The sequence below is a fragment of the Marichromatium bheemlicum genome, from assembly GCF_012276755.1.
Lineage (GTDB): Bacteria > Pseudomonadota > Gammaproteobacteria > Chromatiales > Chromatiaceae > Marichromatium > Marichromatium bheemlicum.
This window is the reverse complement of record NZ_JAAXKX010000007.1, coordinates 57546-145905: the sequence shown is the minus strand read 5'-3', so window position 1 is coordinate 145905 and position 88360 is coordinate 57546. Positions and strand designations below refer to the sequence as shown.

The following is an 88360-nucleotide window of genomic DNA, read 5'->3' as shown; positions in this document are numbered from 1 at the left end:
GCGACTTTGCAGTTCAACCTTCCGGTGGCTGACGGCTGACGGCCTGGATGTTCAACCGCAAGGCCGCAAAGTGCGCAAAGGCTCTTGAAAGCAGCCAGTCGTCAATGCTCCGTGGGCGGCGGGCGTACAAACGTCGGCAGATCAAACAGCGAGGGCAGCACAGTTTATCTTCGCGCCCTTTGCGACTTTGCGGTTCAACCTTTCTCACGCCAGCCCCAAACGAAAAAGGCCCCGCCGAAGCGGGGCCTTTTTTATGGTGCGACGAGCGCGCCGGGCTTACATCATGCCCATGCCGCCCATGCCGCCCATGCCGCCCATGTCAGGTGCGGCTGGAGCCTCTTCCTTCGGCTCCTCGGCGACCATCGCCTCGGTGGTGATCATCAGACCGGCCACGGACGCGGCGTTCTGCAGCGCCGAGCGGGTGACCTTGGTCGGGTCGAGGATACCCATCTCGACCATGTCACCGTACTCACCGTTGGCGGCGTTGTAGCCGAAGTTGCCCTCGCCCTCGGCGACCTTGTTGAGGATCACCGACGGCTCCTCACCGGCGTTGGCGACGATCTGGCGCAGCGGCTCCTCCATCGAACGACGGGCGATCTGGATGCCGACGTTGCGATCGTGGTTGTCGTCGGCGAGGTCCTTGATCGCGGTCAGGGCGCGCACCAGTGCGGTACCACCACCGGGGACGATACCCTCCTCGACGGCGGCGCGGGTGGCGTGCAGCGCGTCCTCGACGCGTGCCTTCTTCTCCTTCATCTCCATCTCGGTGGCAGCACCGACCTTGATCACGGCCACACCACCGGCGAGCTTCGCCAGACGCTCCTGGAGCTTCTCGCGGTCGTAGTCCGAGGAGGTCTCCTCGACCTGCGCGCGGATCTGCTCGCAACGGTTCTTGATGTCGATCTCGGCGCCGGCGCCGTCGATGATGGTGGTCTCGTCCTTGCCGACCTGGACCTTCTTGGCGGTGCCCAGCTCGTTGAGGGTGGCCTTCTCCAGCGACAGCCCGACCTCTTCGGAGATCACGGTGGCACCGGTGAGGATGGCGATGTCCTGCAGCATGGCCTTGCGACGATCACCGAAGCCCGGGGCCTTGACGGCGCAGACCTTGACGATGCCACGGATGGTGTTGACCACCAGGGTGGCCAGCGCCTCACCCTCGACGTCCTCGGCGATGATCAGCAGCGGCTTGCCGGCCTTGGCGACGGCCTCGAGCACGGGGAGCAGATCACGGATGTTCGAGATCTTCTTGTCGAAGAGCAGGATGTAGGGGTCGTCCAGCTCGGCGCTCTGGCTCTGCTGGTTGTTGATGAAGTAGGGCGAGAGGTAGCCGCGATCGAACTGCATGCCTTCGACGACGTCGAGCTCATTGCTCAGCGAGGTGCCGTCCTCGACGGTGATGACGCCTTCCTTACCGACCTTCTCCATCGCCTCGGCGATGATCTTACCGATCGACTCGTCGGAGTTGGCCGAGATGGTGCCGACCTGGGCGATCGACTTGTTCTCGGTGCAGGGCTTGGAGAGGTTGCGCAGCTCGGCGGTAGCGGCCTCGACGGCCTTGTCCATGCCGCGCTTGAGGTCCATCGGGTTCATGCCGGCGGCAACCGCCTTCAGACCCTCGCGGACCATCGCCTGGGCGAGCACGGTGGCGGTGGTGGTGCCGTCACCGGCGATGTCGGAGGTCTGCGAGGCAACCTCCTTGACCATCTGCGCGCCCATGTTCTGGAACTTGTCGGAGAGCTCGATCTCCTTGGCCACGGAGACGCCGTCCTTGGTGACGGTCGGCGCACCGAAGGACTTCTCCAGCACCACGTTGCGGCCCTTCGGACCCAGGGTGACCTTGACCGCGTTGGCGAGGGTGTTGACACCCTCCATCATACGGGCGCGGGCGTCACCACCGAACTTCACGTCTTTTGCACTCATTGTCTAGCTTCCTCGAATCTGGATTCTGGTCGTATCGGGATGGATGCGGGGCGCGCTCGGCTCAGCCCTCGATGACACCCATGATGTCGTCTTCGCGCATCACCAGGAACTCCTGGCCGTCGAGCTTGACCTCGGTGCCGGAGTACTTGCCGAACAGCACGCGATCACCGACCTTGACGTCGAGGCCACGGGCCTCACCGTTGTCGAGGATCTTGCCGTTGCCGACAGCGATCACCTCGCCCTGGATCGGCTTCTCGGTGGCCGAGTCCGGGATCACGATACCGGCGGCGGTGGTGCGCTCTTCCTCCATGCGACGGACGACGACGCGATCATGCAAGGGACGGATGTTCATTAAGGGCTCCTCGTACGGTTGAGAAGTGGGTCAGTCTGTATCTGAGCGCTACAGCGGTGGTCACCGAAGGCCTGTTAGCACTCACCTGAAACGAGTGCTAATAGTAGAGACAAAATCTATGGTGTCAAGGGTCCGATGACGGGGCGATCTCGACTGCGGAAGGCAAAGACCACAACGCCGGAACAAGGGCTGGGGGTGTCGGCGAAGAGGCGGGCGGCGGGCGGCGGGCGGCATCGTCACGACCGGGGCCGTGACGATGCGCGAGAGGGGCGCGGATCAGTCTTCGCGACGGTAGTCACCCTCAATGACGCGGGGTTCATCGGGCGAACGGAAGGGATCCTGTCCCTGCACCGTAGTCACCGAGATCCCGCGCACGTAGCGCAGCACCAGCACCCGGCGCAGCGGCGGCACCAGCAGCAGGAAGCCGACGGCGTCGGTGAGAAAGCCGGGCAATAACAGGAACAGGCCGGCGCCCAACAGCAGGGCGCCGTCCATCATCTCGAGCGCGGGCACCTCGCCGCGGTCGCTCAGCTCGCGGACCCGCAGCAGCACGCCGAAGCCCTGGTGACGGACCAGCCAGGTCCCGATCACTGCAGTCAGGATCGACAGCATGATGGTCGACAGGGCACCGATCTCGGAACCGACCTCGATCAATAGATAGATCTCGATCAGCGGCAGCCCGATGAAGAGCACAAGGAAAAGCAGCACGGCGGTAGTCTCTCGTCAAGGTGGAAGACCAGGATCCCGAGGATCGGGATCGGCGAGCGCCCGCGCCAACCGGACAGCGGACATATCGGCCCTCCCGCGATCGGATATCGAAGGGGGCGACTGGAGGAGGGACGGCGGCATAGCCATGCCCTGCAGCATAGTGCATGGCGCGCCCCGAATGGAACCGGCGACTAGCCGTCAGAAGATTGAACCGCCAAGACGCCAAGAGCGCGAAGATGAAGGAAGGCTTCCAGCTGCCAGCCTCCAGTGAGGGGCTGGGTTATCTCGTCGCGTCGCGGTCGACCGCACACCGACACTGGAGACTGTTTGCTGAAGGCTGCTCGGTTGGTCGGTTGGTCGGTTGGTCGGTTGGTCGGTTGGTCGCTTTCTTTGTGTCCTTGGCGTCTTCGCGGTTCAACCCGCTGGCGGCCGCCTGGTGGCGATGTTGGGTTGCCCGTCCTAGAGTCCCGAGGATTCGTCGATCGGTGGTGTATGGGCAACCCAACCTACGGGCTGGCGGCTGACCGCTGGGGGCACGTTTCTCCTTTGCGCCCTTCGTGTCTTCGCGGTTCAAACCAGCTTCCAGCCTCCAGTCGGGGAGGCTGGTGTTGCATGATCGTCGATTGACAGGCAAGACGGTATCTTAGCGGTTCAGTACCCTGACCGCTGGCGGCTAGCAGCTGGCGGCTGGCGGCCATTGACAGCACGCGCCGGCGCCGCTCAGGATGCCGCAACACCCCGGCTTGAACCATCGACGAGCGCATCGTACCAATAAGGATTAGGCCATACCCGCAAGGAGACCCAGAGCATGTCCCCTGACCCTCGACACCATCTGTTGCTGTGCACCTGCCCCGATGTCGCCCAGGCGACCCGGCTCGCCGAGCAGTTGGTCGAGGAGGAACTGGCCGCCTGCGTCAATCTGGTCCCCGGCCTGACCTCGATCTATCGCTGGGCGGGGGAGATCGCACGCGAGCACGAGGTGCTGCTGCTGATCAAGACCAGCACCACGCGCAGCCGCGCGCTTATCGAGCGACTCGCCGAACTCCACCCCTACGAGACCCCGGAGGCGATCGCCGTGCCCGTCACCGAGGGCCTCACCGACTATCTGAATTGGATCGACACCGCCACAGGAGCACACCCCTGATGTCTCGCCTCGGCCCCCTGTCACGCCTGTTGCCCCTGCTCCTGCTGCTCACCCTGCTGCTCCCCGGACTCACCCAGGCCAGCGACGACTTCCTGCTGCCCGATCAGGCCTTCCAGCCCAGCGCCGAGGCCATCGATGCCGACACCCTGCAGGTGCGCTGGCGCATCGCCGAGGGCTACTATCTCTACGCCGCTAAATTCGCCTTCACCACCGACACCGCCGGCGTCACCCTCGGCCAACCGGTGTTGCCCGAGCCCGAGATCAAGCAGGACGAGTTCTTCGGCGAGGTCGGCATCTATCGCGACACGGTCGAGATCACCCTGCCCGTGGCGCGCACCGCTGCGGCCCCCGAGGTGCTCACCCTGGAGACCACCTCACAGGGCTGCGCCGACGCCGGACTCTGCTACCCGCCACAGCGCCAGCGCGTCCAGGTACGCCTGCCCGCGCCGCCGGCCACCGCGGCGGCCCCGGCGATCCCGCTGCCCGGACTCGACGCCGGCGCGGACATCAGTCGCGCGCTCGGTCTCGATGACGACGAGGTCCTCGGTGTCGACCAGGCCTTCGACCTCCAGGTCGAGGTGCTCGGCCCCGACCGGGTGCGGCTGCACTGGGAGATCGCCCCCGGCACCTACCTCTATCGCGACCTGGTCGAGGTCGCGCTCGACGACGCCCGGCTCGCGCTCGATCCGCCGGTGCTGCCGCCGGGCGAGATCAAGCACGACTCGGTGCTGCCCGACGGCAGCATCGGCGACGTCGCCGTCTATCACGACCGTCTCACCCTCGAGCTGAGCCTGCGCCGCACTACCACCGAGGCGCTCGACACTACCCTGCGGGTCGGCTATCAGGGCTGCGCCGAGCGCGGCATCTGCTATCCGCCGCAGACCCGCGCGGTGGCGCTCACCCTCCCCGCCGGCGGCAGCGCCGCACCCCTCGCCGTCGCGCCGGCGCCGACCACGCCTGCGCCGAGCGCGGCGCCGGTCTCCGAGCAGGACCGCCTGGCCTCGACCCTGGCCAACGCCAGCCTGTGGACCAGCGTGGCGCTGTTCTTCGGGCTCGGTCTGCTGCTCGCCTTCACCCCCTGCGTGTTCCCGATGATCCCGATCCTCTCCGGGATCATCGCCGGCCAGGGTGCCGGCATCACCACCCGCCGCGCCTTCGTGCTGTCGCTGGTCTACGTGCTGGCGATGGCGCTGACCTACACCGTCGCCGGGGTGCTCGCCGGGCTGTTCGGCGCCAACCTCCAAGCCGCCTTCCAGGACCCCTGGATCCTCGGCGCCTTCGCCCTGGTGTTCGTCGCCCTGGCGCTGTCGATGTTCGGTTTCTACGACCTGCAGCTGCCGACCGGCCTGCAATCACGCCTGGCCGCGCTCAGCAACCGCCAGCAGGGCGGTACCCTCGCTGGGGTGGCAATCATGGGCCTGCTCTCGGCGCTGATCGTCGGCCCCTGCGTCGCCCCGCCGCTGTTCGGCGCGCTCATCTACATCAGCCAGACCGGCGATGCGCTGCTCGGCGGCGTGGCGCTGTTCGCGCTGAGCCTCGGCATGGGTGCACCGTTGATCGTCATCGGCACCTCGGCGGGCAAGCTGCTGCCCCGCGCCGGGGCCTGGATGGAGGCGGTCAAGGCGGTGTTCGGCGTCGCCCTGCTCGCCGTCGCCATCAGCCTGATCGAGCGGGTGATCCCCGCAGCGGTGGCGATGCTGCTGTGGGGCCTGCTGCTGATCTGTTCGGCGGTCTATCTCGGCGCGCTCAGCCCGCTCGGTCACGAGAGTGGCGGTTGGCGCAAGCTGTGGAAGGGCCTCGGGGTGGCGCTGCTGGTCTACGGCAGCCTGATGCTGATCGGCGCCGCCGCCGGCGGCAAGGACACCCTGCAACCGCTGCGCGGTCTCGGCATCGGCGGCGGCGAGGCGGCCCACGCCGAGTTCACCCGGATCAAGACGGTGGCCGATCTCGACCGCGAACTGGCCGCCGCCAGCGCCCAGGGCCGCCCGGTGATGCTCGACTTCTATGCCGACTGGTGCGTCGCCTGCAAGGAGATGGAGCGCTACACCTTCAGCGACCCCACGGTGATCGCCGAACTCGACCGCTTCGTGCTGCTGCAGGCCGACGTCACCGCCAACGACGACGCCGACCAGACACTGATGCAGGGACGCTTCGGCATCCCCGGACCGCCGGCGATGCTGTTCTTCGACGCCGCCGGCGAAGAGCGTCCCGGCCTCCGCCTGGTCGGCTTCACCCCCGCTGCGGCCTTCGCCGATCACCTGCGCCGGGCCACGCCGTGAACCCAGCCAAGGTGGCGCTGGTGACCGCGCTCGCGGGGGGGCTGAGCATCGGCGCAGCACTGCTCGGCGAGCGCTGGATCGATCCCGAGGGAGGCGGCATTCCCCTCGCGGGACTAGGTCAGGGCGAACCGGTACAATGGCCCGAGATCCGCCTCCCCGACCTTGCCGGGCACGAGCACAGCAGCGACACCTGGTCCGGGCATCCACTGATCCTCAATTTCTGGGCCGCTTGGTGCCCACCCTGTCTCGAGGAACTGCCGCGACTCGAGCGTTTTGCCCAGCGCCATGCCGACGCCGGCATACGGGTGGTGGCGATCGCCGTCGACCGCCCCGAGGCAACCCGCGCCTTCCTCGCCGCGCACCCAGTCGACCTCACCATCTTGCTCGCCGAGCTCGAGACCATCACCCTCACCCGCCGGCTCGGCAACCGTGTCGAGGGACTGCCCTTCACCGTCGCCTTCGACGCCCGCGGCAGACACGTCTTCAGCCATCTCGGCGCACTCGAGCAGGACCAGTTCGAACAGCTGGCCGCACGACTCGACGCCCCCTCGGCGACGCCCCGCTGACAGGCCCTGTCGCGACCGAATAGACTGGACAAAATACCGTAAAATACGGACAATTCGCGGCGATTCACCACTGTTCAAAGCCGAAACTGGTGGATCAAAAACCGTTGCAACCTTCGGCGAGGCAGCTGGCGACATGGCCGCGATCCTGGTCCTGAACGGACCCAATCTCAACCTCCTCGGAACCCGCGAGCCCGCGCACTACGGCAGCACCACGCTGGCCGACATCGAGCGCGAGCTCCAGCAGATGGCTGCACGGGCGGGGCACGATCTCGCCTTCCTGCAAAGCAACGCCGAGCACGTCCTGGTCGACGCAGTCCACCGCGCGGCACACGAGAACGTGCGCTTCATCATCATCAATCCGGCCGCCTTCACCCACACCAGCGTCGCCCTGCGCGATGCGCTGCTGGGGGTGGCGATCCCCTTCATCGAAGTGCACCTGTCAAACGTGCACGCCCGCGAGCCATTCCGCGCCCACTCCTATTTCTCCGACATCGCGGAGGGAGTGATCTGCGGGCTCGGGGCCGAGGGATACGCACTGGCGCTGCGCGCCGCGCTCACCCGCGTGGCGCAAGACCACACGAACGAGAACCCCTGACCATGGACATCCGCAAGGTTAAGAAGCTGATCGAGCTGTTGGAGCAATCCGACGTCGCCGAGATCGAGATCCACGAGGGCGAGGAATCCGTGCGCATCAGCCGCCACGGCAGCACCGCCATGCCGATCTACGCGCCCCAGGCGCCGGCCGCCGCCCCCGCCCCCGCCCCTGCCGCCGCCACCAGCGGTGATGACGAGGGTGACGACGAGGCCCCGCTCGAACTCCAGGGCGAGGTCGTGCGCTCGCCGATGGTCGGCACCTTCTACCGCGCCCCGGCACCGGGCGCCAAGGCCTTCATCGAGGAGGGCCAGACGGTCAAGGTCGGCGAGACGCTGTGCATCATCGAGGCGATGAAGATCCTCAACCAGATCGAGTGCGAGCAGGCGGGCACCGTCAAGCGCATCCTGGTGGAGAACGGTCAGCCGGTCGAATACAACCAGCCGCTGTTCGTGATCGAGTGATCGAGTGAGGGGACGCCCCCTCACGCGAGCGTCGACCCTGCGCCACCTCGGTGGCGCAGCCTGGCAACCGCTACAGAAGACACTGCAATCATGGCTGCAATGATCGAGAAGGTTCTGATCGCGAACCGCGGCGAGATCGCGCTCCGGGTGCTACGCGCCTGCCGCGAGCTCGGCATCAAGACCGTCGCGGTACACTCCGAGGCCGACCGCGACCTCAAACATGTGCTGCTGGCCGACGAGGCCGTGTGCATCGGCCCGGCCTCGTCCCAGCAGAGCTACCTCAACATCCCGGCGCTGATCAGCGCCGCCGAGGTCACCGACACCGTCGCCATCCACCCCGGCTACGGTTTCCTCTCGGAGAACGCCGACTTCGCCGAGCGCGTCGAGCACTCCGGGTTCATCTTCATCGGCCCGCGCCCCGAGACCATCCGCCTGATGGGCGACAAGGTCTCGGCGATCGAGGCGATGAAGGCCGCCGGCGTACCCTGCGTACCCGGCTCGGGCGGCCCGCTCGACGACAACAAGAAGCGCACCCTGGAGCTGGCGCGCGAGATCGGCTATCCGGTGATCATCAAGGCATCGGGCGGCGGCGGCGGACGCGGCATGCGCGTGGTGCACTCCGAGGCCACCCTGCTCAACGCCATCTCGCTGACCAAGGCCGAGGCCGCTGCGGCCTTCGGCAACGACATGGTCTACATGGAGAAGTACCTGGAGAACCCACGTCACATCGAGTTCCAGGTGCTCGCTGACCAGATGGGCAACGCCATCCATCTCGGTGAGCGCGACTGCTCGATGCAGCGCCGTCACCAGAAGGTCGTCGAAGAGGCCCCGGCCCCCGGCATCACCGAGGCGCAGCGCCGCGAGATCGGCGAGCGCTGCGCCGAGGCCTGCCGCACCATCGGCTACCGGGGTGCCGGCACCTTCGAGTTCCTCTACGAGAACGGGCAGTTCTACTTCATCGAGATGAACACCCGCGTCCAGGTCGAGCACCCGGTCACCGAGATGGTCACCGGCATCGACATCATCAAGGAACAGATCCTGATCGCCGCCGGCGAGCCGCTGCGCTACCGCCAGGAGGACATCGAGATCCGCGGGCACGCCATCGAGTGCCGGATCAATGCCGAGAACTCCGAGACCTTCATGCCCAGCCCCGGCAGGATCACCGAATTCCATGCCCCTGGCGGACCCGGCGTACGGCTCGAGACCCACATCTACTCCGGCTACACGGTGCCCTGTTACTACGACTCGATGATCGGCAAGCTGATCACCCACGGCGAAGACCGCGACGCCGCCGTCGCGCGCATGTGCAACGCACTGCGCGAGACCATCATCGACGGCATCGACACCAACATCAAACTCCAGCGCACCATCATGCGCGACGGCGCCTTCCTCGCCGGCGGCGCCAACATCCACTATCTCGAGAAGATGCTCGGACTCTGAGCATCCGGGGCGGGCCCTGCCCGCCCCGCCTTCCTATCGATGCGACGAGGCGTACTGACGCCGTCGCTCCAGACGACACACGAACGCCTCGATCAGCTGGCGATAGAGCGCATCACCCAGCACCGCGTCCTCGACGCCGGCGTCGATGCTGGGGTTGTCGTTGACCTCGATCACCACCGGACCGCGCGGCGTCTCCTTGATGTCCACACCATAGAGTCCGTCACCGATCGGCTCGGCCGCGCGCAGCGCCACCCGTAGCACCGCCGGGGGCACCGCCGCCAGCGCCAAGGTCTCGAAACCGCCCTCCTCGTGCTCGCCGTCGACCCCGTGCTTGACGATCTGCCAGTGATCCCGGCTCATGAAGTACTTGCAGGCATAGAGGGGCTCGCGCCCGAGCACACCGATGCGCCAGTCGAAGGGGGTGTAGAGATACTCCTGGGCGAGGATCAGGTCTGAGGCGCGCAACAGCCGCGCGCCGATGCGCCGCAGCGCGGCGCGGTCCTCGGCCTTGAACACCCCGCGCGAGAACGACCCCTCGGGGATCTTCAACACCACCGGATAGCCGATCTCGCGCTCGGCCTCGAGCAGCGTCTCGCGGCGCAGCACCAGGGTGCGCGGACGCGGGACGCGGTGCGCGGCGAGCAGCTCGGCGAGATAGACCTTGTTGGTGCAGCGCAGGATCGAGCGCGGGTCGTCGATCACCACCAGCCCCTCGCGCTCGGCCTTGTTGGCGAAGCGGAAGGTGTGATGGGCGATGCGGGTGGTCTCGCGGATGAACAGCGCGTCGTACTCGGCCAACCGGCTGTAGTCGCGCCGCCCGATCAGCTCGACGTTGACCCCCAGCGCCCGACCGGCGCGGACCAGCCGCGCCAGCGCGCCGGGGTCGGAGGGGGCGAGCGCCTCCTGCGGGTCGCGCAGCACCGCCAGGTCGTAGCGATAGGGGTGCGGGGCGCGCGGGCGACGCCAACGGCGCGACAGGTGCGCACCCAGCGCCGCGAGCAGTGCGGCACGGGCGGGCTCGTCGGCGAGCGACGAGGTCGGCAGGGCCTCGATCGCGCTGATCCGCCACTCGCCCTGACGGCGAAAGGTCACGCGCAGGATCGGACAGGGGAAGGTCTCGAAGATGCGCCGCCCCAGCGCGCGCAGCGCCTCGGCCTCGCAGTGGCCGAAGTAGAGCGTGAGCACATGGGTCTCGGCGCCGACCGGCGCCGCGCTGCGCCGGGCGCCGAGCAGACGCTGCACGCGGATGTCCAGCTCCTCGGTGGCCAGGGCATAGAGCGCCCGGCTGGAGAGCTCCTGGATGGTCGCCACGCTCGGCAAGACGCGATGGCCGCGCGCCTCGGCGAGCAGCGAGCAGTAATAGCCGAGCGAGCGATAGCGGTAGCTGTCGCAGAGATTGATCACTCGCAGCCCACGCCGCGCGGCCTGCTCGCCACCGGCGAGATAGTCGCGCACGTCGACCACGGCCACGCCCGGCACCCGCCCCGCCCAGGCCGCGGGGCGCTCCACCACCAACAGGTGCTCAGCCATGATGCGACTCCGCCACCAGCACCACCGCCTGCAGCCCGACCCGCCCGTAGCGGGCCATGCGGGTGAACTCGGCGCGCTGGATCGGCATGTCCATCGAGTCGAGCCGGGTCTCGCCGCGCGCGGCGTCGACATAGGGATCGTGGACATAGACGAAGCGCGCGTCGAACCCGGTGACCACTACCCAGTGGGGAAACCTCTCCTGGTAGATACGATAGGAACTGATCAGCACCAGCGGCACCGCGCCGCCTTCCCAGTGACGCTCGACCGCCTCCAGGGGCAGACGCTCGTAGCGCACCGCCAGCCCCACCCGCCCGGCCTCGGCGAGCATGTCCTCGTGCACCAGGCGCATCACCGCCTTCTTCTCGGGGCTGCGCACCGAGTCGATCAGCGGCACCCCGGGGTCGTTGACGTGGACGCTGGCGACGAAGCCGCGCCGATCGGCGGCCAGCGCCAGCCCCAGCGGGCCACAGCCGCCGTGTCCCGAGGTCATGAAGATGGTGGTCGACTCGCGCCACAGCCGCAGCTCCAGGGCGCGGTCGAGGACCAGCGCCGGGCGCAGCGCCCGCATCGCCATCATCAGCGAGGCCGGACCACAGGTGAAGTCGAGGGTCTGCTCGTAGAAGGGCACCCGGTCGAAGGCCGGCTTCAGCCCCGGGGCCAGCGGCTTCTCGTAGCGCAGCGCCGCCATGTGGTCTTCGTAGTAATCGGCGCGCGTCGCGAAGCGGCGATAGCCGGCGCCCTCGAACAGCGCCTGCGAGGCGCGGTTGTCACACCGGATCTCGAGGCGCAGATAGGCGCGATCCTGCGCCCAGGCAGCACGCTCGGCCGCCTCGACCAGCGTCCGGCCGACGCCCTCGCCACGCGCGGTGGGGTCGACGGCGATCGAGTAGAGCCGCGCCACCGAGGTGGCGCGGCTGAACAGCAGCAGCACATAGCCGACCACCCGGCCGACACGCACCACCACCAGGGTGCGCGCCCGGGCGCGAGTGAGCAGATAGCGCCACTGCCGGCGGCTGATGCGGTCACTGGTGAAACACTGGGTCTCGAGACCGAGCAGGTCGTCGAGATCGGCGAGCGCGGCGGCACGCACGCTGGCCTCGCCGGTGAGCACCGGCGGCGTGAGGGGGTGGGGTTCGGGATCGGGCACGAGTCGGGACACGCGCAAGGGAGGAAGTGCGCTGACTTTAGCGCGTGGCCGGGGAAAAGCAAGGGGCATGATGCCGCCACGACCTCGCCCGGCAACACCCCGCGCAGACCGGGGCAGTTGGTGTAGTCTGGGGGTTTCAATCCACCCGGGACCTCACCCCATGTCCGTGATCTGCGAGCTCACCGACCTGCAGCGCCTCTACCATCGTCGTGTCCCTCGGATGTTCCAGGGTTACTGCGAATCGGGTTCCTGGACCCAGCAGACGCTCGCGCTCAACCGCGCCGATTTCCAGCGCATCCTCTTTCGCCAGCGAGTGGCGCGCGATCTCGAACCGCGCACCCTGGCCACCACCCTGGTCGGCCAGCCAGTACGGATGCCCGTGGCCCTGGCCCCGGTGGGGCTGCTCGGCATGCAGCACCCCGACGGCGAGATCAAGGCCGCCCAGGCCGCCGAGGCGTTCGGCGTGCCCTTCACCCTCTCGACCATGAGCATCTGTTCGATCGAGACGGTCGCACGCCACACCACCAAGCCGTTCTGGTTCCAGCTCTACGTCCAGCGCGATCGCGACTTCACCCGCAAGCTGATCGAGCGCGCGCGCGCGGTCGGCTGCTCAGCGCTGGTGCTCACCCTCGACCTGCAGATGATCGGCAAACGCCACGCCGATCACCGCAACGGCATGACCGCGCCGCCGCGCCTGACCCTGCCCAACCTCATCGACATCGCCCGGCGCCCGCGCTGGGCGCTGGGCATGCTCGCCACCCGCAATCGTGGCTTCGGCAACATCCAGGGCTGCGCTACCGGGGTCGAGGACATGCATGACCTGATGCAATGGACCGCCGCCTCCTTCGATCCCAAGCTCGGCTGGGACGACGTCAAGCGCTATCGCGAGTGGTGGGACGGGCCACTGATCATCAAGGGGATCATGGAGGCCGAGGACGCGCGCGCCTGCGCCGCGCTCGGCGCCGACGCCGTCGTCGTCTCCAACCACGGCGGGCGCCAGCTCGACGGCGCGCGCTCCTCGATCAGCGTGCTGCCGGAGATCGTCGAGGCCGTCGGCGGGGACCTCGAGGTCTGGCTCGACAGCGGCGTGCGCACCGGCCAGGATGTCATCCGCGCCCGCGCACTCGGTGCGCGCGGGGTGATGGTCGGGCGACCACTGGTCTATGGACTCGGCGCCAATGGTCGTGCTGGGGTCACCCGCATGCTCGAGATCCTCCACGAGGAGACCGAGCTGACCATGGCCTTCATCGGCCATCGCGACATCGCCGAGATCGGCCCCGCCGACATCGTCATGCACGCCTGAACCGGGGCCGTCAACAGCGCCGACCATGTCGGTCGGCGCGGGGTCGCAAAACCCGGCGTCATCGGCTAGTTTCAACGACATCCTGTGCCGTGACACGGAGTCGCCATGACCGAGTCCGCCGCAACCGCGAGACCCCGCACCTCTTGGACACTGGCGATCATGGCGGCGGCGGCCTTCTCGTTCGGTACCTATTGGTACGCCCAGATCCAGTCCGGACGCACCTTCTTCACCGCCTTCGTCTCCCAACAGCAGGCCCAGCTCTCACTCAAGGCCACGGTCTTCGATCAGGAGATCGGTCACCTCAAGCGCATGACCGAGTTCCTCGCCTCGGTCCCGCCGGTATCGGGGATCGGGCGGGTGCTGCTCCACGGCGGGATCGACCCGGTCAACGGCGAAACCTTCGCGGTGTGGAAAAATCGGCTCGACCAGATCTATCTCGGTTTCCTCAGGGCCGAACCGCGGGTCTTCCAGGCACGCTTCATCGGCGTTGCTGACAACGGGCTCGAGCTGATCCGGGTCGAGCGCGATGCCGAAGGCGAACCACGAATTCCGCCCAGCAGCGCCTTCCAACGCAAGGGGGAACGCCCGTACTTCATCGAGGCACTCGCCGCCACGGCCGGCAGCCTGGTGGTCTCGGCGATCGAGCTCAACCGCGAACACGGCAAGATCGAGCGGCCCCACCGACCAACGGTCCGGGTCTCGACCCCGGTGGCCAATGCACGCGGTGAGACCTTCGCCGTCGTCGTGGTCAATTACGAGTTCGCCGCCCTGCTCGATGAACTCAGCCGCAGCGACAGCGCCACCGATTACTTCCTGACCGATGGTCAGGGACATTATTTACTCCATCCCTCCGCAGCGGCTTTCGAGCACGAATTTGCACAGTACGCGACCACCACATGGCAGGACGATTTCACCCGTCTGTCGCCGGCCAACCACCCCGCCGGGTTCGAGGGTGCCCGACTGGTACGCGAGCACGCCACCGGGGACACCTTCATCGTCGACTCGCGCCGGCTCTACAGCCTCGGTGACGGCAAACCGCTGACCCTGCACGCGACCTATCCGCTCGATCAAGCACTGGCAGAGGTTCAGGGTCGTGCCTGGGCCAATTTCCTGATGGTCAACGCCACCGCCTATCTGCTGATCGCGATCATCGCCTGGCTCTCGTCGCGGATGGCCGCGCTACAGCGCGAGACGCAGCTGCAGCGTGCGCTCAACGCGTCGATGGAGGAGGCGCGCGACGCGGCTGAACAGGCCAACGCCGCCAAGTCCCAGTTCCTTGCCAACATGAGTCATGAGATCCGCACCCCGCTGAATGCCGTACTCGGACTCGCTCACCTGCTCGGGCTCGGATCACTGGACACGGAGCAGCGCGACTGTGTCACCAAGATCCAAGCGGCCGGTAAGGCATTGCTCGGGATCGTCAACGACATCCTCGACCTGTCGAAGATCGAGGCCGGCGAACTGGTCCTCGAACAGATCCCGTTCAGCGTCGGCAACCTCTGCCGGGAGTCGCTGCGTATCGTCTCCGAGCAGGCCCGGGAGAAGGGGCTGGCAGTGGACCTGAACATTGCCACTGAGGTCCCGGACATCCTCGTCGGCGATGCCACCCGGCTGCGCCAGATCCTGCTCAACCTACTGACCAACGCGGTCAAGTTCACCAGCAGCGGCGGCATCACCCTGCGAGCGACGGCGACGGCCGTCGAGGACGACACTCGCACCCTGCTCCGCCTGGAGGTCGAGGACACCGGGGTCGGCATCCCGACAGCGACGCAGCAACGCCTGTTCGCCCCCTTCGTCCAGGCCGACGACTCCACCACCCGTCGCTTCGGCGGCACCGGGCTGGGCCTGGCCATCGTCCGCCAGATCATCGAACAGATGGGCGGCGAGGTCTCGGTCGAGAGCACCGAGGGCAGCGGCAGCATCTTCCGCATCGAGGTCGCGCTCGAACAGCCCGACGACCAGCAGCTCGGCGGTCTCGACCACGGCATGCCGCGGTTGGAGATCGTGATCGCCGAGGACGACGCCAAACAACGCGCGGCGCTGATCGCGATGGCACACTCGCTCGGCTGGCAGGCCGAGGGCGTGGCCGACGGCCGGGCGTTGATCGAACAGGTACTCGAGCGTAACCGCTCCTCGCGCCCGGTCGACTGCCTCATCGTCGACTGGCGCATGCCCGGCATCGATGGTCTGGCGGCGCTAGAGCAACTGCACGACCAGCTCGGCGCCGGACGGCTCCCGGCGACCATTCTGCTCACTGCCGAGGATATCGCCGCACTCGATACCACCGCCCTGGCCCACCGTCCCGACAGCATCCTGGTCAAACCGGTCGACAGCTCGACACTCTTCAACCAGGTCAACTCGGCAGTGGTCAAGCACACCGACCAGCATCAACGACTGCTGGAAGGTACCGAACTCGGTGCCCGCCACATCCAGTGGTTGCCCGACACCAAGCTGCTGCTGATCGACGACAGCGCGCTCAACCTCGACGTCGCCCGCCGGCTCCTCGAACGTCAGGGCGCGACGGTGGAGACCTGCGGCAACGGACAGGAGGCGCTCGCTCGACTCGGCCAGCCGGGGCGAGAATTCGATGCCGTACTACTCGATGTCCAGATGCCGCTCATGGACGGCATCGCCACGGTCCAGGCGATCCGTAGCGAGTTGGGCCTGGCGCAATTGCCGGTCATCGCCCTGACCGCCGGGGCGCTCTCCAGCGAGCGCCAGCGTGCGCTCGCTGCGGGGATGAACGACTACCTCACCAAGCCCTTCGAACCGGACCAGATGGTGCGTATCCTGCGCCGTCATATCGAGCGGGCGCGAGGGGCCGCGCTGCCCGTGGCCGAGACCCAAGACCAGCCCCCACCGCGTCCGCAGTGGCCGGCGATCCCAGGGCTGCAGATGCGCGACGCCGAGCGGCGACTCGATGGTGACTGGGCGCTGTTCCAGTCGAGTGGCCGCAACCTGCTCCAGGACTTCGCCGACCTCCAGGAGGCATCACCACCACCGCCTAACGCGCACGCCGCCCTCGCCGACCGACTCCACCGGCTTGCCGGCAGCGCCGGACTGATCGGCGCCGAGGCGATACGCCAGCAGGCCAAATCGATCGAGCACCAACTCCGGCAACCCGCCCCGCCCGATCTCACCGAGCAGCTGTCTCGACTTGCCCAGGCCCTTCGGAATCTGCAGACCGACCTCCATCCTCACCTGCGGAGCCCGTCGAGGCACACACCGCCGGATGCCGACGACGACCGACAACACCAGGCGCTCGATGCCGCGACACTGGAGCCTCTACGACAAGACCTCGTCGCCCACCGACTTACCGCGGTGACCACCTTCGAGGCACTCGCCCCACGACTCGAGACCGCCTTCGGCGCCACCGACCTCATCGCCCTGGACACCGCGATACGAGGGCTACGCTTCGACCAGGCGCTCGACATCATCACCGCATGGCGCACCTCCCTGGACGACTGAGCGCCCATACCGACGACCTGGCCGTCAGGGAGGGGCGACCTGGCCGGGCTGCGACCGACACGAGGGCTAGCGTGTGAAGACCATCCTGATCGTCGATGACGCACCGGATAACATCCTGGTACTCGGCAAACGGCTGATGCAGGGCTTCGAGGTCCTGGCGGCGACCTCCGGCGAGGAGGCGCTACGCCTCGCCCATGCCCGCCGGCCGGCGCTGATCCTGCTCGACGTGAAGATGCCGGGGATGGACGGCTACGAGGTCCTGGCGCGGCTCAAGCAGGACCCGGCCACCCACACCATCCCAGTGATCTTCGTCACCGCCGCCAACACCGCCGAGAGCGAGACCGACGCCCTGCGCAGCGGTGCGGCCGACTTCATCCACAAGCCCGTCAACCTCGACGTGCTCGAATCTCGTGTCTCGCTCCAGCTCGCGCTCAAGGAGCAGGAGCAGGCACTACTTGCGCTCAACGAATCGCTCGAACGCAAGGTCACCGAACGCACCCGCGAGCTGCAGCGGGCCAAGGAGGTGGCAGAGGCGGCCAACAGCGCCAAGACCAACTTCCTCCACAACATGTCACACGAGATGCGCACCCCGGTACATCAGATCATCGGCCTGCTGCAGCTCATCCAGGGTCAGCCCGATAGCCCCAAGCGCGACACCTGGATCGACCAGGTCGTCGACTCGGCACACCGCCTGACCGCAATGTTCGAGGCGGTGCTGCGGGTCAGCGACCTCGATGCCAAGATGCTCGCCAGCAACCCCGAGCCGATCGACCTCGCGACCTTGGTCGACGAGGTCGTCGCCCCCCTACGAGCGCGGGCGCACGCCAAGGGATTGGCGATCGGCACCCAGGTGGAGGCGCAGCCCGAGGCGCTGTACGGTGACGCCGACTGGATCCGCCACGCCCTGCACTGCTATCTCGACAATGCCATCAAGTTCACCGAACAGGGCCACATCGAGATCGCGGTGAACGTCGAGGAATGTACCGCCGAGACCGCTCGAATCGGCTTCACCGTCACCGACACCGGCATCGGTTTCGGCCCCGAGGTCCGGGCACGGCTGTTCAACCTGTTCGAACAGGCCGACAACTCGATCAGCCGGCGTCACGAGGGCTCGGGGCTCGGGTTGGTTACCGTGAAGAAGGTCGCCGAGCGCTTCGGTGGGACGGCCGGCTGCAGTAGCGAGCCGGGCTCGGGCAGCGTGTTCTGGTTCAGTGTCCAGTTGGGACGAGGGCGACCGGCACCACACCCCGCCGATCACGGACACCGGGACGCTTAGCGGGCGACGAAGGTGAAGATCCCCGCCTGCGCGCTCGGACGGACGCCGCGACGGTAATCGGCGGCGATCTCGATCTCCTCGAACCCGGCCTCACGCAACGCCAGCTCGAACTCCAGCACCCCCCAGAAGCGCAGCGCGAACAGGTCGATCTCGGTGGCGACGAGTGCGCCATCGCGCCACAACTCATAGCGGAGCTGGGAGCAGGTCGTCTGACACACGGGATCGGACTCGACCCGCTGCTCGGTCAGGGTGAGCAGGTCCGCGCCATCGTGCCAATGACGCGCCGCCCCGGGTGGCGCGCTCAGCGCCGAGAGCGGTTCGAGATCGAGGATCAGCCGCCCTCCCGGGCGCAACGCAGCACGGAAACGGCGCAACACCGCCCGCGCCCGCCCGGGATCGGTGATCAGCTGGAAGGAGCCGGCGGGGATGATGATGGCAGCGAACGCCAGGGCCTGGGAAAACGTCTCGAAGCCTTGCTGCTCGAGTGAGGCGGAGAGACCACGCCTCGCGCACGCCGCACGGCAGTAGGTCAGCATCTCCTCCGAGGCATCGAAACCCCGGACATCGAGCCCACGCTCCAGCAGTGGGATCAGCACCCGACCGTTGCCGACGGCGGGCTCGAGTACCGGCCCCGGACACTCGGCCAGACGCTCGGCATAGTATTCGATGTCACCGAAGGAACGCCCGATGGGCTTGTCGAGGTGATAGACCCGGGAGGCCAGGGGCCCGTAACGGTTGGTCTCGGACATGGGGTGAGGGTCGATCCTGCACACGGCGGCGGCACACCGGGCCGCCTGGGGATGATCAGTGAACGGACGACGCGACCCACGGCGTGGCGCCCCGTCGTCCGTCGCCGCGAGGCGGGCGGTCAGCCCTGACGCGCGGCGCTCGCGAACAGCCAGATCCCGGAGAGATAGCACAGCGCCACCAACGCCACACCAACCCCCTCCTGCAACCAGTGGCCGGGACCGAGCAACAGCACCAGGGTACCGCAGACGAGCACCGTGGCGCCGCCGATGGCGCGGATGGCGTTGCCACTGGTACGGGCCTGACGCGCGCGCTCGGCATTGATCACGTGGCTCGACTCGGCCAGACGCAAGCGGCGGTCGTAGCTGCTGAGGATGCGATAGGCCATCAGCGGCAACTCCGGGGTCTGGTCGGCGATCGAGAGCACGTTACGCTTGGTGCGCTCAGCCAGCCCGGCGACCCCGACACGCTCCTTCATCCAGCGCTCCATGTAGGGCTTGGCGGTGGTCCAGAGATCGAGTTCGGGATAGAGCTGGCGCCCCAGCCCCTCGATGTTGAGCAGGGTCTTCTCCAACAGCACCAGCTGCGGCTGGATCTCCATGTTGAAGCGCCGCGCGGTCTGGAACAAGCGCACCAGGAAGTGCCCGAAGGAGATCTCGGCCAGCGGCTTCTCGAAGATCGGCTCGCTGACGGTGCGGATCGCCGACTCGAACTCGTCGACCCGGGTCCCCGGCGGCACCCAACCCGACTCGACGTGCAGCTCGGCCACCCGCCGGTAGTCGCGCTCGAAGAAGGCGAGCAGATTCTCGGCGAGATAGCGCTGATCCTCGGTGGTGAGGGTGCCGACGATGCCGAAGTCGATGGAGATGTAGCGTCCCGAGGGCTCGACGAAGATGTTGCCCGGGTGCATATCGGCGTGGAAGAAGTTGTCGCGGAACACCTGGGTGAAGAAGATTTCCACCCCGCGCTCGCCGAGCTGCTTCATGCTCACGCCCTGGGCCTTGATCTCCTCGACGTTGCTCACCGGGATGCCGTAGACGCGCTCCATCACCATCACGTTGGAACGGGTCCAGTCCCAGAACACCTCGGGGATGTAGAGCATCTCGCTGCCCTGCCAGTGACGGCGCAGGTGCGAGGCGTTGGCCGCTTCACGCTGCAGATCGAGCTCGTCGTAGATGGTCTTCTCGTACTCACGAACCACCTCGATCGGGCGCAGCCGCCGGCCATCGGCCCAATAGCGCTCGGCGAGCTGGGCAATGGTGTACATCAGCCCGAGATCCTGGCGGATGGTGCGGTCGATCCCCGGGCGCAAGACCTTGACCACCACCTCGCGTCCATCCTTGAGGCGTGCGGTATGGACCTGGGCAATGGAGGCCGAGGCCAGCGGCTCAGGGTCGAACTGGTCAAGCACCTCCTCGATCGGGCGGCCCCAGGCGCGTTCGATCATCGCCCGCGCCTGATCGCCACCGAAGGGCGGCACTCGGTCCTGGAGCTTGGCCAGCTCCACGGCCAGATCGTCGGGCAGCAGATCGCGCCGAGTGGAGAGCAATTGGCCGAACTTGACGAAGATCGGTCCCAGGTCCTCGAGGGTCTGGCGCACCCGTGCCGGATAGGGCGGCAACTCGCCGCGCAGCCAGTACCAGGGGGTGAGATAGATCAACCAGCGCAGCGGGCGCAGCAGATGGGTGGCGAGGATGACCTCGTCGAGCCCATTGCGCAGCAGCACCCAGTTGATGCGAAAGAGGCGTAACGCCTGACGGGGTCCGATCATTGTTTGGTGCCGAGATCCGCTGCCTGGGTGGTGAGCCGCTCGAGACGGGCGGCGAGCCGCTCGACGTCGTCACGCAGGGTGTCGACCTGCGCGAGGAAGGCCTCGACCTCGTAGCGGGTCGGCAACAGCCGCCGCTCCTCCTGCAGGTACTCCTTGAGGTTGACGCTCATCGCCTCGGAGGTGCGCTCGCCCCAGTCGGCGGTGGCACGCGCACGCGCGCCGAGCTGGTGGGCGAAGGGATCGCCGAGGACGCGGGCGAGCTGCTCTTCCCAATCGACGTCGAGATGCGCCAGCGCCTGACTGAAGGACTGTGCCAAGGCGGTGTCACCCTCGATCTCGACCTCGCCGGAGACGAGCTGCGCGGCCTTGCGCTCGGCCATCCCCATCCGCGCCAACCCCAGCGGGGTGCCACGGATCAGGCAATCGGGCTCGGCGTCGTAGAGCCCGAACAACTGCAGCCCACGCAGCCCCGGCAGCACCGTCACCCGGGTGCCGAAGCCCTTGACCTCGATGGCGATGATCCGCCCCTCGAGCGCCGCGAACCCGGCCTGACCCTCGGGGTCGAGGGCGATGTAGCGGTTGAGCGCCTGCTCGAGCACGGCGAGCAGGGCGTCGGGAATCTGGATGCCTTCGCTCACAACTTGTATCCCCGGTGGATCGCGACGATGCCACCGCTGTGGTTGAAGTATTCGCAACGCTCGAACCCGGCCGTCTCCATCATCCCGCGCAGCGTCTCCTGATCCGGGTGCATGCGGATCGACTCGGCGAGATAGCGATAGCTACCCGGGTCGTTGGTCACCAGCTTGCCGAGGGTCGGCAGCACGGTGAAGGAGTAGAGATCGTAGGCACGACCCAGCGGCTTGGTCAGCGGGTGAGAGAACTCGAGCACCAGCGCTCGACCGCCCGGACGCAGCACCCGCTGCATCTCACCGAGCGCCTTCTGCTTGTCGGTGACGTTGCGCAGCCCGAAACCGATGGTGATGCAATCGAAGTAGTCATCAGGGAAGGGGATCTGCTCGGCGTTGATCAGCGAGTACTGGATGTTGCCAACACGCCCGCGATCGAGCATCCGCTTGCGCCCCTCACCGAGCATCGCGGCATTGATGTCGGACATCACCACCTGCCCCTCGGGGCCGACGATGGCGGCGAAGCGATCGGCCAGATCGCCGGTGCCCGAGGCGAGGTCGAGCACGCGTTGGCCGCGCCGCACGCCGGCCAGCTCGATGGTGTGGCGCTTCCACAGCCGATGGATGCCGAGCGACATCAGGTCGTTCATCAGGTCGTAGCGGGTGGCGACCGAGTCGAAGACCTCGCGCACGCGCGCGGCCTTCTCCTCGATCGGCACCTGCTGATAGCCGAAATGGGTGGTCTTCTGGTCGGACATAGTGTGTCCCTGCTGTCGAATCGGCGGCTAGTTTACACCAAAGGCCGGCGCCGATCGGGGCCCCCGGGCCGCTGCCGGAGGGCACTCCGGGCGGCCCGGGGACCGCCGGCGCGCGGCCGTCATATCAGTCAGTTCGAATGGTCCTGGTGGACATGTCCGGACTGGGCGAGTTCGTCGAGATAGGTCTGCCAGCGCTCGGTCTGCTCGGCGCCGAGCTGGTAGAGATAGTCCCAGGAGTAGATCCCGGTGTTGTGCTCGTCATCGAAGTGCAGACAGACGGCATAGTTACCGATCGGCTCGATATGGTCGATGCCGACGTCCTCCTTACCGACGACGAGGATACGCTCCTCGGGGCTGTGCCCCTGCACCTCGGCCGAGGGCGAGTAGACGCGCAGATACTCACACGGCAGCGCAAAGCGCGCGCCGTCGTCGAAGCTCACCTCGAGCACGCGCGACTGACGGTGGAGATTGAGTTCGGTGGGTACGGGCATGGCTGGGCCTCCAGGGCCGGGCGCCCGAGGCGCCCGGCACGATCGATCACAGGATATAGCGCGACAGGTCCTCGTCCTCGGCCAGCCCCGACAGGTTGCTGTCGACATAGGCGGCGGTGACCTCGACGGTGACACGGTCGAGTTCGGAGGCGTTGAAGGAGACATCCTCGAGTAGGCGTTCGAGTACCGTGTGCAAGCGGCGCGCGCCGATATTCTCGGTGCGCTCGTTGACCTGCCAGGCGATCTCGGCGATGCGCCGGATACCGTCCTCGGTGAACTCCAGGTTGACCCCCTCGGTGGCGAGCAGGGCGCGGTACTGGTCGGTGAGTGAGGCGTCGGGCTCGGTGAGGATGCGCACGAAGTCGTCGCTGTCGAGCGCGGTGAGTTCGACCCGGATCGGCAGCCGCCCCTGCAGCTCGGGGATCAGGTCCGAGGGCTTGGCGAGGTGGAAGGCCCCCGAGGCGATGAAGAGGATGTGGTCGGTGCGCACCGCGCCGTACTTGGTCGACACCGTACTGCCCTCGACCAGCGGCAGCAGATCGCGCTGCACGCCCTCGCGCGAGACATCGGCGCCGCTCGCGCCCTCTCCCCGGCGGGTGACCTTGTCGAGTTCGTCGATGAAGACGATGCCGTGCTGCTCGGCGTTGTCGATGGCGCGCAGCTTGAGGTCCTCGTCGTTGACCCGCTTGGCCGCCTCCTCCTCCTCGAGCAGCTTGCGCGCCTCACTGATACGCAGCTTGCGCCGCTTGAGGTGGCCTTGACCGAGGTTCTGGAACAGCCCCTGGAGCTGGTTGGTCATCTCCTCCATCCCTGGCGGGGCCATGATGTCGACCCCGGCCGGGGTGGCGGCGACCTGGATCTCGATCTCGCGCGCGTCGAGGTCGCCGGCCTGGAGCTTGGCGCGCAGCTTCTCGCGGGTGGCCGAGCTCGGCGCCGAGGCGCGACTGTCCTGCTCGAAGTCCGAGGGTGGCGGCAGCAACGCGTCGAGGATACGTTCCTCGGCGGCGACGGCGGCCTGGTCGGCGAGCTTGGCCATCTCCTGCTCACGCGCCATCTTCATGCTGATATCGACCAGATCGCGCACGATCGACTCGACATCACGCCCAACGTAACCAACCTCGGTGAACTTGGTGGCCTCCACCTTGAGGAAGGGGGCATTGGCCAGGCGCGCCAGCCGACGCGCGATCTCGGTCTTACCGACCCCGGTGGGGCCGATCATCAGGATGTTCTTGGGGGTGATCTCCGAGCGCAGCGGCTCCTCGATGCAGGAGCGACGCCAGCGATTGCGCAGCGCGATGGCCACGGCACGCTTGGCCTCGTGCTGACCGACGATGTGCTTGTCGAGCTCGGCGACGATGCGTTGTGGGGTGATTTCCGACATTGAGCCTGTCCATCGGTGGGCCGCCCCCGCGGAGGCGGCACGGAGGGTTGCGCGCAGGGACGGGAGCCGCGGAGACCTCCCGCACGCCCGGGAAAACGGCCATTCTCCGCTCCCCGAACGGGTTGCGCCAGGGCGCCTGGGCGCTCACACCTGGGTGTCGAGTTCCTCGAGCACCAGATTGTGATTGGTATAGATGCAAATATCGGCGGCGATCTGCAAGGCGCGCTCGACGATCTCACGGGCATCGAGGTCGGTGTTCTCGAGCAACGCGCGCGCCGCGGCCTGGGCGAAGGCCCCGCCCGAACCGATCGCCATCAGGTCGTGCTCCGGCTCCATCACGTCGCCGGTCCCGGTGAGCATCAGCGAGGTCTCGGCATCGGCGATGCAGAGCAACGCCTCGAGACGGCGCAGCATGCGATCGGTGCGCCAGTCCTTGGCCATCTCCACCGCGGCACGGGTGAGATGTCCCTGATGCTTCTCGAGCTTGGCCTCGAAGCGCTCGAACAGGGTGAAGGCATCGGCGGTGGCCCCGGCAAAGCCGGCCAGCACCTGGCCATGATAGAGCCGGCGCACCTTGCGCGCGTTGCCCTTCATCACCGTGTTGCCCAGGGAGACCTGTCCGTCACCACCGACCACGACCTTACCGCCGCGTCGGACCGAGAGGATCGTTGTTCCTCGAAAGCTCGTCATGGCCATCCTTCCGCTCGTTCAAAGCCCCCATTCTACGTCACCCGCAGGCCGCTGCCGATCGCCCCGTCCGGAACACACAGCGCTCATGAAATCGGCGCAAAGACCGCCCGTCGAGACTTGGCACGCCGGTTGCGCGTACACGCAACAGTCTGTTAGGGTTAGAAAATGTCTGTTGCCGGAGATCCCCGGCAAGCATCAACCATCGCTCTGACGCCCGCCGGATATCGGTGCCATCGGCACTCCGGTCGGTCAGGGCACGCGCGATCGATACAGCCGTCGCGACCATAAGCCGTGAGACGCCCTCGGGCGTCTCGCACATCACCTATCCTTCAAGGACCATCGGGGCCATGCCCGCAGAACAATCAGTCAAGATCGCCGTGCGCGGTCTCACCAAGATCTTCGGCGATGAGCCGGAGAAGGCCCTGGAGCTACTCGCCCAGGGTGCCGATAAAAAGACCATCCACGAACGGACGAGGCAGACCGTCGGTGTCGCCGATGTCAGTTTCGACGTCTACGAGGGCGAGATCCTGGTCATCATGGGGCTCTCGGGGAGCGGTAAATCGAGCCTGATCCGCTGCCTCAACCGCCTCAACGAACCGACCCGGGGCGAGATCCTGATCGACGGCGAGGACATCGTCGGACTCGACCACCACCAGCTGCTCGAGACCCGCCGACGCAAGTTCGGCATGGTCTTCCAGCACTTCGCCCTGTTCCCCCACCGCACCATCCGCGAGAACGTCGAATACGGCCTCGAGATCCAGGGCGTGGCGCCCGAGGTGCGCGCCGAGAAGGCGCTCACCGCACTGCGCCAGGTCGGTCTCGAAGGCTGGGAAGACTCCCACCCCGACCAGCTCTCCGGCGGAATGCAGCAGCGCGTCGGACTCGCCCGCGCGCTGGCCGTCGATCCCGACGTGCTGTTGATGGACGAGGCCTTCTCCGCACTCGATCCGCTGATCCGTCGCGACATGCAGCAAGAACTCGTCGAGCTGCAGAACCGGCTGAAAAAGACCATCGTCTTCATCACCCACGACCTCGACGAGGCGCTCTATCTCGGCAACCGCATCGTGCTGATGAAGGATGCGCGCATCGAGCAGGTCGGCAGCGGCGAGGAGATCCTCTCCGACCCGGCCACCGCCTACGTCGAACGCTTCGTCGCCGAGGTCGACAAGACCAAGGTGCTGACCGCCGGCGCGGTGATGCACCGACTGCGCTCGGTCGGCTATCTCAGCGACGGTCCGCGGACCGTGCTGCGCAAGATGGACGAACAAAATCTCAACGCCCTGTTCGTGGTCAGCGGCGACTTCAAGCTCCAGGGCATGGTGCGTGACGAGGCGGCGATCGCGGCGGTGCAGCGCGGCGAGCGCTCGATCGAGGCCATCCTCGAGCCGACCGTCGACCCGGTCTCGCCCGACACCCCGGTACGCGACCTGTTCGCGCCCCTGGCCGAGAGCCCGATGCCGACCCCGGTGGTCGACGACGAGGGCAAGCTCAAGGGGCAGGTGGTGCGCGCCTCGTTGCTCCAAGGCCTGGCCGAGAACACCAATAGCGACAGCGTCGAGGAGGCCGCATGATCGAGATCCCACGCCTACCCCTCTCGGACTGGATCGATGCCGGCCTCGACGCCCTCACCGACCAGTTCGCCACCGCCACCAAGGTCGTCTCCGACATCATGGAGACCGGCATCGAGGGCGCAGTCGACGGGCTGATGTGGCTGCCGCCCTGGCTCTCCATCCTGCTGTTCGCAGCGCTGAGCTGGCGCCTCGCCGGGGTCAAGACCGCCATCGGCACCCTGGTCGGCTTTCTGCTGCTGTGGAACCTGGGGCTGTGGGAGCCAACCCTGCAGACCCTGGTGTTGGTGATCATCGCCACCTTGATCGCGGTGCTGATCGGCGCCCCGCTCGGCATCCTCGCCGCGCTCTCGCAGACGGCCTACCGGATCATCTTCCCGGTCCTCGACTTCATGCAGACGATGCCTGCCTTCGTCTACCTGATCCCGGCCATCCCCTTCTTCGGCCTGGGGCCGGTGGCGGCGGTATTCTCCACCGTGATCTTCGCCATGCCACCGGCGATCCGTCTCACCACCCTCGGCATCCGTCAGGTGCCGACGGACCTGGTCGAGGCCGCCGATGCCTTCGGTTCGACACGCTGGCAGAAGCTGCGCAAGGTCCAGCTACCGCTGGCGATCCCGACCATCATGGCCGGCATCAACCAGACCATCATGCTCGCGCTCTCGATGGTGGTGATTGCCGCCATGATCGGCGCCCAGGGCCTCGGCGGCGAGGTCTGGCGCGCGATCCAGCGCAACGAGGCGGGCATGGGCTTTGAGGCCGGCATCGCGGTGGTAATCCTGGCGATGGTGCTCGACCGCCTTACCCAGGGCATCACCCGCGACGTCCGTCAGGCCTCGAGTTGACCTCGGCGCGCGGCACACCTCCACGCCGCGCCCGACCGGCATCCCAGGGACGGGATGTCTCGACACATCCACCGATGTGCCATCAACCCAACCAGAGGAGTCCCGCACCATGAACCGATTCACCCTGACCGCAGCCGCCACGGCGTTGAGCGCGATCGTCACCCCGGCACTGGCCGCCGACAAGGGCGAGGTCGAACTCGCCTATGTCGAGTGGTCGACCGAGATCGCCAGCACCAACGTCGTCAAGGTCGCGCTCGAGGACCTGGGCTATGAGGTCAAGATCACCCCGGTCTCGGCCGCAGCCATGTGGCAGGCAGTGGGAACCGGCGACGTCGACGGGCTGGTCGCCGCCTGGCTGCCCACCACCCACGCACACTATATCGAGAAGGTTGCCGACTCGATCGAGGACCTCGGTCCCAACCTCGAGGGCACCCGCATCGGCCTGGTGGTGCCGAGCTATGTCGAGATCGACTCGATCGCCGAACTCGACGATGCCGCCGCGCGCTTCGACAACGAGATCATCGGCATCGACCCCGGTGCCGGTATCATGAGCAAGACCGAGCTGGCGATCGAGACCTATGGGCTCGACGACATCGAGCTGGTCGAGGGGACTGGCCCGATCATGAGCGCCATGCTCGGCGACGCCATCGACAACGGCGACTGGATCGTTGTCACCGGCTGGACCCCGCACTGGCTCGAAGCCAAGTACGACCTGAAATACCTCGAGGATCCCGAGGGCATCTACGGTGGCGAGGAGAAGATCCACACCGTGGTGCGCAAGGGGCTCAAGGAAGAGATGCCCGAAGTCTATGCGCTTCTCGACAACTTCCACTGGACCCCGGAGCAGATGGCCGAGGTCATGGTGTGGAACCAGGAGAAACGCGCCGATCCCTATGAGAACGCCCGCCGTTGGGTCGAAGAGAACGCCGATATCGTTGAGAGCTGGAAACCGTGATCAAGCACACACATAACAACAACCTGGCCCAGTCGGGCACCCGTACCGCGTTCGCGCTGCTCGCCCTCGGCGGCGCGCTGAGCGCCATGCCGGCCACTGCCGCAACCACTGACGCTGCCGCCCTCGAAGGACGTATCGCCGAGCTGCAGCGCCAGCTCGACGCCGCCCAGCGCGAGCTGGCCGCGGCCCGCGCCGAGACCGCCGCCGCCGAACAGCAGGCCGTCGCGGCCGAGCAACGCCTCGCCACCGCCACGCCCGAGCCGGCCGACCGCAGCATCAAGCTCGGCCCGGTCACCGTCGGCGGCGCGCTGCGCGCCAACTATGTCATCGGCAGCTACGAGGGGCTCGATAACGGCCCCAACCGCGGTGGCAACAGCGGCAACGTCGAGTTCGATACCTTCCGCCTCGAACTCTCGCTCGACTACAACAACTTCATCGGTGAATTCCAGTACCGCTGGTACCCGGCCGGCACCCAGGAGAGCTACAGCTTCCTCCACACCGGCTGGCTCGGCTATCGCTTCGCCGACGACAGCGAGCTCAAGGTCGGTGTCAACCGGGTCCCCTTCGGTCCCGGTCCGGCTGGCGTCTCGCAGAGTTACTTCTACGACCAGCACTATTTCGTCGGTCTGTCCGACGACATGGACCTGGGCGTGAAGTACACCACCGACATCGACAACTGGACGCTCGACCTCGGTTACTACGCCGCCAGCGAGGGCAGTTATTTCGGACGTAGCCTCGACAGCACCCGCTTCAGTTACGATCCGGTGCGTTGGACCAGCACCATCGACGATCAGGGCAACGTCAACAGCAACGGTCCGCACAACGGCTACGAGGAGCGTCACCAGTTCAACCTGCGCGCCATCTACCACCTCACCGACGTCGCCGTCCCCACCGATCTGGGCATGTCGCTGCAGTACGGCCAGCTCAAGGGCCAGCGTGCCGACGACGGTAGCCATTGGGCGGCCTCGGCGCACATGGTCAACCACTACAAGAACTGGACCCTGGCCACCCAGCTGACCCGCTACGAGTACGACATCGATGCCGACAACCCCTGGGGGACCGATACCCTGATCCCGATGGGAGCCTTCGAGTTCGCCTGGCCGGTGGCGAGTAAGGCATGGGTCCCGGCAGTCTCGCTGAGCTACAAGCACGAGACCCCGAACCTGCCTTGGCTCGACTACGTGATCCCCTATGTCGAGTACAGCTCGATCGTCAAGGACGAGAGCGCGTTCAACAACAGCGACCTGCTCGTCGTCGGTGCCGCCTGGGCCAGCGGTGGCTGGTACATCTACAGCGACCTGGCCTACTCCAACGGCAACTACTATGTCGGCAACGATGCCGGTCACGGTCTCCAGGACGACTACAGCAACGTCAGCGGCGTCGGCGACTTCGGCGTCAATGGCAATGACGAGTGGAACTACAGGTTCACCCTGAACCTGGGCTACTACTTCTGATTCTGACCCCGCCCCGAACGGGCGCCGCCACGGCGGCGCTCGTCCCCCGCTCGATGGTCTCATCGACATCCCCGTCCCCCGACCAGCTGGCTCCCCGCGGGGTCTGGCCAGCGCCTGGTGTCGAGGTCTTGTTCAGCATGAAGGATTGACTCGAAACATGGACAAACTCCGTCTCTCTCTTTCCGCGTTCGCCCTGTTCGGGCTCTGCACCCTGTTCACGAGCGGTGTAGCCGCTGGCTCCAAGGGCAAGGTCGAGCTCGTATACGGTGAGTGGACCACGGAGATCGCCAGCACCAATGTCGTCAAGGTGGTGCTCGAGGATCTCGGCTATGACGTCACCATCACCTCGGTGGCCGTCGGCGCCATGTGGCAGGCCCTGGCCGAGGGCGATGTCGATGGCATGGTTGCCGCCTGGCTGCCGACCACCCAGCAGACCTATTTCGAGCGGGTACGCGACCAGGTCGTCGATCTCGGCCCCAACCTCGAGGGCACCCGCATCGGCCTGGTGGTGCCAAGTTATGTCGAGGTCGACACCATCGCCGATCTCCAGGCCCAGGCCGAGCGTTTCGACAACAAGATCGTCGGCATCGAGCCCGGCACCGGCACCATGCGCCGTACCGAGCAGGCGATGGCCGCCTACGGGCTCGACGACATGAAGCTGGTGGAGAGTTCCGGCCCAATCATGACCGCCGTGCTCGGCGACGCCATCAAGCACGGCGACTGGGTAGTGATCACCGGCTGGACCCCGCACTGGATGTTCAACACCTACGATCTGAAATATCTCGCCGACCCCGACAACATCTACGGCGGCAGCGAACGCATCCACTCCATCGCCCGCAAGGGCCTCGCCGAGGACCTGCCCGAGGTCTACGCCGTGCTCGACAACTTCCACTGGACCCCGGCCCAGATGGGCGAGCTGATGGCCTGGAACGAGGAGAAGCACGCCGACCCCTATGACAACGCCCGGCGCTGGGTCGAGACCCACCCCGAGGTCGTCGAACGCTGGCTGCCCTGAGGGCACCGCGACGAATCACACGCAATCCACGTCAAACCAAGAAGGACACCCCATGATCAAAGGCCTCAACCGCAGGATCGCCGGCGCAGCCTTGGCCGCCCTACTGACCACGCCGACCCTCGCCGCCGACAAGGGCGAGATCGAACTCGCCTACGGCGAGTGGGCGACCGAGATCGCGAGCGTCAACGTGGTGCGCGTAGTACTCGAGGACCTCGGCTATGACGTCAAGGCCTCGTCAGTCTCGGTCGCGGCGATGTGGCAGGCGCTCGCCTCGGGCGATGTCGACGCCATGGTCGCCGCCTGGCTACCGACCACCCACCAGGACTATCTCGACCAGGTCGCCGATGCCGTCGTCGACCTCGGTCCCAACCTCGAGGGCACCCGCATCGGCCTGGTGGTACCGAGCTATGTCGAGATCGACTCGATCGCCGAACTCAACGATGCAGCGGCGCGCTTCGACGGCGAGATCATCGGGATCGACCCCAGCGCCGGTCTGATGAAGAAGACCGAACTGGCGATGGAGGCCTACGACATCGACCAGCTCGAGCTAGTCGAGAGCACCGGCGCGATCATGACCGCCGTGCTCGGCGATGCCATTGAGGACGGCGAATGGGTCGTGGTCACCGGCTGGACCCCGCACTGGAAGTTCGCCCGCTACGACCTGAAGTACCTCGAGGACCCGCAGAACATCTTCGGCGGGGCCGAGCGCATCCATACCTTCACCCGGCTCGGGCTCGCCGAGGACATGCCCGAGGCAGTGGCGGTACTCGACAACTTCCACTGGACCCCGGAGCAGATGGCCGAGCTGATGGTCATGAACCAGGACAAACACGCCGACCCCTACGAGAACGCGCGCCGTTGGGTCGAGCAACACCCCGAGGTGGTGGCCGACTGGCTCCCTTGAATCGACCAGGCCACCGCCTCCTCAAACCACCCCAAATGGAGGAGAACGATCCATCATGAGAGGCTTCACCCTCACTGCAGCCGCGGCCATCCTGGCCTCGCTCACCACCCCGTCACTGGCCGCCGACAAGGGCGAGGTCGAACTCGCCTATGTCGAGTGGGCCACCGAGGTGGCCAGCACCAACGTCGTCAAGGTGGTGCTCGAAGACCTGGGCTATGAGGTCGACATCACCCCGGTCTCGGCAGCGGCGATGTGGGAGGCGGTCGCCACCGGCGACGTCGACGGCATCATCTCGGCCTGGCTACCGGTCACCCAGCACCACTACCAGGAGAAGGCCGGTGACGCTGTCATCGACCTCGGCCCCAACATCGAGGGCGCGCGTATCGGTCTGGTGGTGCCGAGCTATGTCGAGGTCGACTCGATCGCCGAGCTCAACAGCGTCGCCGACCGACTCGACAACGAGATCATCGGCATCGACCCCGGTGCCGGGGTGATGAGCAAGACCGAGCAGGCGATCGAGGACTACGCCCTGGACGACATTGAACTGGTCGAGGGCAGCGACCCGATCATGACCGCCGTGCTCGGCGATGCCGTCGAGGATGGCGAGTGGATCGCCGTGACCGGCTGGACGCCGCACTGGATGTTCGCCCGCTATGACCTCAAGTTCCTCGACGACCCCAAGGGCGTCTATGGTGGTGCTGAGGAGATCCGCACCGTGGTGCGCAAGGACCTCGAGGCCGACATGCCCGAGGTCTATACCGTGCTCGACAACTTCTACTGGACCCCGGAGCAGATGGCCGAGCTGATGGCCTGGAACCAGGAGAAGCGAGCCGACCCCTACAAGAACGCACGGCGTTGGGTCGAGCAGCACCCCGAGATCGTCGAGCGCTGGCTCCCCTAAGCCAGTGCTGACCCATCCGGGCCTGCCAACGGCTCGGGTATCATGACCGCCACCCGGGGCATCCGCCCCGGGTGGCGGACCGTTTCGCGCGAGCCGCCCGTCTCCATCCTCAGCCTAGGACTCGCGCTATGCCCCACCCCACGCCCGTGCTCGCGGTATTCGCCTCCTTCTCCGGGAGCGGCGGTGTCGAGCGCATGCTGGTCAACCTCATCCGTGGTCTCGTCGACCGTGGCCAGGCGGTCGAGCTGCTGCTGGTGCGCGCCGAGGGCCCGCACCTGGAGCGCCTCCCGCCCGAGGTCCGACAGATCCACCTCGGCGTCGACCACACCCAACTGGCCATCCCCGCGCTGGCGCGCTATCTGCGCCGCCGCCGCCCCGCGGCCCTGCTCGCGGCCAAGGACCGCGCCGGGCGCGCGGCGGTGATCGCCCGTGCCCTCGCCGGTACCGACACCCGACTGGTGCTGCGGCTCGGCACCCATCTCTCGACCGCCATGGCCGGACGCAGTTGGCTCGCACGCTGGCTACGCTATACCCCGATCCGCGCCCTTTATCCCCGCCTCGACGGCATCGTCGCCGTCTCCGAGGGGGTGGCGGCCGACACTGCACGGATCGCCCGACTCGACCCGACGCGCATCGAGGTGATCCGCAACCCGGTGATCACCCCGGAGCTGGCCGAGCAGGCCAGCGCGCCCTGTCCCCACCCCTGGCTCGACGATGACACCGCCCCGGTGATCCTCGGCGCCGGCCGGCTGCAGCGCCAGAAGGACTTCCCGACCCTGCTGCGGGCCTTCGCCCGAGTCCATGCCGAGCGACCCGAGTGCCGGCTGATGATCCTCGGCGAGGGCGGTGGCCGCGATCGGCTCGAGCGCCTCGCCCACGAGCTGGGGATCGGCGCGGCCGTCGCACTGCCTGGCTTCCAGCACAACCCCTACGCCTTCATCGCCCGCGCCCGGCTGTTCGTGCTCTCCTCGGCCTGGGAGGGCTCGCCCAACGTGCTCACCGAGGCGCTCGCACTCGGCGTGCCGGCGGTGGCCACCGATTGCCCGAGCGGTCCGCGCGAGCTGCTCGACGGTGGCCGCTACGGCCCGCTGGTCGCCGTCGGTGACGACCAGGCGCTGGCGCACGCCATGATCGCGACCCTGGACGCGCCACGGTCGTCGACGACCCTACGCCAGGCGGTCGCGGCCTATCATCAGCAACGCAGTGCCGCTCACTATCTCGAGGTGCTCGGGCTCACCGACTGAGCCACGTCCCCCCGAACCCGCGGAGGTCGCATCTATGCGCCTGCCCCTGATCGCTGCCATCGTCGGGATCTACGCGCTACTGTTCGGTCTCACCCTGCTCGGCCCGATCGCGGTGGGGCTGTGGTACGGCGAGCCACAGTGGCGTCACTTCCTCGCCCCGCTACTCGGCTCGATCGGGCTCGGCACCCTGCTCTGGCGCGGGGGCCGCCACCACGCCGCCGCCCTCGGCGTGGCCGACGGCTATCTGGTGGTGGCGCTGTTCTGGATCCTGCTCAGCCTGCTCGGTGCCTGGCCCCTGCACCAGGGCTTCGGTTTGACACCGATCGATGCCCTGTTCGAGTCCACCTCCGGGGTCACCACCACCGGCGCGACGGTGATCGACGGGCTCGACACCCTGCCCCGCGCGCTGCTGTTCTATCGTCAGCAGTTGCAGTGGTTCGGCGGCATGGGGCTGATCGTGCTCGGGCTGGCGGTGATGCCGCTGCTCGGCATCGGTGGCATGCAGCTCTATCGCGCCGAGGCCCCGGGACCGCTCAAGGAGGAGAAGCTCACCCCGCGCCTGACCCAGACCGCGCGCACCCTCTGGACGCTCTATCTCGGACTCACCCTGGCCTGCGCCCTGGCCTATTGGCTGGCCGGGATGACGCCCTTCGACGCCCTCTGCCACAGCCTCTCGACGCTCTCGACCGGCGGTTTCTCCACCCATGACGCCAGCATCGGCTACTTTGCCAGCCCGGCGGTGGAGGCGGTGGCGGTCTGCTTCATGCTGCTCGCGGCGATCAACTTCGCGGTGCACTACGCGGCCTGGAGCACGCGCGACCCGGGGCGCTATCTGCGCGACACCGAGACTCGCGCCTTCCTCGCCCTGGTGCTCGGCTGTGTGCTACTGATCGGCCTGGTACTGCGGCTCGAGGGCGGCTACGACGGGCTCGACGAGAGCCTGCGCGATGCGCTGTTCGAGGTCGTCTCGGTGGTCACCAGCACCGGCTTCGGCACTGTCGACTTCGCCCACTGGCCCGACTTCCTGCCGATCTTGCTGATCTATATCAGCTTCATCGGCGGCTGCGGTGGCTCCACCGCCGGCGGCATCAAGGTGCTACGCGTGCTGCTGATGATCAAGCAGGGCTGGCAGGAGATCCGCCAGCGGATCCACCCCCACGCGCTGCTGCCGCTGCGTCTCGGCGGGCGCAGCGTCGATTCGCGCCTAGCACGATCCGTGTGGGGCTTCTTCGCCCTCTATCTCTCCACCTTCGCCCTACTCACCCTGTTGATGGTCCATGCCGGACTCGCCCCGCTCGATGCCTTCAGCGCGGTGGCCACCAGTATCAACAACCTCGGCCCTGGACTCGGCGAGGTCGCCTATAATTTCCAGTCGGTCAGTGACTTCGGCAAACTCATCGCCATCATCGCGATGTTGCTCGGTCGGCTCGAGATCCTCACCATCCTGGTCGTCCTCGCCCCGGCCTTCTGGCGTCGCTGAGCGCTGCGGCGAACAACCAGGATACAACCACGTCCACCGCCGAACAGGTCCACAAAAAGCGTACGACACTGCCCGGCGCGGGCGATTGCCTTTACTCTTAGGTACACTGCAAACCAAAAACCCCCCAAGGGTAATGAATGCAATCCACCCCAGAAAAAGCCCGACTCAACCCTCCCGTTTTCTATACCGCCTCGGTACTGATCGTGCTGATGGTGCTACTCACGGCGATCTTCCCCGAGACCGCCGATAGCTGGCTCCAGCAGGTTCAACACGCCATCGTCGAAAACGCCAGCTGGTTCTACGTACTGGCTGTCGCGGTGATCCTGATCACCGTCGCCTTCCTGGGTCTGTCGCGCTACGGCGAGATCAAGCTCGGCCCGGACCACTCCAGCCCGGACTACTCCTACACCACCTGGTTCTCGATGCTGTTCTCCGCCGGCATGGGCATCGGCTTGATGTTCTTCGGCGTGGCCGAACCGGTGATGCACTTCCTCTCACCGCCGGTCGGTGACGGCGCCACCGTGGCCGCCGCCCGCGAGGCGATGAAGATCACCTTCTTCCATTGGGGCCTGCACGCCTGGGCGATCTATGCCATCGTCGCGCTGATCCTGGCCTTCTTCAGCTACCGTCACGGCCTGCCGCTGACCCTGCGCTCGGCGCTCTACCCGCTGATCGGCGACCGGATCTATGGCCCCATCGGCCATGCCGTCGACGTCTTCGCGGTGATCGGCACCGTCTTCGGCGTGGCCACCTCGCTCGGCTACGGCGTACTCCAGGTCAACTCCGGGCTCAACCACGTCTTCGGCGTCCCGGTCGGACTCACCTCCCAGGTGATCCTGATCGCCGGCGTCACCCTGTTGGCGATCATCTCGGTCACCACCGGCCTCGACAAGGGCATCCGCCGGCTCTCCGAGCTCAACATGGGCCTGGCGATCCTGCTACTCGCCTTTGTGCTGCTCGCCGGCCCCACGGTGTTCCTGCTCCAGGCCTTCGTGCAGAACGTCGGCGCCTATGCCTCGGACATCGTGCGCAACACCTTCAACCTCTACGCCTACGAGAAGACCGACTGGATCGGCGGCTGGACCATCCTCTACTGGGGCTGGTGGCTGTCCTGGGCGCCCTTCGTCGGGCTGTTCATCGCCCGGGTCTCACGCGGGCGCACCATCCGCGAGTTCGCCATGGGCGTGCTCTTCATCCCCAGCGGCTTCACCCTGATGTGGATGACCTTCTTCGGCAACTCGGCGATCAACATGATCCTCAACGAGGGGCTGACCAGCCTCGGCGACACCGTCTCGAGCGATGTCACCCTGGCGCTGTTCGCCTTCCTCGAGCAGTTCCCGATGTCGGGCATGCTCTCGGTGATCGCAACCGTGATGGTCGTGGTGTTCTTCGTCACCTCCTCGGACTCGGGTTCGATGGTGGTCGACATGCTCTGCTCCAACGGCCACGACAACACCCCGCTGTGGCAGCGTATCTACTGGGCCACCGGTGAAGGCGTGGTCGCCGCGGTGCTGCTGGTCGCCGGCGGTCTCAGTGCCCTCCAGACCATGACCATCGCCACCGCGCTGCCCTTCGCCGTGGTCCTGTTGATCGCCACCTTCGGCCTGATCAAGGCGCTACGGGTCGATGCCGCCAAGCGCGACAGCCTGCAGATGAACGTCGCCCCGGTCATGCCCAATGAGCGCCTCGGCGACTGGCAGGACCGGCTCGACAACATCATGGATGCACCCAGTCGAGAGAACGTCAGCCGCTTCATCCGGCGCGTCGCCCGCCCCGCCTGTGAGGCCGTGGCCAACGAGCTGCGCAAGCACGACCTCGAGACCGCCGTCGAACTCGACGAGGCGCGCGACCGGGTGCGACTGATGGTGATGCTCGGCGACGAGGTCGACTTCATCTACGAGGTCCGCAGCCGCTCGCACGTCAAGCCGGCCTTCATCCAGCCCGAGTTCTCGGCCGAGGACGCACCCGAGGAACAGCGCTATTACCGCGCCGAGATCCACCTCGGCGAGGGTGGCCAGGACTACGATGTGATGGGCTGGTCGCGTGAATCGGTGATCAACGACATCATCAGCCAGTACCACAAGCACATGCACTTCCTGCACCTGCTGCGCTGATCCGTCCGATCGTCGGCCCCGGGGGTCGGCGATCGAGCCCATCCGCTTGCCTATACCGCTCGCCGCACCCGCCTCGCCTCCCGGGCGACGCCGCCGTCAATCGCCAGAGCGACAGGACGGTCGCGGCGGCCCCCAGTCCGACGCCCTCCCCTCACCACGCCCGTAGAGCGCGCGCAGGGTCTCGATCATCTCGTCGAAGCGGGTGTCGAACAGCACCTCCACCCGTTCGGTCGGATAGAGCCGGATCGAGCGCCCCTCGCGGCGCATCTCGATATAGCCGTCGGCGGCGATGCGCTTGAGCTTGCGGTGCACGGTGGCGAGGCTCAGGTCGAGACAGGTGCTCAACGAGGAGATGTCGTGGGGACGGCCCTCGAGGCGCGCCTGGATCACGGTACGGATCATCAGGCTCGAGAGCGGATCGCCCCACATCCCGCTCTCGATGGCATAGAAGCGGTTCAGGCACTCGATGATCGCCCGGCGAACCTGGTCGACCGGATCGACGGGGACGGAAGGGGATGGATCGACGGGCATGACAGGGACCTTTTCAGATTGGAAAACTCGGTTATTCCCTTTTCCCCGGCGGCCAAGTACCGTGGATCACGACACCATGAGGGACCGAGTCAACCCGCCACGACTGTTCGCGAACCAGCCGTCCGGGCGGCCCCGCATGGCACTGAAGCGCGCCCGGGAACGGGACGCGCACGGGATCGGCAACCGCCCGGGAGGCGGCGCCGGGCGAGCACCCCGGCCACCGGCCCGTCCGACTCAGGTTCGCAACACGAGACGAGGGTGGATGATGAAGAAGCGCATCGTCATCGTCGGTGGCGGCATCGGTGGCACCATGACCGCCAACAACATGGTCTCCAAGCTCGGCGTCGAGATCCGGCGCAACCAGGTCGAGGTGATGTTGATCTCCAACTCACCCTGGCACTACTACAAGCCGGCCTTCATGTACGTCGCCTTCGACATGTACCACAAGGCCGAATTACGCCGCAAACAGGCCACCCTGCTGCGCCCCGAGGTGCGCTTCGTGGTCGACGAGGTGGAGGCCTTCGAGTTCTCCGCCAGCCGTCTGCACACCCGCAGCGGCGCCCACTACGACTACGATTATCTGGTCGTCTCCACCGGCTGCCTGCCTGCGCCCGAGCGCATCGAGGGGCTGGCCGAGGCCGGTGACCACTTCTACCAGTTCGAGCCGGCCCGGCGCCTGGCGCAGAAGCTGCGCACCATCGAGCGCGGGCGCATCTTCATCACCGTCACCTTCCCCAAGACCCCGGACGTCCCCCACCAGTGCGGGATCGCGCCGATCGAGACCACGCTGATGGTCGACGAGCTGCTGCGCCGACGCGGCGTGCGCGACCGCGTCGAGATCCTCTACACCTACCCCACCGTCTCGCAGCTGTTGCGCAACTGTCTGTTCATGCAGAAGCAGACCTGCGAGGTCCTGCCGCAGATCTTCAGCGACCGCGACATCCACTTCAAACGCGGCTTCACCCTCGAGCGCGTCGACCCCGATGCCCGCGTCGCCCACTCCACCGAGGGCGACAGCGAGGACTTCGACATCTTGATGTCGACCCCGCCGATCCGCGCCGTCGACGCGGTGATCAACTCCGGCGTCTCCGAGGCCGCCGAGGACGAGGGCTGGCTGCCGACCAACCGTCGCAGCCTGCAGCTCAAGGGCCATCCCAACGTCTACTGCATGGGCGACACCGTCGACCTGCCGATCTCCAAGGCTGGCGGCTCCTGTCACAACCAGTCGCCGGTGATCATCGACAACATCGCCTTCGACCTGCGCCAGGGCGCCACCCCGGCGGTCTACGACGGTCGCGTCCAGGCGATCGCGCAGATGGGGCTCGAGGCCGGAATGCCGCTCTGGTACGACTACGACCAGGACGTCCAACCGACCCCCCCGACCAAGGTCGGCGGGCTGATGCGCAAGACCTTCAACCGTGGCGTCTACTGGGCCACGGCACGCGGTCTGGTGTAGTGGAGAGGAGGACCCGATCATGCTGACCGCCACCAAACCCCAGGACGCCGCAGCGGTGCTCGCCGACCCCGACACCGCCGAGGGGCTGCGCGACCTCGCCGAACACCTGACCCCACTGCTGCAGGGGCGGCGCCTGCACAATGTCGTCGACCTGCTCTCGGCCACCTCCGACTTCATCGACATGGCCGACGACCAGCTCACCCAGAAGCTCGCCAAGGCCTTCGAGGAGGTGGTGTGGGCCGGTTGGTCGGCCGGCAACGCGCTGCGCAGCGCCTCGGCCACCGCCGCCGACAGCGAACCGCCGACCCTGTGGCAGCTCTCGCGCCAGCTCAACGACCCCGAGGTCAGGCGCGGGCTGTTCTTCATCATCCAGCTGCTCGGTGCCGTCGGTCGCCAGGTCGCGCTCGAGGCCGAGATCCCCGAGGACGACTGACCGGGCCGCGCCATGGCGCGCGCGCATCCGCCTGCCTAGACTCGGGTGGAAGGTCACCGCCTCCCACCCGACTCGGTACGCGAGGATCGCACCATGGATCAGTCGCCACGGCCCACCGCCACCACCCAGCTGCAGGCGCTGGTCGCACTCAACGGTCTCGTCGCCGGCGGCGTGCTGGCGCTGCTGCACCGCGCGCTGTCACCCGCCGCCACCGCGCCGCTCGCCGAGCCCCTGGTGTGGGCACTGCTGCTCGCGCCCCCGGCGCTGCTCGCCCATGCGATCGGTGGCCGGATCGACCGCCACGGCGCCACCCCGCTGCTGCGGCTGGCCGCCTGGACCCAGGCGCTGCTGGTCGCGGGACTCGCCGGACTGCAATGGCTCGGCTGGCCGGGCACGCCCTGGCTCGCGGCGCTGCTGCTCGGCGCCCAGCTCGCCCTCTTCGCCCCGGCGGTGGTGGCACGCCTCCAGGGGCTCACCGGCAAGCATCGGCTGGGGGTGGCCAACGCCCAGTTGCTCGGCGCGCTCGGGCTGGGGCTGCTCGCCGGCTGGTCGTTGCTGCTCGTCACCCCCACGGGCGCGGACCTGGCGACACGACTGCGCCAGCTGCTCCCCGCGCTCGTCCCGCTGGCGCTGGCCGCACTCGCCCAGCTCGCGCTGACCCGCGCCCTGGCGCGCGTGCCCGAACCGACGCCGGCGCCGCCGCGGGTCCAGCCCCTATTCGCCGAGATTCGGGCGTTGCGCGCCAACCCGGTGATCTGGCGCTCGCTGATCGGCCTCACCCTGTTCTGGGCGATCGCCGCCGGGCTGCTGTTCGGCCTCCCCGCCGCGCTCGACGAGCGTCCACTGCCCCTGCTGTGGCCGCTGACCGCCGGGCTCGTCGGCCTCGTGCTCGGCGCACTGCTCGCCGCGCGGCTCTCGCGCGATCACATCGAGAGCGCGCTCGCCTCCTTCGGCGTCATCGGCGTCGCCGTCTCGCTACTGCTGCTGCCCGGGCTTTCCGGCGGCGCCCAGGTGCTCGCCCTTGCCGCCTTCGGGCTCGCCGGCGCCCTCTTCCTGGTGCCGCTGCAGGCGCTGATCCAGTTCCATGTCACCGCCAGCCACGGCAGCGCCCTGGGGTGCGCCCAGGCGCTCTCGCGCGCCGGGGTGCTCGGCGGTACGCTGGCAGTGGCCGCCGCGCTCGCGCTCGGCGTCGCCCCCGGCGCGCTGCTCGGGGTGCTGGCGCTGACCGCCCTGCTCGGCGCCGGCTACACCCTCTATCACCTGCCGCAGTCGCTCGCCCGCTTCGTCGCCGGTCGACTGCTCGCCACCCGCTACCGCCTGGCGGTGATCGGGGTCGAGCAGCTGCCGCCGCTCGGCGGTGTGCTGCTGCTCGGCAACCATGTCAGCTGGATCGACTGGGCGGTGGTGCAGATGGCCGCGCCGCGCCCGGTGCGCTTCGTCATGGAGCGCGGGCTCTACGAGCGTTGGTATCTGCGCCACCTGCTCGACTTCTTCGGGGTGATCCCGATCTCGGGCGGCGCCAGCCGCGAGGCCACCGCGCGGGTGACCCAGCTGCTCGAGGCCGGCGAGGTGGTCTGTCTGTTCCCCGAGGGCACGCTGAGCAAGAACGGTCAGCTCTCGGCCTTCAAACGCGGCTTCGAGCGTGCCGCCAGCGCCGCCACCGGCGCGGTGATCGTGCCCTTCTATCTGCGCGGGCTTTGGGGCAGCCGCTTCTCGCACGCCAGCGACCAGCTCAAGGCCAACCGCCGGGTCGGGCGCACCCGCGACCTGGTGGTCGCCTTCGGCGCGCCGATGACGCGCGAGAGCAGCGCCGAGCAGGTCAAGCAGGCGGTGTTCGAACTCTCGGTGAGTTCCTGGCAGCGCCATGTCGAGCAGCTGCCAAGCCTGCCCGAGGCCTGGCTGGAGGCCAATCGGCGCACCCCGGCGCGGGTCTGCCTGGCCGATGCCGAGGGCACCAGTCTGGGTCAGCCCCGGCTCGCCGGCGCGGCGCTCGCCTTCGCCCTCGAGATCCGCGCCCACTGCCCCGGGCCGCGGATCGGCATCCTGCTGCCGGCGAGCGTCGGCGCCGCGCTCGCCAACCTCGCCGCGCTGCTCGCCGGCAAGACGGTGGTCAACCTCAACTACACCACCGGGCCCGAGGTGCTGCGCCAGTCGATCGCCCGCGCCGACTGCGGCGTGGTGCTGACCTCGAGGCGCTTTCGCGCGCGGCTCGCGCAGCGTGGCATCGATCTCGACGCGGCACTCGACGGGGTCGAGGCGGTGGCGCTGGAGGACCTGCGCGGGCGGATCGGTCGGGTACGGCCACTGCTGCTGATCGTCCTCGCCCGGCTGCTGCCGCCGCGCTGGCTGCTGCGCGCGCTCGGCGCCCGGCTCGATGCCGACGAGACCGCGGCGATCCTGTTTTCCAGCGGCAGCGAGGGCCTGCCCAAAGGGGTCGAGCTGACCCATCGCAACATCCTCGCCAACGTGCGCCAGATCGCCGACGTGCTCAACACCGAGCGCGACGACCTGATCCTCGCCAACCTGCCGCCCTTTCACGCCTTCGGGCTGACGGTCACCACCTTCCTGCCGCTGCTCGAGGGCATCCCCGTGGTCTGTCACCCCGACCCCACTGACGCGCTCGCCAACGCCCGCGCCATCGCCCGCTATCGCGCCACCGTGCTGTGCAGCACCTCGAGCTTCCTGCGGCTGTATCTGCGCCACCCGCGGGTGCACCCGCTGATGCTGCAGTCGCTGCGGGTGGTGGTCGCCGGCGCCGAGCGACTCGACCCGGAGGTGCGCAAGGCCTTCCTGCTGCGCTTCAACAAGCCGATCTACGAGGGCTATGGGGCCACCGAGACCACCCCGGTGGCCAGCGTCAACGTCCCCGACGCGCTCGAGACCGCCACCTGGAAGGTGCAGATCGGCTCGCGCCCGGGCAGCGTCGGCATGCCGTTGCCGGGCACCAGCTTCCGCATCGTCGACCCCGAGGACCTGCGCACCCTACCCCCCGGCGAGGAGGGGCTGATCCTGATCGGCGGGGTGCAGGTGATGAAGGGCTATCTCGACGATCCCGAACGCACCGCCGCGGCGGTGATCACCCTCGACGGCATGCGCTGGTACCGCACCGGCGACAAGGGCCGGGTCGACGCCGACGGCTTCCTCACCATCGTCGAGCGCTACTCGCGCTTTGCCAAGATCGGCGGCGAGATGATCGGGCTCGGTCATGTCGAGCAGCAAGTCAAGGCCGCGCTCGCCTGCCCCGAACTCGACCTGGTGGCCACCACCCTGCCCGACCCGCGCAAGGGCGAGCGCATCGTGCTGCTGGTCAGCGCCGTGCTCGAACTCGACCAACTGCGCGGTCAGCTGCGCACGGCGGGGATGACGCCGCTGGAGATGCCCGCCGAGATCCATCAGGTCGAGCGCATCCCCAGGCTCGGCAGCGGCAAGGTCGACTACGGCGCAAGCCGTCGGCTGGCGGCCGATCTCGCGACCTGCAAGACGCCAAAAGAATCACCATAAGCGCATGTTATAAAAGAAATAAAAACAAAATGGTCGGGATTGAAAACGGCCGCTGACAGGCTATGCTTGAAGCAGGAACCCCGAGCTGATGCGAGGGAGGAGGGGAGTGCCATGAAGACCAAGACGAAGATGCCCACCGAGACCAGCACGCAGCGCGCGCCGACACTGTTCGACGAGATGGATCGCGCCTTCGAGCAGATGATGCGACAGGGCTGGCTGCAGCGTCCGTTCACAGGGCTGTGGCCGGGCTGGGGCACCGAGACCAAGGCGACGGCGGTGGTACCGCGGATGGACGTGATCGACCGCGACGACGAGATCCTGGTCCGCGCCGAGGTGCCTGGCGTGGCCCGCAAGGACCTGGAGATCGAACTCAGCGGACGGCTGCTCACCATCCGGGGCGAACGGGCGCACGAGGCCCGCGAAGAGCACGGCACCTACTGCCACACCGAGATCGCCCGCGGCAGCTTCACCCGCAGCATCCGGTTGCCCGATGAGGTCGCCACCGAGCGGGTCGAGGCGACCTTCGAGGACGGCGTCCTCGAGGTCCACCTGCCGAAGACCGAGCGCGCCGAGCGCCGCCGCGTCGAGCTGAAGTGATCACCCACCGCGCGGGACCTTGAGCCCGCAACGCCCCCGGTGCCGACACCCGGCCCGGGGGCGCATCGTTTCGGCCCCAGCACGACCCGCCCCTCAGCGCTCGCGCCACACCGTGGTGTAGAGATCGTGACGCCGATCCTTCAGGTTCTGCACCGTGCCCGAGTTGCGCGCCGCGCGCAGCGCCTCGAGACGCAGGTCGGCGAAGGCTACGGTCTCGACGTTGGGCGTGGTGTCGGCGGCGATGCCATCGCGGGCGAAGGGGAAGTCACAGGGGGTGAGGATGCAGCTCTGGGCGTACTGGATGTCCATGTTGTGCACGTTCGGCAGGTTGCCGACGTTGCCCGAGAGGGCGACATAGCACTGGTTCTCCACCGCCCGCGCCTGACAGCAGTAGCGCACCCGCAGATAGGACTGACGCTCGTCGGTGCAGAAGGGCACGAAGATGATGTTGGCCCCCTGGTCGACGAGATGGCGGCCGAGCTCGGGGAACTCCGCGTCGTAGCAGATCAGCACCCCGATGGGGCCACAGTCAGTGTTGATCGCGTTGAGCGAGTCACCGCCCTCGATGTTCCACCAGTAGACCTCGTTGGGGGTCGGATGGATCTTCGGCTGCTCGTGGACCTCACCGCCGCGCAGACAGACGTAGCAGATGTTCTCGACCCGGCCATTGGCCATCCGCGTCGGGTGTGAGCCGCCGATGATGTTGATGTTGTAGCGCACCGCCATCTCGCTGAGCGCCTCTTTGAGCGGCGTAGTGTACTTGGTGAGCGCCTCGATCGACTCGGCCGGCGACAGCTCCTGGCCCTCCATCGATAGCAGCTGTAGCGAGAACAGCTCGGGGAAGACCACGAAGTCGGCGCGATAGTCGGCGGTGACGTCGACGAAGTAGCGCACCAGATCGAGGAAGGCGTCGAACGACTCTACCCGGCGCTGCATGTACTGCACCGTGGCCACCCGCACGGTGTCGGGCAACCGCGCCCCATAGCGCTTGGCGCGACGCTCCTCCTGCTCGTCGGGGGCATTGGGATTGCGCCACAGCAGATGCACCGCGTAGCCGAGCGACTCCTTGTCCTCCTTGAGATAGTCCGGCAGCAGCCCGAGCACCTCGAAGCCGTTGCGCATCTGGAAGGCGAGCACCGGGTCGCGCTGACGGCTGGCCCTGGCCTCCTCGAGATAGTGCTCGGGACCGTCGAAGCGACGCACCCGCCGCGCCAGGGTCGGCAGCCGGCCCCCGAAGACGATCCCCTTGGCGTCCCAGGCGCGCGCCAGCTTCTTGCGCGCGTCGTAGAGACGCTGACCGATGCGCAGCCCGCGATAGTCGGGATCGACGCAGACCTCCATGCCATAGAGATAATCGCCGTCGGGGTCGTGCCGCGAGGCATAGCCGCCGCCGCTGATCTCGGCCCAGGTATGGGGCTTGAGCGCGAACTGGCCGCTGATCAGGAAGGTGGCGCAGTAGCCAACGACCTCACCCTGGTACTCGGCGACGAACTGCCCCTCGGCGAAGTTGTTGATCTGGCCGCGCAGCATCGCCGCCGAGTAGGTCCCCATGCCGGTGCCCTGGTAGACCTTGGCAACCAGGGCGCGGATGGCAGGGATATCGGCGATGCGCGCATTGCGGACCAACAGTTGAGGCTTGGTGGATCGGGCCTGGGTGGAGCTGGACATGTCGAGCACTCCTCACGACGAGTAGGGACTCACTGACACCTAGCGTGTGGACTGATTGTGTCAGACACCAGGGTCTTGTCGATGTGCCCCGGTCACCCTCACATTGAGGATTGTCAGTAGACTGTCGCGATCATCCCCGGCGGGCCGTCCAGCAAACGCCCCGCCAGCGCCACCCAGGCCCCGGGCATGCGGACACTCGCGACCGCACGCACGGCGTGATCCGGCATCGCACCCGCACCACCCGACGGCCTTGGCGACGGATGCCTTCGCCACGCGCCGTTCATGGACCGAGATCATGCCAACCCCCGCCCCACAACCCGAACCCGCGCTGCGCGTGGCCCTGCTCGCCGATACCCACGGCAGTCTCGATGGACGCATTGAGCAGCTGATCGTCGACTGCGACCTCGCGGTGCACGCCGGCGACATCGGTAACGCCGCCATACTCGCGCGCCTACAACCCCGTCAGGGACGGGTGCTCGCCGTCTACGGCAACAACGACTCGCCCCGCCAGTGGCCGAGCGCCGACCGCGAGCTGCTCCAGCACCTGCCGGAGTGGCGCGCCTACCCCCTGCCCGGCGGCACCCTGGTGGTGATCCACGGTCACCAGACCCCGGCCCGCGATCGCCACGGCTGGCTGCGCCGGCGCTTTCCCGAGGCCCGGGTCCTGGTGTACGGTCACAGCCACCGGCTGGTCGTTGACACCGACGCCGCGCCCTGGGTGCTCAATCCCGGGGCCGCGGGACGTACCCGGACCCACGGCGGCCCCTCCTGCCTGATCCTCGAGGCACGCGCCTCGGCCTGGACGGTCGAGGTGCACAGATTCACCCATTCGCACGCGCCACGCGCGCGCATCGCCTGACGACACCATTCATGAGTTCAACCACCGCGCACCTCGTCAAACCCCCGAAGTCCCTGCTGCGTCAGGTCGGCCGCGCCATCGCCGACTTCCGTATGATCGGCGACGGCGACCGCATCCTGCTCGGCGTCTCCGGCGGCAAGGACTCGCTGTCGCTGCTCCACGTCCTCGCCCATCTGCGCACCTATGCCCCGGTGCGCTTCGAGCTCGCCGCGCTCACCGTCGACCCCGAGGTGCCGGGCTTCGACCCGCAGCCGCTCAAGGACTACTACACCCGCCTCGGCGTGCCCTGGCACTACGAGCAACAGCCGCTGATGGAGCAGGCCAAGACGCACATGGATGGCGACTCCTTCTGCGCCTACTGCTCGCGGATGAAGCGCGGCATCATGTACCGCCTCTGTCGCGAGCACGGCTACAACGTGCTCGCCCTCGGCCAGCACCTCGACGACCTCGCCGAGAGCCTGATGATGTCGCTATTCCACGGCGGCCAACTGCGCACCATGAAGGCGCACTATCGCAACCAGGAGGGCGACCTGCGGGTGATCCGCCCGCTGGCCTACTGTCGCGAACGCCAGACCGCCGACTTCGCCGCCCACGCCGGGCTGCCGGTGGTGCCCGATAGTTGCCCGGCCTGTTTCACCATGCCCTCGCAGCGCGCCTACATGAAGACCCTGTTGGCACGCGAGGAGCGCGAGCACCAGGGGCTGTTCGCCAACATGCTCCACGCCATGCGCCCGATCATGACCGAGGGCGAGCTGCCCGAACCGGGCTGGCCGAGCGACCGGCCGCGACCGGACTCAGAGCAGACCGCGCTCGGCGAAGGAGACGCCCTCGCCGGCGCCGATGACGAAGTGGTCGAGCACGCGCACGTCGATCAGCGCCAGGGCGGCGCGCAACCGCTCGGTGATGCGTAGATCGGCCTGGCTCGGCTCGGCGACCCCGGAGGGGTGGTTGTGGGCGAAGATCACCGCCGCGGCGTTGGTCTCGAGCACCCGCCGCACCACCTCGCGCGGGTGCACGCTGGCGCCGTCGACGGTGCCGCGGAACAGCTCCTCGTAGCGGATCACCCGGTTGCGGGTGTCGAGGAAGAGACAGGCGAAGATCTCGTGCGGCGAGCCGTAGAGACGCAGCTTGAGATAGTCACGGGTGCACTGCACGTCGCTGAGTGCGTCCTCGCCGCCGATGCGGCTGAACAGATAGCGGCGGCTGAGTTCGAGCACCGCCTGGAGCTGCGCGTACTTGGCCGCACCCAGCCCCTTGCCGGCGCAGAAGCGACGCTGATCGGCGGCGAGCAGGCCGGGCAGCCCGCCGTAGTCGGCGAGCAGCTCGCGTGCCAGATCGACCGCGCTCTTGCCGGTCACCCCGGTGCGCAGGAAGATCGCCAACAGCTCGGCGTCGGTGAGCGCCTGCGCGCCGTGCGCCAGCAGCTTCTCGCGCGGGCGCTCGGCGCGCGGCCAGTCGCGGATCGGCATCGGCGCCGTCTCCCGCCGGGTGCCGCTGGCCCATGGCCCGCGATGGCACCCGGCGATCTGCGTTAAACTGGTCGGATTCGAACACCAAGGATACACGATTTGTCGACTCAACCAAGCGCGGGATCCCGCATCCTGCTCGGGGTCGGGGGCGGTATTGCCGCCTACAAGTCGGTCGAGCTGGTCCGTCGCCTCAGCGAGCAGGGCTGCGAGGTACAGGTGGTGATGACCCGGGCGGCCACCGCCTTCGTCGGTCCGCTGACCTTCCAAGCCGTCTCCGGGCGCCCGGCCCGGGTCGAGATGCTCGACTCGGGCGCCGAGGCCGGGATGGGCCACATCGAACTCGCCCGCTGGGCCGACCAGATCCTCATCGCACCGGCCACCGCCGACCTGATGGCGCGACTGGCCGCCGGCATCGCCGACGACCTGCTCACAACCCTGGTGCTGGCCAGCCCGGCACCGCTGGCGCTCGCCCCGGCGATGAACCAACAGATGTGGCGCCACCCGGCCACCCAGGACAACCTGGCGCGGTTGCGCGCGCGCGGCGTCCAGGTGATCGGCCCCGGCGTCGGCGTCCAGGCGTGCGGCGACGAGGGCCCGGGGCGGATGCTCGAACCGGCCGAGATTGCCGCCGCGCTGCACCCGGCACGACCGCTCGACGGGGTCCGGGTACTGCTCACCGCCGGCCCCACCCGCGAGCCGCTCGACCCGGTGCGCTATCTCGGCAACCGCAGCTCCGGGCGCATGGGTTATGCGCTGGCCGAGGCGCTCACCGCGCTCGGCGCCCGGGTGACCCTGGTCAGCGGCCCCACCGCGCTGACACCACCACCGCTCGAGCAGGTGGTACAGGTCGAGACCGCGCTGCAGATGCACGCCGAGGTGCTCGCCCGTGCCGACGCCTGTGAGCTGTTCGTCGGCACCGCCGCGGTCGCCGACTATCGCCCGGTCGATCCGGCCGAGACCAAGATCAAGAAGGAACGGGCCGCGCTCGAGATCCGTCTCGAACGCAATCCCGACATCCTCGCCGAGGTCGCCGCACGCCGCCCCGCCCCCTTCACCGTCGGTTTCGCCGCCGAGACCGAGCGCGTCGAGCACTATGCCCGTGGCAAGCTCGTCGACAAGGGCCTGGACATGATCGCCGCTAATCGTGTCGGCGGTCCGCGTGGCGGCTTCGAGCGCGAGGAGAACGCGCTTACCGTGCTCTGGCCCGATGGCCAGCGCGACCTGCCCATGATGGCCAAACCCCGACTCGCGCGGGCGTTGGCCGAGCTTATCGCCGAACGCTATCTCGAACACCATGCACCATCGTCTTGACGTCAAGCTGCTCGACCCCCGACTCGGGCGTGACTATCCATTGCCGCAATACGCCACTGCCGGCTCGGCCGGGCTCGACCTGCGCGCCATGCTCGAGGCCCCAATCGAACTCGCCCCCGGCGACGCCGAGTTGCTGCCCACCGGCATGGCGATCCACATCGCCGAGCCCGGTGTCGCCGGGATGATCCTGCCGCGCTCCGGGCTCGGTCATCGTCACGGCATCGTCCTCGGCAATCTGGTCGGGTTGATCGACTCCGACTATCAGGGGCCGCTGATGGTCTCCTGCTGGAACCGTGGCACGGCCCCCTTCCGCATCGAACCTGGCGAGCGCATCGCTCAGTTGGTGCTGGTGCCGGTACTGCAGGCCGAGCTGCGGGTGGTCGATGCGTTCGACGCCACCAGCCGTGGCGAGGGCGGCTTCGGCCACACCGGCAGACACTGAATCGAGCGCCAGAGCGCGCGCCGGCGACCCGCCGGCGCGGCGCCGCGCCACGCCGGGAACGCCACCCCATCGGTCTCCAGGAGCGTCCCGGCGCCACTGCGCCCGGAGACGCGCCGATCGTCTCCACACGCCCCACCCGCGTCCAGCCCGCGCCGCCCGGCGCGCCGACGCACCGATAGACCCGGACACCACACAGATGACACTCGCAAACGAACGCGCCCATACCATCGCCCACGTCCTCAACGAATCGCTGCCCTATATCCGCCGCTTCCAGGACAAGACCATGGTGATCAAGTACGGCGGCAACGCCATGGTCGACGAGCGCCTCAAGCAGGGCTTTGCCCGCGACGTGGTGCTGATGAAGCTCGTCGGCATCAACCCGGTGATCGTCCACGGCGGCGGCCCGCAGATCGGCTCGCTGCTCAAGCGCCTGGGCAAGGCCACCAAGTTCGTGCAGGGGATGCGGGTGACCGACGCCGAGACCATGGACGTGGTCGAGATGGTCCTCGGCGGACTGGTCAACAAAGAGATCGTCAACTTCATCAACCAGCACGGCGGCCATGCCGTCGGTCTCACCGGCAAGGACGGCGACCTGATCCGCGCCCGCAAGCTGGTGCTGCACGGTAGCGCGCCCGAGCTCAAGGCCTCCGAGATCATCGACCTCGGCCATGTCGGCGAGGTCGAGAGCATCGCCCCCCACGTCCTGCACATGCTGGTCAAGAGCGACTTCATCCCGGTGATCGCACCGATCGGGGTCGGCGAGGACGGCCGCGCCTACAACATCAACGCCGACCTGGTCGCCGGCAAGATGGCCGAGGTGCTCGAGGCCGAGAAGCTGCTACTGCTGACCAACACCCCGGGGCTGCTCGACAGCGAGGGACACCTGGTCAACGAGATCGATGCAGCCCGGGTGCAGACGCTGATCGACGAGGAGGTGATCACCGGGGGGATGCTGCCGAAGATCCGCTGCGCGCTCGACGCGGTCCACTCCGGGGTACGCTCGGCGCACATCATCGACGGACGCATCGAGCACGCGGTGATGCTCGATCTGTTCACCGACGAGGGCGTCGGCACCCTGATCCGCAGCCGCTGAGGCTCAGCGCAGCGCAGCGCGGAAGCCGCGCACCGCCGCCTTGGCGGCGGTGTCGATGCAGGTATCGGCACCGGTCAGACGGTTCTTGCACTGCAAGTCGAGATAGAGCACCGTGCCCTCCTCGAGCCCACTCAACCGCGCCAGGGTGAGCACCCGCACCTCACGCTCGTCGCGTGCCCGGGCCATCAGCAGATCGATGCTCTGATGCAGCTCGGGCGTGCCGAAACGCGCCTGCAGATAGGCACGCGCACGCTCCCAATCGCGGCCACAGCCGACCAGATCGCGGCAGGTGACGCGGTGCGGCGGCGCCGACGGCGCTTGGTCCGGGATCTCACCCAACCCCCGCAGCTCACGCAACCGCGCCTCCACGGCGGCGAACTGACGACGCACGGCGTCCTTGTCGTGTTCGAGCCCGACGATCCGACGATAGTCGTCGAGGATCTGCCCCTCGACCTCGATCACCTCCGCCTCCAGCGCCCGAGCGACATCAAGTTGGTCCCGATCCTGCCCGGCGAGTCGGTCAGCGAGCCCCTCGAGCCGGTCGCGTTGGTGACGGATACCATCGCGCAAGACCTGGATACGGGCGTCGATCCCGGTCAGCCGCCCGTCCCTGGCCATGCGCACGTCCTCAACGCTGCGGTAAGTGGCCAGGATGCGCTGATCGCGCGCGCGCGCCTGCGCCTGCGACCGCGCCGCAGCGCGCTCCTGCTCGCTCGGGACCGGCGGCACCCGCTCGCGCTCGACGCCGCGAGCGTCGAGTTCGGCATGTCCCTGTTCGACCGAGTCGGCGGGCAGGAAATCGCCATAGTGGACATTGCCCGCCTCATCGACCCAACGATAGAGACGGCCGTCGCCAGCCTGGGCGTAGCAACACCCCAGCAGCAACGGCACAGACAGCCAGTAGAGGTGACGAAGGGGCGAGAATCGCTTCGACATCGTTGGGCCTCCGGACGATCTGGTGGCGGCCCGGCGCGCCCTCACAGGTCACGTCAATCCTCGGGCACGGATAGAACCACCGGGCCGGGCAGCGCATACTGCCCCGCCCTCCATGGCACCCGGAATGGGAAATGATCAGGCGCCGTAACGGGCGCGATAGTCACGTACCGCGGCGGCCATCTCGGTGGCCTCGGGACGTTCACCGAGGAAGGCGATGAGGTCGCCGAGGGTGACCACACTGTAGACCGGCATGGCATAGGTCTCCTCGACCTCCTGCACCGCCGAGCGGGCATCGCGCCCACGCTCCTGGCGATCGAGCGCGATCACCACCCCTGCGGGTTCGGCGCCGGCGGCGCGGATGATCTCGACCGACTCGCGCACCGAGGTCCCGGCGGTGATGACATCGTCGATGATCAGCACTCGGCCACGTAGCGGACTGCCGACGATGGTGCCGCCCTCACCATGGTCCTTGGCCTCCTTGCGGTTGAAGGCATAGGGCTGGTCACGATCGTGCTCGGTGGCGAGCGCGATGGCGGTGGTCGCCGCCAGCGGAATGCCCTTGTAGGCGGGGCCGTAGAGCACATCGAACTCGACCCCGGCATCGACGATGCGCTGGGCAAAGGCCTTGCCCAACCGCGCCAGACGCACCCCGCTGTCGAACAGACCGGCATTGAAGAAATAGGGGCTCTGACGGCCGGATTTCAGCGTGAACTCGCCAAACCTGAGCGCACCGATCGAGGTCGCGAAGTCCAGAAGGTCACGCTGGTAGTCTTGCATCATGGGGGCGTCCTGAAAGAAAACGTCGGGTGGATGGATCAACGGTCGATGCGGCGATTGCGCCTCGACACGTGGTGTCGCAACAGCAATAGGATAAACGCTCAGCGGCACATTTGAGCAGGGGCGATGCCCTGCGGGGAGGAGATCAATGCTCGAACAGGCCCCACTGGGACTCTATCCCACCGCCTTCCTCGTCGGCCTGCTCGGCGGCGTGCACTGCCTGGGGATGTGCGGCGGCGTGGCCGGCACCCTCACCCTCGGGCTCGATCCCACGACCCGCACCCGACCACTGCGCCTGCTGCCCTTCCTGCTCGCCTACAATCTCGCGCGCATCGCCGGTTATGCCCTGGCCGGGGCGCTGGTCGGCGCGCTAGGGGCACTGCTGGTCGAGCTCGGTCCGCTGCTGGCGGTGCAGCGCGCGCTCTATGGCCTCGCCGGGGTGGTGATGATCCTGCTCGGGCTCTATCTCGGCGGCTGGTGGCGGGCGCTCGCCCCCGCCGAACGGCTGGGACTGGTGCTGTGGCGCCGGCTCGAGCCGCTCGGGCGCGCGCTGTTGCCGATACGCACCCTGCCGCGCGCGGCGCTGATCGGGTTGATCTGGGCCTGGCTGCCCTGCGGGCTGGTCTACAGCATGTTGATCAATGCCCTGGCGAGCGCCGATGCCGGACGCGGCGCACTGGTGATGCTCGCCTTCGGCGCCGGCACCCTGCCAACCCTGGTCGGGCTCGGGCTGCTCGCCGGCGCCGCGGCCCGGCTCGGCGAGCGCGTCTGGGTGCGCCGACTCGCCGGGGTCGTAGTGATGGGCTTCGGGGTGCACGCGCTCGGGCAGCTGGTGGTGCTGCGCTGAGCACGCGCGGCGGGGTCAATCCTCGGTGAAGAACTGCTGTTCGAGCTCGACCTCGGTGGTCTGATCGCTGCCCTCCGGGGTCACCGCGATACGGAACACCATCAGCTGCTCCTCCTCGATCGGGAACTCGCCGACATAGTGCACGGTGCCGCGCTCGGGGATGGTGATCTCGCGCATCGGCACGCGCGTGGTCTCGGTCGAGGGCGGGGTCAGGGCCTCGACCTCGATGCGCGCGCGTGTCGGCGCACCCATCCCCTGTTCGCTCGGGCCGCGCACGCCGACGTTGAGCATGCCGCGACGCTTGCTGCGCAGGATGTCGAACTCGCTGGCGATCTCGGGATTGAGCGTCGCGGTGGGGATGGCGTTGTAGTGGATGTGGTAGCCATCGGCACTGGTGGTGGTCTCGGCGCCGACCGGGGCGCTGAGGCTCAGTGCCACGCCGAGCGGGAGCAGCAAGGCTCGAAGTCTGAACATGACGCAATCTCCTGTTGAACACATTGAGCGAAAGACTCGCGGCTTCAGGGACGCTCGACGGGCAGCGGCAGCTGCGGCGGCGCCTCGATACGCAGCCGCTTGTAGCGAGCATGCTCGCCCCCGATCAGGGTGACCCGCGAGGGTGCCACCCCGAAGGCGTCGGCGACGAACCGACGCAGCGCCTGATTGCCCTTGCCATCGACCGGCGGGGCCTTGATCCGCACCCGGTAGTACTCGCCACCGGGATCGGGGCCGACAAAGGCGTCACGCGGGGCACGCACCTGCACCCGCAGCGACAGCTCCAGATCCTCTCCGTTCCAGCGGTACCAGCTCATAGCCGCCTCAGAAGGGGTTGCCGACGAGGAAATTGAGCGGCGGCACCAACAACATCTCCAGCAGCACCAACCCGATCAGTACCAGCATCGGCGACAGATCGATGCCACCGATCGGCCGAATCAACCGCTGCGCTGGGCGCATGATCGGATCGGTCAGGCGCACGAGTAGCGCCACGGCCGGATTGAAGGGATCGGGGTTGACCCAACTGAGGATCACCCGCGCCAGCACGGCGAAGAAGAAGATGTCGAAGAACAGCTCCAACACCCCGGGCACGGCCCAGCCGAGCACCGCGAAGGGCGAGCGCTCGACCCCGAGCAACAGCATCAGCAACAACGACTCGACGGCGAGCAGCAACCACACCAGCAGCAGCGAGGCGAGATCGAGCCCGCCGTAGCCGGGCACCAGCTTGCGCAACGGGCGCAGCACCGGGGTGGTGACCTTGACCACGAACTGCGAGATCGGGTTGTAGAAGTCGGCGCGCACCCACTGCAGCAGAAAACGGATGGCCACCACCGCGGCATAGAGTCCGAACAGGGTCTGGATCAGGAAGACGACGGGATTGAGCAGATAGGACGAACTCATGACTGCGCCTCGAGTTCGGCCGAGATCTCGGCGGCACGATCCCGCGCGGCACGCGCGGCACGCGCTACCAGGTCGTGCAGGTCAGCGCCGTCGAACACCGCCAGCGCCCGTGCCGTGGTACCGCCGGGCGAGGTCACCCGCTCGCGCAGCCGCGCCGGGGTCTCCTCACTCTCCATCGCCATCTTGGCCGCGCCGAGCGCGGTCTGCACGGTCAACAGACGCGCCGTCTCGGCATCCAGTCCGAGGGCGACACCGGCCTCCTCGAGCGCCTCCATGAAACGCAGGAAGTAGGCCGGACCACTACCGGAGACGGCGGTAACGGCATCGATCTGCGCCTCGCTCTCGACCCAGCGGGTCAGCCCGGCGGCGCGCAGGATGGTCTCGGCATGGTTGCGCCCGGTGGCGTCGACCTCAGCACTGGCGTGCAACCCGATCGCGCCAGTCTGCACCATCGCCGGGGTGTTGGGCATCGCCCGTACCACCGGTAGCGGCGCGCCGAGCCAACGCTGCAGCGTCCCCTCACGCACCCCGGCCATCACCGAGATCACCAGCACCCGGCGGCCGGCGAGCGCCGGGGCCAAGCCACGACAGACCGCAGCGGCGATCTGCGGCTTGACGCACAGGGCAATGATCTCGACCCCGTCCAGTGCGGCGTGGTTATCGGCAAAGGGACGCACCCCGAAGCGCGTCTGCAGCTCACCGCGACGCTGGGCATCGGGCTCGGCGACCCGGATCGCGGCGGCATCGTAGCCGTCGGCGATCAGGCCGGCGATCAGGCTGGTGGCCATGTTGCCGCCACCGATGAAGGCAATGCTGGCTGTCGTCATGTCAACCCCGGAAACGAATGGAAACCATGCGGCAGACACCCCGCGGGTGCCATGCCAAAGCTCAATTATAGGGACGCGGGCCGAACACCGCGGTACCGACCCGCACCAGGGTCGAGCCCTCGAGGATCGCCGCCTCGAGATCGCCCGACATCCCCATTGACAGACACTCCAGTGGAGTGGCCGGGGTGGCCAACGCGTCGCGCAGCTGGCGCAGCGCGCGGAAGGGCGCGCGCTGCACGGCCTCGTCCTCGGCCGGCGGCGGCAGCGTCATCAGCCCGCGCACGCGCAGCGCCGGCAGGGTCTGGCACAGCGCCAGCAGCTCGGCGACCTGCTCGGGTACGAGCCCGGCCTTGCTCGCCTCGCCGGCGAGGTTGACCTGGAGGCAGACATTGAGCGGCGCAGCGCCCGCAGGGCGCTGGTCGTTGAGCCGACGGGCGTGATCCGGGCTGCACAGCCCGTGCACCCAATCGAAGTGAGCAGCGATCTGGCGCGTCTTGTTCGACTGCACCCGACCGATGAAGTGCCACTCGATGCCGGGGGCCTCGAGTGCGCTGATCTTGTCGAGCGCCTCCTGCACATAGCTCTCGCCGAAGGCGCGCTGACCGGCGCCATGGGCGGCGGCGATAGCCGCCAACGGCTGCTTCTTGCTCACCGCCAGCAGTGTGATTGTCGCCGGGTCGCGCCCGGCGCGCGCGGCGGCGGCCTGAATCCGCGACTGCACCTGCTGCAGCCGCGCGTCGATGGTCTCTTGGGTCATGATCGATCGCGTATCGGTTGGAGGCTCAGGCGCGCGGCGGCGCCAGCCGCGCCTGCAGCAAGCGCAGCGCCTGGCCGCGATGACTGAGCCGGTTCTTGGTCTCGGCGTCGAGCTCGGCGGCACTGCAGCCGGTCTCGGGGACGAAGAACACCGGGTCGTAGCCGAAGCCGTTGGTGCCGCGCGGGGTCTCCAGCACCCGGCCCTCCCAGGTGCCCTGACAGATCACCGGGGTCGGATCCTCGGCATGACGCAGATAGACCAGCACGCACTGGAAGCGCGCGCCGCGCGCCTCGGGGGCGACCCCGGCGAGCGCACGCAGCAGTTGAGCAAGGTTCTCGGCATCGCTCGCGTCCTCACCGGCATAGCGCGCCGAGCGGATCCCGGGCGCGCCCTGGAGGGCATCGACCTCGATCCCGGAGTCGTCGGCGATTGCCGGCAGCCCACTGTGGCGCGCGGCGTTGCGCGCCTTGAGGATGGCGTTCTCGACAAAGGTCAGCCCGGTCTCCTCGACCTCGGGGATGGCGTGGTCGCGCTGCGGCTCGACCTGCAGCCCGCTGGCGGCGAGCAACTGGTTGATCTCGCGGACCTTACCGGCATTGTTGCTCGCCAGCACGATCCGGGTCTCGGGTGCGTTTGGGTTCATGGCAGGGTCCATCGGCAGGTGGATTGAGCGGTGATCAGTCGGCCAGCACCGCGCGCTGCGCGGCCTGGATCTCACGGATACCGGCCTCGCCCAGCGCCAGCAAGGCGTCGAGTTCGCTGCGGGCGAAGGGCACGCCCTCGGCGGTGCCCTGGATCTCGATGAAGCGCCCGTCGGCGTCCATCACCAGATTCATGTCGGTCTCGGCCTTGCTGTCCTCGGCATAGTCGAGGTCGAGCACCGGCTGGCCCTCGAACACCCCGACCGAGACCGCCGCGACCTGGGTGTGCAACGGATCGGCGCCGAGCGCGCCACTGGCGAGCAGACCGTCGACGGCCTCGCGCAGCGCCACCCAGGCGCCGGAGATCGCCGCGGTGCGGGTACCGCCGTCGGCCTGGAGGACGTCGCAGTCGAGGGTGATGGTGCGCTCGCCGAGGGCGTCGAGATCGATCGCCGCGCGCAGCGCGCGCCCGATCAGACGCTGGATCTCGAGGGTACGCCCGCCCTGCTTGCCGCGCGCCGCCTCGCGGGGACTGCGCTCGCCGGTGGCGCGCGGCAGCATGCCGTACTCGGCGGTCACCCAGCCCTTGCCCTGACCACGCAGGAAGGGCGGTACCCGGGCCTCGACGCTGGCGGTGCAGAGCACGCGGGTCTCGCCACACTCCACCAACACCGACCCCTCGGCGTGCTTGGTGAAGCCACGGGTGAAACGCAGTGGGCGCAGCTGATCGGGACGGCGTTGGGATGGTCGCATGGGGTCTGGCTCTCTATTGATGGGCCGGTCATCTTCGACCGCCACCCCCAGGGGCGTCAATGCGCCTCCGCACTGACCAGACGGCTATCGCCACCGGCCTCGGCCAGCTCCGCCCGATGACGTTCGAGCTGCGGGCGCAGCCACGCCAGTAGCGCGCTGGCATCGTGCGGGCGGCGCGCCGCCTCCATCTGCATCGCCCAATCGACCGCCTCGAGCAAAAAACGCGGATAGCGCCCGGCGAGCGCCTCGCAGGCCGGCACCAGGGTATCTTGCTTGTTGCGCTCGAGCGCTGGCGGCGGGGTGGTGCGCTCCATGCACGCGCGAATGGTGGCGCCGACGGCATAGACATCGGTCCAGGGACCGAGTTCGGCGCGACTGAAGTACTGCTCGACCGGCGAATAACCGGCGGTGACCACCTGGCTGCCACGGGCGCGCTCACGGTTGAGCGGGTGCACCGCGCCGAGATCGAGCAGCAACGGTTGGTTGCCGTGACGCAGATGGATGTTACCGGGCTTGACGTCGAGATGGACCATCGCGTGTGCATGCATCAGCGCCAGGGCATCGAGCACCGGCACGAAGACATCCAGCAGAAAGGTGGTGCTGAGGCCGCCGCGGCGCTGCTGCAGATAGGCCGAGAGGTTGCGCCCGCGCTCGTTGGGCATGACCAGATAACCGGTGTCGTTGGCGAGAAAGAAATCGAGCACCCGGACGATGCTCGGGTGCTGCAGCGAGGCCAACGCCTGCACCTCCTGGAAGAACAGCCGCCGACCGTGGTGCAGCGCCAGCGCCTGCTCGGCGGCCATCGGCACCACCCGGCCGTCGCGCTGACGCCGGGCGAGCTTCTTCGGCATGTATTCCTTGATCACCACCTCGGCACCGCTGTCGAGGTCGTGCGCCAGATAGATCAGGCTGAAACCACCCTTGCCGATGACCTCGGCGAGCTGATAGGCACCCACCAGGGTGCCCGAGGAAAGGCTTTTTCGCGCCAAGGCCATTGCTGCGTATCTGCCACTCAACTGAAATTCGCATGCACCATGCCGGCCCCCTCATCGTATCTTCCGAAGGGGACGCACCTGGGACAAGTATACGCACCAGCGGCACTCGACCGGACGCGACTCGAAAGCCCCTGACACGCGTCTTATACTGAGCGCCATCGAGCAGCCCAGCCACATCGAGAGCCCCATCCACATGATCAAGAGCATGACCGCCTTCGCCCGAGAATCCAGCCAGAGCGCACTGGGCGAACTCACCTGGGAGCTCAAGACCGTCAACCACCGCTATCTCGAGCCGCTACTGCGCCTGCCCGAGGAGCTGCGCGGCCTCGACACCCGCATCCGCGCACGACTCGGCGAACGGTTGCACCGCGGCAAGGTCGACTGCGCGCTGCGCTTCAACCCCGGCGCCGGCACGCCGGTCGCACTCGAACTCAACCGCCCACTGGTCGAGCAGTTGCTCGCCGCCGGCGACGCCCTGGCCGCGCTCAGTGGCCGCGATACCCGTCCCACCCCCTTCGAACTGCTGCGCTGGCCCGGCGTGATCCATGAACAGGAGCGCGACCTCGATCAGGTCGGCGCCGCCGCGATGGCGCTGCTCGATCAGGCCCTCGACAGCCTGGTCACCACCCGCGAGCGCGAGGGCGCGCGCCTGGCACAGCTGATCCGCGAGCGCTGCGACCGGCTTGAGGTCTGTGTCGAGCAGGTGCGCGAGCGCATGCCCGAGGTCATCGCCGAGACCCGCGCCCGCCTCACCGAACGCCTCACCGAGCTGCGCGAGGAGCTCGACGAGGGCAGGCTCGAACAGGAGATCGTGCTCGTCGCCACCAAACTCGACGTCGACGAGGAGATGGATCGTCTCACCGCCCACATCGCCGAGGTGCGCAGCGTGCTCGAACGCGACGAACCGATCGGCCGACGCCTCGACTTCCTGATGCAGGAGCTCAACCGCGAGACCAACACCATCGGCTCCAAGTCCTCCGACGTCACCATCACCCGCACCGTGGTCGACATGAAGGTGCTGATCGAGCAGATGCGCGAGCAGATCCAGAACATCGAGTGAGCGACCGAGGGCGTTGCTCTCCTCCCAGTCGCCAGTCGCCAGTCGCCAGTCGCCAGTCGCCAGTCGCCAGTCGCCAGCTAACAGCTAACAGCTAACAGCTAACAGCTAACAGCTAACAGCTAACAGCTAACAGCTAACAGCTAACAGCTAACAGCCCCCAGTAGACAGCCAACAGGTCATCGATGGCACAGGTCCGCGCCCTCGGCCACCGATGACGAGCCCCCAGAACCGAATGAGCGATACGGGGCCGTCGAGTACCGCCCCCCACAGGTCGCTGACGGTCGACGGCCGATGGCTAAAAGCTGGCAACTGGCGACTGAAAGCTAGCGGCTGGCGGCTGTTGGCTAAAATCTAGCAACACGACCGTCAACAAACCTTCAATGAACCGACATGTCTAGACAACCCTGATGTAACCCCGTCTCCCTAAGCTTGCGGCAGGTCACACCAGGACAGGACTGTCGCATGTCAGCCATCAAGGTCAACGCACTGCAGAAGAGCTTCACCGGGGCGCCGGTGCTCAAGGGTATCTCCGTCGAGGTCGAGCAGGGTGAGATGTTGGCCCTGATCGGCTCGTCCGGTTCCGGTAAATCGACGCTGATGCGTCACCTCTCGGGGCTGACCCTGGCCGACCGCGGCCCTGCCTCGCTGGTCGAGGTCCTGGGGCGCAAGGTGCAGCAACACGGCCGTGCCGCCAGCGACATCCGTCGCACCCGCGCCCGCATCGGCCACGTCTTCCAGCAGTTCAACCTAATCAACCGGCTCAGCGTCCAGACCAATGTGCTGATCGGGGCACTCGGTCGCGTGCCAGTGTGGCGCAGCCTGCCGGGCTGGTTCACCGATGCCGAGCGCCGTCTGGCGCTCGAGGCGCTGGAACTGGTCGGGTTGCGCGAGCACGCCATGAAACGCGCCTCGACGCTCTCCGGTGGCCAGCAACAGCGTGTCGCCATCGCCCGGGCGTTGATGCAGCAGGCCGAGGTCATCCTCGCCGATGAGCCCATCGCCTCACTCGATCCCGAGTCCTCGCGGCTGGTGATGGAGACCTTGCAGCGGATCAACCGCGAGCGCGGCATCACCGTCATCGTCACCCTGCACCAGGTCGACTACGCCCGCCAGTACTGTCGACGCGCCATCGCCCTGCGTGATGGCGAGGTCTTCTTCAACGGTCCCATCAGCGCCCTCGACGACACCACCCTCGCCACCCTCTACGGCACCGCCCACGAGACCGCCGAGCGACCATTGATCCCCTCACGCCCCCGTCAGGCCAGTGGCCTCGAGCTCAACCCGGTTTGACGCGCACACGGACCCAACGCCCATGAACACCCTGTCATCACTGACCGCGGGGCTGGCCCTCGGCACCCTGCTGCTCGGCGCCCCGGCCAGTCAGGCCGAGCCGCTGGAGACCCTCAGCTTCGGCATCATCTCCACCGAGTCGTCACAGAACCTCAAGACCGTCTGGGAGCCCTTCCTCACCGACATGTCCGCGCAGCTCGGCATCGAGGTCGAACCCTTCTTCGCCTCCGATTACGCCGGCATCGTCCAGGCGATGCGCTTCGACAAAGTCGATGTCGCCTGGTACGGCAACAAGGCGGCGATGGAGGCGGTCGACCGCGCCGGCGGCGAGGTCTTCGCCCAGACCGTCGATGCCTCAGGCAACCCCGGGTACTGGAGCGTACTGATCGCCGCGGCCGACGACGACCGGCTCAACTCAGTCGAGGACGTGCTCGCCCATGCCGAGACCCTGAGCTTCGGCAATGGCGACCCCAACTCCACCTCCGGTTATCTGGTGCCGAGCTACTACGTCTTCGCCCGCAACGGTGTCGACGCGAAGCAGGTCTTCAAGCGTATGACCAACGCCAGCCACGAGGCCAACTTCCTCGCCGTCGCCAATGGTCAGCTCGATGTCGCCACCAACAACACCGAGACCATCGCCCGGATCCGCGAGACCTTTCCGGACAAGTACGACCAGGTGAAGGTGATCTGGCGCTCGCCGCTGATCCCGGCCGACCCGATCGTCTGGCGCAAGAACCTGCCCGAGTCGGCCAAGCAACGGATCCGTGCGTTCTTCATGACCTACGGCACCACCGGTGACCCGCACGAACAGGCGGTGCTCACCGACCTGCAGTGGGCACCCTTCCGTCCCTCCAGCAACGCGCAGTTGTTGCCGATACGCCAGCTCACGCTGTTTGCGGAGCGTCTCCGACTCGAGGCCGACACCCGACTCTCCGCGGCCGCCAAGGCCGAGCGCCGCCGCGCGCTCGATGCCCGGCTCGCCGCACTCGAGCAGCGCATCGAGGCGCTCGAGGCGGCCCCCCACTGAAACCGGCGCGGCGGCCACGGGTCGCCCGCCTCCCTTCCGTCATCAAGAGCGCACCATGATCCAATCGACAGCAACCAACACGCCCGTTGCGCGCAAGCCGTTCAACTGGCTGGCAGCACTCGGCTGGGCCGTCCTCTTCCTGCTGCTGGGGTGGGGTTGGGAGGGCGCGGAGATCGACCCGCTGCTACTGATCCGCGAGGGCGGCAGCATGCTCGAGTTCGCCGCCGACTTCTTCCCGCCAGACTTCAGCGACATCGGCTACTACCTCGAGGAGATGCTGGTGACGCTGCACATCGCCCTCTGGGGCACGGTGCTCTCGATCCTGCTCTCGATCCCCTTCGGGCTGCTCAGCGCCGAGAACCTGACCCCGGTCTGGGTCCACCAGCCGGTGCGCCGATTGATGGACGCCACCCGCGCGATCAACGAGATGGTGTTCGCGATGCTGTTCGTCGTCGCGGTGGGGTTGGGACCCTTCGCCGGCGTGCTGGCGCTGTTCGTCCATACCACCGGGGTACTCGCCAAGCTCTTCTCCGAGGCCGTCGAGGCGATCGACCCACGCCCGGTCGAGGGGGTGCGCGCCACCGGCGCCAACCCGCTCGAGGAGATCGTCTATGGCGTCATCCCCCAGGTACTGCCGCTGTGGATCTCCTACTCGCTCTATCGTTTCGAGTCCAACGTGCGCTCGGCCACGGTGGTCGGCATGGTCGGCGCCGGCGGCATCGGCGTGATCCTGTGGGAGAGCATCCGCGGCTTCCAGTTCCAGCAGACCTGCGCGGTGATGCTGGTGATCATCGCCTGCGTGACCCTCACCGACCTGCTCTCGCAGCAGCTGCGCAAGGCCTTCATCTGACACCCGCAACTTGTATAGACAAATGAGCCGATACCGCGACATCGCAGCCCAGTTGCACGACGAGATCCGCGGCCACTACCGCGCCGGTGAGCTGCTGCCCTCCGAGGGCCAGCTCGCCGAGCGCTTCGCGGTCAACCGCCACACCATCCGTCGCGCCATCGACGAGCTGGTGCACGACGGCTTGGTGCGCCGCTACCAGGGTCTTGGCTGCCGCATCGTGCAGACCCCGATCGACTATGCCCTGCACGATCACGCCGCCTTCTCCCACAACCTCGACCAGCTCGGGCTCGGCCTGGCCACCGAGATCCAGGGCTGGCGCGCCACCGAACTGCCCGTGGCGCTGGCCGGACGACTCGACCTCAGCCCAAGTACCCGAGTGCTGGAGCTGCACACCCGCCGCCTGATCGAGGGTGAGCCGGTATGTCTGATCCGCCACTTCCTGTTCGACCTGCCCGAGGACGCGCTCGCGGCCTTCACCGGCCCCTCATTGCACGCCTTCCTGCGCGAGCATTACGGCATCGAGCTGCGCCGCGGCACCACCCGACTGCGCGCGCGCATGCCGACGCTCGACGAGCGCGCCCAGCTCGCCATCGGTCGCGGCACCCCAGTGATGGAGGTCCATACCCGCAATTACTGCCGCCACAGCGACCGATTGCGCGAGTACTCGATCTCGCGCAGCCGCAGCGATCTCTTCGAATACAGCATGGAGCCCAAGCCATGACCCCTGACATCGCGCGCCGCCGACACTGGATGTCGGTACTCGCCCAGGCGCCGACCGACACCCTGCTGCAACTCTCCGAGCCCGCCATCGCCGATGCCGAGTTCGAGCTGATCCGTGCCCCCGAGATCGGTCTCGTCCAGGTTCGCGCACGCGCCGGTGGCACCGGCGCCGCCTTCAATCTCGGCGACATGACCCTGACGCGCTGTGTCGTGCGCTCGCACTTCGGCACCACTGGTCACGGCCAGGTCGCCGGTCGCAGCAAGCCCCATGCACTGCGCGCCGCACAGCTCGACGCCCTGCTGCAGACCCCGCAGTTCGACGCCCACCTGCACCAGCGGGTGATCGAACCCCTGGAACGACAACGACAGCGCGCGCGTCACACCGAGCAGCGCGACGTCGAGACCACTCGGGTGGACTTCTTCACCCTGGTCCGAGGAGAGGATTGACCGATGTCGCAACCACAGCTGCAGGCCGGCTTCGCCAACCCGGTCGAGGACAGCCAACAGGCCTTCCGCCACCTGCTCAAGGTGATGAGTGAGCCGGGCGTGATCCGGCCATTGGCCGCCGCCACCGCGCTCGACACGCTCACCCCTGCGACCTTCAGCGCCTGCCAGACACTGCTCGACGCCACCACGACCCTATGGCTCGGCGGTGCGCTCGACACCGAGACGGTCCGCGCCAACCTCGGCTTCCACAGCGGTTGCCGGATCGTCGTCGACCCCGCTGCGGCCGACTTCGTGCTTGCCCGTGCCGGCGAACTCCCCGAGCTGATGACGCTGCGTGCCGGCACCGCCGAGTACCCCGATCGCAGCTGCACCCTGCTCGTCCAGGTCGAGGCGCTGGCCACCACCGCCACCGAGCAGGCCACCGCGCTGCGCCTGTCCGGGCCGGGCATCGCCACATCGCGCCAGTTGGGCGTGACCGGGCTCGACACCCGGCTGACGCGCTATCTGGTCGAACGGCCCCACCCCTTCCCACTCGGTCTCGACCTGGTGCTGCTGGCCCAGGATCAGGTCGCGGCCATCCCACGCACGACCCGTGTGGAGGTGAACTGATGTATGTCGCAGTCAAAGGCGGGGAGCGTGCCATCGCCGCGGCCCACACGCTGCTCGCCAAACGGCGCCGAGGCGCGCCCGAGACCCCCGAGATCGGGGTCGCGCAGATTGACCAACAACTGGCGCTGGCCGTCGACCGGGTGATGACCGAGGGCTCGGTCTACGACCGCGAGCTGGCGGCGCTGGCGATCAAGCAGGCCGCCGGCGATCTGGTCGAGGCGATCTTCCTGCTGCGTGCCTATCGCACCACCTTGCCGCGCTTCACCAGCAGTGAGCCGATCGACACCACGCACATGCACATCGAGCGGCGGATCTCGGCGACCTACAAGGATCTGCCCGGAGGACAAGTGCTCGGCCCGACCTTCGACTACACCCACCGCCTGCTCGACTTCAGCCTGCTGGCCGAGGGTGAACCCGCCGCACCGGCACCGCCGTCGGAGACGGTCGACACCGCACCAGCAGCGTCGCAGCCGCCACCGACCCCGCGCGTGCTGGAGCTGCTCGAGCGCGAGGGGCTGATGATCGGCGAGCACGACCGCGGCGACGAGCCGACCGACATCACCCAGGACCCGCCGACCTATCCCTGTGACCGCAGCGCCCGACTGCAGGCGCTGGTGCGCGGTGACGAGGGCTTCCTGCTGGCGTTGGGCTATTCCACCCAGCGCGGCTACGGCCGCAACCACCCCTTCGCCGGCGAGATCCGCATCGGTGAGGTCGAGGTCGAGATCGTCCCCGAGGAACTGGGCTTCCCGATCACCATCGGCACCCTCCAGGTCACCGAGTGCGAGACGGTCAACGGCTTCACCCGGCACGACGACGGCGAGGTGCGTTTCACCCGCGGCTACGGGCTCGGACTCGGCCAGTGCGAGCGCAAGGCGATGGCCATGGCGCTGGTCGATCGCGCCCTGCAGGCCGAGGACCATGGCGAGACCGCGGTCTCGCCGGCACAACAGGAGGAGTTCGTGCTCTCGCACTGCGACAACGTCGAGGCCGCCGGCTTCGTCTCCCATCTCAAGCTGCCGCACTATGTCGACTTCCAGTCCGAACTGGAGCTGCTGCGCCGTATCCGCGCCGCTGCCGACAGCGCCGGCGAGGAGGATCCGGCATGAGCGCACCCGCCACCCGTGCCGGCTACAACTTCGCCTATCTCGACGAGCAGACCAAGGGCATGATCCGGCGCGCCCTGCTCAAGGCGGTGGCCATCCCCGGTTATCAGGTGCCCTTCGGCGGTCGCGAGATGCCGATGCCCTACGGCTGGGGCACCGGCGGCATGCAGGTGAGCGCCGCGATCATCGGTCGTGACGACTGCCTCAAGGTGATCGACCAGGGCGCCGACGACACCACCAACGCGGTCAGCATCCGCGCCTTCTTCCGGGATCTCACCGGGGTCGCGACCACCGAGCGCACCGAGCAGGCGACGCTGATCCAGACCCGGCACCGCATCCCCGAGACCCCGCTGCACGAGGACCAGATCCTGGTCTATCAGGTCCCCATCCCGGAGCCGTTGCGCTTCATCGAACCGAGCGAGGTGGAGACGCGCAAGATGCACGCGCTCGAGGATTACGGGGTGATGCACATCAAGCTTTATGAGGACATCGCCCAATTCGGTCACATCGCCACCTCCTACGCCTATCCGGTACGGGTAAACGGGCGCTATGTGATGGATCCCTCGCCGATCCCCAAGTTCGACAACCCGAAGATGGACCACTCACCGGCGCTGCAGCTGTTCGGCGCCGGGCGCGAGAAACGCATCTATGCCGTCCCGCCCTACACCGAGGTGCGTAGCCTCGACTTCGCCGACCACCCCTTCGAGGTCCAGCGCTGGGACCAGTGCTGCGCCATCTGCGGCGCTACCGACAGCTTCCTCGATGAGGTGATCCTGGACGACCAGGGTGGCCACACCTTCATCTGCTCCGACACCGACTACTGCCGCACACGCCTGGCACGCCAGGAGGAGAAGGCATGAACCGCGAACCACTGCTGCAGGTGCGCCAGCTCACCAAGCTCCACGCCCCGGGCAAGGGCTGTCGCGAGGTCAGCTTCGATCTCTATCCCGGTGAGGTGCTCGGCATCGTCGGCGAGTCCGGCTCCGGTAAGTCGACCCTGCTGAGCTGCCTGTCGGCGCGACTGGCGCCGGACTCGGGATCGATCCTCTATCGCACCGACGCGGGCGAGACCGTCGATCTCTACCAGCTCAGCGAGGCGCGTCAGCGTCAACTGCAACGCACCGAGTGGGGCATCGTCCACCAGCACGCCCGCGACGGGCTGCGCATGGGCGTCTCCGGCGGGGCCAACATCGGCGAGCGACTGATGGCCACCGGCGAGCGCCACTACGGCCAGCTACGCGCCACCGCCGCGCGCTGGATGCGTGACGTCGAGCTCGACGTCGGGCGGATCGACGATCGACCGACGACCTACTCCGGCGGCATGCAGCAACGGCTGCAGATCGCCCGCAACCTGGTCACCCATCCGCGTCTGGTGTTCATGGACGAGCCCACCGGCGGGCTCGATGTCTCGGTCCAGGCGCGGCTGCTCGACCTGCTGCGCCAGCTGGTCACCGAGCTCGGGCTGGCGGTGGTGATCGTCACCCACGACCTGGCGGTGGCACGACTGCTCGCCCAGCGGCTGATCGTGATGCGCCGCAGCCAGGTCGTCGAGAGCGGCCTCACCGACCAGGTACTCGACGACCCCCAGCACGCCTACACCCAGCTGCTGGTGTCCTCCGTCCTCACCGCCTGACCCCGGAGACGATCCGATGCAGACCATGATCGAGGTGCGGGGACTGACCAAGGTCTTCACCCTGCACAACCAGGGCGGCACCCAGCTGCCCGTGTTCCGCGGCATCGACTTCACCGCCAAGCGCGGTGAGTGCACGGTACTGTTCGGCGAGAGCGGCTCGGGCAAGAGCACCCTGCTGCGCTCGCTCTATGCCAACTATCTGCCCACCAGCGGCAGCATCCATGTCCGTCATCGCGGCGAGCTGGTGGCGCTGAGCGGCGCCGACAGCCAGACGCTGCTGCAGATCCGCCGCGAGACCATCGGTTATGTCAGCCAGTTCCTGCGCGTCATCCCCCGGGTCCCGACCCTGGAGGTAGTCGCCGAGCCACTGCGCCTGCGCGGTGTCGAGACCGCCCAGGCCCAGGCCCGTGCCGGCGAGCTGCTCGAACGGCTGCACATCCCGCAGCGGCTGTGGTCGCTACCGCCCGGGACCTTCTCCGGCGGCGAACAACAACGCGTCAACATCGCCCGCGGCTTCATCGTCGACTACCCGATCCTGCTGCTCGACGAGCCCACCGCCTCGCTCGACCGGCGCAACGCCGCCACCGTGGTCGAGCTGATCGGCCAAGCGCGCGATCGCGGCACCGCCATCGTCGGCATCTTCCACGACAGCGAGGTGCGCGACGCCGTCGCCGACCGGATCTTCCACGTCCAACCCCAAGCCGCAACCGACAGGATGGCCTCGTGATTCTGACCAACGCCCGCATCGTCCTCGACGACGACATCATCCACGGCTCGCTGGAGATCCGCGACGGTCGCATCAGCGCGCTCGACAGCGCCACCACCAATCTGCCCGGGGCGCTCGACTGCGCCGGGGGCTACCTGCTGCCGGGGCTGATCGAGCTGCACACCGACAACATGGAGAAGCACTTCACCCCGCGCCCCGGGGTCGCCTGGCCGGGGACGCAGGCGTTCAAGGTACACGACGCGCAGATGATCAGCGCCGGCATCACCACGGTCTTCGATGCCATCGCCATCGGCGACGTGATCGAGCGCAGCGAGCGCGTCGGCAACCTGACCCGCATGGCCGAGGCGCTCGAGACGTGCCGCCGCCGCGGCCTGACCCGCGCCGAGCACCTGCTGCACCTGCGCTGCGAGGTCAGCCATGCCGACACCCTGGAGAACTTCGAGCGACTACTCGTCGAGCACCCGCCGCAGCTGGTCTCGGTGATGGATCACTCACCCGGCCAGCGCCAGTTCGCCGACCCGGTCAAGTACCGCGAGTACTACCAGGGCAAGTACAAGCTCAGCGACGCCGAACTCGAGACCTTCGTCGCCCGTCAGAGCGAGGCCAGTCGCCGCTACAGCGACCGTTATCGCCAAGCGATCTGTGCCAGTTGCCGCGAGCACGGCATCCCGCTGGCGAGCCACGACGACGCCACCAGCGCACATGTCGAGGAGTCGCACACCCTGGGCATGGTCATCGCCGAGTTCCCCACCACCCACGAGGCCGCACGCGCCTCCCACGACCGCGGCATCGCCGTGCTGATGGGCGCGCCCAACGTGGTGCGTGGCGGCTCACACTCGGGCAACATCGCCGCCCACACCCTCGCCAGCGCGGGCTTGCTCGACATCCTCTCCAGCGACTATTACCCGGCGAGCCTGCTCGATGCGGTCTTCAAGCTCGCCGGCGACGCGCGCAACGACTACGACCTCGCCGCCGCCACCGCGCTGGTCAGCACCCGCCCCGCCGCCGCTGCCGGCCTACGCGATCGCGGTCGTATCGCCCCCGGGCTCAAGGCCGATCTGGTGTGGTGCGAGGCGATCGACGACCACGCCCACATCCATCGGGTGTGGAAGGACGGCGAGCGGGTGTTCTGAGCACATCATGGCCACGCTGTTCTACCTGATCGGCCCCTCGGGCAGCGGCAAGGACGCCCTGCTCCAGGGGCTGCGCCAGCGCCTCGGCGGGCGCGCGCCGCTGCTCTTCGCCCACCGTTACATCACCCGCGACTGGCACGCCGGCGGCGAGAACCACATCGCGCTGAGCGCCGAGGAATTCGCGCAACGGCTCGAGCGTGGGCTGTTCAAGCTGCACTGGCAGGCCAACGGTTGCCGCTACGCCCTCGGTATCGAACTCGACGCCTGGCTGGACAGCGGCCAGTCGGTAATCGCCAACGGCTCGCGTGCCCACCTCGAACAGGCCCGGCGCTGCTTCGGCGAACGACTGATGCCGGTGGAGGTGCGGGTCGACCCGCAACGCCTGCGACAACGACTGCGCGCGCGCGGACGTGAGGACGAGGCGGCGATCAGCGCCCGTCTCGCCCGCAACGCCCGACTCGAACGCGAACGACGGGGACAGACGCTGCGAATCGACAACAACGGCGACCTCGACGCCGCGCTCACACGGCTACAGCGCCTGTTGCTCGCCCATCTCGGAGCACCCGCCGATGTTTGAGATCGAGTTCATCGGCACGGGTGACGCCGCCGGCGTCCCGGTGTGGGGATGCGACTGCCCGGCCTGCCGGCGCGCCAGCGCTGACCCCGCGCGCCGGCGCGAGAGCGCCTGTGTGGCCGTTCACACCGAGACCGGCGTGACCCTGATCGATGCCGGTGTCGGCGACCTCGCACGCCGCTTCGCCTTCGGCCAGATCCGTCGCATTCTCCTCACCCACTTCCACATGGATCACGTCCAGGGGCTGTTCCCGCTGCGCTGGTGCGAACGCACGCCCCGCATCCCGGTGCACCGCCCCGACGACCCGATCGGCGCCGATGATCTCTACAAGCACCCCGGGGTACTCGACTTCCGCCCCCCCCTCGCGCCCTTCGTCGAACACGACCTCGGCGACCTGCACATCACCCCGCTGCCGTTGCGCCACTCCCGCCCGACCCAGGGCTATGTGCTGCGCCATCAGCGCCATCGGCTCGCCTACCTGACCGATACCGCCGGCCTGCCCGAAACGACGCTGCGCCACCTACAGCGACACCCGGTCGCCGCCCTGGTGCTCGACTGCCACGTCCCGCCACAGCCACGGCCGCCACGCAATCACAACGACCTCACCACCGCGCTGGCGCTATGGCGCGCGAGTGGCGCCCCCCGGTTGTGGCTGACCCATGTCGGCCATCACCTCGACGACTGGTTGCGTCAGCCAGGCAACGCGTTGCCCGAGGGCGTCCGGGTCGCCGCCGACGGCCTGCGCCTGGCGGGCGATGGCCAGGTGCGGACAACGCACCGCCCCTCGCGACACGCCGATGCGACCCGCTCGCCCCCTGAGGCGCGACTTGTAACCTGACGCAAGCGCCCGCAGGGTCGTATAATCTCGCCTTTTTTCCGTCTCGCGCGCCTCGATTCACGCGTGGACGCGTCCGGCATCGCGCCCCGGGGTCGTTGTTCTCGCGGCCGCAGCGCCGGCACCAGACACCGTCGGCGAGCGTGCGGGACCCCCACCGTCGAAGGCACACCCGTAATGGGACAAGGCATCCTCTTCATCGTCTCGGCGCCCTCCGGCGCCGGCAAGACCAGTCTGGTCCGGGCGCTCCTCGAGCGTGATCGCGCGCTCGCGCTCTCGGTCTCCTGCACCACCCGCGCGCCGCGCACCGGCGAGCGCGACGGCGTCCACTATCACTTCCTCGCCCGCGAACGCTTCGAGCAGGCGATCGCCGCCGGCGACTTCCTCGAGTCGGCCGAGGTCTTCGGCAACCTCTACGGCACCCGCGAGCAGGACGTGCGCGCGCGCCTCGAGGCCGGCGAGGACCTGATCCTTGAGATCGATTGGCAGGGCGCGCGTCAGGTCCGTGCTCGTATCCCCGAGGCGGTGAGCATCTTCGTGCTACCGCCCTCGATCACCGAACTCGAACGCCGGCTGCGTGGACGCGGCACCGACAGCGACACCGTGATCGCCGAACGCATGGCCCAGGCACGCGACGAGATGATCCACGGCGACGAATACGATTACCTGGTGGTCAACGGCGACTTCGAGGACGCACTCACCACCCTGACGGCGATCATCGCCGCCGAGCGCCAACGCCAACCACGCCAGCAACCCAAGCTCACCGAGCTGCTCGGCGACTGACCGGCCCCGGCGCCGGGCGTGCGCGAACACCCTTGGGGCCCGACCCGAACGCCACCAACTAGGAATCGGAGAAGAGACCGACCACGACCGCCGGCACCCTGTTTGGGCGCCGCGATCTTGTGGTAGTCTGGAGGCTGTTCACACCCTGTTCGCGGGCCGTCACCAGGACCGCCCCGAGACCCCGTCGCGACGCCATACAGCGCGTCGAGACACCCGGTCCGCCCCGGACTCATCCGCTTCGGAAATAGCTTTTTAGAGATCACCCGACCATGGCAAGAATTACTGTCGAGGACTGCCTCAAGAACGTCGACAACCGCTTCGATCTGGTGCTGCTCGCGACCAAGCGCGCGCGCCAGCTCGCCAATGGCGTCGAGCCCACCCTGCCCTGGGAGAACGACAAGCCGACGGTGATGGCGCTGCGCGAGATCGCCGCAGAGAACGTCTCCAAGAGCACCATTCAGGAGGCACAGAGCGAGATCGACGAGGCCGCCTCGCTCGAGCAGGCGCTCGCCGCTGAACTGGCCGCGACCGAGGCGCCACGCAACGAGGCGCGTTAGCCGTGTCCTCGCCGCGGGCCACCGGACCCGCACCCGGGCGTGCACACCGGCAACACGCCCGGTGGCGCACGCATGGATCAACCCCCACCCCCGCATCGCGCCGTCCATGCCCGCCGATCCGCTGACCGCCGCGCCGCCCACCGCCCGCGCGCCCGAACCGCCCCGTTGCGCCGAACCGCCGCGCTATCTCATCAGCGACCTCTGCGCTTATCTCGACACCTATCTCCCCCCCGATCAGATCCGCGAGTTCTACCGCGCCTATCTGTTCGGCGCCGAGGCCCACGACGGCCAGAAGCGCAAGTCCGGCGAGCCCTACATCTACCACCCGGTCGCGGTGGCCCGCATCCTCGCCGGGATGCATATGGACTACAAGTGCCTGATGGCGGCGCTGCTGCACGACGTCATCGAGGACACCGACATCGCCAAGGCCGAGGTCGCCGCGACCTTCGGCGACGAGGTCGCCGAGCTGGTCGACGGGGTCAGCAAGCTCTCGCAGATCGACTTCGGCTCACGCGCCGAGGCACAGGCGGCGAGCCTGCAGAAGATGCTGCTGGCGATGACCCGCGACATCCGCGTGATCCTCATCAAGCTCGCCGACCGCCTGCACAACATGCGCACCCTCGACGCGATGCGCCCCGAGGCCTGCCGCCGGATCTCGCGCGAGACCCTGGAGATCTACGCCCCGATCGCCAATCGACTGGGCATCAACCGGGTCCGTATCGAACTCGAGGAGCTGGGCTTCGAGCACCACTGGCCGTGGCGGCGCCAGGTCATCCACCGCGCGGTGCAACGCACCCAGGGAGCGCGCATCGAGATGATCAGCGCCGTCGAACACGCGCTGCGCGAGACCCTCGCCCAAGAGGCGATTCCCGGCAGCGTCGAGGGGCGACGCAAACACCTCTACGGCATCTATCGCAAGATGCGCGACAAGCAGCGCGCCTTCGAGGAGGTGATCGACGTCTTCGCCTTCCGGGTGATCGTCGACCGGGTCGACACCTGCTACCGGGTGCTCGGCATGGTCCACAACCTCTACAAACCGGTCCCCGGACGCTTCAAGGACTATATCGCCATCCCCAAGGCCAACGGCTACCAGTCGCTGCACACCGTCCTGGTCGGCCCCCAAGGGGTGCAGATCGAGGTGCAGATCCGCACCGAGGACATGCAGCGCATGGCCGAGTCGGGGATCGCCGCGCACTGGCTCTACAAGAGCGGCGAGAGCGCCAACCCGGCGGCACTCGCCGCCGACTGGCTGCAGAACCTGCTGGAGATGCAGCGCGAGGCCGGTAACTCGGTCGAGTTCCTCGAGAACGTCAAGGTCGACCTCTTCCCCGACGAGGTCTATGTCTTCACCCCCAAGGGCCGGATCATCGCCCTCAAACGCGGCGCCACCGTCGTCGACTTCGCCTTCGCCATCCACTCCGATATCGGCAACACCTGTGTCGCCGCCCGCGTCGACCGCCGTTTAGTGGCACTCAGCACGGTGCTGCGCAGCGGTCAGCGCGTCGAGATCATCACCGCCCCCGGGGCCAAGCCCAACGCCTCCTGGCTGAATTTCGTCACTACAGGCAAGGCCCGCGCCAGCATCCGCAGCTATCTCAAGAACCTCAAGCAGCGCGAGGCGCTCGGACTCGGCAAGCGGCTGCTCAACGCCGAACTCTCGGTGTTCGAACTCGATCTCGAACAGGTCGCCGCCCCCCGTCTCGCCGCCTATCTCGACGAGGCCAAGCTCGCCAACCTCGACGCCCTGCTCGTCGATATCGGACTCGGTAACCGACTCGCCGCCCTGGTCGCACGCCGACTCGTCGGCGCCGAACTCGAAGAACTCAGCGCCGAGGCCCGTCATGAGGCCAAAGCCCACCCCGGGCGCTTGGCGATCCGCGGCACCGAGGGCATGGTGGTGAGCTTCGCGCGCTGCTGTCGTCCGATCCCGGGCGATACCATCGCCGCCCAGTTCAGCCCCGGACGCGGCATCGTCGTCCATCGCAGCGAGTGTCGCAATCTCGGCAGCCCCGAGCGCAAGCGTGATCGTCGCCTGGCAGTGGAGTGGGCGGGCGCCCCCGAGGGCGAATTCTCCACCGAGATCCGCGTCGAGATCGGCAATCGCCGCGGCGCCCTGGCGGTGGTCGCCAGCGCCGTCGCCGAGCAGGGCTCGAACATCGAGACCGTGGTCTCCTGCGAGAAGGAGGGCATGACCACCGCGCTGGAGTTCGTGATCCTGGTGCGCAGCCGCGTCCACCTCGCCCAGATCATGCGCCGACTGCGCCGCATCCCACTGGTCGAGCGCATCATCCGCCTACCGCGCTGACGACTCAGAACTGGCGCACCTTGATGTTGAGCGTCTGGATACGATAGGCGATCTGGCGCGGGGTCATGTTGAGCAGCCGCGCCGCCTTGGCCTGCACCCAGCCGGCCTCCTCCAGCGCCGCGATCACCCGCTCGCGCTCGTCGAGCTTGGGGTCGTTGAAGTCGATCCGCGGCGCCCCCGGGCGCGACACCGGGCGCGGCGGTTCGTTGGCCATGGCACTGACATCGAGCCCGGTGGCATCGATCACCTCGCGATCGATGCGCCCGTCGACGCTCATCACCGCGGCACGCTCCAGACAGTTCTCCAGCTCGCGCACGTTGCCCGGCCAGTCGTGACACATCAGCACCCGCAGCGCGCTATCGCTGATACTGAGCGTGCGCCCCTGGACGCGGGCGATCTTGTCGACCAGGAAGCGAGCCAGCTCGGGCACGTCCTCGAGCCGCTCGCGCAGCGGCGGCATACGGATCGGCATCACGTTGAGCCGATAGTAGAGGTCCTCGCGAAACCCACCGTCGCGGACATCGCCCTCGAGATCGCGATTGGTCGCCGTGATCACCCGCACGTCGACCTTGAGCGTCCGGGTACCACCGACGCGCTCGAACTCGCCCTCCTGCAACACCCGCAGCAGCTTGGCCTGGAAGGCGGGACTGATCTCGCCGATCTCGTCGAGGAACAGGGTACCGCCGTCGGCCTGCTCGAAACGCCCCTTGCGCTGACTCGCCGCGCCGGTGAAGGCGCCCTTCTCGTGGCCGAACAGCTCGCTCTCGAGCAGGTTGTCGGGCAACGCCGCACAATTGAGGCGGACGAAGGCGCCGCGCGCGCGCGGCGAGTTGTAGTGGATGGCGTTGGCGATCAACTCCTTGCCGGTGCCCGACTCGCCGCGGATCAGCACCGTGGTGTTCCACTTGGCCACCTGGCGCACCTGCTCGAAGACCAGACGCATGGCAGCGGCGCGCCCGATGATGCTGTCGAAGCCGTGGGCACCGCGCACCTCGCGCCTAAGGGTGTCGCGCTCCTCGCGCAGCGCCCGTTGCTCGGCCTCGACACGCCGCGCCAGGCGCACCGCCTGACCGATCAGGTTGGCGACCATCTCGAGGAAGTGAGCGCGCTGTTCGAGCAGCGCGTCGCCCTCGAGCGGCTGGGCGGCGAGCACCCCCACCGCGCCGGCCTCGCCGAGGCGAATCGGGACCCCGATGAAGGGAAGCTCCGGGTCGTAGAGGTTGAGACGATCGAGAAAGCGTGGCTCGTCGCCGGTGCGTGGCAGGATCCAGGGCGCATTACTGGCCAGGATCTGGCCGATTACGCCCTCACCGGGGCGATAGCTGACGGTCTCGAAGGGCGCCGCCGCCGAGTCGTGGAGCGCACCGATAAGCAGCTCGCCACGCTCGTCGTCGAGCAGGCTGACCATGCCGTGACGTAACCGCCCCTGCGCGTCGAGCACCGAGAGCACGGCGCTGAGGGTTTGGCGCAGGTCGAGCGAGCGGCTGAGCACGCTGCTGACCTCGAACAACACCCCGAGCTGGGATTCGAGCAGGGCGAGCCGGCGCGCATCCTCGCGCGGCGCCGACACCCCAGGGATGGGTGAGCGCATGAGTTCCTCGACCACGATCAGCCTTCCTGCGACAGGGTGTTGAGCATCAGCCGCACGCGACAGCCCGAGACCACCGTCGTATCGACCTCGATCGAACCGCTGTGGGCACTGGCGATCTCCTGGGCCAACGCCAACCCCATCCCGGCGTGTCCGCGACGTTGCCGCCAGCCGATGAAGAAGGGTTCGAAGACACGATAGCGGTCCTCCGGGACGATCCCTGGTCCGTTGTCCTCGATCTCGACCTCGACCCCGGCATCGACCCCGCGGGTACTCAGACGCAGTTCGCGGTGTGCCCGCCCCGATTCACGCAGGGCGTGGATGGCGTTGTCGATCAGGTGTTTGAAGAGCGCGCGCAGCTGATCCTTGTGGCTGGTGAACTCGGGCAGCACCGCCGCCGGGCGCCAATCGACCACCACCCCGTTGGCAAGCAGCCGATCGGTCTCGAGTTCGAGCACCTGACGCAGCAGCTCGTTGACGTTGACCAGCGCCCCCGGCTCGCGTGGCTCCTCGGGGAGCGCCGAGGTCAGGGTCTCGAGCGCACGTTGCCCCGAGCGGCTGATCTGGTCGAGCATGCCGGTCAGGGTGTCGACGTTGCCGGCACCGCCACGCAACATCGAGGCAGCGGCGTTGATGACGTTGAGCGGGACCTGGATCTGGTAGATGGCCGCGGCCAGCGCCTCACGCATGCCGTGCATGCGCTGCTGCTCGGCGAGCCGGGCGCGCAGATGCTCGAGGTGCGAGCGCTCGATCTCGCGACGCCGACTGGTGACCTCGTTGGCGAGCAGCAACACCCGCCGCTCATCCCCCGCGGCACGCCCAAAGTAGTTGCGCGCCGAGACGTCGGACTCGTCGACCGGGGTCGCCGAGCAGACGAACCAGCGCGCTCCGCCCCCACCCGGGATCTCGATACCGACCTCCAGATTCTTGAACCCCTGGCCAGCGACCCCGGCCTCGACCACGTCCACCCCGACCTGCTCGCGTAGCGCTGCGCGCAGCACCTCCAACGGCTCACGACCGCGCAGGTCACCGAGCAGCTTCTTGTACTCCTGGTTGTCGAGGATGATCCGGCCCTCGTGATCGAGCAGCACGATCAACGCCGGGGCGGCATCGAGCACGGTCTCGACCCGCGCCTTCTGCTGGCGCACCGCGACCTCGAGTTCGTGGACCTTGGTGACATCGCGGTGCATACCGAGGAAGTAGCGCAACACGCCGTCGCGATCGAGCACCGGGGCGATGGTCAGCTCGGCGAGATAGTCGGTGCCGGCCCGGGTGCGGTTGACCAGGGTCCCGGTCCAGGGCTGACGCTGCTGGAGGGTACGCCACAGATGACGATAGACACTCGTCGGCGTGGCCTTGTTGGAGAGGATCGATTCGTTGCGCCCCAGCACCTCGGCGCGGGCATAGCCGGTGAGCAGCTCGAAGGCGCGGTTGGCATAGAGGATGGTCGCGCGCGCGTCGGTGATCGAGATCGCCAGCGGCGACTGCTCCACCGCCTCGAAGAACAGCCGGGGCGGCAGGGGGTCCTTGGGGTTGCCCCCCATCAGGGTGAGCGCCTCCACCACCTCGGGTGGGGTGCCCTCGGGCGGGGCGGCGAGAAAGGCGCCGAGGGCGTTGATCACGGCCTCCTCGGTGGCCTCCGGGGCTTGCTGGGGCGACACGGGCATCTCCTCGGGGCAATGGGTCTGGGGATCCTCAAGCAATCCGCATACCGTGTTCAAGAAGACGGCGACCACCGGACTAACCCACCCAAACTTGTCGCCTTTACGACAAGGAGATACACATCAAGCACACAGGCTGTTGCCACCCCGACAGCCACGCATCGCCCAAACACGGTGCACGGGCACGGCTGACGCCCCATTCAGGGTCAAACCAGACATCAGGCACAACGTTTGCTTGATGGCGTGACAGACGCATGCCGCTATCGTGAGGACCGCCATCCATGGGCGAGTATCTGCTGCTGATCCTCGGCACCGCGCTGGTCAACAACGTGGTGCTGGTGAAGTTCCTCGGGCTCTGTCCCTTCATGGGGGTGTCGAGCAAGCTCGACTCGGCCCTGGGGATGGGCCTGGCCACCACCTTCGTGCTGACCCTGGCCGCGGTCGCCGGCTGGCTGCTCGAGCACCTGGTACTCGGCCCGCTCGGGCTGGGTTATCTGCGCATCCTCAGCTTCATCCTGGTGATCGCCGCGGTGGTCCAGTTCACCGAGCTGGCGGTGCGCCGGATCTCGCCCGCGCTCTATCAAGTGCTGGGCATTTTCCTGCCGCTGATCACCACCAACTGCGCGGTACTCGGCGTCGCCCTGCTCAACGTGCAGCAGTCCCACGACTTCTTCGAGAGCGTGCTCTACGGGCTCGGCTCGGCGCTCGGCTTCACCCTGGTGATGGTGCTCTTCGCCGGGCTGCGCGAGCGCCTGGCGGTGGCCGAGGTGCCAGCGACCTTCGCCGGGGCGCCGATCGCCTTCATCGTCGCCGGACTGCTCTCGCTCGCCTTCATGGGCTTCGCCGGTCTCGCCTGAACCGACGCCCCGCAACCGGAGCCGCAGAGATGCTTGCCGCCATCCTCACCCTCACCACGCTCGGCCTCGCCCTCGGCGGGTTGCTCGGACTCGCCGCGCACCACCTCAAGGTCGAGGACGACCCCGTCGTCGAGCAGGTCGCCGCGCTGCTGCCGGGCTCGCAATGCGGCCAGTGCGGCTACCCCGGCTGCGCCCCAGCGGCCGCGGCGATCGCCGCTGGCGAGGCCGCGGTCAGCTGCTGCCCACCGGGTGGGCGGGCGCTGGCCGAGGCGCTGGCCGAGCTGCTCGGGGTCGAGGCCGACCTCTCCGCGGTCGACGACCAGCCACCGCGCCTCGCCCACATCGATGAGGCCCGCTGCGTGGGCTGCACCAAGTGCCTCAAACGCTGCCCGACCGACGCCATCCTGGGGGCCAACAACATGATCCATGCCGTCTTCCCCGAGGCCTGCACCGGCTGCGGCCTGTGCGCCGCGGTCTGCCCCACCGAGGGCATCGAGATGCGCCCCGAGCGCCCCACCCCGCAGACCTGGTACTGGCCCCGGCCGGAGGTGGCCGCACGATGACTGCCCTGCGCCAACTGTTACGCCGCCCCGCCAACCGCATCCACCCGCTGCGCGGCGGCGTCCACCCCGATGACCGCAAGGCGCTGGCCGCGAGCGCGCCGATCACCGAGTTGCCGCTACCCGCGCGGCTCGACCTGCCGCTGCAGCAGCACATCGGCGCCAGCGCCGCGCCGCTGGTACGCAAGGGTCAGCGGGTGGCCAAGGGCGAACCGATCGCCCGCGCCCAGGGAGCGATCTCGGCACCGCTGCACGCGCCGACCTCGGGGCGGGTGATCGCCATCGCCGAGCGCCCGGCCCACCACCCCTCGGGACTGGCGATGCCGACGATCAGCATCGAGCCCGATGGCGAGGAGCGCTGGCACCCAGCGATCACCCCCTGCGACGACCCGTTCGCCCTCGACCCGGCGCACATCGCCGAGCGGGTCGCCGCCGCCGGCGTCGTCGGGCTCGGCGGCGCGACCTTCCCGGCCGCGGTAAAGCTCAATCTCGGCGCCAGCCATCCATTGCACACCCTGGTGATCAATGGCGCCGAGTGCGAGCCCTATCTCACCTGCGACGACCGGCTGATGCGCGAGCGCGCCGAGGCGGTGATCGACGGTGCACGCATCATGGCCCACGCGCTCGGCGTCGGTGGGATCCTGGTGGCGATCGAGGACAACAAGCCCGAGGCGGCGGCGGCCATCGAGACGGCCGCCGCCAGGTTCGACGCGATCACCCTGATCCGGGTGCCGACTCGCTACCCGATGGGCTCCGAGCGCCATCTGGTGCAGGCGCTCACCGGTCGCGAGACCCCGGCGCGGGCGCTCACCGCCCAACTCGGCGTGGTGGTGCACAACCCGGCCACCGCCTTCGCGGTCCACCAGGCGCTGCGTCTGGGCCAGCCGCTGATCGCGCGGGCGCTCACCCTCAGCGGCGCGGCGATCGCGCGCCCGGCCAACCTGTGGGTGCCGCTCGGCACTGCGGTGGAGACGCTGATCGCGCACTGCGGCGGACTCACCGAGGACGACGCCCGACTGGTGAGCGGCGGGCCGATGATGGGCCAACCGCTCCCCAGCCATCGCGCACCGACCACCAAGGGTTGCAACGCCATCCTCGCCCTTGGCGCCGCCGAGCGCGCACCCGGTCGGACCATGCCCTGCACCCGCTGCGGACGCTGCGTCGAGGTCTGCCCCTGTGGCCTGGTGCCGCTGGAGCTGGCCGCGTACATCCGTGCCGGCGACCTCGAGGGCGCCGCCGAGCGCGGGCTCCACGACTGTCTCGGCTGCGGCTCCTGCGCCTACACCTGCCCCTCGCAGCAGCCACTGGCGCAGTACATCGCCCACGCCAAGGGCGAGCTGGCCGCGCGCGCGCGCGCCAGGCGCAAGCAGGCCGAGACCAAGGCGCTGGCCGAGCAACGCAGCGCACGCCTCGAGGCGATCAAGCGCGCCAAGCGCGAGGCGATGGCCAGGCGCAAGCGCGAGGCCGCGCGCAAGCAGGCCGAGCAGCAGACCGAGACGGAGCACTGAGACCATGCACATCGCACCCCCGGCGAGCGCCGGCCCCTTCGTCCACGGTGGCGCGAGCATCGCCCGCGACATGCGCCTGGTGATGCTCGCGCTGCTACCGGCCACCCTGTTCGGGCTGTGGCAGTTCGGCTGGCCGGCGCTGCTGTTGTTCGCCATCACCCTCGCCACCGTGGTGGTCACCGAGGCGCTCTGTCTGTGGCTCGCCGGGCGCCCGCTGCGCCCCTTCCTCGGCGACGGCTCGGCGCTGCTCACCGGCTGGCTGCTCGCGCTCAGCCTGCCGCCCTGGGCGCCCTGGTGGATCGGGGTGATCGGCGGGGTGATCGCGATCCTGATCGCCAAGCAGGTGTTCGGCGGCATCGGTCAGAACCCCTTCAACCCAGCGATGGTGGCGCGGGTGGCGCTGCTGATCGCCTTCCCGGTGGAGATGACCAGCTTCGTCGCCCCGGTCCCGCTCGGCAGCGACGCCGCCCCAGGGCTGGGCGAGGCGTTGGCCATCGTCCAGGGTGGCGCACCGCTCGACGCCTACAGCGGCGCCACCACGCTCGGCGTGGTGCGCACCGCACTCGATCAGGGCGAGACGCTGAGCGGCATCCTCGGCACGAGCTTCGCGCCGTTCAGCGCCGCGCTCGGCCTCCACGGCGGCAGCCTCGGCGAGACCTCGGCGCTGCTGTTGCTGCTCGGCGGCCTCGGCCTGATCTTCACCCGAGTGATCGGCTGGCAGATCCCGGCGGCGATGCTCGGCACCCTTGCCCTGCTCGCCACGGTGATGCACATCCACGACCCGACCCACTACCCCGACGCCACCTATCACCTGCTCGGCGGCGCCACCATGCTCGGTGCCTTCTTCATCGCCACCGACCCCACCACCTCGCCGGTGACCGCGCGCGGGCGACTGATCTTCGGTGCCGGTTGCGGGCTGCTGATCTATGTCATCCGCACCTGGGCGGGTTACCCCGAGGGGGTCGCCTTCGCGGTGCTGCTGATGAACGCCTGCACCCCGGTAATCGACCACTACGTCCGACCCCGCATCCACGGCCGTGACCGCCGCGGCCGCGCGCTGGTCGGCGCCGAGCACCCGGAGACCCGTCGATGAACACCCTCGCCGAACCCAGTTATCGCTCACGCGTCGGCTATCAGGCCGGACTGCTCGGCGGTTTCGCCCTGCTCGCTGCGGCGTTGCTGGTGATGGGCGACATCGCCACCCGCGACACCATCGCCCTGCGCGAGGCCGAGGACCTCAAGGCGACCCTGACCCAGGTGATCCCGGCCGAGCTGCACGACAACGACCTGCTCGAGGCCACCGTCCCCCTGGTCGACGACACCGGGCGCACGGTCACCGTCTATCGCGCGCTGCGCGGCGGCGCGGTCAGCGCGCTGGCCTTCCCGGTGGTGGGCAAGGGCTATGCCGGCGAGATCCGGCTGATGCTCGGCGTCGATCCCGAGGGACGCATCCTCGGGGTGCGGGTGATCGCCCACAGCGAGACCCCCGGGCTCGGCGACAAGATCGAGCTGGCCAAGGACGACTGGATCCTCGACTTCGACGGTCGCGCGCTCGGCGCCCCGCCAGCGGCACGCTGGGCGGTGGCCAAGGACGGCGGCGACTTCGACCAGTTCAGCGGCGCGACCATCACCCCGCGCGCGGTGGTGCGCGCGGTGCGCGCCGGGCTCGAACGCTTCGCCGCCGAGCGCAGCCGGCTCATCGTCGCGCCCGACCGGCTCGACACCGCAGAGGAGTGACCCCGATGTCGCAACCGCAACCCACCGACTGGCGGCGTATCGCCGCCGACGGGATCTGGAACAACAACGTGGTGCTCGGACAGGCGCTCGCGCTCTGTCCGCTGCTGGCGGTCACCGCCACCGCCACCAACGGGCTCGGGCTGGGGCTGGCCAGTACCCTGGTGATGACCCTCTCCGGGGTGCTGGTGGCGCTGGTGCGCTCGCTGGTGACCGCGGAGGTCCGCATCCCGGTGTTCATCCTGGTGATCGCGGTGCTGGTCACCCTGGTCGACCTGGCGATGAACGCCTGGCTGCACGACCTGCACAAGGTGCTCGGGTTATTCATCCCCTTGATCGTCACCAACTGCGCCATCCTCGGGCGCGCCGAGTCCTTCGCCTCGCGCAACCCGGTGCTGCCCTCGGCCTTCGACGGGCTGATGATGGGCATCGGTTTCACCCTGGTGCTGGTCGCGCTCGGCGCGGTGCGCGAGATCATCGGCAGCGCCACCCTGTTCGCCGACGCCTCGTTGTTGCTCGGCGAGTCGATGGCCTTCCTCGAGCTGACCCTGATCCCCGACTACCCTGGCTTCCTGCTCGCGATCCTGCCCCCCGGCGGCTTCCTCGCCCTCGGCTTCATGCTCGCGGGCAAGCGGTTGATCGATACCCGACGTGCCCGCATCCGCGCCCGTGGCGCCACCGCGGCACCGGTCTGAGCAAGAGCGAACGATGGCAGAGAAAAACAGCATGCGAATCGGCGTCGCCTATGCCAGCAAGGAGCAACGTGCCTGGCTGAGGATCGAGGTGCCGGAGGAGACCACGGTGGGCGAGGCGATCGCGCGATCGGGGATGCTCGAACGCTTCCCCGAGATCGACCTCAAGGTCAACCGGGTCGGGATCTTCGGCCGCCTCGTCACCCTCGAGCGGACACTCGCACCCGAGGAGCGGGTGGAGATCTATCGTCCGATCGACGCCGACCCCGAGACCATCGAACGACGCGACCGCGACTGAGCCGCGACCGCCCTTGCATTTGCACAGGGGACGGTGGCGGGCTATACCCCAAGCCGAGGCGGGCAAGGGTCCGTCAGCTGCGGGAGCGCGGGAATGGGCATCAGGAGATGGCAGATGGAGGCACGACCGGGGATCACGGGGCGAGCACCATCCACACGCTGGCGTGCCACGTTCGGCCTCATCGCCCTGCTCGGTCTCGTCTGGCTGCCGGTCGCCCCCGTCCCGGCCAACCCGCCGGCGGCAATCGCCTCCGCCGCCAACCCGCTGCGACCTCCCGACACCTCGAGCCCCAGGGCAACGCTGCAGAGCCTGCTGACCAACCTCGAGCACGTCCACGCCATCGCCCTCGACCCCGCACGGCCACGCAACGACACCCTGGTGCCGCTGCAACGGGCGGCGCGCACCCTGGACCTCAGCGAGACCCCCGAGCGCCTCGCCGCCAACATCGGCATCGAGCGCGCGCTGCTGCTCAAGGAGATCATCGACCGGGTCGGCCTGCCGGTGCTCGCCGAGGTCCCGGACGCGCGCTCGGTCGAGCGGCACGACCTCACCCGCTGGCGCATCCCCAACACCGAGATCATTATCGCCCGGGTCGAGAGCGGGCCGCGCACGGGTGAATTCCTGTTCACCCCGGGGACGCTCGATCGCCTCGAGGACGACTATGACCGGATCGCCGCGCTGCCCTACCTGCCCGAGGCCACCCCCGGGCTCTACGACGCCTACATCTCTACCCCGGGGCGCGGGCTCAGCCTCGACTGGGGGCGGACACTGCCGGAGTGGCTGACCCGGCAATGGCTCGGCCAGACCCTGTGGCAGTGGCTCGCCACCACCGTCGCGCTCGTCCTCGGCGCGCTGCTTGCCAGCGCGCTGTTACGCGCCGGTCGGCGCGCCGACCAACGCCGGGCGGACACCTCCGGGCGAGGCGGCACCATCCTCGCGCTCGGCGCGGTAGCACTGCTGCTGCACGGGCTCGAATCCCTGATCGACGCCCAGATCAACCTCACCGGCGCGGTCGTAGTCACCGTCAAGCAGGGCTTCGTGTTGGTCCTCTACGGCGTGCTCGCCTGGCTGGTCACGCTGCTGCTCCACCAGGCCGCCGAGGCGATCATCCGCTCGCGCCGGCTGCGCCCGCGTGGTATCGACAGCCAGCTGCTGCGGCTTGGCTTCCGCCTGCTGACCATCATTGCCATCGCCGCACTGGTGATCGACGGCGCCCAACGCATCGGCCTGCCTGCCTACTCGGTGATCACCGGACTTGGGGTCGGCGGCCTAGCGGTGGCGCTCGCCGCGCGCGAGACCCTCGCCAACCTGTTCGGCTCGCTGGCGATCATGTTCGACCGCCCCTTCCGCATCGGCGACTGGATCAAGATGGGGGACTACGAGGGCACGGTCGAGGACATCGGCTTTCGCAGCACCCGCATCCGCACCTTCTACGACTCGGTGTTGGCGGTGCCCAACGCCTACACCATGAACGCCACCATCGACAACATGGGCAAGCGCGACCACCGTCGCGTCTACACCACCATCGACCTGCGCTACGACACCCCGCCGGAACGCATCGAGGCCTTTCTCGAGGGTATCAAGGGGGTCATCCGCGCCAATCCCGCGACCCGCAAGGACGGTTTCCACGTGGTGGTGAGCGATCTCGGCGCGCACGGCATCACGGTCATGCTCTATTTCTTCCTCACCGTGCCGGACTGGGCGACCGAGCTGGTCGAGCGCCAGCGCGTATTGCTGGAGGTGGTGCGCCTGGCCGATCGACTCGGGGTCGGGTTCGCCTTCCCCACCCAGACCTTGGAGATCGACGCCACCCCCGGGCAGCCGCGCGCGCCGACGCCCCCGCTGCCCGACGAGCGGCTCGTCGAGATCGCCCGCGACTTCGGTCCCGGCGGACGGCTGGGCCGCCCGCGCGGGCTCGGGCTCCATACCCCACCGCACGAGGAGGATTGAGCCGGCACCGCCGCAAATCCGCAACATCCCTGTGCGAAGATGGAGCGTTGCCATGTCGGCGCCGGTGGCGTCGACACGCCCCCAAGCATGAGGATTCATTCGATGACCGACAGCCTGACCCTGGTGCAGAAACAACGCGCCCATCTGCAAGATGCCGTCGACGCGCTGGGAGGGCTCGCACTCACGGCGTTACGCCGCTCGGTCGACTGTCTCGAGCGACACGATCGAACGCTGGCCGCTCAGATCGTCGCCGCCGATGCCGAGATCAACCAGCAGCGCCGCCTGCTCGAACAGGAGTGCCTGGTCACCCTGGCCGCTTACAAGCCCGCCGGCGTCGATCTGCGCGCCGTCGGCGCCTGCATGGAGCTGGCCGGCGAACTCGAGCGCATCGCCGACTATGCCGCCGACGTCGCCCGGATCCTCCTCAAGCATGGCGAGACACCCTTTCCAGCGACGCCGGTCGCGGCGATCGCGGAGCTGGCACGCACCGCGATCACGATGCTCGCGACCAGCCTCGAGGTCTTCACCGACAATGGCGACGAGGGACGTGCCCGTGCCGCGGTGGCCGCCGAGGCCCAGATCGACCAGGCCGAGCACGCCTTCATCGAGCAAGTATTGGAGCACATGCGCACCGATCCCGAGTTCGCCGTCACCGGTACCGAGCTGCTGTGGATCGTCCACGACTACGAACGGGTGGCCGACCGCGCGACCAACATCGCCGAGCGCACGATCTATGTCGCCTCGGGCAAGACCCTGGAGTTGGACTGAACGCGACCGTGGCGGTGTTCAGCGTACCGGCAACGTCAGCCCCTCCTTACCGGCACGCTGCAACCGGTCACGCACCCGGTCGGCCTCGGCCTTGTTGACGTAGGGCCCGAGGCGTACCCGGTGATAGACCGCACCGCTGTCGAGGGTGACCCGCTCGATCCGGCTGGAGAGGCCGAGCAGGCCGAGTTCGGCACGCAGTTGCTCGGCATCGGCGTTGCGCTTGAAGGATCCCGCCTGGACCACGTAACTGCCACTCGACGCGGCAGGCGCACGCTCGACGTTGGCCGAGGGCGGCGGTGACGCGACCGGAGGCTGTGGTTCAGGGCGAGGACGAGAGACGGGCGGGGGAGGCGGGGCCTCGGTACCGACCTCGATCTCGGCATCACGCAGCAGGGTGGGGAACTGGAAGTCGGGCTGCACCGGCACCGAGCGCGAGGCGCGCGGTGCCGGCTCGGTCGCACCGGTCTCGGGCTCGGGCATCCAGTACAGACTGGCGCCGAAGGCACCGAGCAGGGCACCGAGCAGGAACCACCAGACGCAGGAGCGCGACTGCTGGCGCTTCGGGCTGGGGCGGGTCGCACCGCCGCGTCGGTAGTCCCGGGTCATCTCACATGGTCTCCGGCGCGCTCACCCCGAGCAGCCCCAGACCATTGCGCAGCACCTGACGCACGGCGAGGATCAGCTTGACCCGCGCATCGCGCAGCGCGACGTCATCGACCAGGAACTGATGGGCGTTGTAGTAGGTGTGAAGCTCGTTGGCGAGATCGCGCAGATAGTGGGTGAGCTGGTGCGGCTCGGCCTTGAGTGCCGCACCCTCGACCACCTCCGGATAGCGCGCGATGGTGCGCAGCAGTGCCTGCTCCTGGGGCTCGACCAGGCGTTCGAGGTGGCTGGTGCCCTCGCTCGGCTCGATGACAATGCCGCGCTCGGCGGCCTGACGCAGCACGCTGCAGACGCGGGCGTGGGCGTACTGGACGTAGTAGACCGGGTTGTCGGAGGACTCCGACTTGGCCAGGTCGAGGTCGAAATCGAGGTGCTGTTCGCAACGACGCATGACGTAGAAGAAGCGTGCCGCGTCGCGCCCGACCTCCTCGCGCAGCTGGCGCAGGGTGACGAACTCGCCCGAGCGGGTCGACATCTGCGCCTTCTCGCCGCCACGATAGAGGATGGCGAACTGCACCAGCAGCACCTCGAGGCGGCTGGCGTCGTCACCGAGCGCCTCGAGCGCGGCCTTCACCCGCGGCACATAGCCGTGGTGGTCGGCGCCCCAGATGTCGATCACGCGCTCGAAGCCCCGCTCGAGCTTGTCCAGGTGATAGGCGATGTCGGAGGCGAAGTAGGTGGTCTGACCGTTGTCGCGCACCACCACCCGGTCCTTCTCGTCGCCGAAGTCGGTGGAGCGGAACCAGAGCGCGCCGTTCTGCTCGTAGACGTGCCCGGACGCGCGCAGCCGTTCGATGGCCTTGTTGACCGCGCCGCTCTCGGTGAGCGTACGCTCGGAGTACCACTCCTGGTACTCGACACCGAAACCGGCGAGGTCGTCACGGATGTCGTCGAGGATGGTATTGAGCCCGAGTTCGAAGACGAAGCGATAGCGGTTGTCGCCGAGCAGGCGCTTGGCGGCCGCGATCAGGTCATCGATGTGCGCCTCCTTGTCGCCGCCGCCGGCGCCGTCGTCATCGGCCGCCACCCCAGCGAAGACCTCCTCGGCCGGCACCCGGTAGGCATCACCGTGCTCGCGGTGCAGGGTCGCGGCGATGTCCCAGACGTAATCGCCCTTGTAGCCATTGCTCGGGAAGGTCAGCGCCTCGCCGCAGAGTTCGAGATAACGCAGCCACACCGAGGTACCGAGGATATCCATCTGGCGGCCGGCGTCGTTGACGTAGTACTCGCGATGGACATCGAACCCGACCGCCGCGAGCAGGTCGGCGACCACGCTGCCGTAGGCCGCGCCGCGACCGTGACCGACGTGCAACGGCCCAGTGGGATTGGCCGAGACGAACTCGACCTGCACCCGGCGTCCGGCACCGATCTGGCTGCGGCCGTAGTCGGGCCCGGCGGCCATGATCTGCGGCACCAGGGTGTGATAGGCGGCCTCGGCGAGAAAGAAGTTGATGAAGCCGGGACCGGCGATCTCGACCCGCTCCACGGCTGTGGAGGCCGGCAACGCATCGACCAGCCGCTGCGCCAGGTCACGCGGCTTGGTGCGCGCCTGCTTGGCCAGCACCATGGCGATATTGGTGGCGAAGTCGCCATGGGCCGAGTCCCTGGTGCGCTCGAGCTGAGGCTCGGGCAGGGTCTCGAGCGCGAGGGTGCCGTCTGCGACGAGACGCCCGAGGGCGTCACGAATGAGTTCGATGATGTCTTGCTTCATGCAGGCCTACGACCAGGCCGCACCGCACCAACGCGGGATTCGCGCGACCCCAGGGTCGGGGCCGGGACCGGCGATCGGCGGCACGAGCCGCAATGGAGATGGAAAGTGCTAGGGCGCCGGATCGATCGGGCGGCAGCCCCGATCCTGCCCCTAGCATACCCGAATCCGGCGTCACGAGGGAGGGCACCGCCGGCGGCTAGAGCCGCCCCCGGTCACGACCGGTCGTCAGCACGCAGACAGCGACCAGCGGTGCCCGTACCCTTGGGATCCGACCCGGGATCGCCGCCTGAGCGACG

84 protein-coding genes are annotated in these 88360 nt (G+C 68.1%); 55 read left to right on the top strand and 29 right to left on the bottom strand.

All coding sequences use genetic code 11. From position 1 onward, the window contains the following. Positions 1–276: 276 nt before the first annotated feature. The 3 genes from groL to HF203_RS07310 all read right to left on the bottom strand — a co-directional run bounded on the left by groL (position 277) and on the right by HF203_RS07310 (position 2980). Complete coding sequence (gene groL, locus HF203_RS07320) at positions 277–1920, bottom strand: chaperonin GroEL (protein WP_168668160.1); 1644 nt, start codon at positions 1918–1920, stop codon at positions 277–279. A 61-nt stretch (positions 1921–1981) separates the two neighbouring features. Next, entirely contained in the window at positions 1982–2272 is a 291-nt protein-coding gene (gene groES / locus HF203_RS07315; protein WP_168668158.1) for a co-chaperone GroES, read from the bottom strand. Positions 2273–2548: 276 nt separating this feature from the next. After that, a complete protein-coding gene (locus HF203_RS07310; RefSeq protein WP_168668156.1) occupies positions 2549–2980 on the bottom strand; it encodes an FxsA family protein in 432 nt (143 codons plus the stop codon). An 808-nt stretch (positions 2981–3788) separates the two neighbouring features. Here HF203_RS07310 and cutA point away from each other — a divergent pair. The 6 genes from cutA to accC all read left to right on the top strand — a co-directional run bounded on the left by cutA (position 3789) and on the right by accC (position 9465). Continuing rightward, on the top strand, positions 3789–4124 hold the full coding sequence (gene cutA / locus HF203_RS07305; protein ID WP_168668154.1) for a divalent-cation tolerance protein CutA: 336 nt from the start codon (positions 3789–3791) through the stop codon (positions 4122–4124). Beyond that, entirely contained in the window at positions 4124–6403 is a 2280-nt protein-coding gene (dsbD, locus tag HF203_RS07300) for a protein-disulfide reductase DsbD (RefSeq protein WP_168668152.1), read from the top strand. The genes cutA and dsbD overlap by 1 nt, the downstream gene beginning before the upstream one ends. Next, positions 6400–6969 carry a redoxin domain-containing protein gene (locus HF203_RS07295; RefSeq protein WP_168668150.1) on the top strand — a complete coding sequence of 190 codons (570 nt, stop codon included), beginning with the start codon at positions 6400–6402 and terminating at the stop codon, positions 6967–6969. The genes dsbD and HF203_RS07295 overlap by 4 nt, the downstream gene beginning before the upstream one ends. A 133-nt stretch (positions 6970–7102) precedes the next feature. Continuing rightward, positions 7103–7564 (top strand): type II 3-dehydroquinate dehydratase, encoded by a 462-nt coding sequence (gene aroQ, locus HF203_RS07290; RefSeq protein WP_168668148.1) that lies wholly within the window; start codon positions 7103–7105, stop codon positions 7562–7564. Positions 7565–7566: 2 nt separating this feature from the next. Next, entirely contained in the window at positions 7567–8025 is a 459-nt protein-coding gene (gene accB / locus HF203_RS07285; RefSeq protein ID WP_168668146.1) for an acetyl-CoA carboxylase biotin carboxyl carrier protein, read from the top strand. 99 nt (positions 8026–8124) lie between these two features. Continuing rightward, positions 8125–9465 carry an acetyl-CoA carboxylase biotin carboxylase subunit gene (gene accC / locus HF203_RS07280; RefSeq protein ID WP_168668177.1) on the top strand — a complete coding sequence of 447 codons (1341 nt, stop codon included), beginning with the start codon at positions 8125–8127 and terminating at the stop codon, positions 9463–9465. A 33-nt stretch (positions 9466–9498) separates the two neighbouring features. On the opposite strand, the gene HF203_RS07275 is transcribed toward accC, so the two are convergent. Both HF203_RS07275 and HF203_RS07270 read right to left on the bottom strand, forming a co-directional pair. Then, on the bottom strand, positions 9499–10995 hold the full coding sequence (locus tag HF203_RS07275) for a RimK family protein (protein WP_168668144.1): 1497 nt from the start codon (positions 10993–10995) through the stop codon (positions 9499–9501). Next, complete coding sequence (locus HF203_RS07270; protein ID WP_343043892.1) at positions 10988–12142, bottom strand: GNAT family N-acetyltransferase/peptidase C39 family protein; 1155 nt, start codon at positions 12140–12142, stop codon at positions 10988–10990. Before HF203_RS07270 ends, HF203_RS07275 begins: the two co-directional genes overlap by 8 nt. Before the next feature lie 160 nt (positions 12143–12302). Between HF203_RS07270 and HF203_RS07265 the strand changes: the two genes are divergently transcribed. The 3 genes from HF203_RS07265 (at position 12303) to HF203_RS07255 (ending at position 18189) form a co-directional block, all read left to right on the top strand. Further along, entirely contained in the window at positions 12303–13445 is a 1143-nt protein-coding gene (locus HF203_RS07265) for an alpha-hydroxy acid oxidase (RefSeq protein ID WP_168668124.1), read from the top strand. Between the two features lie 105 nt (positions 13446–13550). Then, positions 13551–16913 carry a hybrid sensor histidine kinase/response regulator gene (locus HF203_RS07260; RefSeq protein ID WP_168668122.1) on the top strand — a complete coding sequence of 1121 codons (3363 nt, stop codon included), beginning with the start codon at positions 13551–13553 and terminating at the stop codon, positions 16911–16913. A gap of 73 nt (positions 16914–16986) precedes the next feature. Next, complete coding sequence (locus tag HF203_RS07255; protein ID WP_168668120.1) at positions 16987–18189, top strand: response regulator; 1203 nt, start codon at positions 16987–16989, stop codon at positions 18187–18189. Here the strand turns inward: HF203_RS07255 and HF203_RS07250 are convergent. From HF203_RS07250 to hslV, 7 genes are all read right to left on the bottom strand, one after another. Next, positions 18186–18938: a class I SAM-dependent methyltransferase gene (locus tag HF203_RS07250; RefSeq protein WP_168668118.1), complete on the bottom strand. Its 753-nt coding sequence runs from the start codon at positions 18936–18938 to the stop codon at positions 18186–18188. The genes HF203_RS07255 and HF203_RS07250 overlap by 4 nt on opposite strands. A gap of 119 nt (positions 18939–19057) precedes the next feature. Further along, positions 19058–20707, bottom strand: coding sequence for a ubiquinone biosynthesis regulatory protein kinase UbiB (ubiB, locus tag HF203_RS07245; RefSeq protein ID WP_168668116.1), 1650 nt, complete (start codon positions 20705–20707; stop codon positions 19058–19060). Further along, on the bottom strand, positions 20704–21345 hold the full coding sequence (locus HF203_RS07240) for an SCP2 sterol-binding domain-containing protein (protein WP_168668114.1): 642 nt from the start codon (positions 21343–21345) through the stop codon (positions 20704–20706). Before HF203_RS07240 ends, ubiB begins: the two co-directional genes overlap by 4 nt. Then, a complete protein-coding gene (ubiE, locus tag HF203_RS07235; RefSeq protein WP_168668112.1) occupies positions 21342–22091 on the bottom strand; it encodes a bifunctional demethylmenaquinone methyltransferase/2-methoxy-6-polyprenyl-1,4-benzoquinol methylase UbiE in 750 nt (249 codons plus the stop codon). The genes HF203_RS07240 and ubiE overlap by 4 nt, the downstream gene beginning before the upstream one ends. A gap of 128 nt (positions 22092–22219) precedes the next feature. Beyond that, a complete protein-coding gene (locus HF203_RS07230) occupies positions 22220–22582 on the bottom strand; it encodes a gamma-butyrobetaine hydroxylase family protein (protein ID WP_168668110.1) in 363 nt (120 codons plus the stop codon). 46 nt (positions 22583–22628) lie between these two features. Continuing rightward, positions 22629–23963 (bottom strand): ATP-dependent protease ATPase subunit HslU, encoded by a 1335-nt coding sequence (gene hslU, locus HF203_RS07225; RefSeq protein WP_168668108.1) that lies wholly within the window; start codon positions 23961–23963, stop codon positions 22629–22631. Positions 23964–24107: 144 nt separating this feature from the next. Then, complete coding sequence (gene hslV, locus HF203_RS07220) at positions 24108–24653, bottom strand: ATP-dependent protease subunit HslV (protein WP_168668106.1); 546 nt, start codon at positions 24651–24653, stop codon at positions 24108–24110. Between the two features lie 347 nt (positions 24654–25000). Here hslV and HF203_RS07215 point away from each other — a divergent pair, with 347 nt between their 5' ends. The 10 genes from HF203_RS07215 (at position 25001) to HF203_RS07170 (ending at position 37133) form a co-directional block, all read left to right on the top strand. Continuing rightward, positions 25001–26224: a quaternary amine ABC transporter ATP-binding protein gene (locus HF203_RS07215; protein ID WP_168668104.1), complete on the top strand. Its 1224-nt coding sequence runs from the start codon at positions 25001–25003 to the stop codon at positions 26222–26224. Next, on the top strand, positions 26221–27066 hold the full coding sequence (locus HF203_RS07210; protein WP_168668102.1) for an ABC transporter permease: 846 nt from the start codon (positions 26221–26223) through the stop codon (positions 27064–27066). Before HF203_RS07215 ends, HF203_RS07210 begins: the two co-directional genes overlap by 4 nt. Before the next feature lie 109 nt (positions 27067–27175). Continuing rightward, complete coding sequence (locus HF203_RS07205) at positions 27176–28021, top strand: glycine betaine ABC transporter substrate-binding protein (protein ID WP_168668100.1); 846 nt, start codon at positions 27176–27178, stop codon at positions 28019–28021. Between the two features lie 176 nt (positions 28022–28197). Beyond that, positions 28198–29475, top strand: a complete 1278-nt coding sequence (locus HF203_RS07200) for a hypothetical protein (protein ID WP_425483204.1) — start codon at positions 28198–28200, stop codon at positions 29473–29475. Positions 29476–29632: 157 nt separating this feature from the next. Continuing rightward, entirely contained in the window at positions 29633–30490 is an 858-nt protein-coding gene (locus HF203_RS07195; RefSeq protein ID WP_168668096.1) for a glycine betaine ABC transporter substrate-binding protein, read from the top strand. 52 nt (positions 30491–30542) lie between these two features. After that, complete coding sequence (locus tag HF203_RS07190; RefSeq protein WP_168668094.1) at positions 30543–31394, top strand: glycine betaine ABC transporter substrate-binding protein; 852 nt, start codon at positions 30543–30545, stop codon at positions 31392–31394. A gap of 55 nt (positions 31395–31449) precedes the next feature. Continuing rightward, on the top strand, positions 31450–32295 hold the full coding sequence (locus HF203_RS07185) for a glycine betaine ABC transporter substrate-binding protein (RefSeq protein ID WP_168668092.1): 846 nt from the start codon (positions 31450–31452) through the stop codon (positions 32293–32295). A 128-nt stretch (positions 32296–32423) separates the two neighbouring features. Continuing rightward, positions 32424–33539: a glycosyltransferase gene (locus HF203_RS07180; protein WP_168668090.1), complete on the top strand. Its 1116-nt coding sequence runs from the start codon at positions 32424–32426 to the stop codon at positions 33537–33539. A gap of 34 nt (positions 33540–33573) precedes the next feature. Beyond that, entirely contained in the window at positions 33574–35019 is a 1446-nt protein-coding gene (locus HF203_RS07175; RefSeq protein ID WP_168668088.1) for a TrkH family potassium uptake protein, read from the top strand. A gap of 137 nt (positions 35020–35156) precedes the next feature. Then, positions 35157–37133, top strand: a complete 1977-nt coding sequence (locus tag HF203_RS07170; protein ID WP_168668086.1) for a BCCT family transporter — start codon at positions 35157–35159, stop codon at positions 37131–37133. A gap of 96 nt (positions 37134–37229) precedes the next feature. On the opposite strand, the gene HF203_RS07165 is transcribed toward HF203_RS07170, so the two are convergent. Further along, complete coding sequence (locus HF203_RS07165; protein WP_168668084.1) at positions 37230–37664, bottom strand: winged helix-turn-helix domain-containing protein; 435 nt, start codon at positions 37662–37664, stop codon at positions 37230–37232. A 262-nt stretch (positions 37665–37926) separates the two neighbouring features. Here HF203_RS07165 and HF203_RS07160 point away from each other — a divergent pair, with 262 nt between their 5' ends. From HF203_RS07160 to HF203_RS07145, 4 genes are all read left to right on the top strand, one after another. Beyond that, on the top strand, positions 37927–39120 hold the full coding sequence (locus HF203_RS07160) for an NAD(P)/FAD-dependent oxidoreductase (RefSeq protein ID WP_246221686.1): 1194 nt from the start codon (positions 37927–37929) through the stop codon (positions 39118–39120). Positions 39121–39139: 19 nt separating this feature from the next. Beyond that, positions 39140–39553 carry a helical membrane plugin domain-containing protein gene (locus HF203_RS07155; protein WP_168668082.1) on the top strand — a complete coding sequence of 138 codons (414 nt, stop codon included), beginning with the start codon at positions 39140–39142 and terminating at the stop codon, positions 39551–39553. A gap of 93 nt (positions 39554–39646) precedes the next feature. Further along, positions 39647–43054: an MFS transporter gene (locus HF203_RS07150; protein ID WP_168668080.1), complete on the top strand. Its 3408-nt coding sequence runs from the start codon at positions 39647–39649 to the stop codon at positions 43052–43054. 111 nt (positions 43055–43165) lie between these two features. After that, positions 43166–43651, top strand: coding sequence for an Hsp20/alpha crystallin family protein (locus HF203_RS07145; RefSeq protein WP_168668078.1), 486 nt, complete (start codon positions 43166–43168; stop codon positions 43649–43651). 93 nt (positions 43652–43744) lie between these two features. On the opposite strand, the gene HF203_RS07140 is transcribed toward HF203_RS07145, so the two are convergent. Beyond that, positions 43745–45319, bottom strand: coding sequence for a carbon-nitrogen hydrolase family protein (locus HF203_RS07140; RefSeq protein ID WP_168668076.1), 1575 nt, complete (start codon positions 45317–45319; stop codon positions 43745–43747). A gap of 295 nt (positions 45320–45614) precedes the next feature. On the opposite strand from HF203_RS07140, the gene HF203_RS07135 reads away from it, so the two are divergent. Further along, a complete protein-coding gene (locus HF203_RS07135) occupies positions 45615–46178 on the top strand; it encodes a metallophosphoesterase family protein (RefSeq protein WP_168668074.1) in 564 nt (187 codons plus the stop codon). Positions 46179–46189: 11 nt separating this feature from the next. Then, positions 46190–47089 carry a PP-loop family protein gene (locus HF203_RS07130; protein WP_168668072.1) on the top strand — a complete coding sequence of 300 codons (900 nt, stop codon included), beginning with the start codon at positions 46190–46192 and terminating at the stop codon, positions 47087–47089. On the opposite strand, the gene radC is transcribed toward HF203_RS07130, so the two are convergent. After that, positions 46973–47647 (bottom strand): RadC family protein, encoded by a 675-nt coding sequence (gene radC, locus HF203_RS07125; RefSeq protein WP_168668070.1) that lies wholly within the window; start codon positions 47645–47647, stop codon positions 46973–46975. The genes HF203_RS07130 and radC overlap by 117 nt on opposite strands. 99 nt (positions 47648–47746) lie before the next feature. Here radC and coaBC point away from each other — a divergent pair, with 99 nt between their 5' ends. From coaBC to argB, 3 genes are all read left to right on the top strand, one after another. Then, positions 47747–48958, top strand: coding sequence for a bifunctional phosphopantothenoylcysteine decarboxylase/phosphopantothenate--cysteine ligase CoaBC (gene coaBC / locus HF203_RS07120; RefSeq protein WP_168668068.1), 1212 nt, complete (start codon positions 47747–47749; stop codon positions 48956–48958). Next, a complete protein-coding gene (gene dut, locus HF203_RS07115) occupies positions 48942–49400 on the top strand; it encodes a dUTP diphosphatase (RefSeq protein WP_168668066.1) in 459 nt (152 codons plus the stop codon). Before coaBC ends, dut begins: the two co-directional genes overlap by 17 nt. 196 nt (positions 49401–49596) lie before the next feature. Next, the gene (gene argB / locus HF203_RS07110) at positions 49597–50493 is read left to right on the top strand and encodes an acetylglutamate kinase (RefSeq protein WP_168668064.1); all 897 of its coding nucleotides are present in this window, start codon (positions 49597–49599) and stop codon (positions 50491–50493) included. Between the two features lie 3 nt (positions 50494–50496). On the opposite strand, the gene HF203_RS07105 is transcribed toward argB, so the two are convergent. Beyond that, positions 50497–51429, bottom strand: a complete 933-nt coding sequence (locus tag HF203_RS07105) for a DUF4124 domain-containing protein (RefSeq protein ID WP_168668062.1) — start codon at positions 51427–51429, stop codon at positions 50497–50499. 135 nt (positions 51430–51564) lie between these two features. Beyond that, positions 51565–52206: an orotate phosphoribosyltransferase gene (pyrE, locus tag HF203_RS07100; RefSeq protein ID WP_168668175.1), complete on the bottom strand. Its 642-nt coding sequence runs from the start codon at positions 52204–52206 to the stop codon at positions 51565–51567. Between the two features lie 148 nt (positions 52207–52354). On the opposite strand from pyrE, the gene HF203_RS07095 reads away from it, so the two are divergent. After that, positions 52355–53053 carry a sulfite exporter TauE/SafE family protein gene (locus HF203_RS07095; protein WP_168668060.1) on the top strand — a complete coding sequence of 233 codons (699 nt, stop codon included), beginning with the start codon at positions 52355–52357 and terminating at the stop codon, positions 53051–53053. Between the two features lie 15 nt (positions 53054–53068). On the opposite strand, the gene HF203_RS07090 is transcribed toward HF203_RS07095, so the two are convergent. The 8 genes from HF203_RS07090 to HF203_RS07055 all read right to left on the bottom strand — a co-directional run bounded on the left by HF203_RS07090 (position 53069) and on the right by HF203_RS07055 (position 58418). Beyond that, entirely contained in the window at positions 53069–53527 is a 459-nt protein-coding gene (locus HF203_RS07090) for a DUF4426 domain-containing protein (protein WP_168668058.1), read from the bottom strand. Between the two features lie 44 nt (positions 53528–53571). Next, positions 53572–53862 carry a DUF167 domain-containing protein gene (locus HF203_RS07085; protein ID WP_168668056.1) on the bottom strand — a complete coding sequence of 97 codons (291 nt, stop codon included), beginning with the start codon at positions 53860–53862 and terminating at the stop codon, positions 53572–53574. Positions 53863–53869: 7 nt separating this feature from the next. Further along, positions 53870–54445: a YggT family protein gene (locus HF203_RS07080; protein WP_168668054.1), complete on the bottom strand. Its 576-nt coding sequence runs from the start codon at positions 54443–54445 to the stop codon at positions 53870–53872. Continuing rightward, on the bottom strand, positions 54442–55272 hold the full coding sequence (gene proC / locus HF203_RS07075) for a pyrroline-5-carboxylate reductase (protein ID WP_168668052.1): 831 nt from the start codon (positions 55270–55272) through the stop codon (positions 54442–54444). The genes HF203_RS07080 and proC overlap by 4 nt, the downstream gene beginning before the upstream one ends. A gap of 61 nt (positions 55273–55333) precedes the next feature. After that, positions 55334–56029, bottom strand: a complete 696-nt coding sequence (locus HF203_RS07070) for a YggS family pyridoxal phosphate-dependent enzyme (RefSeq protein WP_168668050.1) — start codon at positions 56027–56029, stop codon at positions 55334–55336. 25 nt (positions 56030–56054) lie between these two features. Further along, entirely contained in the window at positions 56055–56672 is a 618-nt protein-coding gene (locus tag HF203_RS07065) for an XTP/dITP diphosphatase (protein WP_168668048.1), read from the bottom strand. Between the two features lie 34 nt (positions 56673–56706). Next, entirely contained in the window at positions 56707–57423 is a 717-nt protein-coding gene (gene rph / locus HF203_RS07060) for a ribonuclease PH (protein ID WP_168668046.1), read from the bottom strand. A 56-nt stretch (positions 57424–57479) separates the two neighbouring features. Further along, the gene (locus tag HF203_RS07055) at positions 57480–58418 is read right to left on the bottom strand and encodes a serine/threonine-protein kinase (RefSeq protein ID WP_168668044.1); all 939 of its coding nucleotides are present in this window, start codon (positions 58416–58418) and stop codon (positions 57480–57482) included. A 193-nt stretch (positions 58419–58611) separates the two neighbouring features. On the opposite strand from HF203_RS07055, the gene HF203_RS07050 reads away from it, so the two are divergent. From HF203_RS07050 to HF203_RS06975, 17 genes are all read left to right on the top strand, one after another. Then, entirely contained in the window at positions 58612–59478 is an 867-nt protein-coding gene (locus HF203_RS07050) for a YicC/YloC family endoribonuclease (protein WP_168668042.1), read from the top strand. Between the two features lie 462 nt (positions 59479–59940). After that, complete coding sequence (phnC, locus tag HF203_RS07045) at positions 59941–60768, top strand: phosphonate ABC transporter ATP-binding protein (protein WP_168668041.1); 828 nt, start codon at positions 59941–59943, stop codon at positions 60766–60768. Between the two features lie 22 nt (positions 60769–60790). Then, complete coding sequence (phnD, locus tag HF203_RS07040) at positions 60791–61795, top strand: phosphonate ABC transporter substrate-binding protein (RefSeq protein ID WP_168668039.1); 1005 nt, start codon at positions 60791–60793, stop codon at positions 61793–61795. A 55-nt stretch (positions 61796–61850) separates the two neighbouring features. Then, positions 61851–62645: a phosphonate ABC transporter, permease protein PhnE gene (gene phnE / locus HF203_RS07035; RefSeq protein ID WP_168668037.1), complete on the top strand. Its 795-nt coding sequence runs from the start codon at positions 61851–61853 to the stop codon at positions 62643–62645. 22 nt (positions 62646–62667) lie between these two features. Beyond that, positions 62668–63366, top strand: a complete 699-nt coding sequence (gene phnF / locus HF203_RS07030; RefSeq protein ID WP_168668035.1) for a phosphonate metabolism transcriptional regulator PhnF — start codon at positions 62668–62670, stop codon at positions 63364–63366. Next, on the top strand, positions 63363–63812 hold the full coding sequence (gene phnG / locus HF203_RS07025; protein ID WP_168668033.1) for a phosphonate C-P lyase system protein PhnG: 450 nt from the start codon (positions 63363–63365) through the stop codon (positions 63810–63812). Before phnF ends, phnG begins: the two co-directional genes overlap by 4 nt. 3 nt (positions 63813–63815) lie before the next feature. Next, positions 63816–64421: a phosphonate C-P lyase system protein PhnH gene (gene phnH / locus HF203_RS07020; RefSeq protein ID WP_168668031.1), complete on the top strand. Its 606-nt coding sequence runs from the start codon at positions 63816–63818 to the stop codon at positions 64419–64421. Further along, complete coding sequence (locus tag HF203_RS07015) at positions 64421–65530, top strand: carbon-phosphorus lyase complex subunit (protein WP_168668029.1); 1110 nt, start codon at positions 64421–64423, stop codon at positions 65528–65530. Before phnH ends, HF203_RS07015 begins: the two co-directional genes overlap by 1 nt. Further along, complete coding sequence (locus tag HF203_RS07010; protein WP_168668027.1) at positions 65527–66387, top strand: alpha-D-ribose 1-methylphosphonate 5-phosphate C-P-lyase PhnJ; 861 nt, start codon at positions 65527–65529, stop codon at positions 66385–66387. Before HF203_RS07015 ends, HF203_RS07010 begins: the two co-directional genes overlap by 4 nt. After that, complete coding sequence (phnK, locus tag HF203_RS07005) at positions 66384–67160, top strand: phosphonate C-P lyase system protein PhnK (RefSeq protein ID WP_168668025.1); 777 nt, start codon at positions 66384–66386, stop codon at positions 67158–67160. The genes HF203_RS07010 and phnK overlap by 4 nt, the downstream gene beginning before the upstream one ends. Positions 67161–67176: 16 nt before the next feature. Then, positions 67177–67887, top strand: coding sequence for a phosphonate C-P lyase system protein PhnL (phnL, locus tag HF203_RS16100; RefSeq protein ID WP_210424675.1), 711 nt, complete (start codon positions 67177–67179; stop codon positions 67885–67887). Next, the gene (gene phnM, locus HF203_RS07000; protein ID WP_210424674.1) at positions 67884–69020 is read left to right on the top strand and encodes an alpha-D-ribose 1-methylphosphonate 5-triphosphate diphosphatase; all 1137 of its coding nucleotides are present in this window, start codon (positions 67884–67886) and stop codon (positions 69018–69020) included. Before phnL ends, phnM begins: the two co-directional genes overlap by 4 nt. Before the next feature lie 7 nt (positions 69021–69027). Beyond that, positions 69028–69597, top strand: a complete 570-nt coding sequence (gene phnN / locus HF203_RS06995) for a ribose 1,5-bisphosphokinase (protein ID WP_210424673.1) — start codon at positions 69028–69030, stop codon at positions 69595–69597. Beyond that, positions 69590–70432: a phosphonate metabolism protein PhnP gene (phnP, locus tag HF203_RS06990; RefSeq protein WP_168668020.1), complete on the top strand. Its 843-nt coding sequence runs from the start codon at positions 69590–69592 to the stop codon at positions 70430–70432. Before phnN ends, phnP begins: the two co-directional genes overlap by 8 nt. A gap of 174 nt (positions 70433–70606) precedes the next feature. Further along, the gene (gmk, locus tag HF203_RS06985) at positions 70607–71212 is read left to right on the top strand and encodes a guanylate kinase (protein WP_168668018.1); all 606 of its coding nucleotides are present in this window, start codon (positions 70607–70609) and stop codon (positions 71210–71212) included. A 269-nt stretch (positions 71213–71481) separates the two neighbouring features. Next, the gene (gene rpoZ, locus HF203_RS06980) at positions 71482–71769 is read left to right on the top strand and encodes a DNA-directed RNA polymerase subunit omega (RefSeq protein ID WP_168668016.1); all 288 of its coding nucleotides are present in this window, start codon (positions 71482–71484) and stop codon (positions 71767–71769) included. 106 nt (positions 71770–71875) lie between these two features. Beyond that, entirely contained in the window at positions 71876–74074 is a 2199-nt protein-coding gene (locus HF203_RS06975; protein ID WP_246221685.1) for a RelA/SpoT family protein, read from the top strand. A gap of 4 nt (positions 74075–74078) precedes the next feature. Here the strand turns inward: HF203_RS06975 and nifA are convergent, their stop codons facing one another. After that, positions 74079–75665: a nif-specific transcriptional activator NifA gene (gene nifA / locus HF203_RS06970; RefSeq protein ID WP_168668014.1), complete on the bottom strand. Its 1587-nt coding sequence runs from the start codon at positions 75663–75665 to the stop codon at positions 74079–74081. A gap of 17 nt (positions 75666–75682) precedes the next feature. After that, complete coding sequence (gene nifL / locus HF203_RS06965) at positions 75683–77329, bottom strand: nitrogen fixation negative regulator NifL (RefSeq protein WP_168668012.1); 1647 nt, start codon at positions 77327–77329, stop codon at positions 75683–75685. A gap of 275 nt (positions 77330–77604) precedes the next feature. On the opposite strand from nifL, the gene rsxA reads away from it, so the two are divergent. The 9 genes from rsxA to phoU all read left to right on the top strand — a co-directional run bounded on the left by rsxA (position 77605) and on the right by phoU (position 85690). Further along, positions 77605–78180, top strand: a complete 576-nt coding sequence (gene rsxA / locus HF203_RS06960; RefSeq protein ID WP_168668010.1) for an electron transport complex subunit RsxA — start codon at positions 77605–77607, stop codon at positions 78178–78180. A gap of 29 nt (positions 78181–78209) precedes the next feature. Next, positions 78210–78743, top strand: coding sequence for an electron transport complex subunit RsxB (gene rsxB / locus HF203_RS06955; RefSeq protein ID WP_168668008.1), 534 nt, complete (start codon positions 78210–78212; stop codon positions 78741–78743). Continuing rightward, positions 78740–80248: an electron transport complex subunit RsxC gene (gene rsxC, locus HF203_RS06950; RefSeq protein WP_168668006.1), complete on the top strand. Its 1509-nt coding sequence runs from the start codon at positions 78740–78742 to the stop codon at positions 80246–80248. The genes rsxB and rsxC overlap by 4 nt, the downstream gene beginning before the upstream one ends. A 4-nt stretch (positions 80249–80252) precedes the next feature. Then, the gene (locus HF203_RS06945; protein WP_168668004.1) at positions 80253–81341 is read left to right on the top strand and encodes an RnfABCDGE type electron transport complex subunit D; all 1089 of its coding nucleotides are present in this window, start codon (positions 80253–80255) and stop codon (positions 81339–81341) included. Further along, positions 81338–81985, top strand: a complete 648-nt coding sequence (gene rsxG, locus HF203_RS06940; RefSeq protein WP_168668002.1) for an electron transport complex subunit RsxG — start codon at positions 81338–81340, stop codon at positions 81983–81985. The genes HF203_RS06945 and rsxG overlap by 4 nt, the downstream gene beginning before the upstream one ends. 5 nt (positions 81986–81990) lie before the next feature. Further along, a complete protein-coding gene (locus HF203_RS06935) occupies positions 81991–82677 on the top strand; it encodes an electron transport complex subunit E (RefSeq protein WP_168668000.1) in 687 nt (228 codons plus the stop codon). A gap of 13 nt (positions 82678–82690) precedes the next feature. Beyond that, on the top strand, positions 82691–82972 hold the full coding sequence (locus HF203_RS06930; protein ID WP_246221684.1) for an RnfH family protein: 282 nt from the start codon (positions 82691–82693) through the stop codon (positions 82970–82972). A gap of 114 nt (positions 82973–83086) precedes the next feature. Then, on the top strand, positions 83087–84922 hold the full coding sequence (locus HF203_RS06925) for a mechanosensitive ion channel family protein (protein ID WP_168667998.1): 1836 nt from the start codon (positions 83087–83089) through the stop codon (positions 84920–84922). 102 nt (positions 84923–85024) lie between these two features. Further along, a complete protein-coding gene (gene phoU, locus HF203_RS06920; protein ID WP_168667996.1) occupies positions 85025–85690 on the top strand; it encodes a phosphate signaling complex protein PhoU in 666 nt (221 codons plus the stop codon). Positions 85691–85708: 18 nt separating this feature from the next. Here phoU and HF203_RS06915 read toward each other — a convergent pair whose 3' ends face one another. After that, the gene (locus HF203_RS06915; protein ID WP_168667994.1) at positions 85709–86296 is read right to left on the bottom strand and encodes an SPOR domain-containing protein; all 588 of its coding nucleotides are present in this window, start codon (positions 86294–86296) and stop codon (positions 85709–85711) included. A 1-nt stretch (position 86297) separates the two neighbouring features. Continuing rightward, the gene (gene argS, locus HF203_RS06910) at positions 86298–88064 is read right to left on the bottom strand and encodes an arginine--tRNA ligase (RefSeq protein WP_168667992.1); all 1767 of its coding nucleotides are present in this window, start codon (positions 88062–88064) and stop codon (positions 86298–86300) included. Between the last annotated feature and the right edge of the window lie 296 nt (positions 88065–88360).

What these genes read in the sequence shown, in the direction of transcription:
- radC (WP_168668070.1), bottom strand. Translation starts at nt 47,647, where the DNA reads ATGCCGATCCGCGACTGGCCGCGCGCCGAGCGCCCGCGCGAGAAGCTG.
- nifL (WP_168668012.1), bottom strand. Translation starts at nt 77,329, where the DNA reads ATGCCCGTGTCGCCCCAGCAAGCCCCGGAGGCCACCGAGGAGGCCGTG.
- HF203_RS07095 (WP_168668060.1), top strand. Translation starts at nt 52,355, where the DNA reads ATGCTCGAACAGGCCCCACTGGGACTCTATCCCACCGCCTTCCTCGTC.
- HF203_RS07250 (WP_168668118.1), bottom strand. Translation starts at nt 18,938, where the DNA reads ATGTCCGAGACCAACCGTTACGGGCCCCTGGCCTCCCGGGTCTATCAC.
- HF203_RS07165 (WP_168668084.1), bottom strand. Translation starts at nt 37,664, where the DNA reads ATGCCCGTCGATCCATCCCCTTCCGTCCCCGTCGATCCGGTCGACCAG.
- HF203_RS07215 (WP_168668104.1), top strand. Translation starts at nt 25,001, where the DNA reads ATGCCCGCAGAACAATCAGTCAAGATCGCCGTGCGCGGTCTCACCAAG.
- gmk (WP_168668018.1), top strand. Translation starts at nt 70,607, where the DNA reads ATGGGACAAGGCATCCTCTTCATCGTCTCGGCGCCCTCCGGCGCCGGC.
- HF203_RS07185 (WP_168668092.1), top strand. Translation starts at nt 31,450, where the DNA reads ATGAGAGGCTTCACCCTCACTGCAGCCGCGGCCATCCTGGCCTCGCTC.
- HF203_RS07050 (WP_168668042.1), top strand. Translation starts at nt 58,612, where the DNA reads ATGATCAAGAGCATGACCGCCTTCGCCCGAGAATCCAGCCAGAGCGCA.
- HF203_RS07160 (WP_246221686.1), top strand. Translation starts at nt 37,927, where the DNA reads ATGATGAAGAAGCGCATCGTCATCGTCGGTGGCGGCATCGGTGGCACC.
- HF203_RS07275 (WP_168668144.1), bottom strand. Translation starts at nt 10,995, where the DNA reads ATGGCTGAGCACCTGTTGGTGGTGGAGCGCCCCGCGGCCTGGGCGGGG.
- dsbD (WP_168668152.1), top strand. Translation starts at nt 4,124, where the DNA reads ATGTCTCGCCTCGGCCCCCTGTCACGCCTGTTGCCCCTGCTCCTGCTG.
- proC (WP_168668052.1), bottom strand. Translation starts at nt 55,272, where the DNA reads ATGACGACAGCCAGCATTGCCTTCATCGGTGGCGGCAACATGGCCACC.
- HF203_RS07195 (WP_168668096.1), top strand. Translation starts at nt 29,633, where the DNA reads ATGGACAAACTCCGTCTCTCTCTTTCCGCGTTCGCCCTGTTCGGGCTC.
- HF203_RS06930 (WP_246221684.1), top strand. Translation starts at nt 82,691, where the DNA reads ATGGCAGAGAAAAACAGCATGCGAATCGGCGTCGCCTATGCCAGCAAG.
- accB (WP_168668146.1), top strand. Translation starts at nt 7,567, where the DNA reads ATGGACATCCGCAAGGTTAAGAAGCTGATCGAGCTGTTGGAGCAATCC.
- HF203_RS07080 (WP_168668054.1), bottom strand. Translation starts at nt 54,445, where the DNA reads ATGAGTTCGTCCTATCTGCTCAATCCCGTCGTCTTCCTGATCCAGACC.
- HF203_RS07090 (WP_168668058.1), bottom strand. Translation starts at nt 53,527, where the DNA reads ATGTTCAGACTTCGAGCCTTGCTGCTCCCGCTCGGCGTGGCACTGAGC.
- rsxG (WP_168668002.1), top strand. Translation starts at nt 81,338, where the DNA reads ATGAACACCCTCGCCGAACCCAGTTATCGCTCACGCGTCGGCTATCAG.
- phnC (WP_168668041.1), top strand. Translation starts at nt 59,941, where the DNA reads ATGTCAGCCATCAAGGTCAACGCACTGCAGAAGAGCTTCACCGGGGCG.
- rsxB (WP_168668008.1), top strand. Translation starts at nt 78,210, where the DNA reads ATGCTTGCCGCCATCCTCACCCTCACCACGCTCGGCCTCGCCCTCGGC.
- accC (WP_168668177.1), top strand. Translation starts at nt 8,125, where the DNA reads ATGATCGAGAAGGTTCTGATCGCGAACCGCGGCGAGATCGCGCTCCGG.
- phnG (WP_168668033.1), top strand. Translation starts at nt 63,363, where the DNA reads ATGACCCCTGACATCGCGCGCCGCCGACACTGGATGTCGGTACTCGCC.
- HF203_RS07180 (WP_168668090.1), top strand. Translation starts at nt 32,424, where the DNA reads ATGCCCCACCCCACGCCCGTGCTCGCGGTATTCGCCTCCTTCTCCGGG.
- rpoZ (WP_168668016.1), top strand. Translation starts at nt 71,482, where the DNA reads ATGGCAAGAATTACTGTCGAGGACTGCCTCAAGAACGTCGACAACCGC.
- cutA (WP_168668154.1), top strand. Translation starts at nt 3,789, where the DNA reads ATGTCCCCTGACCCTCGACACCATCTGTTGCTGTGCACCTGCCCCGAT.
- phnN (WP_210424673.1), top strand. Translation starts at nt 69,028, where the DNA reads ATGGCCACGCTGTTCTACCTGATCGGCCCCTCGGGCAGCGGCAAGGAC.
- HF203_RS07070 (WP_168668050.1), bottom strand. Translation starts at nt 56,029, where the DNA reads ATGACCCAAGAGACCATCGACGCGCGGCTGCAGCAGGTGCAGTCGCGG.
- HF203_RS07085 (WP_168668056.1), bottom strand. Translation starts at nt 53,862, where the DNA reads ATGAGCTGGTACCGCTGGAACGGAGAGGATCTGGAGCTGTCGCTGCGG.
- rsxA (WP_168668010.1), top strand. Translation starts at nt 77,605, where the DNA reads ATGGGCGAGTATCTGCTGCTGATCCTCGGCACCGCGCTGGTCAACAAC.
- HF203_RS07015 (WP_168668029.1), top strand. Translation starts at nt 64,421, where the DNA reads ATGTATGTCGCAGTCAAAGGCGGGGAGCGTGCCATCGCCGCGGCCCAC.
- HF203_RS07055 (WP_168668044.1), bottom strand. Translation starts at nt 58,418, where the DNA reads ATGGCCTTGGCGCGAAAAAGCCTTTCCTCGGGCACCCTGGTGGGTGCC.
- HF203_RS07065 (WP_168668048.1), bottom strand. Translation starts at nt 56,672, where the DNA reads ATGAACCCAAACGCACCCGAGACCCGGATCGTGCTGGCGAGCAACAAT.
- HF203_RS07205 (WP_168668100.1), top strand. Translation starts at nt 27,176, where the DNA reads ATGAACCGATTCACCCTGACCGCAGCCGCCACGGCGTTGAGCGCGATC.
- rsxC (WP_168668006.1), top strand. Translation starts at nt 78,740, where the DNA reads ATGACTGCCCTGCGCCAACTGTTACGCCGCCCCGCCAACCGCATCCAC.
- HF203_RS07150 (WP_168668080.1), top strand. Translation starts at nt 39,647, where the DNA reads ATGGATCAGTCGCCACGGCCCACCGCCACCACCCAGCTGCAGGCGCTG.
- phnH (WP_168668031.1), top strand. Translation starts at nt 63,816, where the DNA reads ATGTCGCAACCACAGCTGCAGGCCGGCTTCGCCAACCCGGTCGAGGAC.
- hslV (WP_168668106.1), bottom strand. Translation starts at nt 24,653, where the DNA reads ATGACGAGCTTTCGAGGAACAACGATCCTCTCGGTCCGACGCGGCGGT.
- HF203_RS06945 (WP_168668004.1), top strand. Translation starts at nt 80,253, where the DNA reads ATGCACATCGCACCCCCGGCGAGCGCCGGCCCCTTCGTCCACGGTGGC.
- rph (WP_168668046.1), bottom strand. Translation starts at nt 57,423, where the DNA reads ATGCGACCATCCCAACGCCGTCCCGATCAGCTGCGCCCACTGCGTTTC.
- HF203_RS07130 (WP_168668072.1), top strand. Translation starts at nt 46,190, where the DNA reads ATGAGTTCAACCACCGCGCACCTCGTCAAACCCCCGAAGTCCCTGCTG.
- hslU (WP_168668108.1), bottom strand. Translation starts at nt 23,963, where the DNA reads ATGTCGGAAATCACCCCACAACGCATCGTCGCCGAGCTCGACAAGCAC.
- phnF (WP_168668035.1), top strand. Translation starts at nt 62,668, where the DNA reads ATGAGCCGATACCGCGACATCGCAGCCCAGTTGCACGACGAGATCCGC.
- ubiB (WP_168668116.1), bottom strand. Translation starts at nt 20,707, where the DNA reads ATGATCGGACCCCGTCAGGCGTTACGCCTCTTTCGCATCAACTGGGTG.
- argS (WP_168667992.1), bottom strand. Translation starts at nt 88,064, where the DNA reads ATGAAGCAAGACATCATCGAACTCATTCGTGACGCCCTCGGGCGTCTC.
- HF203_RS07190 (WP_168668094.1), top strand. Translation starts at nt 30,543, where the DNA reads ATGATCAAAGGCCTCAACCGCAGGATCGCCGGCGCAGCCTTGGCCGCC.
- HF203_RS07210 (WP_168668102.1), top strand. Translation starts at nt 26,221, where the DNA reads ATGATCGAGATCCCACGCCTACCCCTCTCGGACTGGATCGATGCCGGC.
- argB (WP_168668064.1), top strand. Translation starts at nt 49,597, where the DNA reads ATGACACTCGCAAACGAACGCGCCCATACCATCGCCCACGTCCTCAAC.
- HF203_RS07155 (WP_168668082.1), top strand. Translation starts at nt 39,140, where the DNA reads ATGCTGACCGCCACCAAACCCCAGGACGCCGCAGCGGTGCTCGCCGAC.
- HF203_RS06915 (WP_168667994.1), bottom strand. Translation starts at nt 86,296, where the DNA reads ATGACCCGGGACTACCGACGCGGCGGTGCGACCCGCCCCAGCCCGAAG.
- HF203_RS07230 (WP_168668110.1), bottom strand. Translation starts at nt 22,582, where the DNA reads ATGCCCGTACCCACCGAACTCAATCTCCACCGTCAGTCGCGCGTGCTC.
- phnD (WP_168668039.1), top strand. Translation starts at nt 60,791, where the DNA reads ATGAACACCCTGTCATCACTGACCGCGGGGCTGGCCCTCGGCACCCTG.
- ubiE (WP_168668112.1), bottom strand. Translation starts at nt 22,091, where the DNA reads ATGTCCGACCAGAAGACCACCCATTTCGGCTATCAGCAGGTGCCGATC.
- phnK (WP_168668025.1), top strand. Translation starts at nt 66,384, where the DNA reads ATGAACCGCGAACCACTGCTGCAGGTGCGCCAGCTCACCAAGCTCCAC.
- HF203_RS07135 (WP_168668074.1), top strand. Translation starts at nt 45,615, where the DNA reads ATGCCAACCCCCGCCCCACAACCCGAACCCGCGCTGCGCGTGGCCCTG.
- phnP (WP_168668020.1), top strand. Translation starts at nt 69,590, where the DNA reads ATGTTTGAGATCGAGTTCATCGGCACGGGTGACGCCGCCGGCGTCCCG.
- HF203_RS07175 (WP_168668088.1), top strand. Translation starts at nt 33,574, where the DNA reads ATGCGCCTGCCCCTGATCGCTGCCATCGTCGGGATCTACGCGCTACTG.
- HF203_RS07260 (WP_168668122.1), top strand. Translation starts at nt 13,551, where the DNA reads ATGACCGAGTCCGCCGCAACCGCGAGACCCCGCACCTCTTGGACACTG.
- phoU (WP_168667996.1), top strand. Translation starts at nt 85,025, where the DNA reads ATGACCGACAGCCTGACCCTGGTGCAGAAACAACGCGCCCATCTGCAA.
- aroQ (WP_168668148.1), top strand. Translation starts at nt 7,103, where the DNA reads ATGGCCGCGATCCTGGTCCTGAACGGACCCAATCTCAACCTCCTCGGA.
- HF203_RS07170 (WP_168668086.1), top strand. Translation starts at nt 35,157, where the DNA reads ATGCAATCCACCCCAGAAAAAGCCCGACTCAACCCTCCCGTTTTCTAT.
- HF203_RS07010 (WP_168668027.1), top strand. Translation starts at nt 65,527, where the DNA reads ATGAGCGCACCCGCCACCCGTGCCGGCTACAACTTCGCCTATCTCGAC.
- HF203_RS07265 (WP_168668124.1), top strand. Translation starts at nt 12,303, where the DNA reads ATGTCCGTGATCTGCGAGCTCACCGACCTGCAGCGCCTCTACCATCGT.
- phnE (WP_168668037.1), top strand. Translation starts at nt 61,851, where the DNA reads ATGATCCAATCGACAGCAACCAACACGCCCGTTGCGCGCAAGCCGTTC.
- HF203_RS06925 (WP_168667998.1), top strand. Translation starts at nt 83,087, where the DNA reads ATGGAGGCACGACCGGGGATCACGGGGCGAGCACCATCCACACGCTGG.
- groES (WP_168668158.1), bottom strand. Translation starts at nt 2,272, where the DNA reads ATGAACATCCGTCCCTTGCATGATCGCGTCGTCGTCCGTCGCATGGAG.
- HF203_RS07140 (WP_168668076.1), bottom strand. Translation starts at nt 45,319, where the DNA reads ATGTCCAGCTCCACCCAGGCCCGATCCACCAAGCCTCAACTGTTGGTC.
- HF203_RS06935 (WP_168668000.1), top strand. Translation starts at nt 81,991, where the DNA reads ATGTCGCAACCGCAACCCACCGACTGGCGGCGTATCGCCGCCGACGGG.
- HF203_RS07105 (WP_168668062.1), bottom strand. Translation starts at nt 51,429, where the DNA reads ATGTCGAAGCGATTCTCGCCCCTTCGTCACCTCTACTGGCTGTCTGTG.
- HF203_RS07145 (WP_168668078.1), top strand. Translation starts at nt 43,166, where the DNA reads ATGAAGACCAAGACGAAGATGCCCACCGAGACCAGCACGCAGCGCGCG.
- nifA (WP_168668014.1), bottom strand. Translation starts at nt 75,665, where the DNA reads ATGCGCTCACCCATCCCTGGGGTGTCGGCGCCGCGCGAGGATGCGCGC.
- dut (WP_168668066.1), top strand. Translation starts at nt 48,942, where the DNA reads ATGCACCATCGTCTTGACGTCAAGCTGCTCGACCCCCGACTCGGGCGT.
- phnL (WP_210424675.1), top strand. Translation starts at nt 67,177, where the DNA reads ATGCAGACCATGATCGAGGTGCGGGGACTGACCAAGGTCTTCACCCTG.
- HF203_RS06975 (WP_246221685.1), top strand. Translation starts at nt 71,876, where the DNA reads ATGCCCGCCGATCCGCTGACCGCCGCGCCGCCCACCGCCCGCGCGCCC.
- pyrE (WP_168668175.1), bottom strand. Translation starts at nt 52,206, where the DNA reads ATGCAAGACTACCAGCGTGACCTTCTGGACTTCGCGACCTCGATCGGT.
- groL (WP_168668160.1), bottom strand. Translation starts at nt 1,920, where the DNA reads ATGAGTGCAAAAGACGTGAAGTTCGGTGGTGACGCCCGCGCCCGTATG.